The sequence below is a fragment of the Bradyrhizobium oligotrophicum genome, from assembly GCF_051168495.1.
In the GTDB taxonomy this organism is placed as follows: domain Bacteria; phylum Pseudomonadota; class Alphaproteobacteria; order Rhizobiales; family Xanthobacteraceae; genus Bradyrhizobium; species Bradyrhizobium oligotrophicum_A.
Map to the genome: position 1 here is coordinate 1 of NZ_JBNPVB010000001.1, position 112,586 is coordinate 112,586.

Consider the following 112,586-nt stretch of genomic DNA (forward strand, 5'->3'; position numbering starts at 1 on the left):
TGGCCGGGACGGAGCCCGGCCATGACGACGTGGAGGGAGACGGGTGCAACACGTCGATCGTCAAATGCGATAGCCCTCCCCTGGAGGGGGAGGGTCGGGTCAGATGCGCGAAGCGCATGTGACCCGGGGTGGGGTGATCTCTCCCTACGCACCGGTGTCCGCGGCTTCACCCCACCCCGCTCGCCCGCTTCGCGTGCGAGCGACCCTCCCCCTCCAGGGGAGGGTGAGACTGCGATCGCGGCGGCCATCTTCGTCGTCATCGGGATTTTGGCGATGAGAGCATGATGCGTTTCCCCGCAATCGCAGAGGGGCCTGCGGGACACCATCTCCGACGTTGAGGGAGACCCCGATCGACCATCACTTTTGCGTCGCGCGCCGCGGTCTGACCATGGCCGGGCCACATCGCCGCCCGGCTTCGACATAAGATGACACCGCAATTCCGGCCGACGTGAGTGGCGCGTGACTTAATCCCGCGTTCGCGGACGTCTTTCCACGCCGGGAGGTGGAAGGATCAGCCGCATGGACAACGCCGCCGCACTCGTGTCGCTCGCGACCTCGGTGCCACCTCATCAGTTCCGGCAGAACGAGGTGATGGAGGCCGCGCGCGTGGTGCTGGCGCCGCGCTTTCCGCAGTTCGACACGATGGCGAGCCTGTTCGCCAACACCGGCATCCGCCAGCGCTACGGGGTCAAGCCGATCGAATGGTACATGGAGCGGCGCGGCTGGCCCGAGCGCACCGAAGCCTATCTCGAAGGCGCCGAGGCGCTGTTCATCGATGCAACTCACAAGGCGCTGGCGCAGGCCGATATGACGGCTGCCGAGATCGACACCATCGTCACCGTCAGCTCGACCGGCATCGCGACCCCGACCCTGGAGGCCCGCGTCGCCGGCCGCATGGGCTTTCGCTCCGACGTCTCGCGCGTGCCGGTGTTCGGGCTCGGCTGTGCCGGCGGCGTCTCCGGCCTGTCGATCGCAGCAAGGCTGGCGCAGGCGCGGCCCGGCACCAACGTGCTGCTCGTGACCTTCGAACTGTGCACGCTGGCGGTGCGCCATGACGAGCTGAGCAAGGCCAACATCGTCGCGCTCAGCCTGTTCGGCGACGGCGCCGCAGCCGCGATCCTGCGCGCCGGCGACGGCGGCGCGACCTGCGTCGAGGCGACCGGTGAGAAGCTGTGGCCGGATACGCTCGACATCATGGGATGGAGCGTCGATCCCGAAGGGTTCGGCGTGATCTTCCAGCGCACGATCCCGGATTTCGTCACCGACAACATGGGACCGGCGGTCAACGAGATCCTCGGCAACATGAAGCTGTCGGCAGGCGACGTCGACCGCTTCGTCTGCCATCCCGGCGGCGCCAAGGTGATCACGGCGCTGGAGCGGGCGCTGTCGCTGGATCAGGGCACGCTGGATCACGAGCGTGAGATCATCGCCGACTACGGCAATATGTCCGCGCCGACCGTGTTGTTCGTGCTGGAGCGCGCCCGCGCGCAAGGGCTGCCGCCGCGCTCGGTGCTGACGGCGCTCGGCCCCGGTTTCACCGCTGCTTGCGTTTCATTGAGGCACGCCGCATGACCTTCGCCGCCTTCGTCCTCGCCCTCGTCACCATGCAGCGGCTCGGCGAGCTCGTGCTCGCCCGCCACAACACCCGGCGGCTGCGCGCGATGGGCGCGGTCGAGGTCGGCGCGGATCATTATCCGCTGATGATCTCGATGCATGCGGCCTGGCTGGTGTCGCTGTGGCTGCTCGGCTTCGACGAGGCGGTCGATCCGTGGCTGCTGAGCGCGTTCGTGGCGCTGCAGGGGCTGCGCTGGTGGGTGCTGGCGACGCTCGGGCCGCGCTGGACCACGCGTATCATCATCCTGCCCGGTGCACCGCTCGTGACCGACGGACCGTACCGCTACATCTCGCATCCGAACTATCTCGTCGTGACGGCTGAGATCGCGCTGCTGCCGCTGGCGCTGCATCTGCCGCTGATCGCGCTGATCTTCTCCGGCCTGAATGCGGCGGTGCTGTTCATCCGCATCCGCGCCGAATCCGAGGCGCTCTCCCAGGGTATCAAAGGCGGCCAGACCGCATGAGCGCACCGGCCGCGCCGCAGGACACGCCAGCCGTCACCATTTGGCTCGGCTTCGTCCTGATGTGCGTCGGCATGTTCATGGCCATCCTGGACATCCAAGTCGTGGCGACCTCGCTGCCGACCATCCAGGAGGCGCTCGGCATCACGCCGGACGCGATGAGCTGGATCCAGACGGCGTACCTGATCGCCGAGATCATCGCCATTCCGCTGACCGGCCTGCTGACGCGCGTGTTCAGCCTGCGCTGGCTGTTTGCGGGCGCCGTCAGCGTGTTCACGGCGGCGTCGCTCGGCTGCGCGCTGAGCGGCAGCTTTCACATGCTGCTGGCGTTCCGTGTGCTGCAGGGCTTTTTCGGCGGACTGCTGATCCCCGTCGTGTTCTCCGCGGTGTTCCTGCTGTTTCCGGCGCGGCTGCATGCGGTCGCGACCACCATCGGTGGCGTGGTCGCGGTGCTCGCGCCGACGGTCGGCCCGGTGGTCGGCGGCTTCATCACCGACACCTGGTCGTGGCCGTGGCTGTTCCTGATCAACATCGTGCCCGGCATCATCGCCGCGCTGGCCACGCCGGGCCTGCTGCCGAAGCAGCGCACGGATTTGCTGGAACTCGACAAGCTCGATCTCTTTGCGCTGATGCTGCTCGCGGTGTCCCTGGCGAGCCTCGAGCTCGGGCTGAAGGAGGCACCGAAGGGCGGCTGGCTGTCGTCGAACTGCATTGCGCTTCTGGTGCTGAGCGCGTCATGCCTGACCTTGCTGATCCAGCGCCTGCTGGTGTCGGAGCATCCGATCCTGCGGCTCGGCAGCTTCCGGCGGCGCTCGTTCACGCTCGGCTGCCTGTCAAGCTTCTGCCTCGGCATCGGCCTGTTCGGCTCGGTCTATCTGATGCCGGTGTTCCTCGCCTTCGCGCGCGGCCATGATGCGTTCGAGATCGGCAAGATCATGCTGGTGACCGGCGTCGCGCAACTGGTCGCGGCGCCGGTCGTGACCGCGCTCGACGGCAAGGTGGATGCGCGCGTGCTCACCGCGTTCGGCTTCGCGCTGTTCAGCGTGGGTCTCGCCGCCAGCGCGTTCCAGCCGCCGACCGCGGACTATCAGGAGATGTTCTGGCCGCAGGTGGTGCGCGGCACAGGCATCATGTTCTGCCTGTTGCCGCCGACGCGGATCGCGCTCGGCGATCTGCCGCCGGCCGAGGTCGCCGATGCCAGCGGGCTGTTCAACCTGATGCGCAATCTCGGCGGCGCAATCGGTATCGCGCTGATCGACACCATCATCTACGGCCGCGTCACCCTGCATGCCCAGGCGTTCCGCGATCGGCTGCTGGCCGGCGACACCGCCACCGCCAAGGCGATCGGGCTCGCGCCGGAGCTGCTGCGCAACCGCCCGCGCGGCGTCTCGGAGGAAGCTGCGATCGCCTATGTACGGCCGCTGGTCGAGAAGGCCTCGCTGGCGCTGTGCGTCAACGAGGCGTGGTCGCTGCTCGCCGGCGTGGCGCTGCTCGGCTTCATCCTGATTCCGTTCGCGCGCAGCCGGGCCGAGCGCGTGTCGCCGCAGATCATGGCGCTAGAGGCCGCGCAACCGGCGCTCCGGCGACGGCTCGATCAGCTCGGGCCGCGCCCCCGATAGCCGCTTGTGCAGATGGACCATGAAGGCCATGCCGAACAATGGCGTCGCCAGGTTCACGATCGGGATGCTGACGAAGGCGGCGATGAACAGCCCGGCGATGAACACGGTGACCGCGTTGTCGCGCCGCATCGCCTTGGCCTCCGCGGGGGAGCGGAAGCGCATCGCGGCCATCTCGAAATATTCACGGCCGAGCAGCCAGGCGGTGGCGATGAAGAAGATCACGAAGCCGGCGCCGGCCAGCAGCACGAAGGGCAGGGCGACCAGATAGATCAGGATGGTGAGGGCGGCCGCCTTCACGCCCTCGATCAGCGCGATGCCGACGGGAAGGGCCTGCCCGGGACGCTCGGCCGGATAGTGTTCGCGCTCGACCAGATCGGCGACGTCGTCAACAAAGAGGCTCGCGATCAGCGAGGTGATCGCCGGCATCAGCATGATGCCGCCGAACACGACGCCGAAGCCGGCGGCGATCGAGATGATCCAGGACAGCACTTCGAGGGCACCGTGAAAGTTCGGCCCGAGCATCGCCTCGGCCCAGCCCTCGCCGGCGGTCGCGAGCCACGTCAGCAGCCGCTGCAGCCCGATCGCCAGCACCGTGACCAGCACCAGCGCCAGCCCGATCGAGCGCCACAGGATCGTGCGCATCGGCGGCGACAAAATCTGCGAAATCGCCTTGATGGCGGCGTCGATCATGGCGGTGGAACCTCTCTGCCAGACACGCGAAAGAGGTAGACATGCCGGCGGGCTTCGGCAAGCCCGTCTGATGGCCCGCATCCGGGCCTCGCCCTTCGAGACGCGCGCCAAGCGGCGCGCTCCTCAGGGTGAGGGGTGGAAGCGGCGCGAGAAGGACGACAATCGAATCAGAAGGGCGCCTCGCCTCATGATGAACATGCGCCGGCAAAATCTCTTAGTGTGAGTGTAAAGCGGTCGCTCCGGCGCTGACCCTCTCCATGAACACGCCTGTCGGCGTATTCATGGTCCAGTGTGCAGCGCCTCGGCTTTTGAACCTCATGGTGAGGAGCGCCGCGTCTCCGGTCGGTCCGTAGCGAGCGGTCTGCATGGCGGCGCGTCTCGAACCATGAGGCCCCAACTGCCGCGCCTCACAAGTTCGTCCCCCGCAATCGCAACGCATTGCCCACAACGCTCACCGACGACAGCGACATCGCGGCCGCCGCGATGATCGGCGACAACAGGATGCCGAACATCGGATAGAGAACGCCGGCGGCGATCGGGATGCCGGCGGCATTGTAGATGAAGGCGAAGAACAGGTTCTGGCGGATGTTGCGCATCACCGCCGCCGACAGTTTGCGCGCCCGTGCGATGCCGCCGAGATCGCCCTGCAGCAGCGTGATGCCGGCGCTCTCCATCGCGACATCGGTGCCGGTGCCCATGGCGATGCCGACATCGGCCGCGGCGAGCGCCGGCGCATCGTTGACGCCGTCGCCGGCCATCGCCACCACCTTGCCGCTGGCGCGCAGCCGCGCGACCACGGCGCTCTTCTGCTCCGGCAGCACCTCGGCCTCGACCTCGGCGATGCCGATTTTTCGCGCGACCGCCGTGGCCGTGGTGCGGTTGTCGCCGGTCAGCATGATCACCTTGATGCCGTCGGCCGCGAGCGCCTTCAGCGCCTCCGGCGTCGAGGCCTTGATCGGATCGGCAATCGCGAACAGTGCCGCCGGCTTGCCGTCGACCGCCATCGTGATCACGGTCGCGCCCTCGCTGCGTAGCTTCTTGCTCTCGACGCCGAGCGTATCGGTGATGATGCCGAGCGAGGCGAGATAGGTTGCGTTGCCCAACACGATCACCTTGCCGTCGACCTCGCCGCGCGCGCCCTTGCCGGTCGGCGCGTCGAAATTCTTGACGTCCGCCAGTTTGATCTTGCGCTCGCCGGCGTGATGGACGATGGCCGCGGCCAGCGGATGCTCGCTGGCGCGCTCGACGCTCGCGGCGAGCCGCAGCGCCTCGGTCTCGTCGATGCCCTCAGCGGTGACGATGGACGTGACCTTCGGCTTGCCCTCCGTCAACGTGCCGGTCTTGTCGACGACCAGCGTGTCGACCTTCTCCATCCGCTCCAGCGCCTCGGCGCTCTTGATCAGCACGCCCGCCTGCGCGCCGCGGCCGACGCCGACCATGATCGACATCGGGGTCGCGAGCCCGAGCGCGCAGGGACAGGCGATGATCAGCACGCTCACGGCGGCGACCAGGCCGAAGGCAAAGCGTGGCTCGGGACCGAACGCGTACCACGCGATGAACGCGGTGATCGCAGCCGCGATCACCGTCGGCACGAACCAGCCGGCGACCTGGTCGGCGAGACGCTGGATCGGCGCGCGCGAGCGCTGCGCGTCGGCCACCATCTGCACGATCTGCGATAGCAGCGTCTCGCGCCCGACCTTGTCGGCGCGCATCACGAAGCTGCCGGTCTGGTTCAACGTGCCCGCGATGACGCGCTCACCCTCGTCCTTGCTGACGGGCATCGACTCGCCCGTCACCAACGATTCATCCAGCGACGACCGGCCTTCGAGGATGACGCCGTCGACCGGCACCTTGTCGCCGGGACGCACGCGCAGCCGGTCGCCGACGGCGAGCTGATCGATCTCCACCTCCTGGTCGTTGCCCTCGGCATCGAGCCGCCGCGCCGTCTTCGGCGCCAGCCGCAGCAGCGCCTTGATCGCGCCCGACGTCGCCTCGCGCGCGCGCAGTTCCAGCACCTGGCCGAGCAGCACGAGAATGGTAATGACGGCCGCCGCTTCGAAATACACCGCGACCGCGCCGCCATGGCCGCGGAATGCCGATGGAAACGCCTGCGGCGCCAGCGTCGCGATCACGCTGTAGACATAGGCGACGCTCGTGCCCATCGCGATCAGGGTGAACATGTTGAGATTGCGGGTCTGGATCGACTGCCAGCCGCGCACGAAGAACGGCCAGCCGGCCCAGAGCACGACCGGCGTCGCCAGCGCGAACTGGATCCAGTTCGACAGGACGGGTTCGACCAGGCCGTGACCGCCGACGAGGTGCCCGCCCATCTCCAGCACGACGACAGGTGCGGCGAGCACCGCGCCGATCCAGAACCGCCGGCTCATGTCGGCGAGCTCGGGATTGGGCGCATCGTCGAGGCTGATGACGTCAGGCTCCAGCGCCATGCCGCAGATCGGGCAGGTGCCCGGACCTTCCTGCCGGATCTCCGGATGCATCGGGCAGGTGTAGATGGTGCCGGCCGGCATCTCCGGCGGCGGCGCTCGCTCGCCAAGATATTTGTCGGGAGCGGCCGCGAACTTGGTGCGGCAGCCGGCCGAGCAGAAGTGGAAGGTCTGTCCCTGATGCTCGAAGCGGTGCTTCGAGGTCGCCGGATCGACGCTCATGCCGCAGACGGGATCGATGACCTTCGTCTCGTCATGATGGTGCGCGTGATGATCATGGCCGCTACAGCACGCATCCGCGGGCGCCAGATACGTCGCGGGATCGGCGGCAAATTTGCTTCGGCAACCCGCGCAACAGAAATGGAACATCTCTCCCTGATGCTCGAAGCGATGCTTCGACGTCGCCGGATCGACCGACATGCCGCAGACCGGATCTTTGACATTGGCGAGTGCGGGCGGCGCGTGATCGTGACCGCCGCAGCAGGCGGCGTCGCTCTCGGAAGCCGTCCCGGCATGATCGCTGCAAGGAGCCTCGGCAGGTGTCCCGCTCTGTCGTGTTTCGACCGTTCCGGCGTGCGATCCGCAGCCGCATCCCCTGGATTGAGCCGTTGCGACACCCTGCCCGTGTTCGGTTTCCGACATTGCCCAGCCTCTTGAAACCTATACCCTGTAGGGGTATATAGAGCCCATGCGCGAGGACATCAAGACATCCTGTCAGAAACGTTTGAGCCGGATCGAAGGGCAGGTCAGGGGCCTGTCCAAGATGGTCGAGGACAACCGCTACTGCATCGACATCGTGACGCAGATCTCCGCGGTGCGGGCCGCCTTGCGCCGGGTCGAGGAGGAGATCCTGCGCGATCATGTCGCGCATTGCGTCGAGCACGCGATCGCCTCCGGCGACAAGGCCGATCAGCGGCAGAAGATCGCGGAGCTGATGGACGTGATCGGCCGGTCGGATCGCTGAGCGGTTTTCGCCCGATCAGACCGCCGCTATGCGCCGTCGTGCAGCCACGCGCGGCGCGACCTTTCGCACCGGCTCGGCGACCAGATAATGCTCGTTGACGACGAGACGCTCGCCGACTTTTTCGATCGTCACTTCCTCAGCCGCAACCGGCCGCGGCGCCTCTTCGTCAGCCGCTTCAGGAACGAGCGGCGGCGCAAAGACGGATCCTGGAAACACGGCGAATTCGCCCGCTACCTCCGCGAGCGGCTTCTGCTTGTCGGCCCAATGCAGGGTCGTGTAGTCGAATCCGTTGACGATGGTCGGCTTGACGATCTCGAAGTAGGGCGAGATGTCGAAGTCGCGCGGCATGTACAGCGAGGAATCGCGGATGTGCAGGATCTCACGCTTGGCGCGGCGTGACGGCGCCCGCGTGATCTTCGGCAGGATCGGATAACGCACGGCATCGAACGCCTGCGCGATCAGCGCCGAGCAGATCATTTTGGTCGGATCGCCCGATCCCAGCGCGATCATCCGCCGCCGCCAGCGCTGCGGGATGGGCATCGGAAACAGGAAGCGCATCAGGTCGACGATGTTCTTGGTGTCGTAGCCGAAGCCGATGCGGTTGATGGCGTAGCGGCACACCGTGTGCCGGTCCTCATAGGTCAGGCCGACCGGCCGGCACACGCGGGTGTGATAGGAGAAGTACTTCGACAGCGGCGCCGAGATCACGCCGTCTCCGACATAGGCTTCCACCAGTACATGCGGTTCGCCGTCGGGCTCGACCGCGCCGTCGATCGGGCCGACATAGAGCGCGGCGTGCGACCATGTCGACTGCGTGAGGTATTTGATGATGCCGGAGATGCGGCTGTTGCCTTCGACCAGCAATACGTCGCCAGGCTGCACGTCCTTGCGAAGGTAATCCGGATCGCTCGGCGTGAACGGCTCATAGCCAGGTATCTCCTTCTGGAGATAGGCGGCAATCAGCTTGCCGATCTGATCGAGCACGACGCCCATGTTGGACCACTCCCCGAGCGACCTTATCCGGCCGCATCCTTTTCCTTATGCATGATGGTCGATCGCGGTTGCAATTCGGTTCATGATCGAATCGACTTCAAACATGATTGATTCACCATGATGGTTGCCGCACCCCGGCAGATGCGGCAAATTCGGCTCGAATACCTTTGGTCCAAAGCTTTCGGAAACCATGACATGAAGTTCACCCGCCGCAGCTTCGTTGCGGCATCCGCGGCGCTGGCCGTGGCCCCTCTGCTCGGCCGCGGTGCGAACGCCGCCGTTCCCCGCGAAGCCGACATCGTCGTGATCGGTGCCGGCGCGGCAGGGATCGCCGCGGCGCGCCGCATCGCGGCGGCGAACCGCAAGGTCCTCCTGCTCGAAGCATCGTCGCAGACCGGCGGCCGCTGCATCACCGACAGCTCGACGTTTGGCGTGCCGTTCGATCGCGGTGCGCGCTGGCTGTTCAATGCCGATAGCAACCCGGTCGGCAGGCTTGCCCGCGGCGTCGGCCTGGACGTCCTGGCGGCGCCGGTCGGCCAGAAGATTCGCGTCGGCCGCCGCAATGCGCGGCCCGGCGAAACCGAGCAGTTCCTGGCGGGGCTGGTGCGCGCCAACCGTGCCATCGACGAGGCCTCGCGTGGCAAACTCGATACGTCCTGCGCTACGGCGCTGCCGAAGGATCTCGGCGACTGGACCGGCACGACGGCCTTCGTCCTCGGTGCCGGCGCAACCGGCAAGGATCTCCCCGATCTCTCCGCCATGGACAAGGCCCGCGCGCAGGATCGCAGTGCGCCGCTCGCCTGCCGCCAGGGCCTCGGCACGCTGCTCGCAAAGATCGGCGAACCGTTGCCCATTGCGCTGTCGACGCCGGCGACGCGCGTCGTGTGGAGCAACCGCGACGTCGCGGTGGAAACGCCGTCGGGGCGCATCGCGGCCCGGGCCGTGATTGTCACGGTGTCCACCAACGTGCTGACCTCGGGCGCGATCAAGTTCGCGCCGGAGCTGCCCAAGCGGCAGCTCGACGCAGCGAGCAAGCTCGGTCTCGGCAGCACCGATCGCATCGCGCTGATGCTCGCGGGCAATCCGCTTGGACTGTCGCGCGACGAGGTCATCATCGAGCAGAGCAGTTCGAACCGGACCGGTCTGCTGCTCGCCAACATCGGCGGCTCGTCGCTGTGCACCGTCGACGTCGCCGGCACGTTCGGTCGCGAATTGTCAGCCCAGGGTGAAGCCGCCATGGTCGCGTTCGCGAAGGAGTGGCTGGGCAAGCTGTTCGGTGGTGAAGCCGCCGCGGCGGTGAAGTCGTCCGCGGCCACGCGGTGGAACCAGGTGCCGGGCGTGCTCGGCGCGATGTCGGCCGCAACGCCCGGCAGCCAGGGCGCCCGCAAGATTCTCGGCGAGCCATTGGGCCCATTGTTCCTGGCCGGCGAGGCCACGCATGAGACGCTGTGGGGCACCGTCGACGGCGCCTGGGAGTCCGGCGAGCGTGCCGCAGAAGCCGCGCTGCGCCGCATCGGCGCGTTGAAGGATCCCGAGCCGGAGCCGAGCGAACGGCAGCGACCCCGCCGCCGCAAGGGGCGCTCGGCGCCACCGGAGGATTGAGCCGGATGAGATCGCGACTGCGGTAGGGTAGGCAAAACAGGCCGTCAGGCGGCAACGTGCCCACCGTCGATCTACAAACTCGTCAGCAAGACGGTGGGCACGACGCGACTACGATGTCGACCGTGGAGATAGCACGGCTACGCCTTTGCCAGCAGACTGTTTGGAAGCTTCGCGTTCTGTACGATACTGCGCCCTCTCCCCTTGTGGGAGAGGGCATCTCCGGCCCATCCGCGCACGCGGTTGGGTGAGGGGTATCTCGCCGCGAGTGAGATTCGCGGAGAAATACCCCTCACCCAACCGAGCCTGCCGCGCTTTCCGACATGCCCTCTCCCACAAGGGGAGAGGGCGCATTCACTAACAACGCTCGGATCTGCCGACGATCAAGCGCTGACGATATCAATGTCTGCTACGGCTGATACGCGCGACTGCCGATCGCAGCTCTTGGCATCATCGGCTACACCGGCAGCTTCAGCTCCATCAGGTCCTTGGCGACGACGATGCGGCCTGAATAGTTGGTCTTGACGTCGCGCGTCCAATCCTCGTCCGTCACCTCGGGATCGTCGCCGGGTACGAAGTGGCTGAGCACCAGCACCTTCACGCCTGCGGCCGCGGCGATGCGGCCGACGTCTTTAGTCGCGGTGTGGCTGTCGAGCAGATGCTTCCTCAGCGTCGCGCCGTTCTTCGTCCTCGCGACGAGGCGATCGACTGCTGGCACATAGAGACATTCGTGCACGAGCACGTCGGCACCTCTGGCGAACTCGGCGAGCTTCGGATTGTAGGCGGTGTCGCTGGAGAACACGATCGCCCCGTCCGATGTCTCGAACTTATAGGCGAAGTTGTCAGTGATCGGCGGATGCGGCGTCCGGAAGGCGGTGACGGTCACATCGGCCGTCTTGAGCACCACGCCGTCCTCGGTGATGTCCTTGGCGATCAGCAGCGGCCGTGGATCCGGCCGGCCTTCGTCGTCGATCCGGGTGTCGACATCGAACTTGTTGAGCTCCCAGAAGCTGCGCGTCATCGCCTCCAGGCCCTTGGGGCCGAATGAATGGATCGGCGTCGACAGCCCCGCGGCCCAGGCGTTGTAGAACAGGTTGCCATATTCGAGATTGTGATCGGAATGGTGATGGCCGATCAGGATGTATTTCACCGATGGAATCGGAACGCCGGCATTGACGAGCTGGCGGCTGACGCCCATGCCGCAGTCGATCACGAACGGCGTGCCGTTGACGACCACGAGATTGGCCGGATTGGATGCGCCGACGCCCACACGCGGCCCGCCCTTGGTGCCGAGGAAAACGATGCGCGTGCCGGTCTTCGCGCCTTGCGCAAACACCGATGGCGCTGCGACGGCTCCGGCCGTGCCCAGCGCAAGCGAGAGCATTGTGCGGCGATCGATCATGGCGTCCTCCCGGTCGGTCTCGTTGCGGGGAAGCTAGCCGCGGCCGAGCACGCCGTCGAGGGCCGGCAGGCCAGCGATCACTGCAACGGCGATCAGCGCGTAGCAGACCGCGCGGAACACCTGCTCGCTGGCGCGCCCGTACAGCGCGGCGCCGAAAGCGACGCCGAGCGCGTAGACCGGGCCGATCAGCAGCGAGAGCTTGAGCGAGTCCCATGTGATCAGCCCGCTGGTCGCGTAGCTCACCATGGCGAAGAAATCGGACGCGCCGAAGAACAGCACGATATTGGCACGTGCGATCTTCGACGGGATCGGGCGTCCCAGCCAGTAGCCGACGATCGGCGGACCACCGGTCTGGGCGAGCCCGCTGCAGAAGCCGGAGACGGCGCCGACGGCCACCGACAGCGCGGTGTACTCTTTGCCGCGATAGCGCCAGCCGGAGATCAACAGTGCGAGCAGCGCGATCACGAAGCCCGTGATGATCCAGCGCACGGTGACGGGGTCGAGCCGGGTGAGGAACCAGGTGCCCAGGGGCACGCCCACAAGCGCGCCCGCGACGATCACGGCGGTCGCCTTGCGGTCGGCCTCGCGCCAGGCGGCCGGCACCATCGGCGCCATCGCGACGAAGTCGATCACCAGCAACAACGGCGCAACGAGTCGCGGCGTCGCAAAACTGCTCGCCAGCGGCATGAAGATCAGCGCCGCGCCGAAGCCGGAGAAGCCGCGCGCGGTCGCTGCGATGAAGGCTGTGACCGCCAGCGCAACCGTCGCGAACAGGCTGAGATCAGCAGGGGTGAGCCCGGAGAGGCTCATCCGCGCAACGTGCCGCCGGTCTTCTTGGCGATGTCGGCCGTGATCTTCGCTGCGACCGCGTCGATCTCCTCGTCCGTCATCGTCTTGTCGCGCGGCTGCAGCGTCACCGCGATCGCGACCGACTTCTTGCCGTCCTCGATGCCCTTGCCCTCGTAGACGTCGAACACGGTGACGTCGCTGATCAGCTTCTTGTCGACGCCCTGCGCGGCGCGAACGATATCGCCGGCTTTGACCTTGCGATCGACGATGAAGGCGAAGTCACGCGACACCGGCTGGAATGCCGAGAGCTCCAGCACCGGCTTGGCGCGCGTCGGCTTCGCTTTCGCAGCCGGAATGCGATCCAGGATCACCTCGAAGGCGATCAGCGGCCCGTCGGCCTTCAGCGCCTCCAGCGTGCGCGGATGTAGCTCGCCGAAATGGCCGAGCACGTTCTGCGGCCCCATCTGGATCGTGCCGGAGCGTCCCGGATGCATCCAGGCAGGTCCCCCGGCGACGATCTGCAGCGACGCCATCGGCGCGCCGGCCGCAGCGAGGACAGCGAGCGCATCGGCCTTCGCATCATACGCGTTCGCCGCCTGCGATCCGGTCCAATGGCGGCCGAGACCCTTCGACGACGCGATGCCGCGGCGGATGCCGCCCGCGGCCACGAACTGATCCTCCGGACGATCGCCCTTGAAGATTTGCCCGACCTCGAAGATCGCCGCATCGCCGAAGCCGCGATCGGCGTTGGCCTGCGCGGTCGCGATCAGCCCCGGCAGCAGGCTCGGGCGCATGTCGGAGAGATCGGCAGCGATCGGGTTGGCGAGCGCGAGCTCGGCCTTGCCGCCGCCGAACAATTCGGCCGCAGGCTTCGAGATGAACGACCAGGTGACGGCCTCGACCATGCCGCGCGCCGCCAGCGCGCGCTTGGCGCGCCTTGTGCGCAGCTGAAGCGGCGTCAGCACCGGTTTGCGCGGCGCGTCGCCGCGCTCGAACGGCGTCATCGGCACCTTGTCGACGCCGTACATCCGCACGACTTCCTCGACCAGGTCGGCCTTGCCATGCACGTCGGTGCGCCAGGACGGCACCGCGACCTTCAGCACGGCGCCGGTGCCGGCGAGCACGAAGCCGAGATGCGTGAGAATCCGCCGCATCTCCGGCAGCGGCACGTCGATGCCAGCCAGCCGCTTCACCTCCCCGACGGGGAAGTCGATGATGCGATCGTCGCCATAGGGATTGCCGACCACCATCTTCTCGGATGGCGTGCCGCCGCACAGCTCCAGCACGAGCTTCGTCGCCATCTCCAGGCCGGGCACCATGAAGGCCGGATCGACACCGCGCTCGAAGCGATAGCGCGCGTCGGAATTGATGCCGAGCTTGCGGCCGGTCTGGGCGATGTTGATCTCGTTCCACAGCGCCGATTCGATCAGCACGTCGGTGGTGGTCGAGTCGCAGCCCGAGGCCTCGCCGCCCATGATGCCGGCCAGCGATTCGACGCCGGAATCATCGGCGATCACGCACATCGTCGGGTCCAGTGTGTAGGTGCGGCCGTCCAGCGCCAGCAGGGTTTCGCCGTCACGAGCGCGGCGGACGACCAGGTTGCCCTTCACCTTCTTCGCGTCGAACACGTGCAGCGGGCGCGCACGGTCGAACGTCATGTAGTTGGTGATGTCGACCAGAGCGTTGATCGGACGCAGGCCGATCGAGGTCAGGCGCTGCTGCAGCCATGTCGGCGACGGGCCGTTCCTGACGCCGCGCACCAGCCGCAGCGCGAAGCCCGGACACAGCTTGTCGTCCTCGACCGTGACCTTGACGGGGCAGGGCAGTTCGCCCTTCACCGGCTTGATGCCGGGGTCTTTCAGCTTGCCCATGTCGGCCGCGGCGAGGTCGCGCGCGATGCCGTGCACGCCGGTGCAGTCCTGCCGGTTCGGCGTCAGGTTGATCTCGAACAGGGGATCGCCGAGCCCGGCCCATTCCGCGTAGGGCTTGCCGATCGGCGCATCCGCCGGCAGCTCCATGATGCCGTCGTGATCGTCGGAAATCTGCAGCTCGGCCGCCGAGCACAGCATGCCGCGGCTTTCGACGCCTCTGATGGTGCCGACCGAGAGCGTGATGTTCTTGCCTGGGATGTAGGTGCCGGGCGGCGAGAACACGGACACGAGTCCCGCGCGCGCATTCGGCGCGCCGCACACCACCTGCACCGGTGCGCCACCGTCGCCGGTGTCGACCATGCAGACGCGCAGGCGGTCCGCATTCGGATGCTGCTCGGCGGACACGACGCGCGCTATTCTGTAAGGCGCGAGCAGCTTCGCCTTGTCCTCGAGATGCTCGACCTCGAGCCCGATCATCGTGAGCTTGTCGGCGAGTTTCTCCACCGGCTCATCGGTGTCGAGATGGTCCTTCAGCCAGGACAGCGTGAATTTCATGACAGTGTTCCTGCGAAGTCAGGTCTGTTCCCTCCCCCGCTTGCGGGGGAGGGTTAGGGTGGGGGCTCTCGCCGCAACGGCAGCGGCAATGGTGTCAAGAACGCCGGCCCGATTGGCCAGCACGTCGTTGTTGGCGAAGCGCAGGATCTGAAAACCCTTCGATTCGATCACAGCCGAGCGCGCGGCATCGCGCTGCTCGGCTTCATTTGAGAAATGCTGGCCGCCGTCGAGTTCGATGACGAGATGAGCGGCGTGGCAGACGAAGTCGGCGATGTAGCGGTCGATCGGGACTTGGCGGCGGAAGCCGGCACCGAGGAGGCGATGGCCGCGCAGCTCCGACCAGAGGATGCGCTCGGCGTCGGTGGAGTTCTGGCGGAGCGCACGGGCGTTTGATCGAAGCTTCGTGGAGACTTTCCAGGTCGGCTTCTCGTCGTCCATTGAGACCTCCTGCGCGGAGACACCCCCACCCCAGCCCTCCCCCGCAAGCGGGAGAGGGAGTCCGACCGTCCGGGCCGAGATATCGAGCCCGACAATCGTCACGCGCTCAATCCCCCGGCCAAGGTCGGCACCTCGAGCGGCTTGAAGCCGTAGTGCGACAGCCAGCGGACGTCGCCTTCGAACAGCTGGCGCAAATCGCTCATGCCGTATTTCAGCATCGCGATACGGTCGATGCCCATGCCCCAGGCGAAGCCCTGGTACTCGTCGGGATCGATGCCGCAGGCGCGCAGCACGTTCGGATGCACCATGCCGCAGCCGAGAATCTCCAGCCAGTCCTCGCCCTCGCCGAAGCGGATTTCGCCCTTGTCGCGGCGGCACTGGATGTCGACCTCGAGCGACGGCTCGGTGAACGGGAAGAACGACGGCCGGAATTTCATGTTGATGTGGTCGACTTCGAAGAATGCCTTGCAGAACTCGTGCAGGATCCATTTGAGGTGGCCGAGATGCGAGCCCTTGTCGATGACGAGGCCCTCGACCTGGTGGAATTGCGGCGTGTGGGTCGCATCCGAATCGATCCGATACGTGCGGCCCGGGCAGATCACGCGGATCGGCGGCTTCTGGCTCAGCATCGTCCGCACCTGCACCGGCGAGGTGTGGGTCCGCAACAGTATGCGCGAGCCGTCCGGCTTCGGGTTGAAGAAGAACGTGTCGTGCATCTCGCGCGCCGGATGGCCTTCCGGGAAGTTCAGCTTGGTGAAGTTGTAGTCGTCGGTCTCGACGTCCGGGCCCTCCGCGATCGAGAAGCCCATGTCGGCGAAGATCGTGGTGAGCTCGTCCATCACTTGGCTGAGCGGATGGATACGCCCGGCGTCGGCCGGCGTATCCTGCAGCGGCAAGGTGACGTCGATGGTCTCGGAAGCGAGCCGGGCGTCGAGCGCGGCTGATTTCAGCACGTCGCGGCGCGCGGTCAGCGCCTGCGTGACCTTGTCCTTGGCGAGGTTGATCGCGGCGCCTTGCGTCTTGCGCTCGTCCGGCGACATCTTGCCGAGGGTGGCCAGCAGCGCCGAGATCGAGCCCTTCTTGCCGAGGGCGGCGACGCGGACCGCTTCGAGCGCGGCTTCGTCGCCGGCGGCGGCGATCTGATCGAGGATCGAGGTTTCGAGCGAGGCGAGGTCGGACACGGTCAAAATCTCCGCGGGACAAAAGGCGGCTGGGTTGTCGCCGCGCGGGCGACAGGGGTCAAGCGAAAGGATCGATGGCGCCGGACAGCAAAAAGCGGCCGAGAGCGTCGGCCGCTTTTGAAGTCCTCACGATGCGGAGGCGATCAGGCGGCGAGTGCCGCCTTGGCCTTCTCAACGATCGCCTGGAACGCGGCGGGCTCGTTGATCGCGAGATCCGACAGCACCTTGCGGTCGACGGTGATGCCGGACTTGGACAGTCCGTCGATAAATCGGCTGTAGGTCAGTTCGAACGGACGCACGGCGGCGTTCAGGCGCTGGATCCAGAGCGCGCGGAAGGTGCGCTTCTTGCGCTTGCGGTCACGGAACGCATATTGGCCGGCCTTCTCGACCGCAGCCTTGGCGGCGCGGATCGTGTTCTTGCGGCGGCCGTAGAAACCCTTGGCGGCCTTGTAGACCTTCTTGTGCTTGGCGTGGGCGGTCACACCGCGTTTGACGCGAGACATGACGGGTATCCTTGATCAGAGATGACGGAGAAGCCGCGGCTGACGCGGCGGGGTTCGGGAAGCGAGAGGCCGGTCAGGCGTTCGGCAAGAAGTATTTCTTGACGTTGTCGCCGTCGGTCTTGAACAGCACGCGGGTGCCGCGCAGCTGCCGGATCTGCTTCTTCGTCCGCTTGATCATGCCGTGGCGCTTGCCGCGCTGGGCGTGCATCACTTTGCCGGTGGCAGTCACCTTGAAGCGCTTTTTGGCGCCGGATTTGGTCTTCAACTTGGGCATTTGGCTCTCCTTCATGCCAACGGCAAGCCGCCCGCAAAAGCGGCGCCATCCGGCGAAATTGCTCGTTAGAGCGTTGGTCGTGCTCAGGTTTCGGGTCCAAACCCGGACCCACCCGCACGGGAACATCGCCACGGCAGCCCTTGATCAGCCGGGCGACGAAGGCCGCGCTTATGCCAGAGACAACAGCACTTGGCAACGCCGAACCATGGAATCGGCCATTCCGATCCAGGATCAGCGCAAGATCACCCCAAGATCAGCTCTTGTCGCCCAGCCGAGGTCGTCCCGTGACCGTCAGCGGTACCGGGCGGCTCCGTGATCATTCCTGGGCGCAAAAAAGAGAAAGCCCGCCAAACGCGTGGCGGGCCCGGTTGGTGCGTCGGTGTCCGGCGGCTAGCGCGGCGCCAGAACCATGACGACCTGACGTCCCTCGAACTTGGCGTCCTGCTCGACCTTGGCGAACGCCGCCACGTCGGACTTCACCTTGTCGAGCAGCTTGGTGCCGATCTCCTGGTGCGCCATTTCGCGGCCGCGATAGCGCAGCGTGATCTTGACCTTGTCGCCCTCTTCGAAGAAGCGCTGCATCGCCCGCATCTTCACGTCGTAGTCGTGATCATCGATCATCGGACGGAGCTTGATCTCCTTGATCTCGACGACCTTCTGCTTCTTGCGGGCCTCGGCGGCCTTCTTCTGCGCCGAATATTTGTACTTCCCGTAGTCCATGATCTTACAGACGGGAGGTGTATTGTTCGGCGAAATCTCGACCAGATCCATGCCGGCCTCGGCCGCCATCCTGATCGCAACCACCGTTTCGACGACACCACGGTTGGTGCCTTCGGCGTCGATCAGCTGGATCTGCGCATTGCGAATCTCATCATTGGTGCGCGGCCCGTCTTTGACGGCAGCGGGCGGGGCTCGATTGGGGCGGCGAATGGGTAGTTCTCCAAGGTTGTGGAAGAAGGCGGCTAGTTTGAAGGAAGATGCCTGGGCGGGCAAGGTCGCGCAGGCCCGGTGCGTCGAATTTCTGCCCGGCCATTGCGGCACTGCCTTTCAGGCGCAGGAATGCGGCGCGATCGTGCATTTCCCCCAAAGAGACCATCTGGCCGGGAATGGCGATCAACCTCGCGCGTTCGGGCCTTCATGGTTCCGCCCGCGGACATAGATTGCGCCGGGCGCTTTCGCAAGCGGCTGGGCCGGTCCGATTGACGGCCAAGGCCGGTTCGCCCACACAACGTCCGACACCGAGTAACGATCCATGAACCAAGCCGTCGAATCCGCCAATTCCCCCACCTTCCTCGCCATCGGCGCCGGCGAAGCGTCGCGTCCGATCGCCGTCAGGGCGCGCCCGGGCCGGGCGCCCGGCCTGTTCTGGCTCGGCGGCTTCAATTCCGACATGAAGGGCACCAAGGCGGTGGCGCTCGACGCCTGGGCGGCCGAGCGCGGCCGCGCTTGCGTCCGGTTCGACTATTCCGGCCATGGCGAATCCGGCGGGTGCTTCGTTGACGGCACCATCGGCCGCTGGCTGGAGGAGAGCGTCGCCGTCTACCGGCAATTCTGCCGGGGGCCGCAGGTCGTGATCGGCTCCTCGATGGGCGGCTGGATGGCGCTGCTGCTTGCGCGCGAGCTGCTCAAGCAGCCCGCCGAGGCGCCCCTGGCCGGCATGGTCCTGATCGCGCCGGCGCCCGATTTCACCGAGGAGCTGATGTGGAAGGGGTTTTCGCCGGAGATTCGCCAGGAGATCGAGACCAGGGGCGTCTGTATGCGGCCCTCGGAGTATGGCGAGCCCTATCCGATCACCAGGGCGCTGATCGAGGACGGCCGCAACCATCTGCTGCTCGGCGGTGCCGTCAATGTCGGCTGCCCCGTGCGCATCCTGCAGGGCGCCAAGGACCCCGACGTGCCCTGGCAGCATGCGTTCGCGCTGGCGCACCGGCTGCCGGCCGACGACGTGGTGCTGACCATGATCCAGGACGGCGACCACCGGCTGTCGCGGCCGCAGGACATCGCGCGCATCCTGGCCGCGGTCGGCGAGATGGGCTGACCTCAGCCTGGTGTCCGCCACTCCGCCCGGACGCTGGCGTCGGTCTCGGCGGCCAGCGCCGCCGCGGCCCGTCGCGCGAACGCATCTTCGTCGAGCAGCTGCGCCAGCGCCCAGGCGGCCGCCGCCCGTAACAGCGGATGTGCGTCAGCCGCGAGCCGTTCAGCCGCCGGCACCAGCGCCGCATCGCCGGAGTTGCCGATCGCGATCAGCACGTTGCGCAGGAAGCGGTCGCGGCCGATGCGCTTGATGGGCGACTTCGCAAACAGCGCGCGGAACGCGGCATCGTCGAGCGCCGCGAGTTCGGCCAGTGATGGCGCGCGCAGCGCCTCGCGCGCCGCGAGCTTCGCGTCCCGCCCCTCTTGCGCGAACTTGTTCCAGGGGCAGGCGGCGAGGCAGTCGTCGCAGCCATAGATGCGGTTGCCGATGGCTTTGCGGAACTCGCGCGGGATCGGCCCCTTGTTCTCGATCGTCAGATACGAGACGCAGCGCCGCGCATCGAGCTGGTACGGGGCCGGGAACGCCGCCGTCGGGCAGCTGTCGAGACAGGCCCGGCACGAGCCGCAATGATCGCGCTCCGGCGCATCCGCCGGCCAATCGAGCGTCGTGTAGATGGCGCCGAGGAACAGCCAGGAGCCGAAGCCTGATGACACCAGATTGGTGTGCTTGCCTTGCCAGCCGAGCCCGGCGGATTCGGCCAGCGGCTTCTCCATCACGGCGGCGGTATCGACGAACACCTTCACGTCACAGCCGGCCTGCGCGACCAGCCAGCGCGCCAGCGTCTTCAGGTTCTTCTTGATCACGTCGTGATAGTCGTCGCCGCGGGCATAGACCGAGATCGCGGCGCGGCTGCGGTTGCTGAGGATCGCGCGCGGATCCTCGTCGGGGCCGTAATTGACGCCGAGCATGATCACGCTGCGGACCTCGGCCCACAGCGTCCTCGGGTCGGTGCGGCGGGACGGCTCGCGCGCCAGCCAGTCCATGTCGCCGTGCTGGCCGGCTGCGATGAAGCGCTCGAAGGCGGCGGCGCGCTCGGCGTTCACCACCGGCGCGGTGACGCCCAGGCAATCGAAGCCGAGCCGCAGCGCCTCGGCGGCCAATGCCGCCTTCAGGCCGTCGGTCGCGGGCGCGTCACGGCTCAGAAGTCGAGATCCACATAGGTCCGCGACGCCGGCACGCCGGCCAGCCAGTCGCTCAGCAGCGGCCGGAACGACGGCCGCGACTTCACCCGCGCGTACCACGCCTTCGCTGCGTCGTCCTCGATCCATGGCACGTCGCCCAGATAGTCGATCGCCGACAGATGTGCGGCGGCGGCGAGGTCGGCATAGGTCAGGCGGTCGCCCGCCAGGAAATTGCGCCGCTGCGCCAGCCAGCCGATATAGGCGAGATGATAGCGCACATTGGTCTTGGCGGCGCGAATCACGTCGGTCGAGGGCGGCCCGCCGCCATCCTCCTCGTTCATGAAGCGCTTGTAGATGCGCTCGGTGACCAGGAGGTTGGAGGCCTCCTCGAAGAACTTGTCGTTGAACCAGGCCATCAGGCGGCGCACCTCGATGCGCTCGGCCGGCGTTGCCGGCATCAGCCGGCGGTCGCCCATCTCGGGCCCGCAGGTCTCGTCGATGAACTCGGCGATGACGCCGACGCCGGGCACCGCTGGCATGCCTTCGACCGACAGCACCGGCGTCGTTCCCGCCGGATTGAGCACGAGGAACGCCTCGCGGCGTTCCCAGGCGCGTTCCTCCACGAGGCGCAGATCGAGCCCGTATTCGCCGAGCACCAGGCGGACGAAGCGCGAATGCGGGCAGAAGGGGTGGTGGAAGAGCGTATACATGGAGCCTTTCGACGATCGTGCGGCCACTGCGCTTAACGAACGATCAACCATCGGTTCGCACCGAGTCCCGGTCCGGATACCGGCACGGGCAGCCTTGCGATTCGGACCATTAGCGCATGGTCGCCGAAAGTGTAAGCAGTAGGGCAGCGGGCCGGCATGCGGGACGTCACGTTGCGAAAACCGGCGGTCGGTGCGCCGGATCCGCCGTCCTTCGTCATCTCGTCCTGATTCGCGTCGTTCCGATTCGCATGGCCGATCGCGCGCCGGTTCGTTCATCCGCCGTCGCCGGTACCGGCGCTTTTTGCAATTGCGGGCGGCAGCCGAATAGGCGAGAAGGGCGGCGTTTTGCCGGCAATCATGGATCGGATCAATGATGTCAGATTCGCTGCGGGCGGTGCTTCTCGGCATCATCGAGGGCGTCACCGAGTTTCTCCCCGTATCGTCGACCGGCCATCTGCTGCTGGCGGAGCGCTTCTTCGGCCTCGGCGAGGACGGCTTCTGGAAGAGCTTCGCGATCCTGATCCAGCTCGGCGCCATCCTCGCGATCGTCGCGCTGTACTTCTTCAAGCTCACCCGCGTCGCCATCGGCGCGCTGTCGAATCCCGATGATCGCCGCTTCATCATCGGCGTGCTGATCGCGTTCCTGCCGGCGGTCGTCATCGGCCTCATCGCCGGCAAGTACATCAAGGCGCTCCTGTTCGATCCCTGGGTCGTCTGCTTCTCGCTGATCGTCGGCGGCGCCATCCTGCTCTGGGTCGACCAGATCGACTTGAAGCCGCGGGAGCACGACGCGACGCGCTATCCGCTGATGATGTATCTGTGGATCGGCGTCGCGCAGTGCCTCGCGATGATCCCCGGCGTGTCGCGCTCCGGCGCGACCATCGTGGCGGCGATGCTGCTCGGCGGCGACAAGCGTTCGGCCGCGGAGTTCTCCTTCTTCCTGGCGATCCCGACCATGGTCGGCGCCTTCGTCTACGACTTCTACAAGAGCCGCGCCGAGATGACGTCCGATCACCTCGGCCTGATCGCGATCGGCTTCGTCGTCTCCTTCGTCACCGCGATGATCGTGGTGAAGGCCTTCCTCGGCTACGTCACCCGCCACGGCTTCGTGCTGTTCGCCTGGTGGCGCGTCATCGTCGGCACGCTCGGTCTGATCGCGCTGGCGCTGGGGAAGTGATGAGTTAAGCCCCAGAGCTCCATCCACCGTCATTGCGAGCGTCAGCGAAGCAATCCAGTGTGGTGTGCGGGACTCTGGATTGCTTCGTCGCTTCGCTCCTCGCAATGACGATGACCAGCATCCAGGCCTCACGCATTCTTGCGCTGGAACTGTCCGGCCGGACGGAAGCGCCAGAGATATTGCGGGGCGACCGCTTCGAGCGAATCCGGATTGATGCCGAGGCCCTGCAAAGTCAGGCCGGCCGCCTTCGCGGCCTCGGACACGACGTTGTCGTGACGCAGCAGCTCGACCTGGTCCGGCGTCAGCTTCAGCGGGCCCGGCGCGAATTGCAGGAACGCGGCCTTGAGCTTCGCCAGCCCGAACGGCACCGGCAGCAGCGCGCGGTCGCGGTCGGTGATGTCGAGGATGATCTTGAGGATCTCGCGGAAGCTCAGCACCTCCGGTCCGCCGAGCTCATAGGTCGCCCCGGGCTGCGCCTTGCCGTCGACCGCATCGGCGACTGCGGCGGCGACGTCGCCGACATAGACCGGCTGCATCCGGGTCTCGCCGCCGCCGATCAGCGGCAGGAACGGCGAGATGCGGGCAAGGCCGGCGAAGCGGTTGGTGAACTGGTCCTCGGGGCCGAACACCACCGACGGGCGCATGATCACGGCCTCGGGCACGGCGGCGAGCGCGGCGGCCTCGCCGGCGGCCTTGGCGCGGGCGTAGCTCGAGGCCGAATCGGCGTCGGCGCCGATCGCCGAGACGTGCACCAGCCGGGCGCCGGCCGCCGCCGCGGCTTTGGCGATCGTCGCGGCGCCCTCGGCCTGCACGGAATCGAAGGTCTGCGCGCCGCTCTCGGTCAGGATGCCGACCAGGTTGATCGCGACATGGCTGTCGCGCAGCGCCGCCGCGACCGAGTCTGGATAGCGCAGATTGGCCTGCACGGTGTGGATCTGGCCGACCCGGCCGAGCGGCTGCAGATGGCCGGCCAGCTCCGGCCGGCGCACCGCGACCCGGATGCGGTAGTCGCGCTTGGCCAGCGCCCGGACCACGTTGCGCCCGACGAAGCCGGAGCCGCCGAAGACGGTGACGAGGGTGTCCAGATTCGATGCCATGGGGATCATTCCTGGGATAGCCGGGCGGCCGGTCCGCGCCGGAGGAGAGGGCTCTGTCAGCGGCGATTCGCAACCCCGCGGCCCGCCATCTTGCGCCGCTATATAGCCCAACGTCCGCACCGCGGAAAAGTGGGCCGAGTTTTTACGTGCCGAGTGAGAAAAATTGTCATCGAGGGCTTTCAGCGGTTTGACAAGCGCGCGTCCGGTCCGTACACAGCGCCTCCATGCCCAGGTGGCGGAATTGGTAGACGCGCTGGCTTCAGGTGCCAGTGGCTTAACGGCCGTGAAGGTTCGAGTCCTTTCCTGGGCACCACGCTACGCTCTTCGAGCTCCGCGTGGCGCCGCCGAGGTGGTTAACGGCCCGGGGCGGATTTCGCGCCAAGCCCAGACCTGGTTCGCGAAGTCTCTCAGCTTGCCAAATTTTACCGTACCGGTCATTCCTGAGGGAATAGAAGCGCTTCGTAGTCTCGCGCGCCATGCAGGATATGGATGACCTCGATCGCGTCGTCACGCACCCTGTAGAAGATCAGGAAGTTACCGAACGGCCGCCGGCGAATGCCGCGATCCTCATAGCGCGGGACCAGCGGATAGCCTCGCGGAGCGTCGCGCAGCGCATTACATTTGTCCAGTAGCTCTCGCAGAAGCTTGAGAGCACTTGCGGGGCTTTGCGCCGCGACAAACTCGACGATTTGGTCGAGGTCGGCTTCGGCTTCGGCCGTAAGGATGACGATCACGGGTTGTTCGCAGTCCGGGCAATCAGCTTCGCTTCGAGCCGATCAAACACCTCCGCGCTCGATCTCGTTCGACCCGCATCCGCATCGTCGAGCCCGCGTGCAATCGAGGCATCGAGAGCAGCAAGTCTCTGCTCGCGCTCGTGGAGGAGCCGAACTCCCTCGCGCAGGATCTCGTCCTTCGAGCGATATCGACCGGAGGCGACGAGTCCGGCTACGAACTCTTCCAGCACGTCTCCAAGATCGGCACTGATCGCCATGCGGCTCTCCTGATTTCAGTCCATAATTATGTTGGGGGGCAGCGATTTCAACTGGATCTTTGTGGCTGGAGCCCGAGCCGCCTGTTTCGTGACCAGTCGCTTCGGTTACCTTCCCTTTTGTCAAGCTTGCAATTCGAGCGGCCTTCCGCTGCTCATCTGCGCGAGGCGAGCCTCCACGATCTCGCGGCACGTTGTGCGCCCGAGCTGTGCTTCTCGTCTCGCCCTTTACAATCATGAGGGCGCAGGGAAGGCCGGGTGCCGGTCGCACCCATGGCCCGCCAGCGGAAGAAAATGCTGGCGGCAGGAACCACAGGTACGCGCCGGATCATCCGGCCCTCCCTGCGCAATGGCTTTACGGCGTACTTCGCGTTCTCCCTGGTGCGCCGGGCTTTCTGGCCACCATCCCCACGCGAAGCGAAGCCTCGACGTGAGTTGATATCAGCATCGGGATATCAGGACCGCGCGACTTGACCGTGCGTGCATCCTTGTTCGTCCGCGCGGACTGATCCACGCTGCAACGACACACGCCCATCGCATCCCACTGCCAACGTCTCGTGACGGTCGCGACACGCCCCTCATGCGGCAGCAGGGACGCGCGGAAATGTGCAGGTGATTTGCCCGACGGTGCAAGCCCAGATGCTGCGACAGACTGGCACGACGGGCAGTTTGGAGATGGGTGGTATGCGGGATATCGTTTCTGATGCAGAGCGACAATGGACGACTCGTTAGTCCTCGTCCCTAAGAACTGGAAAGACTTGCAGCACTATCGAGATCGCAAGCCGGCGTGGATCAAGCTCCACGGCGCCATCCCAGATGACTTCGAATACTTCCGCTTACCGGTTGCTAGCCAGGCGTTGGCGCCTCTGCTCTGGCTGCTAGCTCATGAAACGAGAGCGGATCGGCGCCGCATATGCACGGCTTCTGAGATTACCTTACCGGTGCACCGCTTCTGAGATTAACTTACCGGACATGCTTTCGCAAAAGGGCCGTCCGTATTTAGCCACTCGCGTCTTAGTTTAAAAACGAGTAGTGTTCAATTTAATGTATTGGAGGGAGATAGGGCGATGAACGCAAGATTTGTCGCGGTAACTGTACTAGCCGGTTTTGTAGTGATGAGCGTTCCCGCGCTCGCTCAATGCCGTTTGGGTTACTACTGTGGGCCGGGCACCAATTCTTACCCGCGGTATTACCCGCAGGGCCGTCCAACGTACATCAGACCATTGCCACCGGTACAACCACGACTTCCATATCTTAATCCTAACGCCGCATTTAGGTACCAAAAGTGCTATCAAAGCGGTCGTTACGTCTCATGTTATCCGTACCCGCCGCCGAACTATCGATATTATTGAGAGCGGGAAGGCCCCCTCGGTTGGTGGCCTCTTTCTTTCGTCGAATGACGACTTGTCGCCCATCAGATCGTTTCGCTGTTGTGCGACTGTGCCGCGTTGAGTGGGGCGCGGACTCGGCAAGCCGCCCGCGCCGGGCGCGCTGAGGTCTACTTCCTAATAAAGCAGATGTGGCGCAGGACGATCAGAGCCAATGGGCCGCAATCATCTCGCCGTAAAGGGAACGTGCAATAGCTGCCAGCGAACGAAGGGGCTCAAGGCTTGCCTGTGCAACGCGTCGAGGCCTTGAGGAACGGCGTAGGATTTGGGTTATCTTTGAAATGAAGAGTTACCATAAGCGGCCACCAAGCACCCGGGGCCTTGCCGGCGGCTGCGCCTGCAGCTGGTTGCGCTCGCCAATGAGCGCGTCCACACGTTTCGGCACCAAGACTGGAGCGGGGGTGCCTTCGCCGCGGCGGACACCCACTTCGAACAGAGCGATGCCGCGCAGCTACTCGGCGTGCGCCTCACCCCTGATACCCAGCCGGCGCAACAGCACCGTCAGCGCGATCGCCGGCAGCATGATCCACAGCGTGAAATCGTCCGGCCGGCGCAAAGGGCCGAGCGTGGCGTGGCGGGCGAGGAAGCTGCCCACGGGAGTCCGGGTCGACAGCACGCTGCGCAGGACGAGCGGGAGGCCGAAGACCAGCGCGAGGACGACGAACGTCGCGGCCAGGGGCCAGCCGCCGGGCAGCCGGTCGACGCCGCGGGTCGTGAGACCATAGAGCAGCAGCAGCCCGACCAGCGTCACGACGCCGCCGCACAGGCCGGAAGCGACGCGAATGAGCAGGTCATCCTGCATCAGCTCGTCTTCGACCTGGTTCAGCAACTGCTTCATGGTTCTCCTCCGATCGCGCCTGGCCGCTGAATGGCTCATGTGACGTCACGCCGGGTGCAGGCAATCCAGCACGGTCCGGATCGCATGCATGGAGCGGGGCTCCCCGATCTCCCCGACATGCAGCGCGATGCGACGATCATCGTACGGCGATGATCGAAAAGCCGGGCCCGAGACCGGCCTCGAACAGCGCGCCGGGCGATGCCGCGGGACGCGTGTCCGCCATGCGACGATCGCGGTGTTGTCGCCCCTTCATTCGTATCTGTCGCCCGGCGCAGGTTCGACGCCGATGGGGGATACGCTTCGAATGCCGGGACCGCAGCGCCGCTCTTGCGATCCGGAATTGCTGGCGGTAGCATTCTCCCACCCGGGTGCAGGCATTTTCATTGTCCCGCCGCGCGTCCGGGCCCATCATCACGCGCTGCCGGCTCATGCGCCAGCTATCGAATATTTCGATCGTCGCTTCGGCGACTGACGGCCGACCCCATTGCCTCGTTCGTCGTCACGGACACACCCCATGCCGTTCACCTCGCCCGTCCCCCGTCCCGGCGCGCCAGCTCCGGCCGCCAGGTCTCGCCGCCCGTCGTTTCTCTTGCTGACTCTCGTCCTGACGGCCGCCGTGGCGGCGCTGCCTGCTGCGGCCGACGAGACCTTCAATTACGACCCGTCCGAGCCGATGCAGTTCTTCAGCGCCGGCGATGGCGGCAATTGCAACGGCTGCTCGTGGGTTGCGGCCGAAGGCACCATCCAGCGCGACACGCCGGAGGTGTTCCGGCGCTTTCTCGCCAAGGGCCGGGCCGCCATCGACATCAGGTTCAACTCGCCGGGCGGCGACCTCACCGCTGCGATGCGACTCGGCGAGATGATCCGCGAGCAGGGGATGCACAGCTCGGTCGGCAAGACCAGCGGGACGCTCGATGCGGACGGCACGTTCATCAACATAGTCGAAGGCGGCTGGGATTCCGGTCATTGTGCGGCCGCCTGCGTGCTGGCGTTCCTCGGCGGCGTCAGGCGGCACGCTGAAGGCGGTGAGCTCGGGCTCCGGCAGCTACTCGATCCCGAGCCGATCAAGGAGCCGAAGGGCAGGCCCGCGAGCGAGTCCGCGACCGAACCCGTCCGCGCGGCCGATCAGGCGATGATGGGACGCCTGATCGACTACGTCCTGCGCATGGACGGCAGTCCGCGACTGCTCGCCGTGGCCGCCTCGACGCGCCACCAGATGCGCTGGCTGACGCGGCAGGAGGTCGTCGATCTCGGCATCGAGATCAGCGACAAATATTCCAGTCCAATGACGGTCGAGCCGTTCGGCATCGGCGGCGCCTATGTCGAGATCCTCAACCGGTCGACCTTCGTGAGCTTCCGTTTGCGCCTGTATTGCCGCGGCGACGCCTCGACCGTGCATCTGACGATGATTCCGAACTGGAAATATGACGGCCAGACGTTCGAGCCGGCGATGCGGGAGATCATGCAGGAGCTCCAGGTGTTCCTGGTCGGCGATCACGGCCGGCGCAGCTTCCCGCTCAAGCTGGTTGCGCTGGAGCCGAGCCCGCTCGGGCCGCAGACGACGGCGCAGATCGTCGGCGCGACGATGACCGACCTGCAAGCGGCCAAGCGGATCGAGATCCTGTATGACGGGATCGGCAACGTGAATGTGGGGATCGCGATGGGGCTGGAGTTCGACCTCGCCGGCGACCGCCGCAAGATCGGCATCGTCGCGCGCTCCTGCGTGAAGTGAGCGTCGTGGCTATGTCCTGACGCTCAGCTCTCGTCCCTGCAAAGCGCGCAACGTTCTGGACTGGCGGGCAGCAGGTTTCGTGCAGCTCATGATGGCCGGTGGTTCTGGATCCCGGATCGGCGCCCGCCGGCGCGGTGCGTCGGTGGGCTTGTCCGGGACGACGGCGGAGGAGGGGGCCGTCGGGTGGGTCTTCTCAGACGCTGATCGCCGGCCTTGGCGGCGATCGCTGGGATCGTCATCCGTTGTCGAGATCGCTATCCCTTGTACCCCATCAGCAGCCGCGGCAGCCACAGCGAGAAGGCGGGGACGTAGGTCACGAACATCAGCGCGGCGATCAGCGCGGCGTAGAACGGCAGGATGGTGCGCATGACCGCGCCGACCGAGATGCCGCCGATGGCGCAGCCGACGAATTGCGTGGTGCCGACCGGCGGGGTGTTGAGGCCGAGCGCGCAGTTGATCAGCATCAGCATGCCGAACTGCACCGGATCCATGCCGGCCTTCATCGCGATCGGCAGAAAAATCGGGGTGCAGATCAGGATGGTCGCCGCCATGTCCATGAACGTGCCGAGCAGGAACAGGATGACGTTGATCAGCAGGAAAATCATCCAGGGCTGCGAGGAGACCTTGTTCATCAGGTCGCCGGCGAAATCAGCGACCTCGTACAGTCCCATCAGGTACTGGAACATCGTGGAGACGCCGATCAGCAGCAGCACGACACCTGTCGTCTTCACCGCTTTGGCCGCGGCCCGCAGGAAGTTCTGCAGGGTCATGGTGCGGTAGATGAAGAACGTCAGCAGGATCGTATAGGTCACCGCGACCGCCGCCGATTCGGTGGCGGTGAAGACGCCGGACAGGATGCCCGCCAGGATGATGCCGACGATCAGGAGCCCGGGCAGCGCCGCTGCGAACGAGCGGGCCACTTCCGACCAGCCAGGAAACTTGCCGGCGGGATAGCCGCGCTTCACGGCGACGGCGTAGGCGGCGACCAGCATGCAGACCATCAGCACCAGCGCCGGCAGCAGGCCCGCGGCGATCAGCGCGCCGATCGACACCTTGCCGCCGGCGGCGAGCGCGTAGATGATCATGTTGTGGCTGGTGGGCATCAGCGCGCCGACCAGCGAGGCATGGGTGGTGACGTTGACGGCGTAGTCGGTGTCGAAGCCTTCCTTCTTCATCATCGGGATCATCACCGCGCCCATCGCGGAGACGTCGGCGACGGGAGAGCCGGAGACGCCGCCGAACAAGGTGCAGGCGACGACGTTCGACATGCCGAGCCCGCCGCGGATGTGGCCGACCAGATTCTTGGCGAGCTGAACGATCTTGTCGGCGACGCCGCCATGGAGCATCAGCTCGCCGCTGAAGACGAAGAACGGGATGGCGAGGAACGAGAAGATGTTCATCCCCGACATCATCTGCTGGAAGATCACCGCAACCGGCAGGCCTTCGTAGAGAATGGTGCAGATCGCCGACAGGCCGATCGCGAACGCAACGGGGACGCCGAGGACCAGGAAGCCGAAGAAGGTGGCGCCGAGAATGATCAGTTCCATGACGGGACGACCTCTTCGCCGCGCAGCAGGGCGATGATGTGCTCGATCGAGAAGGAGACGATCAGGACCCCGGAAGCGATCAGCGGCACGTAGCGGACGACCTCGGGCAGGCCGAGATTGGGGATCTTCACGGTGCCGACCGAGGCGCCGAGGATCCAGCCATTGTAGGCCATCGCAAGCCCGAACAAGGCGACCAGCACGTGGATCAGGAGCTCGATCTTCTCCCGGGTCCGGTCCGGCAGCATCACCAGGAGACTGTCCATGCCGATATGTCCGGCGTCGCGAACGCCGACGGCGGCGCCGATCAGGGTGACGTAGAGGATCAGCACCAGCGCCAGATTCTCGGTCCAGGTCGGGCTGGAGTTGAGCACGTAGCGTCCGAACACCTGGTAGAACACGATGGTGACGATCACGAGCAGGCCGGCGACGGACAGATACATGCCGAGACGGGCGGTGACGGCGTTGATCCGCGACAGCGGGCCGCGCGACGGGCGTCCCTCCGGCTGCTCGTGGTCTGCGACATGTGGGTCCGTCATTCCCGCCCCTCCGTGGCCTGCGTCCGGTGTCGCCGTGCGGCGACGCCGGACTGGTCACTGTCGTTCTTGGTTGGTCGCTCTTACTTCGTGTCCTGGATGCGCTTGACGAGGCCCGAGAGCTTCTCGTCGCCGGCGAACTTCTGGTACACCGGCTTCATCGCGTCGACGAATTCCTGCTTGTTGGCGATGGTCACGACCTGGACGCCGGCGGCCTCGACGGCCTTGCGGGAGACCTGCTCGCGCTCGTCCCACAGCTTGCGCATGACCGGCACCGACTCCTTGGCCGCCTTGCGCACCAGGGCCTGATCCTCCTTGCTCAGGGTGTCCCAGACCTTCTTGGACATCACGAGGACTTCGGGCGCCAGCGAGTGCTCGGTGATGTTGTAGAACTTGGCGGCCTCGAAATGGCGCGAGGATTCGTAGGACGGCCAGTTGTTCTCGGCGGCGTCGACCAGACCGGTCTTGAGCGCGGTGTAGACCTCGCCATAGGGCATCGGCGTCGGGTTGGCGCCGAGGCTCTGGATCATGCCGACCCAGAGGTCGGACTGCTGGACGCGGATCTTGAGGCCCTTGAGGTCGGCGAGCGCCTTGACCGGCGCCTTGACCGTGTAGATCGAGCGCGCGCCGCTGTCATAATAAGCGAGGCCGACCAGGCCCGCCGGCTCCATGGCGGCGAGGATCTCGTCGCCGATCGGCCCGTCGAGGACGGTGCGCATGTGCTGGGTGTCGCGGAACACGAAGGGCAGGCACAGCGCGACGGTCTCGGGCACGAAATTGTTGAGCGGCGAGGAGTTGATCCGCATCATGTCGAGCGCGCCGATCTTGAGCTGCTCGATCGTGTCCTTCTCGGAGCCCAGCGCCCCGTTCGGAAACACCTTGACGCCGAGCTTGCCGCCGCTCGCAGCAGCCAGCTGCTTGCCCATGAACTTGACGGCTTCGACGGTCGGATAATCGGCGGGGTGCACGTCGGCGGAGCGGAAATCGCGCGCGGTCGCCAAGGGCGACGAGATCGCGAGCACGGCGGCCGCGATGATGCCTGTCAGTGTGTTCATCTGGGCTTCCTCCTGATTTGTTATGTCGTCGTTGGGCAGATGCTGCGGGCCGCCTCTTGGGTCGCTCCACTCCAGATGCGAAGTCAAGCGCCAATCCGTGCGTAGGGCGGGCGGCATGCGCTGTCCAAGCCAAAGGCGACATTGATCGATGCTAGAGTTGCATCGATTCAGGGGATGCGATTTGCTGCGATGCAAACAGAGGCCGGCCGCCCTCACCGGCACCATGAGGTGGCGATGAGAGGCCTCGCAAGATGTTCGAGACATCGGACAGTCGGGAAGTACAAATCCCGCGGAAGTTGATCGATATATCGGCTCGCTTGAAATGACGTGCCGATGAGGCTCTCGGCGCTGACCGCCGCCAGATCGGCATCGTCGCGTGGGCGTATGTGATGTCGCCAGCTAACGGCGCACCGCGCCGCTCTTGCGCTGTCGCGCCAACACGAGAAACTCGGCCTTGATGCGGGCGAACAGCCCTGGCGGGATGAAGCCGTAGCTGAATGTTGCGGGCTTGCCCGGAATCGGCGTCACTCCGGCATTTGGCCATTCATCGACGTTGTATTCGGAAACGATGACCCAGCTTGGGGCATCGTCGAGCCCGATCGCCTGCTTGACCTTGGACGGAATTTCGACACCGACCGTCGTGTCGTCCGGGGGCGTGTGTGTGATCGGAAGCAGCACGACGTAGCGGGGCGTCGTCAGGCTGTCGGTCGCGGCGACAAGGCAGGTGGGGCGGTCCTTGCCCTGGTGGCGTCCTTGAGCTGCCTCGCGCGACCAGAGATAATCGTAGCGCACGACGAGGCCCGGCTTAGGCTCGGGGAATGCCATGCGACGATGTCACTTGAGCAAGTCGTCAAGCGACGCGTGTTCCGGGTCCATCTCGGACCGCTCGACCGCATTGATGACCACGGCTGCGGCGTCCTTCGTCCGGCGGCTGCGTTGAGCCGCGGCAACCAGCCAGTCATAGTGCTCTGCCGACATCAGGACGAACTCGCGCCGGCCATGTCGCGTGATTTCGACCGGTTCCCGTTGCGCCTGATGCTGGAATTCACCGAACTTGCGCTGGAATTCGAGGGCCGAGGTTTGGACCATGAGCAGGACCTCCTGAGGGTGTCCAGATTATACGTATAATGCGTAAATGATCAATCTCCCGTTTCCGCCAGCTCGTTCTACTTCCCGTGTCGACGGGCCCTCGGACCGGCCGGCGACACAATGGCCGCCCGCGCGGAATGAAGCGCGCAAGCCGCGCGGCCGTCGGCGTGGCTCTCAGGTCGGGGCACCGACCAATAGCAATCGATCGGCTTCGCGCCGGCTATCGGCGGAGGCGTTGCGAGGTTGCGCACCTATGGCACGTTCGGGACAGATCTGACGGATGCCACCCGCGCGTCGGTCTGAGGACTGGCCACGACGTGTCGTCTTTGCGGGCGGCGTTCATGGAAACGCGTCGTATCGCTGCTCGGCATCATAGTGATGAAGCAATAGGTAGTCGTCCCAGCCCGATTGACCCTGACAGGTGACGATCGACGAAGCAGACAAGAGTTGCCCGAGCGCGCCCGCTCCATAGAGTCGTTCACTCAGGAGATGCCAGAGAAACTTTGGACAGCCGGTCTCGAACGCCAGATTGAGATAGGCATGTTGGTCGAATCCGTCGTTGTGCCAGAAGCGACTTATCAGCCGGTTTTCGACCGACAGCCGCTCGCATTCCGAAATCAATGCGGGAATATCGAGCTCGGGCGATCGATGTGGATAGACCTGGAGACAAAGCTCCGTCATCGGGGTGCTTCTCCCTTGCGGTTTCGCAGATCGCCCCAGGCCTGCTCCGGATCATCGTCGCAGTATTCGCTGGTGTCGATCGAGCAGACGACCCTGCCCCGCATTTCCAGCGACGGGGACCTCATCGCCGCGCTTTGTGTGAGCTGGCCGTCAGGGGTGCGCAGCTGGTTTGTTCTTTCTTTGTGAGCCGTCTGAGTCGTCGCTGCGATAGGGATAAACGGTGATGCCGATGTCCGCGCCGAGCCTGGCGATCCGCAGCAGCAGGTAGGCGGGGATCGTGGTGTCGAGTGCGGGGAATTCGCAGCCGCCCTCGAAGCCGTAGGAGAAGGTGCGTGACGTGCAGCCGTTCCAGAGCTCGGTTGCGGCCGAGGGAATTGACTCGACCAAGGTCAGGACGCGCTGCGTGCATGTGATCGGATCGGGCGCCTCCGTGCCATTGGTCTCCAGCACCAGCAGAAACTCCTGCTCGTGTTGCTGATGATGCAGCACATAGATGCTTTGATCGAGATGCGCGATCAGCGGGGTGAAGTCGGCAGGCGATCTCAGGACAAGATCGAGATTGAGGAAGCGAGACAAGGCGGCCATGCGCGTTCACGTGGGTCGCGGCGCAGCCGTCGCGCAGCGTGGTTTGCGGATGATCATCAGCGAAGCCCCCAGACGGCGTCGAGTTCGTCGAACAGCTGTTGCTCGACCGGGCCTGCTGCCGCGCCGAGCATCGCGCGCACGCCTTTCAGATAACAGCGAATCGTGTCCCGCTGCGTTTCCGAGAAGCCTTCCCAGAACGTCACCCAGTCCCGACGATCGGTGCGGCGCTTTCGCCCAGCCGGCAGCAGGAGTTCGAGCGCCCAATCGACGTAGCCGGTGTCGTGCAGCACGCCGACGAGCAGCGATGGCAGGGAGTAGCGGAGCGCATCGGGATGCAGATAGGACGAGACGGACAGTGGCGGGCCGATCATCTGCCAGTCGTGGAGCGTGACGTCGACCCAGCGTCGCTGCGCCAGCCGTTGGGCGAGCTCATCGGGGATGTCTCCGGCGGGCTGGCCGGCGCCGCGCCAGAACGTCGTGGGCAGCGGCTCGGCCGGAAAGCTGGCCCGCAGTAGCGCGGACAGCTCCGCGATGGTGGTCTCTGGCGCCGGCTGCTGTGTCATGGGCTGCGAAAAGGCTTCGAATTCATCCTGCTTGAAAAGCGTACACCCGGCCGATACACAACATCATACCAGACAGCCGAAAATCTGAGCCATTCTGGTGCTTCGGACCGGCTCTCGACGCGACGCCGATTGTGCATTTGCCAAATCGTTACCATTTCGGGCGTAATGCGCGCGGCGCTCGCGTCCCGCGCCGCCGATTCCGATTTCGACCAGGATCTTGAAACAGATGACCGTCCGCCTGCACCGTGGCGACCTGCCCGATCTGTCCCGCTACACGACCTCGGTCGCGATCGACACCGAGACCATGGGGCTCAATCCGCACCGCGACCGGCTGTGCGTGGTGCAGCTGTCGCCCGGCGACGGCTCGGCCGACGTGGTGCAGATTCCGAAGGGGCACACCGATGCGCCGAATTTGAAGGCGCTGCTCGGCAATCCCGACGTCACCAAGATCTTCCACTTCGCGCGCTTCGACGTCGCGACGCTGTATCATACGTTCGGCGTGATGCCGCAGCCGGTGTACTGCACCAAGATCGCCTCGCGGCTGGCGCGCACCTACACCGACCGTCACGGCCTGAAGGACCTGGTGCGCGAGCTGCTTAATGTCGATCTCTCCAAGCAGCAGCAATCGAGCGACTGGGGCGCCGATGCGCTCACCGAGCCGCAGCTCGCCTACGCCGCCTCCGACGTGCTGCATCTGCATGCGCTGCGCGACAAGCTCGACGTGATGCTGGCGCGCGAAGGGCGGCTTTCGCTGGCTCAGGCCTGTTTCGCGTTCCTCCCGCACCGGGCGAGCCTCGATCTGGGCGGATTCGAGGCGGAGGACATCTTTGCGCATTCGTGACGCGGGCTACTCCCGGGCCGTTCACGATCATTAACCTCTCTTAATGATCGCCGAGCCACTGCGTCGCGATTTCGCGCCAGTTCCAGGCTGCAATGGCCGGCGCGCCCATGGTAGGATGGGCGATGTCCGCGAGCTGTCTCGCCTTTCGTCCGGTGTGTCGGAGCCCTGGTGAACTCGGTCCACAACGCAGCCTATGATGCCGGCATGGAGGCGCGCTTCAGGGTGGCGGCGCGCCACAGCCGCTTCGTGCGCACGTTGCGGATCGCCGTGCCCGCCGTGGTCGGCGTGGCGATGGCCATCATTCTCTACGTCGCCTTCTTCAACGATTTCCGCGTCGCCGTCGACACCGGCAACCTGACCGGCAACCTCGTCATCTCCGGCCGCAAGATCACGATGGAGACGCCGCACCTCACCGGTTTTACGCCGGACCAGCGGCCATATGATCTCGTCGCCAAGAGCGCGGTGCAGGACCTCACCGATCCCGATCACGTCGAGCTCAACATTCTCCGCGCCAAGGTGCTGATGGAGGATCAGTCGATCGTGACGTTGAACGCCAAGACCGGCGTGTTCGACACCAAGCAGCAGCAGCTCGAGCTGACCAAGGACATCGTGTTGACGACCTCGACCGGCTACGAGGCGCGGCTGAGCCGGGCCTCGGTCGACATGGCCAAGGGCACCGTCAGCTCGGACGAGCGCGTCGACGTCAAACTCACCAACGGCACGCTGTCGGCGGACCACCTGCGCATCACCGACAATGGCGAGGTGGTGCGCTTCGAAGGCAACGTGGTGATGAATCTCGACAACGTGAATGCCGCGCCGGCCACGACGGCGAGCGCCGATCCGGGGCGGACGGCCCGCAACCAGAAGTGAGCTCATGACGACGTCTCGTTCCATTCGCGCAGCGATTCGAGGTGCCGGCTTCGCCGCACTGACGATGATGATGCTGGCCGGTCCGCTGCAGGCGCAGTCCACGATGACTGGGGGACAAAATGCGCTGCAGGGCTTCTCCCAGAACCGCGACCAGCCGATCCAGATCGAGGCCGCCGCGCTGGAGATGCGCGACAAGAAGAAGGAGGCGACCTTCAGCGGCAACGTCAAGGTCGTACAGGGCGATACCACCATGACGTCGAAAACGCTGGTGGTGTTCTATGACGGCGGCGCCCAGGGCGGTGGTCAAGGCGGTGGTCAAGGCGGGTCGAAGGCGGCCAAGGCCGCGCCGGCGCAAGCCGCGGCGCCGGGCCCGGACGGCAGCTCGGCGATCCGGCGGCTGGAGGCGCGCGGCGACGTCAAGGTGACCCAGAAGGACCAGGTCGTGACCGGCGACGTCGCCGTCTACGACACCAAGACCAACATGATCACGATGCAGGGCGGGGTCGTGTTGACCCAGTGCAAGAACGTGATGCGCGGCGACCGCCTGACCGTGGACATGACGACCGGCGTGTCGCGGGTCGAATCCGACGGCAGAGGGGTGCAGGTGCTGCTGCCGCAGGCCGGATCAGGGTCCGGGACGGGCGGCTGTGCTTCGTCGCCGGCCTCGGCGTCCGGCTCGCCACCCGCGATCGGCGCGCCGCTGTCGCTGGGCGCAAACAAACAGAAGTGACTTCAATTATTTAGCAAAAGCCCGACGGCTCCAGTTGAACCGCGTCGCTGCTGTCTCTATCTAGCGAAGCGGGCTGTTCTCGTCGCAGGACCGTCGCCGCCGGAGCGCCATGGGCGTGTCCTGCGCGCTTTCGGAACCGTGGGGCCGGAGCCCGATTGCGATTTTGCGATCGATCGCGACCTTCGGGGGCGACCGCGACCTCGCCGTCAGACGACAAACTCCGGGGCGCGGGCCTTCCGCGCTTTGGCCGGCCGCTGCGGTCCATGCAATCCGCGCGGCAGGTGAGACGCGTTCGCTCACGGTGGGCGGGCGAACCAGCGCTGCGGTCGGTAACGGGCAGCTTCGAAGGGCGTAAGCGAAGCGGGGATGGTGGATCTACTCGGCATGTTTCGTGGACGTCCCGCCAAGCGCGGCCAGCGGAGCTCATCGCGGCGGCGCGACGACATCACCGCGGTCGATGATCCCTTCGGCGGGTCCTATGACGACGATCCGCTCGCCGCGCTCGCCGACTCCGTGCGCAACGAGCAGCCGGCGCCGCGGATCAATCCGCGCTCGCCGCAGAACACCGAACAGATCCAGCGCAAGCCGCGGCCGTCCTCGTCGCCGGCATCGGCCAAGCCGCGCAGCAACGGCGCCGGCGCGCCGCAGCTGCTGCGCCGGCCGGGCTTCCTCGCCGTGCATTCGATCGAAAAGAGTTTTGGCAGCCGCCAGGTGGTGCGCGGCGTGTCGATCTATGTCCGCCGCGGCGAGGCGGTCGGCCTGTTGGGTCCGAACGGGGCCGGCAAGACCACCGTGTTCTACATGATCACCGGCCTGATCAAGGCCGATCGCGGCGCCATCGAACTCGACGGCCACGACGTCACGCGGCTGCCGATGTATCAGCGCGCCCGGCTCGGCATCGGCTATCTGCCGCAGGAAGCCTCGATCTTCCGCGGCCTCACCGTCGAGCAGAACATCCGCGCCGTGCTCGAAGTGGTCGAGCCCTCGCGCAAGAAGCGCGAGCGCGAGCTCGATGCGCTGCTCGAGGAGTTCACCATCACGCGGCTGCGCAAATCGCCGTCGATCGCGCTGTCCGGCGGTGAGCGCCGCCGCGTCGAGATCGCGCGCGCGCTCGCCACGCGCCCGAACTACATGCTGCTCGACGAGCCGTTCGCCGGCATCGATCCGATCGCGGTCGGCGACATTCAGCAGCTGGTGCGCCATCTCACCAATCGCGGCATCGGCGTGCTGATCACCGACCATAATGTCCGCGAGACGCTCGGCCTCACCGACCGCGCCTACATCGTCTATGCCGGACAGATTCTCACCGAAGGCAGCCCGGAGGAGATCGTCGCCGATCCCGACGTGCGCCGGCTCTATCTCGGCGAGGAATTCAGGCTGTAGGATTTGGGCTGTAGGATTACGGACGCAATTTCTGCAGGCTTTTGTCGCGATCGCGACAGGCGACGAAAACGCCGCAATCGATGCTGTTTCCAGCGGGTGCGTGCGGGCCGGTAATTGCGTCTTGCCGCCGCGCCATACTCCGTTTTTCTTATTCGTCAAGCCGTGTACATCGCGCGCAGATTAGGATAAGCAAGAAATGGACCAGTAAGGGAATGTTCTTGCTCCCATGGCGTTGACGCAGAGACTAGAATTCCGTCAGTCACAGTCGCTGGTGATGACGCCGCAGCTGATGCAGGCGATCAAGCTGCTGCAGCTGTCCAATCTCGACCTCTCCACGTTCGTCGAAGAGGAGCTGGAGCGCAACCCGCTGCTCGAGCGCGCCAGCGATGGTCCCGAGGCTCCGGTCGCCGGCGAGCAGCAGATGTCCGAGCGCGCCGAATTCCCGGAAGGTGGCGAGGCCGGTGGCGACGATTTCGGCGAGGGCGGCGGCAGCACTGGCGAGAGCTATGAGAGCGCGCCCGAAGACTGGATGAGCCGCGATCTCGGCACCCGTACGGAGATCGAACAGACGCTCGACACCGGGCTCGACAACGTGTTCTCCGAGGAGCCGGCCGAAGCCGCGGCGCGCACCGCGCAGGACGCGGCGCCCACGACCTACACCGAATGGGGCGGCGGCGCGTCCGGCGACGAGGACTACAATCTGGAGGCTTTCGTCGCCGCCGAAACCACGCTGTCGGACCATCTGGCCGAGCAGGCGGCGGTGGCCTTCACCGCGCCGGCCGATCGCATGATCGGCCAGTACCTGATCGATCTGGTCGACGATGCCGGCTATCTGCCGGCCGATCTCGGCCAGGCGGCCGAGCGGCTCGGGGCCGAACAGGCCGACGTCGACGCGGTGCTGGGCGTGCTGCAGACGTTCGATCCGCCCGGCATCTGCGCGCGCAATCTGAGCGAATGTCTGGCGATCCAGCTGCGCGAGCTCGACCGTTACGATCCGGCGATGCAGGCGCTGATCGAGCATCTCGATCTCCTCGCCAAGCGCGACTTCGGAAGCTTGCGCAAGCTGTGCGGCGTCGACGACGAGGACCTCGTCGACATGATCGGCGAGATCAGGCGGCTCGATCCGAAGCCGGGCCTGAAGTTCGGCACCACGCGCACGCAGACCATGGTGCCGGACGTCTATGTGCGCCCGGGTCCCGATGGCGGCTGGCTGGTCGAACTCAACAGCGACACGCTGCCGCGCGTCCTGGTGAACCAGGTCTATTATTCCGAGCTGTCGAAGACGATCCGCAAGGACGGCGACAAGTCCTACTTCACCGACTGCCTGCAGAACGCGACGTGGCTGGTGCGCGCGCTCGATCAGCGCGCGCGCACGATCCTGAAGGTCGCGACCGAGATCGTGCGCCAGCAGGACGGCTTCTTCACTCATGGTGTCGCGCATCTGCGGCCGCTCAATCTGAAGGCGGTTGCGGATGCGATCCAGATGCACGAATCGACGGTATCGCGCGTCACCGCCAACAAATACATGGCGACCAATCGCGGCACGTTCGAGCTGAAATACTTCTTCACTGCCTCGATCGCCTCGGCCGACGGCGGCGAGGCGCATTCGGCCGAAGCGGTGCGCCACCACATCAAGCAGCTGATCGATGCGGAAGATCCGTCCGCGATTCTTTCCGACGACACCATCGTCGAGAAGCTGCGCGCGGCCGGGATCGACATCGCCCGCCGCACGGTCGCGAAATACCGGGAGGCGATGCGGATCCCGTCGTCGGTGCAGCGCCGCCGCGACAAGCAGAGCATGCTGGCGCATGCCATGTCGGCGCCCGCCGGCACCGACCGCACCCGGGATACCGCGTCAGTTTGACCGCGCCGCAAGATTGCGCCTTAACCAAATAGGCTTAGTGTCATCATCGGTTCACATGAATCGAGGCGGCACATGACCCTGCGGATTTCCGGAAAGAGCATCAGCGTCAGCGAGGCGCTGCGCGGGCGCGTCAGCGAACGCACCGACGAGGTGCTGCGCAAATATTTCGACGGGAACTATTCCGGCCACGTCACGCTCTCCAAGGACGGCTTCGGGTTCAAGACCGATTGCGCACTGCACCTAGATTCGGGCATCACGCTCGAAGCCGAATCGAGCGCGCCGGACGCGTATGCCAGTGCCGACCAGGCGCTGCTGATGATCGAAAAGCGGCTGCGCCGCTACAAGAGCCGGCTGAAGGATCGCTCGGCCCGTAAATCCCATGCGGCCACCGCGGCGCTCGCCAGTCTCGACGGCGCAGTGCTGGATGCACCGAGCTATGTGATCGAAGCGCCGGCCGAAGGCGACGAGGAGATCACCGGCTACAGTCCCGTCATCATCGCCGAGGCAACGACGGCCCTGAAGCGGCTATCGGTGTCAGAAGCGGTTCTGGAACTCGACCTCTCCGGCGCACCCTGCATGGTTTTTCAGCATGGCTCGAGCGGCCGTGTGAACATCATCTACCGCCGTGCCGACGGCAACATCGGCTGGGTCGATCCACCCACGGTGACGCCGTAGTCTCACGGAGACGTCTCACGGCGCCGTCGCCGCCCGGCGGGAAGGCCGGAAATACGTTCCTGATCAGCCGGTTGCCATGGCGATGCAGCGTCACGCCATGGCCATGGAAAGATGCGATCACGGCGCCGGAGCCGGGCGCCTTCAGGCTGCCATGCTCGCGCGATCTTTAGGATAGGCCGTGGGAACATGCTTGCGGGAGTTGGCACCGCCGCTGCGTTGGGGTAGAAGCCCCTCGCATTGGACAAGGGTTAAGCCCGCCTGCCGCCTCAGCTTCTTGACGCCGGTCTGTCCCGACCTATTTCGCACACTGACGGTTCAATCACCTCGGAACGCCCTATGCCGATTACCGATCTGGTCGCACCCGAGGCGATCCTGCCGGCTTTGAAGGTCATCAGCAAGAAGCAGGCACTGCAGGAACTCGCGGCGCGTGCCGCCGCGCTGACCGGCCAGAACGAGCGCAACGTGTTCGAGGTCCTGCTGCAGCGGGAGAAGCTCGGAACCACCGCCGTCGGCTACGGCGTGGCTATTCCGCATGGCAAGCTGCCAAAGCTGGAAAAGCTGTTCGGCCTGTTCGCCCGGCTGGAACGGCCGATCGATTTCGAGGCCATGGATGGCCAGCCGGTCGATCTCGTGTTCCTGCTGCTGGCGCCCGAAGGCGCCGGCGCCGATCATCTCAAGGCCCTGGCGCGCATCGCGCGCCTGCTGCGCGACCAGGACGTCGCCAAAAAGCTGCGGGCCTCCCGCGACGCCCAGGCGATCTATTCGGTGCTGGCGCTGCCGCCGGCCTCGGCGGCCTGAGCGATGAATTCGAACACTTTTTGCTACGGCACCGAGCGGGTCATGTAGCGCACGACCCTGGCGCCGCCATGGATGCTGGCCGTTGCCAACGGCGCAAAGCCGAGCGCGGCATGAAACGCGTCCGACTCCGGATTCGGCGGATCCTGATTGACCTCGCAGGTGATGCGGTCGTGGCCTGCTGCGGCGGCCTCCCGAATCAGTCGTTCGTACAGCCGGCGGGCGCAACCCTGGCCGCGGGCGGCCGGCGCCACCACGATGCGATCGACATAGACGAAGCGATCGTAACGGTCGCAAAACCAGCGGTGGTTCGGACTGCCGTAGGTCGCGCTGTGGTCCAGCGCGATCATGACGGCATCGGCACGGCCGATGCACCATGCCCGCCCCGCCACGCCATGCCGATCAGATCGGCCAGGCTCCGATCGCTCAGCAAGGACAGATCGGCCGCATGCGCGTTGTTGAGCGCGAGCACAGCCGCCATCAGTGACCGGTCGGCGGCCAGTCCGGCAGATGTCAGGTCACGAATGGGCTCGTGCATGGTCTTTCAACAAAAAGCCGCCCCTCTTTCGAGGGACGGCCCGCCTATCGCAGATGTTCTCTACCATCGCAAGCCGACGCTGGCGGCTGCGAGCCGTTCGGCTCAGTGCACGCTTACCGCCTGCAGCTCGTGGCTCCACGCATTGGCGATGGCGGCTTCACGGCTGTCGGTGAGCATGATCGGCGTGCCGTCGGCGGCATGCAGAGCGAACAGCTTCAATCCCGGCGCGATGTGCGGTGCCTGCGGAAACAGGCCCGGCACGTCTTCGGAGCGGATCTGCTTCACATAGGCGATGTGACCTTCGCCCAACGTGGCCAGCGACTCCGGGGAGACGCTGGATTCAAACGCAACATTACCCTCAGTCATGGTCTCGACTCCTTCTGAGACTCAAGCGGTCGAGTCCGCTACTCGTTCCATTCGATCCATTATTCGTGTTCATTGATCGCTATTGTCTTAACGATCCGCTCAGGCTCCGGCCTGGCCAGATCGACCGACAACAATCCGTTCTTCAGATCCGCTCCCAACACGTGCATTCCCTCCGCCAGCACGAAGGTGCGCTGGAAGTGGCGGGCGGCGATGCCGCGATGAATGTACTGCCGGGTCTTGTCGTCCTGCTGCCGGCCGCGAATGACGAGCTGGTTTTCCTCAATGGTGACATCGAGTTGGTCGCGGGTGAAACCCGCCACCGCCAGCGTGATCCGCAGACGCTCGGGCTGGCCATTGGTGCGTTCGAACCGCTCGATATTGTACGGCGGATATCCGTCGGCACCTTTGACCACGCGGTCGAGCACACGCTCGATCTCGTCGAAGCCCAATAGGAACGGGCTGGAGAGCGAAGGAACACGAGACATGGTTTACAAAGTCCTCTCGAAGCGACTTTGACGTTTCAGGGCCCTGTCGGCACCCCTTGAGCAGCAATATGGGCACGATCCGGGGAGCGTTCAAGCACCCCGTCGCGCGGGAACACCTTGTCTGTGGAAGGGCTTAAACGGTCAGGCGTTGCCGGCCATCGGCCGAGAACAGATGCAGCTTGGCTCGCGGCGCGACCGCACGAATCCGCGTGCCGATCGCGGGCGCCGCGGTGCCCGGCAGCCGAACGATGACGTCGTTCGCGGTGGCGGCCAGGCTGTCATTGTGGCCCAGGTCGTCCTGGCGGGCGCCGTAGACATAGGTCTCGGCGCCGACGTGCTCGATCGCATCGATTCGCAGGTCGAGACCGACCCCGCCGGCCGGCACGGTGTCGCCGAGTTCGAAATCCTCCGGGCGGATGCCGAGCTGGCCGGCCTCCGCCGGAACCGCGTCCGCGCCAAGGAGCTGCGGGCGCACCGTATCGACCGGCATCAGGTTCATCGGCGGCGCGCCGATGAACGACGCCACGAACGTCGTCGCCGGCTTCTGATAGATCTCGAGCGGATTGCCGATCTGCTCCACCCGGCCGCCATTCATCACCACCAGGATGTCGGCGAGCGTCATCGCTTCGAGCTGGTCGTGGGTGACGTAGATCGCGGTGGTGTCGAGCCGGCGCTGCAGCTTGCGGATCTCGACCCGCATCGCAATGCGCAGCTTGGCGTCGAGGTTGGACAGCGGCTCGTCGAACAGGAACACTTTCGGCTTGCGCACGATGGCGCGGCCCATCGCGACGCGCTGGCGCTGGCCGCCGGAGAGCTGGCGCGGCTTCCGCTGCAGCATGGTGCCGAGTTCGAGGATTCCAGCGGCATCCTCGACGCGCGTCTTGATCTCGGCCTCGGGTACGCGGCGGTTCCGCAGCCCGTAGGCCATGTTGTCGTAGACGCTCATATGCGGGTAGAGCGCGTAGTTCTGGAACACCATCGCGATGTCGCGATCGGCGGGTTCGATGGCGTTGACGATGCGGCCGCCGATGTCGATCTCGCCCGACGAGATCGTCTCCAGCCCGGCGACCATGCGCAGCAGGGTGGATTTGCCGCAGCCCGAGGGACCGACGAGCACGCAGAACTGGCCGTCGCCGACCTCGATATCGATGCCTTTGATGGCCTCGAAACCGCCGGGATAGACCTTGCGGACGTTGCGGAGCGTGACGTTGGCCATTGGCGGTTACCGGTGATGAGTGGATGGCGAGCGATTGCTGGCGAATAGCGAATAGGGAGTAGCGAATAAGGAAGGCGAATGGATCGTCATGCTCCGACCCCTATTCGCCATTCGCCACTCCCTATTCGCCTCCCTCACTTTTCCGTCTCCACGAGACCCTTCACGAACAGGCGCTGCATGAAGATGACGACTGCGACCGGCGGCAGCATCGCCAGGACGGCGGTCGCCATCGCGAGCTGCCATTCGGCGAGTTCGTCCGTCGTCGACAGCATCTTCTTGATGCCGATCACGATGGTCTGCATCGAATCCTTGGTGGTGATCAGCAGCGGCCAGAGATACTGATTCCAGCCATAGATGAACTGGATCACGAACAGCGCCGCGACCGTCGTCATCGACAGCGGCAGCAGCGTGTCCCAGAAGAAGCGCAACGGGCCGGCGCCGTCGATGCGCGAGGCTTCCAGCAGTTCGTCCGGGACGGTCATGAAAAACTGACGGAACAGCAAGGTTCCGGTGGCGGATGCGATCAGCGGCAGGATCAGGCCGGCATAGGTGTCGAGCATGCGCAGATCGGCGACGATCTTGTAGGTGGGATAGATGCGCACCTCGACCGGCAGCATCAGGGTGATGAAGATGATCCAGAACGCGGTCTTGCGGAACGGAAAGCGGAAATAGACGATGGCGAACGCCGACAGGATCGAGATGAAGATCTTGCCGACGGCGATCCCGATCGCCATGACGAAGGAGTTGAGGAGCAGCAAGCCGACCGGCTGGTTCATGAAGCGCGAACCGCCGACGAACACCGCGCGATAATAGTTCTCCAGCATGCGGCCACCGGGCACGAGCGGCAGATTGCCGCTGACCACGGTCGCCGCGTCATAGGTGGAGGCGATGAAGGCGACGTAGACCGGGAAGGCGAAGATCACGACGCCGAGCGACAGCACGATGTAGGCGACGAGATCCCGGAGCGGGCGATGCTCGACCATCAGTACTGCACCTTGCGCTCGACGTAGCGGAATTGGACGGCGGTCAGCGCGATCACGATCACCATCAGCACCACGGACTGTGCGGCCGAGCCGCCGAGATCGCCGCCGAGGCGGCCGTCGGCGAACACCTTGTAGACCATGGTCGTGGTCGAGCCGGCGGGCCCACCCGAAGTGACGGCATCGATGATGCCGAAGGTCTCGAAGAACACGTAGACGATGTTGACCACCAGCAGGAAGAACGTGGTTGGCGACAGCAGCGGGAAGATGATGGTCCAGAACCGCCGCAGCGGACCGGCGCCGTCGATCGCGCCGGCCTCGATCACGCTTTTCGGGATCGCCTGCAGGCCGGCGAGAAAGAACAGGAAGTTGTAGGCGACCTGCTTCCACACCGCGGCCATCACCACCAGGATCATGGCATGCGTGCCGTTGAGCATCGGATTCCAGTCGAAGCCCATGATGCGCAGCGGGCGCGCCAAGGTGCCGAGCGTCGGATGAAAGATGAAGAACCACAGCACGCCGGCAACCGCGGGCGCCACCGCATAGGGCCAGATCATCAGCGTCTTGTAGGTCGCGGCGCCCTTCAGGTTCTTGTCGGCCTGGGTGGCGAACAGCAGCGCGACACTGAGCGACAGCACGGCCACCAGCGACGAGAACACCACCGTGGTGCCGATCGCGGTGTAATATTCCGGCTGGGCGAACAGCGACTGGTAGTTCTCGAGCCCGACGAATTCCGAATTGAGGCCGAAGGCGTCCTCACGCAGGAAGGATTGCCAGATCGCTTGGCTGGCCGGCCAGTAGAAGAAGATCAGCGTGATCGCGAGCTGCGGCGCCAGCAGCAGGTAAGGCAACAGCTTGCCGTTGAAGACGACCGACTTTTCCATGGATGCGCCGCGGGAGGGACTGAGGCGAGGCTTCCCCTCCCAGCGGAGGGGAAGCCTTAGGGGGACGACCTTACTTGGCCGTTTTCTCGAAAGTGCGCAACATCGCATTGCCGCGCGAGACGGCCGAATCCAGCGCGTCCTTGGCAGCCTTCTTGCCGGCCAGCGCCGCCTCGATCTCCTCGGCCCAGATGTCGCGCATCTGAACCATGTTGCCGAAGCGCAGGCCGCGCGAATTCTCGGTCGGCTCCTTGTTGGTGAGCTCCTTCAGCGGCGTCTCCAGGGTGGGGTTCTTCTCGTAGAAGCCGTCGGCCTTGGTCTTCTCATAGGCCGCCTTGGTGATCGGCAGATAGCCGGATTCCTGGTGCAGCTTGGCCTGGCGGTTGGTGTCCGACAGGAAAGTGAAGAACTTGGCGACGCCCTTGTACTCGTCGGCGGTCTTGCCGCCGATCACCCACAGCGAGGCGCCGCCGATGATCGAGTTCTGCGGTGCGCCCTGGACGTCGGGATAATAGGGCATCGGCGCCGAGGTGAAGTCGAACTTGGCGGTGCTCTTGGCGGTGGCGTAGTAGCCGGACGAAGTCAGGAAGATCGCGCATTCGCCCGAGCCGAACCGGCTTTCGCTCTGATTGCCGCGGCCGGAATAGTCGTAGGTCTTGTCCTTCTGCAGGTCGATCAGGTTCTGCAGGTGCTTGACGGCGAGCGGCGAGTTGAACTCGAGCACGGTGTCGAAGCCGTCGAGGCCGTTGGCCTTGGTGCCGATCGGCACGTTGTGCCAAGCGGAGAACTGCTCGATATGCGCCCAGGTCGCCCAGGCGTTCGAGAAGCCGCAGGTTTCGTGTCCGGCCGCCTTCAGCTTCTTGGCGGCCTCGAACACCGCGGGCCAGGTCTTCGGGATCTCGGCAATTCCGGCCTTCTTCAACTCGTCCTTGTTGATCCACATCACCATGGATGAGGAGTTGAACGGGAACGACAGCATGTCGCCTTTGGAGGTCGAGTAGTAGCCGGTGATGGCCGGCAGATAGGCCTTCGGGTCGAACGGCTCGCCGGCGTCCTTCATCAGCTCATAGACCGGCTTGATCGCGCCCTTGGCGCTCATCATCGTCGCGGTGCCGACCTCGAACACCTGCAGGATGTGCGGCGCGCTGCCGGCGCGGAACGCCGCGATGCCGGCATTCATCGTATCGGGATAGGCGCCCTTGAAGGTCGGCACGACCTTGTAGTCGCTCTGCGACGCGTTGAAATCCTCGGCGAGCTTGTTGACGATATCGTTGTTGCCGCCGGTCATGGCGTGCCACCACTGAATTTCAGTCACCGCGTGCGCGGGCGAAATTGCAAAACCAAAGGTGGCTGCAAGCGCAGCGGCCGCAGCGAATTGTCGAAGTGACATCAAAAAAATCCTCCCGTGAACGTCATCGTTGCGGCCCTAACAGCGCCAGATGACAGTTATGTGAATGTATAGACCGCTGATACCGCAAGCGAAAGCCATGCGCAGTCCGCACGCGCCAACGAGGCAGACCGCTTCGATCCGCCGCACCGTCGTGGTGCGACGCGGCGACGGATCGCGGGCATTGCGTCAGCGCTTGCGGTCGGCGCAGACGGTTCCGGCGGCCAGCAGCGCCGCGATCTCCTCGGAGGTGTAGCCGAACTCGTTCAGCACCTCCTGGGCATGCTGGCTGAACGTCGGTGGCGTCGAGCGCAGGCTCGGCTTGGTGCGGTCCAGTCGGATCGGCGAGGCTACGCCCTTGTACCAGTCCTTCTCGATGATATCGCCGCGATGGATGGTGTGCGGACTGGTCAGCGCCTGGTCGATCTTCTGCACCGGGCCTGCCGGCAGGCCGGCGGCCAGCAGCCGGTCGCACAGCGGCTCGGCCTCGAACTGGCTGAACACGGCGGCGAGCTCGGCGCGCAGCGCCTCGCGGTTGGCGACGCGGTCCCGGTTGCGCGCAAAGCGCGGATCGGTGCCGAGCTCGGGACGGCCGATCTCGCGTGCGAGCTTGCGGAAGGTGCCGTCATTGCCGACGCCGATGAAGATGTCATCGGTCCTGGTCGGAAAGATCGCGTAGGGCACGAGGTTGGGATGCTCGTTGCCGGTCAGCGACGGCGGCTTGCCGTGCATGAAGTAGTTCGCGGCGTGCGGATGCATGATCGCAAGGCCGGTCTCGTACAGCGTGACTTCGAGGAACTGGCCGATGCCGGAGCGCTGCCGTTCCGACAGCGCCATCAGGATACCAATGGCGGCGTAGAGGCCAGTGGTGATGTCGACCAGTGGCACGCCGATCCGCATCGGCCCGCTTTCGGGTGAGCCGGTCGCGGCGATCATGCCGGTCATGGCCTGGATGATCGCGTCATAGCCGGGATTGCCGCCGCGCGGGCCGTCGGCGCCGAAGCCGCAGATGCGGCAGTGCACGAGCCGCGGAAACTTGTCGCGCAGCGTGTCGCTGCCGATGCCCCACTTCTCCAGCGTCCCCGGCTTGAAGTTCTCGATCAGCACGTCGGCGGTCTCGAGCATCTTCAACAGCACGACGCGCCCGCCTTCGGAGGCGAGGTCGAGGCCGATCGAGCGCTTGTTGCGGTTGATCCCGACGAAATAGGCGGCGTCCTCGTCGTGGAAGGGAGGGCCCCAGTCGCGGACCTCGTCGCCGGCCGGCGGCTCGACCTTGATCACGTCGGCGCCGTGATCGGCCAGGATCTGCGTGCAATAGGGGCCGCCGAGCACGCGCGTCAGATCGATCACGCGCAGGCCGGCCATGGCGCCGGGAGCAAAGGGAGGTGTCATGGAATGTCGCGAGGTTGCTTCAACTCGCGGTCATTAAGCATTGCCGTGGCGCCGGCGCAAACGGGGGCTGCCATGCAACAGGACGACGGAGGCCGTCCTGCCGCATGGCGGAATTGGAGCTCAGACGACGGTCAGCTTGACGTCGACATTGCCGCGGGTGGCGTTGGAGTAGGGGCAGACCTCGTGGGCCTTGGCGACCAGCGCCTCGGCGTCGGCCTTGGCGAGGCCCGGCAGCGACACCGCGAGCTCGACGGTGATGCCGAAGCCGCCTTCGGAACGCGGGCCGATGCCGACCGTTGACGTCACGGCCGTGTCAGCAGGGACCTTCGGCCCGCCCTGCGAGCCGACGAACTTCATCGCGCCGAGGAAGCAGGCAGCGTAGCCGGCCGCGAACAGCTGCTCCGGATTGTTGCCGGCGCCGCCGCCGCCGCCGAGCTCCTTCGGGGTGGCGAGCTTGACGCTCAGCGAGCCGTCGAGGGTGGCCGCCTCGCCGTCGCGACCGCCGGTGGCCTTGGCGCTGGTCTTGTAGAGCACGTTCACGGACATGGGTGTCTCCCGGGTTGGGTGGAGTGGAATTCAGTGAGACGCATATTGCACACAATTCGATTGCGTACAATATGATTGCTCGGTAGAAAATTCGTGATCAGCGCGTCCAGGCCGTTGCCGAAATCTCTCGGCGGCTCCCAAGATGCGCCTGATGCCCCGTCCCTGGTGTGACAATGCCCAAGAAGACGAACCCCGACGTGCCGTTGCAGCTCGGCAGCCAGCTCTGCTTCGCGGTCTACTCGACCGCGCACGCCTTCAACCGCGTCTACAAGCCGCTGCTCGACCGGCTCGGCCTGACCTATCCGCAATATCTGGTGATGCTGGTGCTGTGGGAGCGCGACGGTCTGTCGGTCAAGGAAATCGGCGAGCGGCTGTTTCTTGATTCAGGCACGCTGACTCCGCTGCTCAAGCGCATGGAGGCGTTGCAGCTGCTGACGCGGACCCGATCAACCGAGGACGAGCGCCAGGTGCTGGTCACGCTCACAGGGCAGGGGGCGGCGTTGCGGGACAACGCCCGCGCCATCGTGCCGCCGGCGATCCTCGACGCAACGGGCTGCTCGATCGCGGAGCTGGCGGACCTGCACGGCAAGCTGGTGCGCTTAAGGGAGCGGCTGGAGGCGGCGGTGGAGGGGTGAGGCTGGTCTAAAGGCGCTTTTTCGCGAAGGCGCGGCCTGAGCCGGATTTGAGGTATCGTTCGAACGCGAACGCCTGCTTCGTGTCGTTGAAGGCGACATAGGTCTTCAGTCGCCACGGCCGAAACTTGGACGTATGCGGGACTTCGCCGGCATTATGTTTGGTGACACGTGCAGGGACGTCGTCCGTGATGCCGGCGTAGAAATGCCCGCCGTCGAGACTCTCGAGAATGTAGACGAACTTCATCGCAGGCCGCCCCCGACCGTTTGCGGGTCGAGTGTGGCAGGCCGTAGCGCGCGGCGTCCACAGCTTCAGCAGAACGAGCAGTGCGGAGAAGGTCGCTTCATCACGGGTGAGAGGTCCGCCTTCGCCTTCCCGCCTGCGCCCAAGTAGGCTCCGGCGTCCAGGCTACGGCGCGACAGCCTTTGCTCGCTTCGCTTCATTTGAGAGTTTTGGGTGGCTTGCCGAGCCGAAGCTCGCGAAGCAACGGAGGGACATTCTTCTGCTGAGCCAGGTCCGCCTTCGCCTTCCCGCCTGCGCCCAAGTGGGCTTCGGCGTCCAGGCTACGGCGCGACAGCCTTCGCTCGCTTCGCTTCATTTGAGAGTTTTGGGTGGCTTGCCGAGCCGAAGCTCGCGAAGCGAGCGAAGGCTGGTGGAGCCAGGCGGGATCGAACCGCCGACCTCTTGCATGCCATGCAAGCGCTCTCCCAGCTGAGCTATGGCCCCTGAACCGAACCGGCGGTCTGGGCGACCGCCGGGGAGCACCGTGAACCACAGTTCGCGGCTGATCTCAAGTGGCTTCGACGATTATTCTTCGTCGCCGCCGACATCGCCGATGATGTCTGTGACATCTTCGTCGCCTTCTTCCTCGTCGGCGATGAAGGTCGAGTCGTCATCCTCGTCGTCGTCGAGCGTCTCGTCGATCTCGATGTCGTCCTCGGACTCCGGAACGACGGCCTTGACCTTGCCGGAGTTCTCCTCGGCATCGGCCTCCTCGAGCGACACCAACTCCTCGGCCTCGGCCGGCTCGTTCACGGTCTCCTGCGCGGCGGCGCGCGCCGCCTCGCCGCGCATCGCGCGGGTGGGCGCCACCGGGGCGATCGGCACGACCTCGCCGGTGTAGGGCGAGATCACCGGGTTCTTGTTGAGGTCGTAGAACTTTTTGCCCGTGGTCGGGCAAATGCGTTTGGTTCCGAGCTCGGATTTGGCCACGTGCAGGCGTCCTGGCAATGTCTGAAAAGCGGTGTCTCACTTGGCTAGTTGCCGCGCCGCTGTCAATAGCGCTTTCAACCGGACATCGCGGCCGTGACGGCCGCGGGGCGCTGTGATACCTGCCGCGTTCGAAACCCGAGGATCCCGCCGTGAGCACGTCAGCCGCCCCGACCCCACTCGAATCCCGTGCCTCCGGGCCGCTCTCGGGCACGATTCGCGTGCCCGGCGACAAGTCGATCTCGCACCGTGCGCTGATCCTGGGGGCGCTCTCGGTCGGCGAGACCCGGATTTCCGGCCTGCTCGAGGGCGAGGACGTCCTCAACACCGCCAAATCGATGCGCACCCTCGGCGCCAAGGTCGAACGCACCGGTGAATTCGCCTGGACGGTGAACGGCGTCGGTGTCGGCGGCTTCGCTCAGCCCGCTGCGACGCTCGATTTCGGCAACTCCGGCACCGGCTGCCGGTTGGTGATGGGCGCCGTCGCCGGCTGTCCGATCTCGGCGGTGTTCGACGGCGACGCCTCGCTGCGCAGCCGGCCGATGCGCCGCATCCTCGATCCCTTGGCGCTGATGGGCGCCAAGGTGACCGCCAGCGCCGAGGGCGGCAAGCTTCCGTTAACCCTCCAGGGCGCCATCAATCCGGTTCCGATCGAGTACCGCACGCCGGTCGCCTCGGCGCAGATCAAGTCGGCCGTGCTGCTGGCCGGCCTCGCTGCGCCCGGCGTGACCACCGTGATCGAGCAGGAGGCGAGCCGCGACCATACCGAGCTGATGCTCAAGCATTTCGGCGCAGAGATCGTCACCACGCCGGAAGGCAGCCACGGCCGGCGTATCGCGCTGGCCGGGCAGCCCGAGCTGCGGGGCGCGCCGGTGATCGTGCCGGCCGACCCGTCCTCGGCGGCCTTCCCCCTGGTCGCCGCCCTGATCGTCGAAGGCTCGGACCTCGTGCTGTCGGATGTCATGACAAATCCGCTGCGCACCGGCCTGTTCACGACTTTGCGCGAGATGGGCGCCTCGATCGAGGAGGACGACGTCCGCGGCGATGCCGGCGAGCCGATGGCCCGCCTGCGCGTGCGCGCCTCGAAGCTCAAGGGCGTGGTGGTGCCGCCGGAGCGGGCGCCGTCGATGATCGACGAATATCTCGTCCTCGCCGTCGCCGCCGCCTATGCCGAGGGTACCACGGTCATGCGCGGCCTGCACGAGCTGCGCGTCAAGGAATCCGACCGGCTGGAAGCGACCGCTGCGATGCTGCGCGTCAACGGCGTCAAGGTCGAGATCACCGGTGACGACCTGATCGTCGAGGGCCGCGGCCACGTCCCGGGCGGCGGCCTCGTCGCCACCCACATGGACCACCGCATCGCGATGTCCGCCCTGGTCATGGGGTTGGCTTCCGACAAGCCGGTGACCGTCGACGACACCGCCTTCATCGCCACCAGCTTCCCCGACTTCATCCCGCTGATGTGCAAGGCGGGGGCGGATTTCGCTTAAGGAGCACCATGGCCTCCGCCTTTGACCGCGACGCGCTGCTGGCGGCCTTCGACGCGATCGGACGGGCGGCGGCCCTGGCCGGGGCCAAACTGCAGATCGCGGTTTACGGCGGATCAGCCTTGATGCTGGCGAGCAACTTTCGCTTCGCAACGGAAGACGTCGACGTCTCGGAGCTGCCGAGTCCGCTCCCTGCCTGGCTGACGGCGACGCTTCACGACATCGCCCAGCAAAATGGCTGGTCAGACGACTGGTTCAATGATGGCGTCGCCTTCCACCTCAGCCCGCTGGCGGATCAGGCGGCCGACCACCTGGAGTTCGGCACTTTCCCGCGAGACGGCTCGCCGCCGGGACTGGTGGTCTCCGTACCCTCGGCCGAGTATATGCTAGCGTTGAAGCTCAAGGCGGTCAGGGTCCTTGACCCCGCGCGCGGCGAGGCCGAGCGGCTCGACATCCTCAACCTCATGAAGGTCGTTGGAATCACCGATGCGGATGCAGCCGTCGCGCTCCTTGCGAGATATTTTCCGAAGAGTGCGGCCGCGGCGGAGAAGCAACGCTTTCTGCTGAAGCACATGAACCCAGAGGGAGCCGTCGATGCGCCCAAATACCCTCGCTGAGGCCGTTGCCCGGATAGCGCGGGGCGAATCGCGGGAGATCATGCTCGCCGAGTTCGTGGATACGTTCGATCTCGCTCCCTCCGACGAGGCACGTTATGCAGCCATTGAGGCCGAACCCGTCCTGACCGGCGATCTCCGGACCGATGCCCTCGCTGGCGCCATCGCCGAGTATCTCGCCAAGCAGCGCCGCCTTGGCCGGGTGCCGCCCTGGACCGGTGGCCCGGCGCGGCGTTTGAAGGACCCCTGGTTCACGACCAGTTCGACGTCCCCGGCCCTGCGCGAGTATTTGACCTTCGCCAGCCCGGGAGAGTTCGCCTCCCGCAACATCTTTACCGACGAGCGGCCGCTGCGGCGGGCGCGCGAGACTTCAGGACAACACTCAGCATGATCATCGCCATCGACGGCCCGGCTGCCTCGGGCAAGGGCACCATGGCCAAGCGCCTCGCGGCGCATTATGGCCTCAGGCACCTGGATACGGGCGTGATCTACCGCGCGGTGGCGCATGCGCTGCTGACGGCTGGTCTCGATCTCACGGATGAGGCGCGGGCGGCCGAGGTCGCCATGACGCTGGATCCCTCGACCTTCGACAACCCCGCGTTCAGGTCCCACGAGGTCGGCTCGGCCGCCTCCGTGGTCTCGGCGCTGCCCAAAGTGCGCGAGGCGCTGCTGGCCTTCCAGCGGCAGTTCGCCAGCCAGCCGCCAGGGGCCGTGCTCGACGGCCGTGACATCGGAACCGTGATCTGCCCGGACGCCGAGGTGAAGATCTACGTGGTCGCCGACCCCAAGATCCGGGCGCATCGCCGCACGCTGGAGGCGCGGTCCCGGGGCGAGCCGGCCGATGAGGCGACCATTCTGGCCGACATCCTGGCGCGCGACGAGCGCGACCAGAACCGCCCCGTTGCTCCTTTAAAACAAGCAGCGGATGCTTACTTGCTTGATAACTCCCATTTGGATATAGAGGGCGGCGTCCGGGCCGCCATCGACATCGTCGAGGCCGTTCGAGCGGGCCGTCAGCGGGTTTGATTTCCGCTGGCGTCATTGGAGGAACCGCCCGCTCCCGCCCTTGACCGTCGATAGCTCGATTGCAGTCCAATCGGGTCCGATCAGCCGGACGAAGATTCCTACGTTACGCACGTCACACGTGTCGCATGTGCAGGCATTGCCGGCCCGCGTCGTTTGCGCTTTTCGCGCTGACAACGTGGACGTCTGGGGATTTGTGGACCTCCAGGCACTGTTCATCCGATGCGCCGATCAACCCCACGCTGGCGAGAATGTCCGCATCTGGAGAACCAATGGCTTCGAGTACGTCTGCTAATTCCTACAATCCCAGCCGCGATGATTTTGCCGCGATGCTGGACGAGTCCTTCACGAAGGGCAATCTTCAGGAAAGCTCCGTCGTCAAGGGCAAGGTCGTCGCGATCGAGAAGGACATGGCCGTCATCGACGTCGGCCTGAAGACCGAAGGCCGCGTGGCGCTGCGTGAATTTTCCGGTCCCGGCCGCGACAGCGAGCTGAAGGTCGGCGACGAGGTCGAAGTGTTCCTCGACCGCATCGAGAACGCGCTCGGCGAAGCCGTGCTGTCGCGCGACAAGGCCCGCCGCGAAGAGAGCTGGGGCAAGCTCGAGAAGGCGTTCCAGAACAACGAGAAGGTCAACGGCGTCATCTTCAACCAGGTCAAGGGCGGCTTCACCGTCGACCTCGACGGTGCCGTGGCCTTCCTGCCGCGCTCGCAGGTCGACATCCGTCCGATCCGCGACGTCGCGCCGCTGATGAACAACTCGCAGCCGTTCCAGATCCTCAAGATGGACCGTCGCCGCGGCAACATCGTCGTGTCGCGCCGCACCGTGCTGGAAGAGACCCGCGCCGAGCAGCGCCAGGAGCTGGTGCAGAACCTCGAAGAGGGTCAGGTCATCGACGGCGTCGTCAAGAACATCACCGATTACGGTGCGTTCGTCGACCTCGGCGGCATCGACGGCCTGCTGCACGTCACCGATATCGCCTGGCGGCGTGTCAACCATCCGACCGAGGTGCTCAGCATCGGTCAGACGGTCAAGGTCAAGATCATCAAGATCAACCACGAGACGCACCGCATCTCGCTCGGCATGAAGCAGCTGCTCGACGATCCGTGGCAGGGCATCGAGGCGAAGTACCCGCTGCAGGCCCGCTTCCATGGCCGCGTCACCAACATCACCGACTACGGCGCGTTCGTCGAGCTCGAGCCGGGCATCGAAGGCCTGATCCACGTCTCCGAGATGTCGTGGACCAAGAAGAACATGCACCCCGGCAAGATCGTGTCGACCTCGCAGGAGGTCGAAGTGCAGGTGCTCGAAGTCGATTCGGTCAAGCGCCGCATCTCGCTCGGTCTCAAGCAGACCATGCGCAATCCGTGGGAGGTCTTCGTCGAGAAGCATCCGACGGGTTCGACCGTCGAGGGCGAGGTCAAGAACAAGACCGAGTTCGGCCTGTTCCTGGGCCTCGAAGGCGACGTCGACGGCATGGTCCATCTGTCGGATCTCGACTGGAAGCAGCCGGGCGAGCAGGTCATCGACAACTACAAGAAGGGCGACATGGTCAAGGCCGTGGTGCTCGACGTCGACGTGGAGAAGGAGCGGATCTCGCTCGGCATCAAGCAGCTCGAAGGCGATCCCTTCGCCGAGCCGGGCGATGTCAAGAAGGGTGCGGTCGTCACCTGCGAAGTGCTCGACGTCAAGGACGGCGGCATCGACGTCAAGATCGTCGGCACCGACTTCTCGACCTTCATCAAGCGCTCCGAGCTGGCGCGCGATCGCAACGACCAGCGCACCGAGCGGTTCGCCGTCGGTGAGAAGGTCGATGCCCGCGTGATCCAGTTCGACAAGAAGGCCCGCAAGGTCCAGGTGTCGATCAAGGCGCTGGAAGTCGCGGAAGAGAAGGAAGCCATCGCGCAGTACGGTTCGTCCGATTCGGGCGCGACGCTGGGCGACATTCTCGGTACCGCGCTCAAGAACCGCGATTCGAAGTAAGCCTTCGAAATCGCGCGACGAGATCAAAGCCCCGGCTTCGGCCGGGGCTTTTTTCGTGCGGCGGGGCATTTGGACCCGCCCCGCGCCTGCCTGTCGAATATGCAGATCCAGAGCTATCGCGGCGAACGAACCTGCAGCTTAGTTGCTCCGTCATGCCCGGGCTTGTCCCGGGCATCCACGTCGTTCCCAGTGCGCCGAACGACGTTGATGGCCGGGACGAGCCCGGCCATGACGACGCGGAGGGAGATGAGAGCAAAACTCCCGATCGTCATGCGGGAGCGCTCCGGCCTGGGCCGAGCCCAACAGTCCTCAGCCCCCCGCGCGGCGAAGCGTTCCTTTCTTCAAATTACGCCACGATTGATGTAATCGGATAACGAGATATTCAGGCTGCGGATGCAAAACGCGCCGAGACCTCCAGGAGCTGTCCATGTCGCTTGATTCGGATGTGATCGTCGATCGCCGCAGGCTGCGCCGCAAGCTGACGTTCTGGCGTGTCGTGGCGGTGCTGGTTGCGATCGCCGCGTTGTCCGTGGTCGGTCTTGCGATGTCGCCGCAGGGGCGCACCGCGCTCTCGACCTCAGGCTCGATCGCGCGCGTCAACATCGAGGGCCTGATCCGCAGCGACCAGGAGCGCGTCGAGGCGCTGGAGCGGCTGGAGAACTCGTCGGCCGAGGCCGTGATCGTGCACATCAACTCGCCTGGCGGCACCACCGCAGGCTCCGAGCAGCTCTACGATTCGCTGGTGCGGCTGAAGGCGAAGAAGCCGCTGGTCGTGGTGGTCGAAGGGCTGGCGGCCTCCGGCGGCTACATCGGCGCGATCGCCGCCGACCACATCGTCGCCCAGCAGAGCTCGCTGGTGGGCTCGATCGGCGTGCTGTTCCAGTATCCCAATGTCAGCGAGCTTTTGAAGACGATCGGCGTCAAGGTCGAGGAGGTGAAGTCCTCACCGCTCAAGGCCGCACCCAACGGCTATGAGCCGACCAGCCCGGAGGCGCGCGCTGCACTCGACGACCTGGTGAAGGACTCCTATGCTTGGTTCCGCGGTCTCGTGAAGAACCGTCGCGGCATGGATGATGCGCTGCTGGAAAAGGTCGCCGATGGCCGCGTCTTCACCGGTCGGCAGGCGGTCGAGCTGAAATTGATCGATGAGCTCGGCGACGAGAAGGCGGCGGTCGCCTGGCTCGTGGCCAACAAGGGCGTGAAGAAGGACCTGCCGGTGCGCGACTACAAGCTGGTGCCGCGGTTTGGTGATCTCACGTTCCTGCGGACGGCTACCTCGATGGCGCTCGATGCCGTCGGCCTGTCCGGGATCGCGCGCCAGATCGAGCGCACCGGCGTCGTTCAGGCGGTCGATCGGATCGGACTCGACGGCATGCTGGCGCTCTGGCAGCCCGCAACGGGGAATTGAAACCCGCCAAAACAATCGTCAGACCGATGTTCTCGCCAAGCGTGTGCCGTCGCGTGGTCCGACATCGGGGCCCGCAAGCCGATTCACGGGCCCGATGAATGATTTAGCGTCTTGACAGTCCAGCATATTTTCACGGAAATGGGACCCGTCTCCCCGGGTACATTTTCTCGATGATCAAATCCGAGCTTGTTCAGCGTATCGCCGAGCACAACCCGCATCTCTACCAGCGGGATGTCGAGAACATCGTCAATGCGATCCTCGACGAGATCGTGGCCGCGCTCGCGCGCGGCGATCGCGTCGAGCTACGCGGGTTCGGAGCGTTCTCGGTCAAGCATCGGCCGGCGCGCGCCGGTCGCAATCCGCGGACCGGCGCTCACGTTCCCGTGGACCAGAAGTCCGTGCCGTTCTTCAAGACGGGCAAGGAAATGCGCGAGCGGCTGAATCGGGACCATCCCGATGGCGCTGGCGACGCGGACGAGTGACGCGTCTCGCCCCGGACGTACAGCTTGCCCAAGGTGATGTCAGGGGCTGATTTCACGGGGCTGATTTCGGGGCGGACCGGCCTGACCGATACGAGCGAGCGCATGCGAAAATTCCTCACCATCGTGATCGTTGTTCCGCTGTTGCTGCTGTTCGTCGTGTTCGCAGTCGCCAACCGGCATTTCGTTACCGTATCATTTGATCCGTTCAATGCGACCGATCCGGCGCTGGCCGTCACTGTCCCGCTGTTCGCGTTGATCATCGCGGTGGCGATCCTGGGCGTCATCGCCGGCGGCTGCGCCACCTGGATCGGCCAGCGCCGCTGGCGCCGCGCCGCCCGCCGCAACCTGGCGGACGCCGAAGCGGCTCGGGCACAGGTGGCCCAGCTCAGCGCCGCCGCGCGTGCGAACCAAGGCTCGGCACAATCCCTGGTTCCGGCCGCACCGGCCCGGCTTTTCGCCCCTTATGGGCGAGACAAGCAGGGCGCCGCGTTGTAGAAGGCGCGCAAGGCCGAACGGCGCTTGCGACGCCGTCGGTCTCTGGTGATCCTTTCCGTCCGGACGTGCGTTTCTACCGATGTCCCTGCTCGTCAAAATCTGCGGCCTGACCACGCCCGACACCCTTGCTGCGGCGCTCGACGCGGGCGCCGACATGGTGGGATTCGTGTTCTTTCCGCCGTCCCCGCGCCACGTCAGCCTGACCGATGCCCGAGCGCTCGGCCGCGACGCGAAGGGCCGCGCGCTCAAGGTGGCGCTGACCGTGGATGCCGACGATCCGACGATCGAGAACATCGTCGAGACCCTGCGTCCGGACCTGCTCCAGCTCCACGGCCGCGAAAGCGTCGCGCGCATCCGTGACCTCAAGCAGCGCTTCGGCCTGCCGGTCATGAAGGCGATCCCGGTCGAGACGGCTGCTGACCTCGCGCCGCTGGCGGGCTACGCCGATGTCTGCGACCGTATCCTGTTCGACGCGCGCGCGCCAAAGGACGCGACCCGCCCCGGGGGCCTCGGCGCGACCTTCGACTGGCATCTGCTCCAGAGCGTGAATCTCGATCGTCCGTTCATGGTCTCGGGTGGCTTGAGCGCGGACAACGTCACCGAGGCCGTGCGGATCACGCGTGCCGGCGGTGTCGACGTGTCATCCGGCGTCGAACGGGCGTCGGGTGTGAAGGATTGCGACCTGATCCGGGATTTCATTCGTGCGGCGCGCGCCGCTGAAGAGTTGAGCGTCCAATGACCACAGCCATTCCCAATTCCTTCCGCAGCGGTCCGGATGATCGCGGCCATTTCGGCATCTTCGGCGGCCGCTTCGTCGCCGAAACGCTGATGCCGCTGATTCTCGATCTGGAAAAGGCCTATGCGGAGGCCAAAGCCGACCCGGCGTTCCACGCCGAGATGACCGGCTACCTCAAACACTATGTCGGCCGGCCCTCGCCGCTGTACTACGCGGAGCGCCTGACCGAGCATCTCGGCGGCGCCAAGATCTACTTCAAGCGCGAGGAGCTCAATCACACCGGCTCGCACAAGGTCAACAACGTGCTCGGCCAGATCATGGTCGCGCGCCGCATGGGCAAGAAGCGCATCATCGCCGAGACCGGCGCCGGTCAGCACGGTGTCGCCACCGCCACGCTGTGTGCGCGGTTCGGGCTCGACTGCGTCGTCTACATGGGCGCCGTCGACGTCGAGCGGCAGCAGCCCAACGTGATCCGCATGGAGATGCTCGGCGCCAAGGTGGTGCCAGTACAGTCGGGAGCGAAGACGCTCAAGGACGCCATGAACGAGGCGCTGCGTGACTGGGTCACCAACGTCCACAATACGTTCTACTGCATCGGCACCGTCGCCGGCCCGCACCCCTATCCGATGATGGTCCGCGACTTCCAGTCGGTGATCGGCAGCGAGACTCGCACGCAGATGCAGGAGGCCGAAGGCCGCCTGCCGGATTCGCTGATCGCCTGCATCGGCGGCGGCTCCAATGCGATGGGCCTGTTCCATCCGTTCCTGGATGATCCCACAGTGGAGATCTATGGCGTCGAGGCCGCGGGCCATGGTCTCACGCAGCTGCATGCGGCCTCGATCGCCGGCGGCCGTCCCGGCGTGCTGCACGGCAACCGCACCTATCTGCTGATGAACGAGGATGGCCAGATCGACGAGGCGCATTCGATCTCCGCCGGCCTCGACTATCCCGGCATCGGACCGGAGCACTCCTGGCTGCACGACGTCGGCCGCGTGAACTATCTGTCGGCGACCGACGAGGAAGCGCTGGCTGCGTTCCAGCTGCTGTCACGGCTCGAAGGCATCATTCCCGCGCTGGAGCCCGCGCATGCGATCGCCAAGGTGATGGAGCTCGCGCCCAAGAAGCCGAGGGATCATCTGATGGTGGTCAACATGTCCGGCCGCGGCGACAAGGACGTGCCGCAGGTCGGTGACATCCTGCGAGGAAGGGCAAGAGCACAGTGACCAGCCGGATGGATGCGCGTTTCGCGCAGTTGAAGACCGAAGGCCGCTCGGCGTTCGTCACGTTCGTGATGGCCGGCGATCCCGACGCCGAGACCTCGCTCGCGATCGTCAAGGCGCTGCCGCAGGCGGGCGCCGACATCATCGAAATCGGCATGCCGTTCACCGATCCGATGGCCGACGGACCGTCGATCCAGGCGGCGGGCCTGCGCGCGCTCAAGGCCGGCATGACCTTGAAGAAGACCTTGCAGCTGGTGCGCAGCTTCCGTGAGAGCGACGCGGCGACACCGATCGTGCTGATGGGCTACTACAACCCGATCTACATCTACGGCGTCGATACGTTCCTCGACGACGCCAAGACGGCCGGCGTGGATGGCCTGATCATCGTCGACCTGCCGCCGGAGGAGGACACCGAGCTGTGTATTCCGGCGCTGAAGGCCGGGCTCAATTTCATCCGGCTGGCGACGCCGACCACCGATGACAAGCGGTTGCCGGCGGTGCTCGCGAACACCTCCGGCTTCGTCTATTACGTCTCGATCACCGGCATCACCGGCGCTGCGGCCGCGGATTCGTCCGCCGTGGGTGCCGCCGTGGCCCGCATCAAGCGCCATACCGAACTGCCGGTTTGCGTCGGCTTCGGCATCCGGACACCGGAAGCCGCCCGCGCGATCGCCGCCAACGCCGATGGCGCCGTGGTCGGCACCGCCCTGGTCGACGCGCTGCGCGCCAGCCTCGATGCCGAGGGGCGCGCGACCGCCAAGACCGTCAGCGCGGTCGCCGATCTGGCCGCGGCCCTGGCCCAGGGGGTGCGCGGGGCGCAACAGGCCGCGGAATAAACCATCAACCAATCGCCGATGAACGTCGCGGCCGGCTTGCCGCGGCGCTGCCGTCCCGCCATATAACCGGGCGACCGCAACACGGAGCTTTTCATGAACTGGCTTACCAACGTGGTCCGGCCGAAGATCCGCAACATCCTGCGCCGCGAGACGCCGGAGAACCTCTGGATCAAGTGCCCGGATTCTGGACAGCTCGTGTTCTACAAGGACGTCGAGGCCAACCAGTTCGTCATCCCCGGCTCGAACTATCACATGCGCATGGGCGCGGCGGCGCGGCTGAAGTCGATGTTCGACAATGAGACGTGGTTCGACGTCGCGCTGCCCGAGGTCACGCCCGACCCGCTGAAGTTCCGTGACGAGCGCCGCTACGCCGACCGCATCAAGGATGCGCGGGCGCGGACCGGCATGAATGACGCGGTCAAGGTCGGCTTCGGCAAGCTCGAAGGCATGGGCGTCGTCATCGCCGTGCAGGATTTCGACTTCATGGGCGGCTCGCTCGGCATGGCCGCGGGCGAGGCGATCGTGCGCGGGCTGGAGCTCGCGGTCGAGAAGACTTCGCCGTTCATCGTGTTCGCGGCCTCCGGCGGCGCCCGCATGCAGGAGGGCATCCTGTCGCTGATGCAGATGCCGCGCACGACGGTGGCCGTGCAGATGCTGCGCGAGGCCAAGCTCCCCTACATCGTCGTGCAGACCAATCCGACCACCGGCGGAGTCACCGCGTCCTATGCGATGCTTGGCGACGTTCATATCGCCGAGCCCGGCGCGCTGATCGGTTTCGCGGGCGCCCGTGTCATCGAACAGACCATCCGCGAAAAGCTGCCCGAGGGATTCCAGCGCGCCGAATATTTGCTCGATCACGGCATGGTCGACATGGTCGTGCATCGCCATGACCTGCGCCCGACCCTGGCGCGGCTGTGCCGCCTGCTGACCAAGGCGCCGGCCGTCGAACATGCCAAGCCCGCGCCGCAGCTGCCGCCGCCGGCCAAGTCCGCCGAAACGGCGGAAGCGCCGGCGGTCGCAACGAGCGCGTGAACGCGTCTGCCGCCCAGCCCAAGCCTGCGCTCGACGAGCTGATCACGCGTCTCTCCGCGCTGCATCCAAGCAGGATCTCGCTCGGGCTCGACCGCATGCACCGGCTGCTGGCGCAGCTCGATCATCCCGAGCGCAAGCTGCCGCCGGTGATCCATGTCGCCGGCACCAACGGCAAGGGCTCCACGGTCGCCTATCTGCGCGCGATGCTCGAAGCGGCGGGCCTGCGCGTCCATGTCTTCACCTCGCCCTGGCTGGTGCGCATCAACGAGAGCTATCGGCTCGGCAAGGTCGGCGGCGGCGTCCTGGTCGACGACGATGAGCTGATCTCCGCGCTCTCGGAGTGCGAGCGGATCAACGCGGGCGCGCCGATCACCTTCTTCGAGGTCAAGACCGTCGCGGCCTTCGCGCTGTTCGCCAGGCATCCTGCCGACGTCGTGCTGCTCGAAGTCGGGCTCGGCGGCCGGCTGGATTCGACCAATGTGCTCGAGCAGGTCGCGGCCTCGGTGCTGACGCCGATCAGCATGGACCACATGGAATTCCTCGGCGACACGCGCGCGCTGATCGCAGCCGAGAAGGCTGCCATCATCAAGCGCGGCTGTCCGGTGATTTCGGCGGCGCAGGAGTCGGACGCGATGGCCGTGATCGAGCGCGAGGCCAAGCGCCAGCGTGCGCCGCTGTTTGCCGGGGGCGAGAGCTGGCACGTCAGTGTCGAGCGCAACCGGCTGGTCTATCAGGACGATCGCGGTCTGCTGGATCTGCCGGCGCCAAAGCTGTTCGGGCGACATCAGTTCGACAATGCGGGCCTCGCGATCGCGACCTTGCGTGCGCTCGATCAGTTCAAGCTCCCGACCAAGGCGTTCGAGGACGGCATCGTCGGCGCCGAATGGCCGGCGCGCATGCAGCGGCTATCGAACGGTGCATTGACCGCGATCGCGCCGCAGGGCGCCGAGATCTGGCTCGACGGCGGTCATAATGCCGAAGGCGGCCGCGTCGTCGCCGCCGCGATCGGCGATCTCGAAGAGCGTTTCTCGCGGCAGCTCGTCGTCATCGTCGGCATGATGGGCAACAAGGATGCCGCCGCCTTCCTCGCCAACTTCGCCGGGCTGACGCGCCACATCATCGTCGTGCCGATTCCGAACGAGAGCAAGGCGACGGCGCCGGCCGATCTCGCAGCGGCTGCGCGCACGCTCGGCATGCGCGTCGAGATTGCCGATGGCGTGGCGTCCGCGCTCGCCGGCATCGCGCGGCTTGCCTATGAAGTGCCGCCGCGTATCCTGATCACGGGGTCGCTTTATCTTGCGGGGCACGTGCTCGACCTCAACGGCACGCCGCCGACCTGAGGACAACACCACATGCGTTTTGCCGCGATCGCCGACGTCCACGGCAATCATCTCGCACTCGAAGCCGTGCTCGCCGATATCCGTGCGCAAGGCGTGACCGAGATCGTCGACCTCGGCGACATGGCAAGCGGCCCGCTCGATGCGCGAAAGTCGCTGGACAGGCTGATGGCGCTCGATGCGGTGCATGTGCGCGGCAATCACGATCGCTGGCTGATCGATCGCCCGTTCGAGAAGATGGGCGCGTGGGAGCGCCCGGCCTATCCGCAGCTCGACAGCAAACATCTCGATTGGCTGCGCACGGTCCCGGCGACGGCAGTCTATCGCGACCAGGCGTTTCTCTGTCACGCGACGCCTGAGGACGACAACGTCTACTGGCTTGAAAACGTTGCGGCGGATGGCGCTATCACCTGCGCGACGCTCGATGAGATCGAGCGGCTGGCCGCCGGCATTTCGCAATCGCTGATCCTGTGCGGCCACACGCACACCGCACGCGCCGTGCGCCTGCGTGACGGAAGACTGATCGTGAACCCCGGCAGCGTCGGCAGCCCTGGCTATTCCTACAACGTGCCGCATCCGCATGTGGTGCAGGCCGGCACGCCCGACGCGCGCTACGCGATCCTGGAGCTGACTCCGGCTGGTTGGAGCGTGAGCTTTCGCCATGTGCCTTACGATCATCGCGCGATGGCCGAGCTGGCGCGCGCCAATGGCGACGAGGAATTTGCATCCGCGCTCGCCACCGGCTGGATCCGCTGATCAGGCGAGCAGCTTCAAGGGATCGGCGACCTTCTGCTCGAGCTGCTCGAAGGTGCATTGCTTCGGCCATTTGTCCGGGCGCCAGCGCAGGATCGAGGTGCCGTGACGGAAGCGTTCGCCGGAGAAGTGGTCGTAGCAGACCTCGATCACCAGCTTCGGCTTCAGCGGACACCATTCCGCCGAGCGCTCGGTCGACCACCGGCTCGGCCCGCCCGGCGCATTGCCGGTGAAGCCGGGTGGCGAGATCAATGGCTCGAGTTTGTCGGTCAGCGCGGGCTTCTCGTCCTTCTTGAGCGCGGAGGTGAAGCCGACGTGATGCAGCAGGCCGTTTTCGTCATACAGACCAAGGAGTAGCGAGCCGACGAGCTTCCGCCCGTTGTCACCTTTGTTCGTCGCGTAGCGGAAACCGCCGATGACGCAATCGGCCGAGCGATAGCGCTTGATCTTCTGCATGCCGTCGCGGTTGCCGGCCTGGTAGGGCAAGTCGACGCGTTTCGCGATCACGCCGTCCGAGCCGCCGCCGGACTGCGCCAGCCATTTCTGCGCGGTCGCGAAGCGCGTCGTCGCCGGAGACAGCCGGAAGGTCGGATGGCCTTCGAAATTGGCCTTCGCGAAAGTTTCCAGTGCCGGGCGTCGGTCATGCAGCGGCTCTGTCATCAGCTCATTGTCCTTCGCCGTCGCCAGCAGGTCGAAGGCGAGGAACAACGCCGGCGTTTCGACGGAGAGCTTCTTCACGCGGCTGGCGGCCGGATGAATCCGCTGTAGCAGGGTATCGAACGAGAACGATTTCGCCTGCGGCACCACCAGCTCGCCGTCGAGCGTGAAGCGCGTTGCCTTCAGCTTCCGCGCGGCGGCGACCACTTCGGGGAAGTAGCGCGCGAGATCCTCGCCGGCCTTCGACTGCATGGTGACACTCGTCCCGTCGCGCGCGAGCAGGCAGCGGAAACCGTCCCATTTCGGCTCGTACAGCCAGTCCTCGCCGAGCGGGATCACATCTACCGACCGCGCCTCCATGGCCAGGAGGCCGGATTTGCGGGAGGGGGAGCGGCGGGGGCGGGCGGGCATGGTGACATCCGAAAACGCTGAAAACACCTCCTCTCAACGCAAACGGCCGGCGATGGCGCCGGCCGTTCGACAGAAATTCTGGTTTGGAACGCGTCACATCGACGACGAAATCCACTGCTGCAGCTTCGCCTTCGGCGCGGCGCCGACCTGACGGGAGGCCATTTCGCCGCCCTTGAACACCATCAGGGTCGGGATCGACATCACGCCGTATTTCGAGGCCGTCTTCGGGCTCTCGTCGACGTTCAGCTTGACGATCTTGACCTTGTCGCCGAGCGCGCTCGAAATCTCGTCGAGGGCAGGCGCGATCATGCGGCACGGACCGCACCACTCGGCCCAGAAGTCGACCACGACCGGGCCGTCCGCCTGGAGCACTTCGCTTTCGAAATCGGCGTCGGAAACCTTGCCAACGGCCATGGGATCTACCTCGTTCGGTTGGAGGGAGCGGCACCGATGTCGCGCCGCCTCTTCTGCGTGGGTGTCAAAGTAGGAATGGCGCGATGCCGGGTCAAGCGCGCTCACTCAGACGGGATCGGATGGCAGCATGGCGTCCAACGCGGAGGCTGGAAGCTCCATGAATTCAGGGGCTTCGGTCCAGAGCAGGGCGGCGCGGACGGCTCGTCCGGGGTACAATTGCCCGAGCACGGCCCGGTACAGCGCGAGCTGCCGGACATAGGCCTCGGGCACGTCGGATAGCCCCGAGGGCGGCTGCTGGTTGGTCTTGAAGTCGACGATCAGCACCTCGGCCTCGGTCACCACGAGCCGGTCGATCTGGCCGGACACCAGCGCCCGCGGCTGTCCGGGCAGCGCGAGGCGGCCGACGATCGACACCTCGGCCCGGCTGCCGGGGGCGAACACCGCGGCAAAACGCGAGTCGCCGATCACGGCTAGCACGCGCGCCGCCAGCCGCTCGCGCTCCTCCTCAGGCCAATCCGCCGCATTGCGGAGCAGATATCGCAGCGCGGCGTCGCGGCGCCGTTCGGGCAGCACGTCCGGCAGCGACTGCAGCAGGCGATGCACCAGGGTGCCGCGCTGCATCGCGAGGCTGCGCGCCGCTAGCGATTCGCCCGTGCGCACCGGCCGCTCGTCGGATGAGGGATCGGACGGCCTGAGCACGGCGATCTCTGCGGGCGCCTCGGCCGACGGCGCCCTCAGCCAGGCCGGCAGTTCGACCGCCGTCTCTCCCATGCGCCGCGCCGCGTCGCCGGAGGTCTCCGCGATGTCCTCAGGCCGCGCGTAACGCTTGACGGGCCCGTCCTCGGTCTCGATCACCTCGACCTGCAAGCCCGCCGCATCGAGTCCACGCGCCATCAGGTCGTACCAGCTGCCGCCGCGGACGTTGGTCATGTTGCCCGGCATGCAGCCGCCGATCACCAGCCGGTCGGCGGCCCGGGTCATCGCGACATAGAGCAGGCGGCGATATTCGTCCTCGGTCTCTTTCAGCATCGCGACGCGCGCGGCCGCGACGGCCTGCGGATCGTCCGCCTTGCGGCCGGCCCACACCACGATCTCCTGCTCGCCATGCGGCACGTGGATCAGCCGCAGCCGCTGCGAATCCGCCGGCGACGAGGTGGTGTCGACCAGGAACACCACGGAGGCTTCGAGCCCCTTGGCGCCGTGCACGGTCATGACGCGCACCTCGTCACGCGAGATCTCCATGTCACGCTTGACCTCGGTATCGGCGGCGCGCAGCCACGCGACAAAACCCTGCAGCGAGGCCGGCGCCTTGCGTTCATAGGACAGCGCGAGCTCGAGGAATTCGTCGAGCGCGTCATTGGCCTCGTGGCCGAGCCGCGCCAGGATGCGCCGCCGTCCGCCGTCGCCACCGAGCAGCCAGGCATAGAACGCGAACGGGGTGTCTTCCGCGGCGCGCCGCTCGCACTGCTGCAGCCGGCGTACGACGCCCTGCAGCCGCTCGTCGCCGACGGCGTGCGAGGTCAGTGCATCGCGCAACGACCCGCGGCGCTGCCACGCCAGCTTGAACAGATCGTCGTCGTCGAGGCCGAACAGCGGGCTCTTCAGCGCGGTCGCCAGCGCCAGGTCGTCCCGCGGCAGCAGCAGCGCGTCGGCAAGGTTCATCAGATCGATGATCGCGATGTGCTCGGTCAGCTTGAGCCGGTCGGCGCCTGCCACGGGAATGCCGGCATGCTTGAGCGCCTGGATGACGGCATCGAACGCGTTGCCGCGCCGGCGCACCAGGATCAGCATGTCGCCGTAGCTCAGCCGCCGCCGCGCGCCGTCATGGCCGGTCATCGTGCCCGTCTGGATCAGCCGCTTGATCTCGGCCTGGATGCGCCGCGACAGCTTCACCTCGGGGCTGGTGACGGAGACGCCGTCGAACGGCGCGCGCCAGCCCTCGATCTCCTTGCGGTCGTCGCGTTCGCACAGGCTCCACAGCTCGACCAGGCTCGGCCCGGCATCGGTCATCGCGTTGTGGATGGGATAGCCGATGTCAGGCGAATGGATGCTGCTGTAGACCTCGCGCTCGCGGAACACGTGGTCGACCGCGTGCAGCACCGTCGGTCCCGAGCGGAACGAATAGGTGAAGGACACCGGATCGAACAGCAGCCCTGCGTCGGTGAAGCGCTTCTGCAGCTGGCGCCGACGCGCATCGAATTCGTGCGGGTCGGCGCCCTGGAACGAGAAGATCGACTGCTTCTCGTCGCCGACCGCAAAGATGGTCCGCGTGAGCGAGTCGCGCGCGCCGGCGCCGGCGGTGAACTCCTCGATGATGTGGGCGACGATGTCCCATTGCCGCGGGCTCGTATCCTGCGCCTCGTCGATCAGCACGTGATCGACGCCGCGGTCGAGCTTGTAGTGCACCCACCCCGCCGAGACGCGGTTGAGCATGACGAGCGTCTTGTCGATCAGGTCGTCATAGTCAAGGAGCCCGCGCTCCTCCTTCTCGCGGCGATAGTTGGCCGCCGCCGCGGTCGCGATCCGCAGCAGCGCCTCGGTGCGGTCACGAACCACAGCAGCGCGGCGCTTCTCGATCAGGCGATCGAGCCGGCGCGCTTCCGACTCGAACAGGCCGGCGAGCCCCGGATTTCCGTCGGCGAACTTCTTGGTGAGCAGCGATTTGCGCGGCTCCTTCTTCTCGGTCAGGAACAGCCGAAGATATTCGTCGACCTGATCCGTACCCGAGAAGGCCAGCGCCGCGCGCAGTTGCTCCGCCTGATCCTTGTCGGACTTGGCGCCGCCGTCGAGCCGCGCGGCGATCTCGCTCCAATCCGCGCGCGGCAGGTTGGGGCCATCGAGAATGTCATGCTCGATCGCCTCCAGTGTCTCGCCGGCGCCGATGCCGAGCACCTCGCCGAGCTGTTGCGCGGCGACCTCGACGCGGCCGGCGCCATCGGTCCAGGCCATGAAATGATCGCGGCTGAGACAGGCGTCGCGCACGACCTCCTTGAAGGTCGAATCCGCTGCATTGGCCATTGCGACCTGCAGCGCGCGGCCGACGGCGCTGTCCGGCGCGCGCGCCGCATCGAGCAGCACCTTGAGGTTGGCGCGCTCCATCATCTCGGTCTGGTCGCGCTCGTCGAGCACCGCAAACCGCGCCGGCACGTTGGCCTCGAACGGAAACTGCTGCAAGAGCCGCGTGCACAATGCGTGGATGGTCTGCACCTTCAGCCCGCCCGGCGTCTCCAGCGCGCTGGCGAACAGCTTGCGTGCCGAGGCGCGCAGCTTCTTGTCAGGGGTGGGAATGCCGGTCGCTTTGATCGCGCCGTCGAGCGCGTCGTCGTCGAGCGTCACCCAATGACCGAGTGTCGAGAACACGCGCTCGGCCATGTTGGCGGCGGCGGCCTTGGTGAAGGTGATGCACAGGATCTTTTCCGGCGGCACGCCGTCGAGCAGCAGCCGGATCACGCGCTGCACCAGCACATGCGTCTTGCCCGAGCCGGCATTGGCCGACACGAACGCCGAGGCAGCCGGGTTCGAGGCGCGGGTCTGCGCGTCGCGCACGGCCTGCGGAATGGGGCGGGGCGCCTTCACCATTCCTCGACTCCCAGTCCGCCCGCCGCCGACCATTCCTTGATGCGGGCGAGGTCGTCATAGCTGCCGTAGCGGTTCGCCCACATCGACAGGTTCAGCGAAGTATAGCCTTGATTGACGTCCTCGAAGCTGCGGATCAGCTCTTCCAGTTTGTTGCGCGCCTCCTGCGCGGCCTGGTCCGGATGCTGTGGCGGGTCACTCTTGTTGATCTTCAGTTCGAGGATGCGCTCCTCGCCCGGCGGATTGTTGCCCGACAGCCTGACATAAACGAGCTGGCTGATCAGGCTGCCGGCCGGGATGCCCTCGAAGCCGCCCTCGCGCAGGATCGCGGCCTCTAACGTGAGCTGCGGCGACAGGCCCATCCGTACCTGCTTGGCGGTTGGCGGCTGGCCGGTCTTGTAGTCGAGGATGGCGTAGGTGCCCTCGGCACGGCGCTCGATGCGGTCGGCGCGCGCCGACAGCATGAAGGTGCGATCATGGCTCAAGGGAATGCCGATCTCGCCGCGGATCTCGGCGGTGATCGCGCCGATCTGCTCGCGGCGGGCGCTCTCCCACGCCGCGAACCAGCCGGCGATGCGCTGGAAGCGCGGCCACCACAGCGCGCGCGCCTCGGGGCGCTCCATCAGCGGCGCAAAGTGCTTCTCGCCGATCACGCGCAGCGCATGCGCCGGATGCAGCGGCAGCGCCTCTGCATAGGTCTGCGTGAACTCGCCGATCGCCTCATGGATCGCCGAGCCGCGATCGGCCGCCGACAGCGGCATGTCGACGGGATCGAGCGGATCGAGCCTGAGGATGTAGCGCGCGAAGATGGTATAGGGATCGCGCAGCCAGTCCTCTATCGCGGTCACCGACATGCGCAGCGGACGTGCCGCTAGCGGCGGCTTCGGCGCCGGCTGCTCGATGGGCTTCACCGCGGCAGGCTGGTCGAGCACTTCGGCATAGCGGACGTAAGCGTCGCCGCGCGCGGTCGCCGCGTTCCAGCGCTCGGCGCCGGCGACGGCTTCGAGCCGGTGCAGGAAGCGCGAGGCGACAGCCGGCGCGCCCCCGGATTTCGCCGCATGCGTCAGGATCACTTCGGACGCGCCGAGCAGCTGCGCGAAGTCGTGTGCCGAGAGGCCGATGCGGCGCTCGGGCAGGTCGAGGCCGAGCTGATGCCGCATCGGGCGGCTCAGCCAGGGATCGATGCGCGGCGCCGGCGGCCACACGCCCTCGATCAGGCCGCCGATGATGATGCGATCGGCCTGCATCAGGCGCGCTTCGAGCGGACCGTAGATCTGCAACTGCGCGCCGTGGCGCTCGGGGCGGCGCACCGCGCGATCGGAGAACGCGGTGTGGAACAGGTCCGGATAATCCGACAGCGGCGCCATCAGGCCGCAGCGCTCGCCGGAGGCCAGCAGATCGTCGAAGCAGCGTGCCAGCGCCGTGCCGGCGCGGTCGGCAAAGGCGGTGCTGAGACCGGCATCGTCGGTCGACAGCGCGATCAGCACCTCGCGGTGTCGCGCGGCCAGCTCGGCGAAATCCTGCGGCCGCGGCGAGGCGAGGTTTTCCAACGGCGCCAGCGCGGTCTGCAATTGCGCAATCAGCGCGCCGGCGCCGTCGAGCTGCTCATTGCTGAGCCGCGCGCGCGGTTCGGCCTTGTGCAGTGATGAGGCTTCGCCCTGATGCAGCTTGGTGTGCTCGTCGCGGAAGCGCGCGAAGTCGCGCGCGAGCCCGCTCGTGCCGGCTTGCGGCCGCGTGCCTCGGAGCACGGCGAGCTCCAAGGTTTCGATCGCATGCTTCCAGCCTTTCGCGGCGCGGCCGAGCCGGCACAGCGGATGCTTGAGCAGCGCCAGCAATGTCGGCGGCTCCAGCCCGCGCGCGGCGGCTTCGGCGGTGAGGCGAGCGAAGATGCCGGCCGGCGTCTCCAGCACCGCGTCGCCGCCGGAATCGTCGAAGGTCAGGTGCCAGCGCGTCAGCGCGGCCATCACCCGTCGCGCCAGCGCGCGGTCCGGCGTCACCAGCGCGGCCGACTTCCCGAGATGGCGCGCCTCGCGCATCGCGATCGCGATTCCCAGCGCCTCCATCTCCGGATTGGGCGCGGCGACCACAGCGAGATTGTCCATCGCCTCGGCGATGTTGGCGGCGATGTCGAACTGGCGCAGCCGCTCGTGCCAGACCGCGGTCGCCTCCGACGGCCGCATCGCCTCTGAGATCAGCACCTCGCGGCCGCCGCGGCCGGGCGGCACCAGTCTGATCACGTCGCGCCGCTCCAGGCCGAAGCGCTTGAGCAGCAGGTGCATCGCATATTGCGGATGGTTGACGGCAGGCGGCGTGAGCGCGCGGCCGCCGCGATCCTTGGCGCCGCCGATCGAATTCCACGCGGACTCGTCGAGATCGGTGTCGAGCCCGGGCAGCACCACGGCGCCATGCGGCAGCTTGCCGACCGCCAGCAGGAACTTGGCGGTCGCCGGCATCGAGCCGGTCGAGCCCGCGGCGATCACGGGACCATCCGGATGCGCCGACAGCCGCGCCGCCTCGGCCGCGATCAGCAGATCGCGCCGCGCCGCCGGCTCGATGTGCTCGATCTCCTGCAGATAGGCCGGCCACGCCGTGCGCGCGATGCGCAAGAATTCGAGCGAATACTGCCAGTATTTGTCGAGCTGATCCGGCACCAGTTCGTCGAGCGCATCCCACGACACGCCGCGCGTCACCATGTCGTCGATCAGCCGCGCCAGGTCGCCGGCCAGCGCGAGCGTCGAGGCCGGGCCGCCGATCACCAGCGGTGCCGACACCGGCGTCTTGGCCCAGGCCGCGACGAGTCGCGCCAAGGTCAGCCGGCGCTGCAGCTCGTCGAGCCGCTCCGGAATCTCCAGTGGTGCCGGCCCGAGGAACGCGTCGCGATCTTCCGCGAAGGCGAGCTCATCCTCGTCGATGTCGCCGAGCGCGACCAGCCGCGGCAGCACCGCCGCATCGGTCTTCAGCTCCTCAAGGAACATCTCGCGCGCAACCCGAAGGGAGCGCCGCGTCGGCAGATACAGCGTCGCCGTGGCGAGCCGAGCCGGATCCGACCGCGCCTCGAAGCCGTCGACCAGCCGGCCGTCCACCAGCGCCGCGATCACGCTGCGCAGGAACGGGGCCGAGATCGGAACGGTGAAGACGCGCATGGCCTGCGATTCGCGGGTTGCTCAGGGCGTCTATATAGGGAGCGATCGGGCGCAGGTCATATCGGGGGTGTGGACGGGTGTTGATAGATGGAGCGTCGCCCGACTGTCATTGCCCCGCGATGCCTTCTTCGGTGAGGCAATTCTTGATGGCGCGAGTGGCAGTTCCCGGTGATGTGTCCTGCTCAGGTCAGTGAGCTGATCACGCAACGTCAGCAGATTCGGTGTCGTCCCGGTCAAGCCTTCGGCAGCGCGCCAGCGCTGACAGCGACGCCGACCCGGGATCCATAGCCACCGGAGGTTTTTTGTTGCGAGATGGTCATGGCCAGTCTTCGCCACATGTCGGCCGGTGGCTATGGGTCCCGGATCTGCGCCCCGGCCTCGCTGCGCGAGGCCAAGGCTTGGCCGGGACGACACCGACTATGACGAAGCAGCCTAAACCGCCCAGCCCTAAGCCGCGCTCTCCATCAGCGCCTCTTCGGCCGCGATGACGGCGTCCGGCGTGCCGACATGCATCCAGACGCCTTCGAGGCGGAGGCCGAACAGGCGGTCCTGCTCATTGGCCTTGTCGAACAGTTTGGTCAGCGAGAACTCGCCCTCCGGGGCGCCGTCGAAGATCGCGGGCGAGATGATCGCCGCACCGGCATAGACGAACGGCACCACCTGGTGCTCCCTGCGTTTGCGCAAGGTGCCGTCGGCGAGCATCGCGTAGTCGCCGAGGCCGGAATAGCCGATCGAGGTCGCGGTCGGGGCCATCAGCAGCATGATGTCCATGCGTTCGGGATCGAACGCATCGGCGAGCCGTAACAAATTCTGGCGCACGCCCTCGATCCACATCGTGTCGGAGTTGACGTGGAAGAACGGCTCATGACCGAGCAGCGGCAGCGCCTTGACCACGCCGCCGCCGGTGCCGAGCACCTGGTCGCGCTCGTCGGAGATGATCACGCGCGGCCGGTCGCGCGTGGCGGTGTGCGCGATGATCTGGTCGGCGAGATAATGGACGTTGACGACGGCTTCGGTGACGCCGGCCTCGGCCAGGCGGTCGAGCACGTGGTCGATCAGGGGACGTCCGGCGACGCGCACCAGCGGCTTCGGCATCGTCTCGGTCAGAGGGCGCATGCGCAATCCGAGACCGGCGGCGAGAACCATGGCTTTGTGCGGCTTGACGGGCATTTTCGGACAATCTCGATCACAAGTGGCACGAGCGAATCATAGCACGTGAAAAAGTGCAACGTTTCGATCGGCTGCGATAGCCCGGCCCGATGACGAATGTGCGACGGCGGCGCCGCCGCCCCGATGCAAGATGCCGCAGGGGTTTGCCGTTGGTGGGTCTCTGTCAGGTCTCGGCGGGCGCGCGCTTGCTGTTCTTCTTCTTGGCGCCGGTCTTCAGGAAGGTCACGCCGATCTGGTCGCCATTGACCCAGGCGAGTTCGCAGCGCCGGTAGGCGAGGCCGGTCGACGACAGCAGCAGGAAGAATTCCTTCAGATGCAGGCCCTCGACCGAGCCCTCGACCGTCAGCTTGGCGCCGGTCTCGGAGACGTCCTCGATGGTGCAGTTGCGCCGCCAGGTGCCGTCGATGCCCATCATGAAGGCCGGGATGCCGCGCTCGAAGACGACGCGCTCGCCCTTCATCCGCTCTGCCATCGCAACCTCCACTGACCGCGCGCGGCGCACACAGGCGCCGCGGCGGGCAAGGTAACGGGGGATGGCTAAGAACCGGTAAAGCTACGGGGAAGCTGGGAGTCGTGCGGCTTGGCCACCCTCCCCTGGAGGGGGAGGGTCGATCGCACGCGAAGCGGGCGAGCGGGGTGGGGTGAAGCCACGGACGCGAGTGCAAGTGGTGAGCTCACCCCATCCCGGCTCACATTTCGCTTGCGCTCATGTGAGCCGACCCTCCCCCTCCAGGGGAGGGTGGCAGTGAGCGCCTGATTTTTTAGTCTTCACAGAGCGTTCGCGCTCACGCGACGCCCGCCGGTGGCGGCACATTCGCCGCGTACCAGTCGCGGATCGGGTCGAGCGCGGTGTGCGTCAGCGAGCGGTGGAGATAGTCCCAGATGCGGGGCTGGTGCTTGAGGTAGTGCGGCTTGCCGTCGCGGCGGTTGAGGCGGGCGAAGGTGCCGAGCAGGCGGGTGTTGCGCTGGGCCGACATGATCGCGTAGTGCGCGATGAACTCATCGGCGTCGAAATCCGTGCGGGCGGCTCGTCGTACCGCGACGTAGCGCTGAAGCAGCGCCTGCTCGACGTCGGCCGGCACGTCGATGCGGGCGTCCTGCGCCAGCGAGACGACGTCGTAGGCCGGCGGTCCCATCACCGCGTCCTGGAAATCGATCACGCCGACCCGCGCGATGCCGTCGCGCGCCGGCAGCCAGAGCAGATTGGGCGAATGGTAGTCGCGGATCACCCAGGTCGCCTTGGATGTCGGCTTGGTCGCCAGCGGCGCCGCCAGCATCTCGCGCCACAGCTCGAGGAATTCGGCGCGCTGCAGCTGCGACGGCTGCACGCCGCGGTCGGGCAGGTACCATTCGAGCATCAGTCCGATCTCGATCAGCATGGCGTCGACGTCGAACGTGGGCACCGTGTAGTTGACCTGCGGCGCCAGCGGCAGCACCGACGGCACGTCCTGCGCATGCAGCGCGGCGAGCAGGTCGGTCGCGGCCTCGTAGCGCTCGACGATCGGGCGCGCCGGATCGCCTTCGATGACGCCCTCGCGTCCGAGATCCTCGGTGATCAGGAAGCCGTGGTCGAGATCGGCATCGTTGATCTTCGGCGCCGAAATGCCGCGGGCCCGCAAGGCGCCCGCGATCGCCACGAACGGGCGGACGTCCTCGGCGAGATGCACGGCGCCGCTATAGGGCTTGCCGTTGTAGATCGCAGGTCCATCGGGACGCTTCGGCGAATTCATCAGGATATGGACGCGCTCGCCCTTGTGGAGCCGCGCATAGGAGCGGGTCGAGGCATCGCCGGCCATGCGCTCGCGGCGCGACCTGGTGTGACCGGCCTCGGCGAGGAAATCGCGCAAGGCTTTCAGCCGCGCGACGATGGCGGCGGCCGTGCCGGTCCCGGTGATCACGGCGCTGCGCGCGGTGTCGCCCTCGGCCGGATCGTGGCGCAGCGCGATGTCGATGCGATCGATCGGCAGCGCGTCGCCGGCGCGCTCCGGCCATTCGATCAGGACGACGGTGGCCTCCGGCAGCGGCGACAGGCCGATCTCCTCCAGCTCGGAGGCATCGCTGATGCGGTAGAGATCGGCATGCACCAGTTGGAAGCTCGGCAGGTCGTAGCTCTGCGCCAGAGTGAAGGTCGGGCTCGGCACGTCGAGCTCGGGCTCATCGGCGAGATAGCGGATCATCGCCCGCGCCGCGGCCGTCTTGCCGGCGCCGAGATCGCCGGTCAGCGTGATCAGCACGCCCGGGCCGATCAGCAGCGCGAGGTCGGCCATGAGTGCGGCGGTTGCGGTCTCGTCCGCCAGTGCGGTGGTGAATGTCAGTCGGTCCGTCATTCCGCGGCGTTGCGTTGCGCGATGTGGTCGGTCGGGAAGTCACAGGTGACCGTGGTGCCCTTGCCGACCACCGAATCCATCCGGACCTTGCCGCCATGCAGCTCGACGAAGGAGCGCACCAGCGACAGGCCGAGCCCGGCGCCGCGATGGCGCGAGCCCTGCGAATGACTCTCGAACCATTCGAACACCTTGTCCTTCACCTCGGGCGGAATGCCCGGGCCGGAATCGGTGACGGCGAAGGCGATGCTGTGATCGGTGCGGCGGGCGCTGACGACGACGCTCGAATCCGGCGGCGAGAAGCCGACCGCATTGGCGAGCAGATTGTAGAGCACCTGCACGACGCGGCGCTCGTCGCCGACGAAGGAGCCGACGTCGGGATCGACCGCGATGGTCAGGCGGATGCGATCGGTGGCGAGCCGGTCCTGGACGCCCTCGGCGGCGGCCTCGATCGCCTTGGCGGCGTCGACCGGCCCGAGTTCGAGCTTCATGGCGCCGGCATCGATGGTGGCGAGGTCGAGAATGTTGTTGGTCAGCGCCAGCAGCGCGTTGGTCGATTTGGTGACGTAGTCGAGATACTCGGCCTGCTTCGGCGTCAGCGGCCCCGTCGAGGGGTCGGACAGGAAATGCGCGAAGCCGATGATGGTGGTGAGCGGGGCGCGCAGCTCGTAGGATACGTGGTGGACGAAGTCGATCTTCATCTGCCCGGCGGCTTCCAGCGCTTCGTTGCTCTCGCGCAGGGCCCGCTCGACATTCTCGGTGTCGGTGATGTCCTGGAAGGTCAGCATGGTCGCGCCGTCGGGCAGCGGCCGGCTCATGCAGTCGAGCACGCTGCCGTCCTTGCGTTCGAGCTTGAGCGCGATGTCGAGCCGGTTCTCGATCGAGGTGATGGCTTCGCGGATGGTGCGCCACGCGACCGCGTCGTCATAGAGCGCCCGGCACCAGGATTCGACGGTGTCGATGTGCGGATGCTCGCGCAGCGATTCGGGCGTGAGCCGCCACATCCGGGCGAAGGCCGGATTGAACAGCTCGACGCGGCCGTTCGAGCCGAACACGGCGACGCCTTCGGCAAGGCTGTCGAGCGTCTCGCGCTGGACGCGGATCAGGCCGTCGAAGCGGCGGGCGAGCGCGAAGCTCTCGGTGACGTCGTCGAACAGATAGGTGACGCCGCCTTCGGGGTTGGGCGTGGTGACGACCGACAGCGCGCGGCCGTCGGGCAGGAACCAGGTGTCCTTGGCGGCCTCGACGGCGCGGTAGGCCTCGTGCAGCTTGGCCTTCCAGGCGCGGAAGTCGGACTGCTCGGGCAGTTTGCGCGCGGCGCGGAGACGGTCGAGCACGGAGGAATCGTCCGGCTGGCCGTCGAGGAAGGCGCTGTCGAGATCCCACAGCCGGCGATAGGAGTCGTTGTAGAAGGCGAGCCGGCGCTGGCCGTCGAACACGGCGACGCCCGACGACAGCTGGTCGAGCGTGCGCCGGTGCGCCTCCCGCATCCGGACCAGCGCCGCTTCGAGCGCTGCCGCCTCGCTGGCGTCGATGGCGACGCCGGCATTGCCGTGGCCGAGCATGAAGGCGCGGACGTCGTACATGCGGCGCTCGCCGCCGGTCACGATCGGCAGCCGGCCCTCGAAGCGGCCGCCCGCGCCGAGCGCGCGCAGCATGTCGGTGCGGTCGGCGGAATCGAGCAGCTCGAGATTGCGGCTGACCGCGTCGGGCACGTCGCGGGCATCGGCGGCGCGGGCATAGGCGGTGTTGACGTAGGTGAGCGCGCCATTGGCCTGCCGCGCCCAGATCGGCCATGGCAGCGCGGCGGCGAGCGCGCGCAGCGAGTCGGTTTCTTCGCCGAGCGACTTCAACCGGATCTGCGTCTCGGCGAGCTCGCGGCGCAGGCCGGAGAGTTCACGGATGCGGACGATGGCCTGGCCGCCGATGGCGCGGCCCATCGCTTCGATCGCATGGCCGTGCGAGGCGGTGAGATGCAGTAGAAAGCCTTCGCCGGCCTCGCGCAGCGCGTCCACCGCGTGGTCGAGCTGCAGCGCCGGCTCCGGCGGCAGCCAGGTTCCGAAGGCGAGAATGCGCTGCGGCTGATCCTGCGGCACCAGCATCGAGGTGTCGCCCGAGATCTGCGGACGATGGCCGCCGGCCGGCCAGGCGATCAGGATCTGCGGTTCGGCGAACAGCAGCGCGCGATAGCGGTCGGCCTGCAATTGCAGCTCGGCGACGTCGGCGCGCAGCCGCGCTTCCTTGCGTGCCGCGGCAAGGCGCGTGCGCACCAGCGCGATCGCGGCGACCACGGAGAAGCCGAGCAGCGCCAGCATCGCCGTGACCTCGGCGACGTCGGAACGGCTCAGTTCGAACAGCGTCGTGATCGCATCCGCCGGCACGCCATCACCCGCGAGGCCCGGCGTCGCCGGCGCAAGCGCAGTCGCAGCGAGACCCATCAGGCCCTTGCGCGCGAGTGACGTGCACGACAGCAGCGTCTGACGCATCACCACGATCACGCCCGACATTTTTGCCCCAAACCGCACGAAGTTCCGCGCCGCGCCGATCGCATCGACCGCGCCGTTTCACGAATCAATCAACAATAACCGCTTCAGGACTCCAGCGGTAAGAGTCCAGACCGTGAACGATGGTTGCACACCTGGAAAATGCGTCCGGCGATCGGCGCTTTCGAGTCCGCGCGATGGCAAACACCGTGTTTCAACGGCCCATCGTTCAACGGCCCGTGGAGCCGAAGCCGCCACTGCCGCGCGCCGTCGACGACAGCGACGCGGCGACGTTGAATTCCGCACGTGCCACGGCGGCGATCACCATCTGCGCGATGCGCTCGCCGCGGCGAATCGTAAACGGTTCCCGACCGTGATTAATCAAGAGCACGCAGACCTCGCCGCGATAGTCGGCGTCGACCGTGCCCGGCGCATTCAGCACCGTGACACCGTGACGCGCGGCAAGCCCCGAGCGCGGCCGCACTTGCGCCTCGTAGCCGTCGGGCAGCGCAATCGACAGTCCCGTCGGCACCATCGCGTGGTGGCCGGCGTCCAGCACCAGCGGCGCCTCGTCCGGAACCGCGGCGAGCAGATCGAGGCCGGCGGCATGCGCGGTCTGATAGGCCGGCAGCGGCAGGCCCTCGCCATGCGGCAGAATCTGAACGTCGATGGTGATCGTCTGTGTCACGCAGAATGTCCCACGGGCTTGCTGAGTTCCTTGGCGATCTCGGCGACCAGCGCGGTCGCGACCTCGTCCTTGGTCATGATCGGCCACGACGCGACATGGACGGCATCGGCGTCGCGCGTCAAGAGATGCACCGTGTTGCGGTCGCCGCCCATCACACCCGTCGCTGGCGAGACGTCGTTGGCGACGATCCAGTCGCAGCCCTTGCGCGCGAATTTGGCTTTGGCGTTGTCGATCAAATGTTCGGTCTCGGCGGCGAAGCCGATCACGAGTCCCGGGCGCTTCTCCTTCCGCTTGGAGATGGTGGCGAGGATGTCCGGGTTCTCGACCAGCTGCAGCGGCGGGATCGCATGCGCGGTCTTCTTCAGCTTCTGGCCGCCCTCGTTGGCGACGCGCCAGTCGGCCACCGCCGCGGCGAAGACCGCGACGTCAGCCGGCAGCTCGGCCTCGACCGCCTCCAGCATCTGCCGTGCGGACTCGACATGGGTGACCCTGACGCCCTTGGGATCGGTCAGTTCGACGGGGCCCGTGATCAGCCGCACGTCGGCGCCCGCAGCCTGCGCCGCGGCGGCGATGGCAAAGCCCTGCTTGCCGGAGGAGCGGTTCGCGATGTAGCGCACCGGATCGATCGGCTCGTGCGTCGGGCCCGCGGTGATCAGCACGCGGCGGCCGGCGAGCGGGCGCGGCACGGGCGGCTTCAGCATGGCGACGACGGCGTCCGCAATCTCGATCGGCTCGGCCATGCGGCCGATTCCGGCCTCGCCCTTCTCGGCCATCTCGCCGGCGTTCGGCCCGATCATCTGGATGCCGTCGCGCTGCAGGGTCGCGGCATTCCGGCGCGTCGCCGGATTGCTCCACATCATCGGGTTCATCGCCGGCGCCAGCAGGATCGGCCGGCTCGCCGCCAGCAGCACGGCGCTGGCGAGATCGTTAGCCAGGCCCTGCGCCATCTTGGCCATCAGATCGGCGGTTGCCGGCGCCACCACGATCAGATCGCAGTCGCGCGCCAGCCGGATATGGCCGACGTCGAACTCGCTGCGGGCGTCGAACAGGTCGGTGAAGACGCGGTCGCCGGTCAGCGCCGATGCGGCGAGCTCGGTCACGAACTGCGTCGCGGCCTGGGTCAGCACGCAGCGGACGCGGATGTGGCGCTCCTTGAGCCGCCGGATCAGGTCGAGCGATTTGTACGCCGCGATGCCGCCGCCGATGATCAGCGTGACGCGGGCCGCGCGCGCCTGGCCGGGTTGCGGCAGTTCAATCTCGGGCGGGGCGGACGCTTCGGCGGGGTGGGGTGGCGGCTCGGCGGGATCGACCGGCTCGATCAGCGCGCGCAGGATGACTCGGACTTCCTCCTCGACGGAGCGCCCGTTCTGCGCCGAGCGCAGCCGCAGATAGGTCTTTAGGGACTCGTCGAGCTTGCGGATGGTCAGGCTGGCCATGACCGCCTCCCAGCATTGGCGTTGAGTGCAATGCTAGCAGAAATTGATGGCATTGCAATCGTGCCTCGGGTGAGCATTCACGATTCGGCTGGCTCGGTGCACCTCGCCCCGCAAGCGGGGCGAGGGAGCGGACCGTCAACGTCGCGGGTGCTCGGCTTCCACCCACATCAAAGCCTCAACACCGCGAACAAGATGCCGATGAAGGTCAGCGCGATGACCCAGAGCGCGATGGCGCGCCAGCGGCTCTTCTTGCCTTCGGTGCGGCCCATCGCGGCGATGGTTTCGGGCGACAGCCGCAGGCCGTCGCGGGTCATGGTCTCCATGTGCTCGAGCACGGCGGCGGCGCGGGCGGCGAGCACCGGCAGGGTCGTGCTGAGCCGGACCAGGTCGCCGACGCCGGACACTGCGCCCTCGATGCGGCCGATGGGCCCGAGATTGCGCTCGATCCATTCGCGCACCACGGGGTCGGCGACCTTCCAGATGTCGAGCCTGGGATCGAAGCCGCGCGCCACGCCCTCGACCACCACCATGGTCTTCTGCAGCAGGATCAGCTCCGGCCGGGTGCGCATGTCGAACAGGCCGGTGACCTCGAGCAGCAGGGTCAGCAGCTTGGCCATCGAGATCTCTTCGGCCGTGCGGTTGTGGATCGGCTCGCCGATGGCGCGGATGGCTTGCGCGAAATTCTCCACCGAATGATGCGGCGGCACGTAGCCGGCCTCGAAATGCACCTCCGCCACGCGGCGATAGTCGCGGGTGATGAAGCCGAGCAGGATTTCGGCCAGGAAGCGCCGCTCATTCATGCCGAGCCGGCCCATGATGCCGAAATCGACCGCGACCAGCCGGCCTTCCTTGTCCAGGAACAGGTTGCCCGGATGCATGTCCGCGTGGAAGAAGCCGTCGCGCAGCGCATGGCGCAGGAAGCTCTGGATCACCTTGCGGCCGAGATCGGGCAGGTCGACATTGGCCGCCGCCAGCCGCGCATGGTCGTTGAGCGCGATGCCGTCGATCCACTCCATCGTCAGCACGTTGTTGGCGGTGCGATCCCAGTCGACGGTCGGCACGCGGAAGTCGGGATCGCCCTGCGTATTCTCGGCCATCTCCGACAGCGCGGCGGCTTCGAGACGGAGATCCATCTCCATCGCGACCGAGCGCGACATCGTGTTGATGACTTCGACGAGGCGCAGCCGGCGCGCCTCCGACGAATGCGCCTCGGCCTTCTCGGCAACGAAGAAGAAGTCGGAGAGGTCGCGGCGAAACCGCGCGGCCACGTTCGGCCGGAGCACCTTGACCGCGACCGCCCGGCGGATGCCGTCCCGCTCGACTTCGCCGCGATGGACCTGCGCGATCGAGGCGGCGGCGACGGGCGCGCTGAGCGAGACGAACACCTGGCTGATCGGCCGCTCCAGCGCGGCCGCGATCACCGCTTCGGCCTCGGCCTGCGGGAACGGCGGCAGCCGGTCCTGCAGCGATTCGAGGTCGCGCGCCATGGTGACGCCAACGACATCGGGTCGCGTCGCCAGGAACTGGCCGAGCTTGAGATAGGCCGGGCCCATGCGCTCCAGGGCACGCGACAGCCTTCGGCCGGACTTGGCGCCGGGACGCTCGATCAGGCGCGCAAGCTTCAGCGCGAGCTGGCCGGGTGGCGGCGCCAGGCTCGGATCGACGGCGCCGAACACGCCCTCGCGCGCGAACACCAGGGCGGCCCGGGCGAGCCGCGTCGTATGGGTGAGTGCGGAGATCACAAACGCCAGCCGGAATGAAGCGCGACGATGCCGCCGGAGAGGGTCTGCCAGGAGGTGCGGGCAAAGCCCGCCGCCGAGATCATCTCGGCGAAGGTGCTGGGCCGCGGAAACTGCCGGATCGATTCGACGAGATAGCGATAGGATTCGGCGTCGCCGGTGACGGCGCGGCCGAGCTGCGGGATCACGTTGAAGGAGAACAGGTCATAGAGCTTGTCGAGCCCGGGCACCTCGACGGTGGAGAATTCCAGGCACAGGAAGCGGCCGCCATGCTTGAGCACGCGGTGGGCCTCGGCGAGCGCCAGCTCGATCTGCGGCACGTTGCGAATGCCGAACGCGATCGTGTAGGCGTCGAAGGCGCGGTCCGGGAAGGCGAGCTTCTCCGCATTGCCCTCGACGAAATCGACCCGGTCGTCGAGCCCCAGTCTGTAGGCGCGCTGGCGGCCGACCTCGAGCATGTCGGCATTGATGTCGCAGACGGTGGCATGGAAGCCTGCGCCGGCCTTCCCGGCGGCGCGGAAGGAGATGTCACCGGTGCCGCCAGCGACGTCGAGCAGCGCGAACGGCGCATCGCTCTTCGGCGGGTTCAGCGTGTTGATCATGATGTCCTTCCAGACGCGGTGCAGCCCGGCCGACATCAGGTCGTTCATCAGGTCATAGCGCTGTGCCACGCTGTGAAACACGTCGTTCACCAGCGTCTGCTTTTCGCCCAGAGGCACATCCCTGAAGCCGAAATGCGTGGTTTGGTCCGCCTGATCCATCACCCTTACTCCGATACGGCAGCATAGCGCCCGCGCGGCCAAGGCGCTATCACGTCAGCCGGACAAGGTGAATGGTCGTGGACGCAAAAGGTGAAATGAAGCGGCATGCCTGAACTGCCCGAAGTCGAGACCGTCCGGCGCGGGCTGCAGCCGGTCATGGAAGGGGCCAGGATCGTCACCGCCGAGGCCCGGCGTGGCGATCTCAGGTTTCCGTTCCAGCCCGATTTTGCAAAGCGCCTGCAGGGCCAGACCGTCACCGGGCTCGGCCGTCGCGCCAAATATCTGCTGGCAGATCTCGGCTCCGGCGACGTGCTCCTGATGCATCTGGGCATGTCCGGCTCGTTCCGGGTGATCAAGCCGAATGGCGAGGCGACGCCGGGCGAGTTTCATTATCCGCGCGGCAAGGACAGCGTGCACGACCATGTCGTGTTTCACATGTCGTCGGGCGCCGACATCGTGTTCAACGATCCGCGCCGCTTCGGCTTCATGAAGATCATCGCCCGCGGCGACATCGACGCCGAGCCGCATCTGAAGGGTCTCGGGCCGGAGCCGCTCGGCAACGCGTTCGACGCCGCGATGCTGGCGCGCGCCTGCGCCAACAAGAAGACCAGCCTCAAGGCGGCGCTGCTCGACCAGCGCGTCGTCGCAGGCCTCGGCAACATCTATGTCTGCGAGGCGCTGTTCCGCGCGCAGCTGTCGCCGCGGCGGCTGGCCGCGACGCTCGCCACGAAAAAAGGTGAACCCACCGACCACGCCCGGCGCCTGGTGGATGCGATCCACACCGTTCTCAACGAGGCGATCAAGGCCGGCGGCTCGTCGCTGCGCGACCATCGCCAGACCACCGGCGAGCTCGGTTATTTCCAGCATTCGTTCCAGGTCTATGACCGCGAGGGCGAGCCGTGCCGCACCGACGGCTGCGGCGGCGTGGTGAAGCGCTTCGTGCAGAACGGACGCTCGACCTTCTGGTGTCCGAAGTGTCAGCGGTGACGTGATGGCCGACGGGCCGGCGCGGGCCGCCGTTTTGCCGATGGCCGCGACTGCGGTCTGCTTGTCGCGATTGGCCCCGGGCGTATACTGATGCGATGGCTGTCAGCTCGCCCGATCTGAAAGCATTCCTGCTCGCGACGCCGTTCTTCGGCGGCCTGTCGCCGGCGAGCCTCGATCTGCTGGTGTCGATGCTGGTGGAGCGCCGCTTCGAGACCGGGGCGACCATCGTCGCGGAGGGCGAGCCGGGGCGCGCGATGTTCGTCGTGCACAGTGGAATGCTGGAGGTCAGTGAGCGTCTGGAAACCGGCGGCGCGATCCTGATGTCGAGCCTTCGACCCGGCGATTTCTTCGGCGAGATGACTTTGCTGGAGATGCAGAACAGGTCGGCCACGGTGGTCGCCGAAACGCCGACCGTGTTGTATGAGCTCACCGCGCAGCAGCTCTATGCGTTCTACAAGGCCGATATCCACGCCTACGTGATCGTGATGCAGAACATCAATCGCGAACTGTGCCGCCGCCTGCGCCGCGCCGATGCGCGGATCAAGGCGCTGGAGATGAGGGAGAGGTAGGGCGGTCGTATTTGACGACATACGGCAATCGCGGCACGAACGCCTGCCGATTTGCTGCTCCGTCATGCCCGGGCTTGTCCCGGGCATCCACGTCTTTCTTTCTTAGCCGAACAACGACGTGGATGGCCGGGACAGGCCCGGCCATGACGACGTTGAGACAGATGCCCGCCAAGCTCAGATTGTCATATGCGAACGCCCTGCCGCTGGCGGACGAGGGAGCTTACCGTCGCTGTGGTGAAGGCTGCGAACTGACTACAACCCCGCCTTCCAGTTGATGCCGCTGTCGGCCCAGGTCGGATAGGCGCGTGCCACGGGTACCTTGGGCTCCTCGGGCTGCGGCGTGAGGATGATCGGGAATTCGACGTCGCTGTGCTCGCTCGCTTCCTTCAGCTCGACCGCCTCGTGCATCACGTGGTCGCCGGCGAGCTTGCAGGCGGTCCAGCGCCACAGGCTCTTGATCTCTTGCGACGACTTGCCGTCGGCGTCGAACTCGGTGACGCCGAGGCCGGCGGCGAGGGCATCCTGGTGGTCGTTGCGCATCATGATGAAGGGCTGCGCCAGCACCTCGGCGATGTCGCGCGGCGCATCGGCATCGAGCGCCGATGTCGCGTCGGTGACGCGGTGGCCGCCGCGGATCGGCGCCTGGTTGAGTACGAAGGCGAACGGCTTACGCCAGGCTCTGACGATGCTGAGCGTCGGCGCCGTCGCTTCGATGTCGGCGACGCTCGGACGCGCCGGGATCAGACAGAGATCGCAATGGCGAATCGCGGCCGTGGTGGATGCGGTGATGCCGGCCCCGGTGTCGATCACGCAGACGGTCACGCCGTCCAGCGCCAGCGCTTCGATGCGCGGCTCGATCATCTTCGAATCGTAGACGGCTTCGACGATCGGCTCGCCCGAATTGCGGCGCGCCTGCCATTTCGACAGCGTGCCCTGGCGGTCGGTCTCGATCACGCGCACCTTGTGGCCGGCCTGCTGGGCCGCCACGGCCAGACCAATAGCCAGCGTGCTCTTGCCGCTGCCGCCCTTCTGCGTGGCCAAAACGATCGTGTACATCGGGAGACAGTCCTTCGGATGTTGACGGAACTTATGAGAACGCCAAAGCTGAGGTGCATCGCGATTGCGCGGTGCAGAGCCATTCTCGCTCAGGACAGTCCCGGCCCGATCCGAGAGGGATCGCGGTGGTCCGAATCAGCACGCCGACAAAACTGTTCGAACTCTCTCACGTCCGGCCTGCGCTTGGACAGACCGGTCGACTACGGCGGAGGGCTGTTCCGAGTTGATGGCAAGGTGCTAGGAAGTGAAGCGGCCGTGCCGCGCGGGGACGCTCGGCATCGCCGAGCACCATCACGTGCAGTCGCGATGCTGCACCTCAGATCCTCGCCGGCCGCCGTCGGGCCCTTAATTTTTTGTAAAATGACATGCTTAATTTTGGGTAAACACCTGCCGCGCTGCGGTGCGCGGCGACCGCAGTCGCTCCGCAGCGCTATTTGCGCACGCAGATCACGCGGACAATGGCGGCCCTGGCATCGGGCGAGCTGCCGTCGGGCTTGACGCCTTGCTCCGTCAGAAAGGCGCGCACCGAGTCGGCGCCGACCAGCACGACCTGCGTGGCCGGGATGAGTGCCGTGCCGGCGACAACACCCGGCTTGAGCAGGGTGATGCCGACGAATCGGCCCTCGCCGTCCAGCGCCGCGGCCCCGGAGAAGCCGAGCCCCGGCGCCGGCGCCAGCGACGCATCACCGGGGCCGTTGGCGGCGAGCTGCGCCTTGACGCTGCTGATAGCGGCGCCGCCGGCCTGGCTTTGCGGATCGGCGATACCGACGATGTCGACGGTTGATTTCGCATTGCCGCCTGACAACGCCAGCGGCTTCAGGCCGCGCGCGCCGTAGATGCGCAGCAGCGCCAGCCCGCGTTCCTTGTCCTCGGCGATGCGTTCGGCATGGCCATGGCCTGGAATGGTGATCGCCACGCAGCCGTCGGTGACCTCGCGATCGGCGACGATGGCGCCGTCCTGGCTGGCGAGGAGGCCGGTGCCGTAATCCACCTTGCGCCGCGGCGCCGGCTGGGCGGCGAGCGTCGCCGGAAAGGCGGTGAAAGCGCTGGACATCGCGATCACGACCGGCTCGACGGTGTTCTCGGTGGCCTGATCATACAGGATGGTCAGGACGCGCACCTCGTCGCCCCTGAAGGTGCCGCGGATATAGAACTTCTTCAGGTTCTGTAGCCCTGAGAGCACGAAGAAATCGGGTTTCACGACGCTGTAGTCGACGGTGCGGCCGGGCTCCTTCTTCTCGCGATCGGCCAGCGCCGCGCTGGTCGGATTGGCCTCCTTGCGCCGTGACAGCACCACCTGCACGGTGCCGGTGGGCGAGGTCCATTTCGAGCCGTTGCCGTCGCTGCTCTGCTGCGGCACCAGCCTGGTCGGAATTCCAAGGCGCGCGCCGCTGACCGGCTCGGTCACGAGCTTCCAGCCGACGCCCTCCTGCTTGCGTCGCGCGGTGTCGGCGAGCACGGCGCGCTCCTGCGGATTGAGCACGCCGGTCGGCTTGCCGCCCTTGAGCTTCTGATACTCCTTGATCGCATTGACCATGCGCTCGCTGACGTCGCCGGTGATCGCGCCATTATACTGCCCGACCCAGGCGAGGTCCGACTGCAGCGCCAGCCGCTCGGCCTGGCCCATCGCATTGGCGGTGTCGGCCGGCGCCTGCACACCCGGCCGCACCGGCTGGGTGGTGACGGGCTTCGGCTTGGCGCCGGGCAACTGGCCTTGTGGCGCGGGCGTCGTCTGCGCCTGCGCCATGGCGCCGACAGCGATCGCGCAGATGAAGGTTGCCGTGGCCAGCCGTCTCATGACAAATCCCGCTGCTCTTGCCGCTGACATAAATAAGCACATCTGCTTGGTCGGTCACAATCGGACGAGGGTTCAGTGTGGAGAACCGCTGCCTCCATCATGGCCTGACGGCAACGCGGCAGCGGAGGACGCCTTTGACGATGCTGAGCGAGGAAGAACTCGAGCGCTACGCCCGCCATATCGTGCTGCGCGATGTCGGCGGTCCCGGTCAGGCCGCGCTGAAGCGCGCCTCGGTGCTGGTGATCGGCGCGGGCGGGCTCGGCGCGCCGGCGTTGATGTATCTCGCAGCTGCCGGCGTCGGCACGATCGGCGTGGTCGACGACGACGTGGTATCGCTGTCGAATCTGCAGCGCCAAATCATCCACGCCACGCCCGACATCGGCCGGCCGAAGGTCGACAGCGCCGCCGAGCGCATCAATGCGCTCAATCCGCACGTCGGCGTGGTCACGCATCGCGGCTGGCTCAATGCCGACAACGCGCTCGAGCTGATCGCTCGCTATGATCTCGTGCTCGACGGCTCCGACAATTTCGACACCCGCTATCTCGCCTCCGACGCCTGCTTCCTGGCGAAGAAGCCGCTGATCACGGGCGCGCTCGGCACCTTCGATGCGTCGCTGACGACGATCCGCGCCCATGAGACCAACGACAAGGGCGAGTTCAATCCGACCTATCGCTGCCTGTTCCCGGAGCCGCCGCCGCCCGGCACCGTGCCGGCCTGCGCCGAGGCCGGCGTGATGGGCGCGTTGGCCGGCATGCTCGGCTCGATGATGGCGCTGGAGGCGATCCGCGAGATCGTCGGCTTCGGCGAGGGGCTGGTCGGCCGGCTCTTGATGCTGGATGCGCGCACGATGCGCTTCGAGACGCTGCGCTATGGTCGCGATCCGGCGAACCCGCTCAATGGCGATGGGCCGGTGATCGCGGGTCTCAGTGCGCATCGGAAGTAACGCCCAGTGCTGTCGTTCCGGACAAGCCGGGCGACGTAACGCCTCGGCGGGCGCCGATCCGGGAGCCACTCTCGGAATTCAATGAAGTGCGCGGAACGGGCCGCGTGCCTGTTTCCGGCATCGCGCGATATGGGTCCCTGCGTTCGCAAGGACGAATCCGGTTGCTGAGCGGCTGATCGGCCTAGAGCATGCTCGGCAGCACGCGGTCCGGCGGGCGGTGGTTGTCGAGGAAGGTCTTGATGTTGATGATGACCTTCTCGCCCATCTCGACGCGGCCCTCGATGGTGGCCGAGCCCATGTGCGGCAGCAAGGTCACCTTGCCGGCCTTGGCGAGCCGCACCAGGCGCGGATTCACCGCGGGCTCGTGCTCGAACACGTCGAGACCGGCGCCGGCGATGTCACCGGCCTCGATCAGCCGCGTCATCGTCTCCTCGTCGATCACCTCGCCGCGCGCGGTGTTGACGATGTAGGCGTCCTTGCGGACCAGCTTGAGGCGGCGCGCGGACAGCAGGTGGAACGTCGCCGGGGTGTGCGGGCAGTTGACCGAGATGATGTCCATCCGCGCCAGCATCTGGTCGAGGCTCTCCCAGTAGGTGGCGCCGAGCTCGTCGGCGATCACGGGCGCGACCGGGCGGCGGTTGTGATAGTGGATCTGCAGGCCGAAGGCGCGGGCGCGCCGCGCCACGGCCTGGCCGATGCGGCCCATGCCGATGATGCCGAGCCGTTTGCCGCCGATGCGGTGGCCGAGCATCCAGGTCGGCGACCAGCCCGCCCAGTTTTTGCCTTCGGTGAGGATCGAGGCGCCCTCGATCAGCCGGCGCGGAACGCTGAGGATCAGCGCCATGGTCATATCGGCGGTGTCCTCGGTGAGGACCTTCGGCGTGTTGGTGACGGTGATGCCGCGCGCCACAGCCGCCGCGACGTCGATATTGTCGACGCCATTGCCGAAGTTCGCGATCATGCGCAGCTTGCAGTCGGGCTGATTGAGAATGTCGGCCGTGATGTGGTCGGTGACGGTGGGAACCAGCACCTCGGCCGTGCGCACGGCGTCGGCGAGCTGCTCCTGGCTCATCGGCTCGTCGTCGAGATTGAGCCGCGCGTCGAACAGCTCGCGCATGCGGGTCTCGACCGAGTCCGGCAGCTTGCGTGTCACCACGACGAGGGGCTTTTTCCTACCTGACATGTGCTGCTCTCATGAGATCCTTCAGACCTCATTAACCGGGTTCGCCGAAACTACCGTCGTCGCCTGAGCCGGCGCTTCCCTGGACTGGTCATGTCGGATCTCGCGAGTGGGCCGATCCGTCCCTGACAGGGTTTCGCGAGCGAGTCTCAGGCGCTTCCTGGCCGCTTGTGTTGGGTCCTGTCTAGCAGAAGGCCGGGCCAAGACAAGAAGCCAACGGCGGCTCGGGACTGGCGCTTTCGGCAAGCCCTCTCTGTGCACGAAGGGGGGCAGCCTGGCGGTTCGATGGGGATCGGGCGAAGGGATCATGGGCGCGAAGCGAGCGTCGATCCTTGCGAGGGAGAGTGAGTTGAGTTCGATTGCGTTGGGGCGTTTCGGTGCGGTTGCGGTGCTCTTGGTGGCGCTGTTCGACGTTGCGGTCGGCAGTGGCGCCGCGGCGAAGGATTCGGTTCTCAGCAGCAGCGGCCTGCCGGTGCCGCGCTATGTCAGCCTCAAATCGGATCATGTGAACGTCCGCGCCGGTCCGACCAAGGACAACGACGTGGCCTGGGTCTATACCCGTTCCGGTCTGCCGGTCGAAATCACCGCCGAATATGAGAACTGGCGCCGGGTGCGCGATTCCGAAGGATCGGAAGGGTGGGTCTATCATTCGCTCTTGTCCGGACGCCGCACGGCGGTCGTGACGATGAAGAACAAGGACGATCTCGCCGCAGTCTATGAGAGCGCGAGCCCGTCCAGCGCCGTCACGGCGCGGCTGCAGGCCGGCGTCATCGCCCAAGTCAAGAAATGCGGCAATGGCTGGTGCCGGGTGCTCGGCAACGGCTTCGACGGCTGGATCGAGCAGCAGCGGCTGTGGGGCGTCTACGCGGACGAGCAGGTGAATTGACGGTGTCGGCCAGCGGGCAGCTCGCGCCGCTGGTCTGTCGTGGTTCCGACACGAAAATGCCCGCAACGCGCGGGCATCAGCCAACTCATTCAGAGTAGTTTCGACGGTTCAACGTTTCTTGCGCAGCCGCACGACCATGTCGATCCGCGCGATCTCGTAACCGTCCGGCGCCTCCGGCAGCTTGGACAGCGCCAGATGCTGGTCCGGAATGTCGACCAGCTCGTGGTTGTTCTCGAGGTAGAAGTGATGATGCGCGGTGACGTTGGTATCGAAATAGGTCTTGGTGCCGTCGACGCTGACCTGGCGCAGCAGACCTGCGTCGGTCAGCTGGTTGAGCGTGTTGTAGACGGTCGCCAGCGACACCGGAACCTTGGCCAGCGTCGCTTCCTCGTACAGCATTTCGGCCGTCAGGTGCCGTGCGCCCTTGCCGAACAGCAGCCAGCCCAAAGCCATGCGCTGGCGCGTCGGGCGCAGCCCGGCGGTCTGCAGCATCTCGTTGACGTCGTGCCACGGGCAGCCATTGAGTGCAGGCTGCCGCCCCGTCCCCAGTCCATCCGGACCGGCCCGGTCATGACCACTCATCGAAGCGTTGTTGCTAGCGTCCACTTCATGCACCGAAAAATTCACACCGACCCATTCCGATATAGGAAGAAACCTGTTCAGATGCAAGCTTATCGCAACTAACGTATCTAGAACGCCCCTAAACTGCATTTCATGCCCGGACCGGTTGCGGCTCGTGGTCCCGCGACGTTTTACCCGGATACGCGCATTGACGCCGGAATTCCCTATGTTAGAGAGCGCGCGGACCCGGTTTTGACCCTGCCATGGCAGGCACGGCCGCTGTGATGGGCGTCTCCCCGTTCCGATCACCCCGGCCCGGGGGATCGTCCGACGCATCGCAGAGGAATCGCGCCGATGGGACGGCCGAAAGGCCGGCGGTGCGTGAACGGGTCGACGCGCGAAAAACCACGTCGCGCGGCGCATTTTCACCGGGGATCTCGAGAAAGGCTCATCAAGCATGCTGGACCGGCGCGGCAGTTATGAATACGAAGACCTGCTGGCCTGCGGCCGTGGGGAGCTGTTCGGCCCCGGCAACGCGCAGCTGCCGCTGCCGCCGATGCTGATGTTCGATCGCATCACGGAGATCTCCGAGACCGGCGGCGAGTTCGGCAAGGGCGTCGTGCGCGCCGAGCTCGACGTGAAGCCGGACCTCTGGTTCTTCGGCTGCCATTTCAAGAACGATCCGGTGATGCCGGGCTGTCTCGGCCTCGACGCGATGTGGCAGATGGTCGGCTTCTTCCTCGGCTGGACCGGCGGCGCCGGCCGCGGCCGCGCGCTCGGTCTCGGCGACCTGAAGTTCTCCGGCCAGGTTCTGCCGACCGCGCGCAAGGTTGTGTACAACGTCGATATCAAACGCGTGATGCGCTCAAAGCTGGTGCTCGGTATCGCCGACGGGTGGCTTTCGATGGACGGCGCGATTATCTATCGCGCCAAGGACCTGAAGGTCGGCCTGTTCAAGCAGGAGACCGCGCCGTCGTGAACCGATCGGCTGCGACCAGAGACAGTGCAGCAGGCATGACCGCAACAGAACACACGAGCAAGGCGAGGCTGAGATCATGAGGCGGGTCGTCATCACGGGCATGGGCATCGTCTCGTCGATCGGCAACAACACCCAGGAGGTATTGGCAAGCCTGTACGAGGCGAAGTCCGGCATCTCCCGCGCCGAGAAATATGCCGAGCTTGGTTTTCGTTCGCAAGTGCAAGGTGCGCCGACGCTGAATCCGGCCGACGTCGTCGACCGTCGCGCGATGCGTTTCCTCGGCGAGGGCGCGGCGTGGAATCACGTCGCGATGGAGCAGGCGATTCTTGATTCCGGGCTCGAGCCGTCCGACGTCTCAAACATCCGTACCGGGATCATCATGGGCTCGGGCGGACCGTCGACGCGCACGCTGGTCGAGGCCGCCGACATCACCCGCACCAAGGGCCCGAAGCGGGTCGGACCTTTCGCCGTGCCGAAGGCGATGTCGTCGACGGCCTCCGCGACGCTCGCAACCTGGTTCAAGATCAAGGGCGTCAACTACTCGATCTCGTCGGCCTGTGCGACCTCCAATCATTGCATCGGCAATTCCTACGAGATGATTCAGTACGGCAAGCAGGACGTGATGTTCGCGGGCGGCTGCGAGGAACTCGACTGGACGCTGTCGGTGCTGTTCGACGCGATGGGCGCGATGTCGTCCAAGCACAACGAGACGCCCGCGACCGCGTCCCGGCCCTACGATGTGACCCGCGACGGCTTCGTGATCGCCGGCGGCGCCGGCGTCCTGGTGCTGGAAGAGCTCGAGCATGCCAAGGCGCGCGGCGCCAAGATCTATGGCGAGATTGTCGGCTATGGCGCGACCTCCGACGGCTACGACATGGTCGCACCGTCGGGCGAGGGCGCCGAGCGCTGCATGCAGATGGCGCTGTCGACGGTGAAGACGAAGATCGACTACATCAACCCGCATGCGACCTCGACCCCGGCCGGCGATCCGCCGGAGATGGAGGCGATCCGGAAGGTGTTCGGCCGCGGCGAGAAGTGTCCGCCGATTGCCGCCACCAAGGCGCTGACCGGCCACTCGCTCGGCGCCACAGGCGTCCAGGAGGCGATCTATTCGCTGCTGATGATGAAGAACGGCTTCATCTGCGAGAGCGCCAACATCACCGAGCTCGATCCCGTGTTCGCCGACATGCCGATCGTGCGCAAGCGCATCGACAACGCCAGGCTCGGCACCGTGCTGTCGAATTCGTTCGGCTTCGGCGGCACCAACGCGACGCTGGTGTTCAAGCAGCTCGACGCCTAGGATTTTCACCAGGACTGGTTTCGTCCACCGCGTGGCCGGGGCAATCGTGCGAAGCTTCGCGCCGATGTCCGGCCATTGGCGTCTCTGAGGCGAAACCATCATCTCGGCTGGGCCGGTCCCGGCATGACGGAGGAGAGCAATCATGCAGGGTCTGATGGCAGGCAAGCGCGGCCTGGTCATGGGCATCGCCAATGATCATTCGATCGCCTGGGGCATCGCCAAGACGCTCGCAGCCCACGGTGCCGAGATGGCCTTCACCTATCAGGGCGATGCGCTCGGCAAGCGCGTTCGCCCGCTCGCCGACGAGCTCGGCGTCAAGCACGTGCTGCCCTGCGACGTCGAGGACATCGCCAGCGTCGACGGCGTTTTCGCAGACTTGCGCGAGGCCTGGGGCGGGCTCGACTTCATCGTCCATGCGGTGGCCTTCTCCGACAAGAACGAGCTCAAGGGCCGCTATGCCGACACCTCGCGCGAGAACTTCGCGCGCACGATGCTGATTTCCTGCTTCTCCTTCACCGAGATCGCCAAGCGCGCCGCCGAGCTGATGCCGGAGCGCGGCGGCAGCATGATCACGCTGACCTTCGACGGCTCCAACCGCGTGATGCCGAACTACAACGTGATGGGCGTCGCCAAGGCCGCGCTCGAAGCCTCGGTGCGCTATCTCGCCGCCGATTTCGGCCGCCGCAGCATCCGCGTCAACGCGATCTCCGCCGGCCCGGTGCGCACTCTCGCCGGCTCCGGCATCGGCGATGCGCGCTTCATGTTCGCGTTCCAGCAGAAGCATTCGCCGCTCGGCCGCGGCGTGACGCTGGAGGAGCTCGGCGGCTCCGCGCTCTATCTGCTGTCGGATCTGTCGGGCGGCGTGACCGGGGAGCTCCATTACGTGGACTCCGGCTACAATGTGATCTCGATGCCGCGGCCGGAGGATCTCAAAGCGGAGTAGCGCGGCGAGACAATCTGACGGGCTGCAGCGTGAGTCATGAGTCGACGGCGCGGCTTCAGCGCGTCCAGCGATAATATTTCATCACCCGGCCATGCCCCGCGTCGGCCTCCTGCTTCTCCAGCACGAAGCCTTCGCGCTCGTACCAGCGCCATGCCTTCTCGTTGCCCTCGGCGCAGCGCAGCCAGATTTCGTCGGGCAGCAGCTCGCGGGTGAAGCCGAGCAGGCGGCGGCCGAGCGAGCGGCCTTGATGCGAGGGCGCGATCATCAGCTGGTCGAGATAGAGCCGGGGCATGTTGATGGCGAGCATCGCGGCGAGGCGGCCTTCGTCGTCGGCGACGTAGAGGCTCCAGCCATCGGCGACCTCGCGCGGCACGCGCTCCTTCAAAAAAGTGAGCAGCCGGTCGCTCGGACTCTCCAGCCCGGTCGAGCACCAGCTCTCCATCCAGAGCTTGGCGACGGCGTCGTATTCGTTCGGGCGCGCGGGTCGGATGATCGGCTCGTGCATGGGCTGTGACCTCGAGCGGTGTGTCGAGAGCACGTAAGCTTTCTCGTCCCTCATTGCGAGGAGTCGTCCGGCGTGGCTCCGGCGAATGGACAACAAAAAGGGCGGCTGGAAAGCCGCCCTTCGTATCTCGGTCGCAGAACCTGCGCTGGCTTACTCGCCGGCGGCTTCGCGCGGCGCCTCGGCGCCGCCTTCGGTCTTCTGCTTCGCCTCGAGGTCCTCGCCGGTGGTCTGGTCGACGGCCTTCATCGACAGCCGGGTCTTGCCGCGGTCGTCGAAGCCGAGCAGCTTGACCTTGACCTTGTCGCCTTCCTTGACGACGTCGGTGGTCTTCTGCACGCGCTTGTCGGCGAGCTGCGAGATGTGCACGAGGCCGTCGCGGGTGCCGAAGAAGTTCACGAAGGCGCCGAACTCCATCACCTTGACCACGGTGCCGTCATAGACTTGGCCGACCTCCGGATCGGAGGCGATCGACTTGATCCACTTGATGGCGGCCTTCATCGCCTCGCCGTCGCTGGAGGCGACCTTCACGGTGCCGTCGTCCTCGATGTTGACCTTGGCGCCGGTCTTCTCGACGATCTCGCGGATCACCTTGCCGCCGGTGCCGATCACTTCGCGGATCTTGTCGGTCGGGATCTTGAAGGTCTCGATGCGCGGCGCGTATTCGCCGAGCTCGGCGCGCGCGGCGGTCAGCGCCTTGGACATCTCGCCCAGGATGTGGATGCGGCCGTCACGCGCCTGGCCGAGGGCCACGCGCATGATCTCCTCGGTGATGCCCTCGATCTTGATGTCCATCTGCAGCGAGGTGATGCCGCTCTCGGTGCCCGCGACCTTGAAGTCCATGTCGCCCAGATGGTCCTCGTCGCCGAGGATGTCCGAGAGAACGGCGAAGCGCTTGTCCTCGAGGATGAGGCCCATCGCGATGCCCGCGGTGGGGCGCTTCAGCGGCACGCCGGCATCCATCAGCGCCAGCGACGAGCCGCAGACGGTGGCCATCGACGACGAGCCGTTCGACTCGGTCACCTCCGACACCACGCGCGTGGTGTAGGGGAACTCATGGTGCGGCGGCAGGACCGGGTGGATGGCGCGCCAGGCGAGCTTGCCGTGGCCGATCTCGCGGCGCTTGGTGCCGCCGAGACGGCCGGTCTCACCGACCGAGTAGGGAGGGAAGTTGTAGTGCAGCAGGAACGTCTCTTTGTACGTTCCCGACAGCGCGTCGATGTACTGCTCGTCCTCGCCGGTGCCGAGCGTGGTCACGACCAGCGCCTGGGTCTCGCCGCGGGTGAACAGCGCCGAGCCGTGGGCGCGCGGCAGCACGCCGACTTCGCAGACGATGTTGCGCACGGTCTTGGCGTCGCGGCCGTCGATGCGCTTGCCGGTGTCCAGGATGTTCCAGCGAACGATCTTGGCTTCCAGCTCCTTGAACACGCCGGCGACGCGCAGCTTGTCGTATTTCGGCTCCTGCCCTTCCGGGAAGAAGTGCGCCATCACCTTTTCCTTGACGGCGCCGACGGCGGCATAGCGCTCCTGCTTGACGGCAATCGCATAGGCCTTGCGCAGGTCCTGCTCGGCGACGCCCAGCATTTCCTTCTCGATCACGCTGTTGTCGATGATCGCGACGTCGCGCGGCTCCTTGGCGGCCTTCTCGGCGAGATCGATGATCGCATTGATCACCGGCTGGAAGTGACGGTGACCGAACATCACCGCGCCGAGCATGATGTCCTCGTTGAGCTCCTTGGCCTCCGATTCCACCATCAGCACGGCGTCGGAGGTGCCGGCGACGACCAGGTCGAGCTGGGTGTCGGTCATCTCGTCGAGGGTGGGATTGAGGATGTATTCGTCATTGGCGAAACCGACGCGGGCTGCGCCGATCGGGCCCTTGAACGGCACGCCCGACAGCGTCAGCGCGGCCGAGGCTGCGACCAGCGCCACGATGTCCGGATCGTTCTCCATGTCGTGCGACAGCACGGTCACGATGACCTGGGTCTCGTTGCGCCAGGCGTCGACGAACAGCGGGCGGATCGGGCGGTCGATGAGGCGGGAGACCAGCGTCTCCTTCTCGGTCGGACGGCCCTCGCGCTTGAAATAGCCGCCGGGAATGCGGCCTGCAGCGTAGGCCTTTTCCTGATAGTCGACGGTCAGCGGCAGGAAGTCGACGCCGTCGCGCGGCGCCTTGGCGGCGACGACGGTGGCGAGCACGACGGTCTCGCCATAGGTGGCGACGACGGCGCCGTCAGCCTGGCGCGCGATCTTGCCGGTTTCCAGCTTGAGGGGACGTCCACCCCAGTCGATCTCGACGGAATGCTTGGTAAACATGGGTATCTTCTTTCATGAGATGAGCGAAGGCAGACCCCCAGAAACAAAAAAACCATGCGCAAGATTGCAGGGCGCTGGTTTGCGATCAGCGCCCTGCGATCCTGCCATGGTTTTCTTATTTCGGATGGCGTCCACCCTTCTCGTAAGTGACGGGCACCTTGCCCGTCACGCCCAGCGGCCGGATTGCTGCTGAGGCGTACTGCACGGTCCGGGCAGGATCGTTCGAAGAGCGTATCCGCTTCTTTCCAGATCCGGCCAGACCGCATGAACCCGGACTCGCGAACGCCGCGAGGGAGCGGCGTTCTCGGGATCATGCCACGACGCGCGCGAACCCCGCGCGCGTTCACTCCAGGTCGAAGCTCAACGGCGAATGTTGTGCTTCTCGAGCAGCGCCTTGTAGCGCGCCTCGTCGTTCTTCTTCAGGTAGTCCAACAGCGAACGGCGGGTCGACACCAGCTTCAGGAGGCCGCGGCGGGAGTGATTGTCCTTGCCGTGGGTCTTGAAATGGCTGGTCAGGTTGTTGATGCGTTCCGACAGGATCGCAACCTGCACCTCGGGAGAACCGGTATCACCGGCCTTGGTGGCACTTGCCTTGATGATTTCCGCCTTGCGCTCTGCGGTCACCGACATCGTCAGTCTCTTTCGTTGCGACCGGAGCTGGCAGTCAGTCCGGTCAGGTTGAACACGCGCTTGGGGATGAGTTCGCCATTGCCAATTTCGGCAAGCGCCAGAAGGCGGCCTGCGACCGTGACATAGACTGTGCCGCTACTATGGGGCGCATCCCGTCCGCGCAACAAGACGGCCTGGCCCCGATGGAGCCTTGCCGCATCAGCCCGAGTGACGGCCAGTGCCGGGATGTCGTCCAGCGCGGTCTCAACGGGCAGGAGTGCGTCGGCGAGGCTTCCCTCGCCGGACGCGGCTCTATTGCACAAAGCCTCCAACTGTTCCAGCGGAATCATGTCGTTCTCGGTAAACGGACCCACCAGGGTCCGCCGGAGCGCGCTGATATGGCCGTAACAGCCGAGGATTCGGCCCATGTCGCGGGCCAGCGCCCGGACATAGGTTCCCTTGCCGCACTCGGCCTCGAACACCGAATGATCGGCGTCGGGCTGGTCGACGAGGGTCAGTTCGTGGATTTCGACCGGGCGCGGCTGGAGCTCCACGACCTCGCCGTCGCGGGCGAGGTCATAGGCGCGCTCGCCCTGGATCTTGATGGCGGAATAGCGCGGCGGCGTCTGCTCGATCCGGCCGGTGAATTGCGGCAGCAGCGCGCGAATCGCCGCAGCATCCGGCCGGTTGTCGCTGGTCTGGACGGCGCGGCCCTCGGTGTCGTCGGTATCGCGCTCCTCACCCCAGGTCACGGTGAACCGGTAGCGCTTGCGGCCGTCCATCACGAACGGAACCGTCTTGGTGGCTTCGCCGAGCGCAATCGGAAGGCCGCCGGAGGCGAGCGGATCGAGCGTTCCGGCATGGCCGGCGCGCTTGGCCTGGAACAGGCGCTTGGCGACGGCAACGGCCTGCGTCGAGGTCATGCCGATCGGCTTGTCGAGCACGACCCAGCCGTGGATGTCGCGACGATCGCGGCGCGGCTGGTTGCCTTGACCCTTGCCTTGACCGTTACCCTGGCGCTGCTTGGTGCGCGGATCGTTGTTGTCGCGCGGCGGACGTCCGTCGGCAGAGTGGATCGTCTTGACGGCGGTCGTTTCGGCGCTCAGCGCGTCGACAATGCCGGTTTCGGGGGGGATGGTCATCAGCTGTCTTCCGAATCCGAATTGAGGTCTCTCTGCACCGCGGGTGTTCGCAGTAATTTCTCGATCCGTTCCGCTTCGTCGAATCGCTCGTCGACGCGGAAGCGGATGTCGGGTGCAAATTTCAGGTTAACGCGTCGCGCGATGTCGCCGCGCAGGAACTTCTTGTTGCGCTCCAGCGCCGCGAGCACCACGTCCGTGTCCTGGCCGCCGAGCGGCATGATGTAGATGGTTGCGAGTTTCAGGTCGGGCGACATGCGGACTTCGGGCACCGTAATGATGTGTCCCTCCAGGTCCGGATCGTGCACGTCACCGTGGCTGAGAATGTCGGCGACAGCGTGACGCACGGTCTCGGCGACGCGCAACTGACGCTGCGAGCCGCCGGAAGCGGTGCTTCCCCTCTGGTGATGGCGAGGCATTTTTCAAAAAATCCAATGGATCGTCGCCCGGCGCGAGCTCGGGCGAGGAGATCATTCTGATTGAGTTCGACGACGCTTCGTTAAGTTCAAGGAGCGCTTGCGATTCCATCCATCGATGGAATCGCAAGCTCACTCGAAATGCAGCGCGCTCTGTAGGATTCGGACTTACAGCGAGCGCTGGATGGTCTCCACGCGATAACACTCGATGACGTCGCCGACACGCATGTCGCCGTAGTTTTCGAAGGCCATGCCGCATTCCTGGCCGGCCTGCACTTCCTTCACTTCGTCCTTGAAGCGCTTCAAGGTCGACAGCTTGCCCTCGTGAACCACGACGTTGTCGCGGATCAGGCGGACATTGGCGCCGCGCTCGACGGTGCCGTCGGTGACGCGGCAGCCGGCGACCTTGCCGACCTTGGAGATGTTGAACACCTCCAGGATCTGCGCATTGCCGAGCATCGTCTCGCGCAGCGTCGGCGCGAGCAGGCCGCTCATCGCCTTCTTCACGTCATCCACGAGGTCGTAGATGATGTTGTAGTAGCGGATCTCGATGCCGTTGCGCTTGGCGAGCGCAGCCGCTTCCTTGTTGGCTCGGACCGAGAAGCCGATGATCGCGGCGTTGAAGCCTTCTGCCAGCGTGACGTCGGACTCGCTGATGCCGCCGACGCCGGCATGCAGGATGCGGGCGGCGACCTCGTCGGTGCCGAGCTTCTCCAGCGAGCCGAGAATGGCTTCCAGCGAGCCCTGCACGTCGGCCTTGATGACCAGCGGGAATTCCTTGCGGCCCGCGGTCTTCAACTGCGACATCATCTGTTCGAGCGAGCCGCGCATGCCCGAGATCGAGGCTGCCGCGTTCTCGCGCTTCTGGTGCGCGCGGTAGCTGGTGACCTGGCGGGCGCGGGCTTCGTTCTCGACCACCGCGAGACGATCGCCGGCTTCCGGCGGACCGTTGAAGCCGAGCACCTCGACCGGCACCGACGGGCCGGCCTCCTGCAGGGTCTCGCCCTGGTCGGAGATCAGCGCGCGGACGCGGCCCATCTCGGCGCCGGCGACGATGATGTCGCCGACCCGCAGGGTGCCGCGCTGGACCAGCACGGTGGCGACCGGGCCGCGGCCGCGATCGAGCTTGGCTTCGATCACGGTGCCTTCGGCCGGACGGTCCGAATTGGTCTTGAGGTCGAGGATGTCGGCCTGCAACGCGATCATCTCGAGCAGACGATCGAGATTGGTCTTGTTCTTTGCGGACACTTCGACGTCGACGACTTCGCCGCCGAGCGATTCCACCTGAACTTCGTGCTGCAGCAGCTCGGTGCGGACCCGTTCGGGCCGCGCATCCGGCTTGTCGATCTTGTTGATCGCCACGATCATCGGCACCTTCGCCGCCTTGGCGTGGTTGATGGCCTCGATCGTCTGCGGCATGACGCCGTCATCGGCCGCGACCACCAGCACGACGATGTCGGTGACCTTGGCGCCGCGGGCGCGCATCGCGGTGAACGCGGCGTGGCCGGGCGTGTCGATGAAGGTGATCTTCTTGCCGGAGTCCGGCGCGGTGACCTGATAGGCGCCGATGTGCTGGGTGATGCCGCCGGCTTCGCCGGACACCACGTTGGCGTGGCGCAGCGCGTCGAGCAGCGAGGTCTTGCCGTGGTCGACATGGCCCATGACGGTCACGACCGGCGAGCGCGTCTCGGTGTCGGTCGAATCGTCGACGACGTCGAACAGGCCTTCCTCGACGTCCGAGGCGGCGACGCGCTTGACGGTGTGGCCGAGTTCCTCGGCGATCAGTTGCGCGGTGTCGGCGTCGATCACGTCGGTGATCTTGTGCATCGCGCCCTGACGCATCAGCAGGCGGATGACGTCGACCGCGCGCTCCGCCATGCGGTTCGCCAGCTCCTGGATGGTGATCGCTTCCGGAATGATCACCTCGCGGATCAGCTTTTCCTTCTGCTCATTCGCGGCATGGCCCTTCAGACGCTGGGTGCGGCGGCGGAACGAGGCAATCGAGCGCTCGCGCACGTCGTCGGCGGTGAGGGCGGTGACGACGGTCAGGCGGCCGCGCTGCTTCTGCGGGCCCGGCTTGGCCGTGGTCTTCGGCGGCGGCGCGGGACGCGCGGCGCCACCGGGACCCCTGCGGATCTGGCGCGGACCCTCATCCTCGTCGGGACCGGCGGCGACGCCGGGAGACGGACGGCCGAGTGGACCGCCACCAGCCGGCCGGGCGCCTGCCGGGCGTGCACCTGCGGGCTGAGTGCCGGCGGGCCGGGTGCCGCCACCGATCTGCGGCGGCCGGCTGCCCGGAGCGCCCTGCGGACGGCCGGGGGCCTGCGCCGGACGGGCCGGCGCGCTCACCGTCGGCTGCGGCGCGGCGGTCGCCTGACGGGGCGCCTCGCCTTCACCGAACCGCTTCTTGGCCTCGAGCTCGGCCTTGCGCTTGGCTTCCTCTTCGTGGCGATGACGCTCTTCCTCGGCCTTGCGGCGCGCCTCGGCAGCCTCGCGCTCGGCGCGTTCAGCGGCTTCGCGCTCGGCGCGGCGGCGGGCTTCTTCCTCGGCCTGGCGGCGTTCCTCGATGTCGCGGACGCGGGCGTCGGCGAGCGCGCTGGCGCGGGCCGAACGCTCGTCCTCGGTCAAGGTGCGCAGCACGACGCCGGAGCCGCCCCGCTGCGACGAGCCGGATGGACGCGATCCAGACGGGCGGTTGTTCGGCGGCGGCGAGGGCGCCTTGGCGACGACCGGCTCCGGCGCATGCGGTGCATCGGGCGCCCCATCGCCGACGCGGCGCTTGGTGCCCCGCTTCTCGACCACCACCTGCTTGCTCCGGCCATGTGGGAAGCTCTGGCGCACCGTGCCGGTCTCGACGCGCGGCTTGAGCGTCAAGGTCTTGCTCGGGACACTCAGTTTCTTGTCGCCCGGAGTGTTGTTGTCGGCCATTCAGTCGTCCTAATCTCGTTACAGCGTGCGGGCTACCGCACCGTCCCATTCGTGCAATCGTCGCGATCGTAGCTATGTCTTCGAAGTCGAAGCAGATTTCGTGGCCGCGGTTCCGGCAATCTTGTCAGCGTCAACCGACCGGTATCGGACCAGTGTCTGGCTGCGCGACAGGAATGTCCTGCTCGCCGGGCCTGCGAGCACGGCAGCATGTATCACATTTGAGCGCCCAAGTGCCAAATCCAATTCTGCCGAAGTGAGGCAGCAGATGATCGGAAATGTCGGGGCTTGGTCTTGATCCCCGTCGGTCGGCCGCACCAGCGCGTCGAGTTTGCGAATTCCGTCGGCGGCACCGTCCGCGGCGTGGAGCAGGGCGGCCAAAGCAGTCCGCGACTGCCGCTGCGACAGCGCCGCTTCCACCTTGGAAAAACCGGAGACGACCTGGCCCGCCTTGGCGGCGATCCCCAGCGCTTCGATCGCGCTGCGGGCCAGAAGGGCCTCCAGATCGTCGGCCAGTGTCGGATGGACGCGGACCTGCGCCTTGAAGCCGCGGCTGAAATGGTGACGCCGCACCGCTTCCGCAACCATCTGCCGTGAGGCCGTGATCCACAGTCCCCGTCCCGGCAGCTTACGCTTGATGTCGGGCACAACCTCGCGCGACGGGCCGACGACGAAGCGGATCAGTTCGCCGATCGGCCGCACCTCGCGGCTGACCGCGCACATCCGCATGGTCGCGGACTTCTCGGTCCGCGGTCCATTGTCGAGCTCGGGGTCGGCCAAAGCGAGCATGCGGTGATGCGGCTCCTCATCTCAAGCGATCGGGGTGGTCGTGGGGGTCATCACGGCGTCCATGGTCAGATCGAACGGGTCAGGCGGGCTGTCCTTCGGATTCGTCCTCGGCCTCGCTCTCGGGCTTGGTGAGGTCGGCTTCACTGATCCAGCCGGCCTTGACGCGCGCCTGCATCACCATGGCTTCGGCATCGTCGCGGGACACGTCGAGACCGTCGAGAATGCCCGGGAATTTGGTCGACTCGCCGCCTTCCTTGCGCTCGGTCCAGCCGACCAGATCGTCGGTGGCGCAGCCGGCCAGATCGTCGACCGTCTTGATGTCGTTCTCGCCGAACTTGACCAGCATCTTGGTGGTGACGCCGGGCACGGCCTTCACCGCGTCCTCGACGCCGAGCTCCTTGCGCTTGGCCTCGAGCTCGGCCTCCTGCTGCTCCAGGAATTCCTGAGCGCGGGTCTGCAGCTCGGTCGCAGTCTCCTCGTCGAAGCCCTCGATGCCGGCGAGATCCTTGAGATCGACCATCGCCAGTTCCTCGACCGAGGTGAAGCCTTCCGAGGCGAGCAATTGGCCGACGACCTCGTCGACGTTCAGCGATTCCATGAACACGCGGGTGGAGTTCTCGAAGTCGGCTTGGCGGCGCTCCGATTCCTCCTGCTCGGTCAGGATGTCGATGTCCCAGCCGGTCAGCTGCGAGGCGAGGCGGACGTTCTGGCCGCGGCGGCCGATCGCCAGCGACAGCTGGTTGTTGGTGTCGGGCACCACGACCTCGATGCGCTCGCGGTCCTCGTCGATGACGACCTTGGCGACTTCGGCCGGGGCCAGCGCGTTGACGACGAAGGTCGCGATGTCGGGCGACCACGGGATGATGTCGATCTTCTCGCCCTGCAGCTCGTTCACCACGGCCTGCACGCGCGAGCCGCGCATGCCGACGCAGGCGCCGACCGGATCCACGGACGAGTCGCGCGACACGACGCCGATCTTGGCGCGCGAGCCGGGGTCGCGGGCGACCGCCTTGATCTCGACGATGCCGTCATAGATCTCCGGCACCTCCTGGGCGAACAGCTTGGCCATGAACTGCGGATGGGTGCGCGACAGGAAGATCTGCGGGCCGCGGGTCTCGCGGCGGACGTCGAACACATAGGCCCGGACGCGGTCGCCGTTGCGGAACACTTCGCGCGGCAGCATCTCGTCGCGGCGGATGATGGCCTCGCCGCGGCCGAGGTCGAGGATCACGCTGCCATATTCGACGCGCTTGACGACGCCGTTGACGATGTCGCCGATGCGGTCCTTGAATTCCTGGTATTGCCGGTCGCGCTCGGCCTCGCGCACCTTCTGCACGATGACCTGCTTGGCCGATTGCGCGGCGATGCGGCCATATTCCAGCGGCGGCAAGGTGTCGGCAATGGTGTCGCCGATCTGCGCGCCCGGATTGGCGCGGCGGGCGTCATCCAGCGAAATCTGGTTGGACGGGTTTTCGACCTTCTCGACCACGAGCATGTGGCGCGACAGCCGCAGCTCGCCCTTGCGCGGATCGATCTCGGCGTGGACGTCGGTCTCGCTGCCATAGCGGGCGCGGGCGGCCTTGGCGATCGCGTCTTCCATCGCGGCGATCACGATGCCGCGGTCGATCGACTTCTCGCGCGCGACGGCGTCGGCGATCTGCAGCAGTTCCAACCGGTTGGCGCTGACGGCCATGGCGTAAGTCTCCTCTAATCAGGATCGATCTCGCCCCTGCGCGCGCGATCGGCGGCGAGGCGATGTTTCTTGGTATTGGTCGGCAGCGGCTTCTTGGCCGGCTTGTCGTCTTTTGCTTTCGGCTTCGGCTTGGGTTTCGCCTGGGCCGCCGGCTTGGCGTGCGGCGCCAGCGGTGGAACGATCCCGAGCTCGCGCTTCTTCTCGCGCTCGGCGGCCTTGCCGCGGCGCATGGATTCGGCGATCAGCTCGTCGGTCAGCACCATCTTGGCGTCGCCGATGTCGGCCATCGGCAGCACGACGTCCGGCTCCTGGTCCTTCGCCAAATCGTCGCGGGCGATGCGCACGCCGTCGCCTTCGACGCCCTTGATGACGCCGCGGAAGCGTTTGCGGTTCTGATGCGCCACGGCCATCTCGATCTTCACGAGATGCCCGACATGACGTTCGAAATCGGAGCGGCGGACCAGCGGCCGGTCGATGCCCGGCGAGGAGATTTCGAGCCGGTAGGCGCGCTCGATCGGGTCGGCGATGTCGAGCACGGGCGACAGCGCCCGCGACACCGCCTCGCAATCCTCGATCTGCATCGTGCCGTCGGGGCGTTCCGCCATCACCTGGACCGTGCAGCCGGACTCGCCGGAGATGCGGATCCGCACCAGCCGGTAACCCATTCCCTGCAGCACCGGGTCGGCCACCGCGGCCACGCGCGCCGCCACGCCCGGCTCGACCACGAGGCGGGGCTCGGTCAGAAGGTCGGTGTCAGCGGTTGCGAACGTCGGTTCCGTCATCGAGGCGTCGATTGCGTGTCTGCTTGGCTTGGGCCATTCGGCCTGTCCGATCGCGCTTACCGGACCGATCTCGCCTGCGGCGGAGCGATCCAGGTAACAAAAAAGAGCGGGTCCGGAAGGGCCCACTCTCACTACGCGATCGTATATGAGATGATGTCTGATGGCGCCGATATAGCCGCTTTGTCGCCTGACGGCAAGGGCCGTCTCCGCCCAAACCGGACCCCGGTCGTCGAATTCGCGGCGCTCCCGCGGCCGGCCGATCGCGGGGACCTCGCCCTCGATCGGCGGGATGTCGCGGGCGAATAACCGTCGATTTACCAAGATCGTCTAAAAATTGAGAGAGTCCGCGTGTCTGTCCCGAGCCGTCGGCCGTGGGGATGGTGCGCACGGACTTGTGTGGCGTTGCGTCCGAGTCGACATCATGACCCCAGCTACCGCGCTGATCCCCGGCCTCGACGGGATCGTCAGGCACGGCGACGCCGAGCGCTGCGTCGAGGCGACGCGCCGCATTGCCGATCTGTTCTTCGAAGATGCGACGAAGCTGCGCTCCGAGCACATCAACCTGTTCGATGGATTGCTGTTCGACCTGGTTCCGTTGGCGGATCGGCCGACGCGGATCGATCTGGCCGAGCGGTTGTCGCGGCTCGTCGTGGCGCCGCGCGCCGTCGTCGGCCAGCTCGCGCGCGACGACGAGGTCGCGGTGGCCGGTCCGCTGCTGCGGCGCTCTCCCGCGCTCGACGACCGCGCGCTCGTCGACATCGCACAAGGCAAGAGCCAGGGGCATCTGCTGGCCATCGCGGAGAGGCCCAGGCTATCGGCCGACACGACGGACGTGCTGGTGCGCCGCGGCGATCGCAACGTGGTGCGACAGGCTGCTGCGAACGAGGGGGCCGAGTTCTCCGCGCGTGGCTATTCCGACCTGATCGGCCGCGCGAGTTCCGACGGCGTGCTGACGCTCGCGGTCGGCAAGCGCCACGATCTGTCCGACGATCACCTCAAGAGGCTGCTCGAAGGCTCTCACGACGTCGTCAAGCGGCGGCTGTTCGACGTCGTCGGGCCCGAGCGGCAGCTCAAGATCAGGCAGGCCGTTGCCGGACTCGCCGCTGCAGCCAGCCCGAGCGCCGCCAAGCGCAACTTCGTCCCGGCGCAGCGGATCATTCTGGCGCTATACGAGGCGGACACGCTCGATGAAGCCGCGCTGCTCGGCTTTGCCCGCGACCACAGATACGAGGAGGTCATCGCGGCGCTGTCGGCGATGACGGGGCTCGCGCTTGCAACGCTCGACCGGCTCGTCTCCGGCGACCGCCACGATCCGCTGCTCGTTCTCGGCCGCACCATCGGGCTCGACTGGCGCACCGTGCACGCGCTGATCCTGCTTCGCCTCGGGCCGAAGCGTGTACCGGCGCAGGGCGACATCGAGGCCATCCGCGTGGCCTACGCGCGGCTGCTGTCGTCGACCGCTCAGCGCGTCGTCGCCTTCTGGAAGACGCGGCACTAGCTCGTCGATATCAGCGCCGCCGGAAGATCAGGTAGTTGGCGACGCGGCCCTCGCGCGTGGCTTTTCGGCCGTAGCGCGTCATCGTGTAGTCCGGCCACGGCAGCCGCCAATCGTCGGCACGCTCCGCGGTCCACGCGAAGTCGGGCGAGCGCAGCAGATGCCACAGCGTCCAGGCGCAATAGTCGGCGATGTCGCTGACGAAGCGGAATTCGCCGCCCGGCTGAAGTGCCCGCGCCATCGCGGCGATGGTCGCATCCTGCACGAAGCGCCGCTTCCAATGCCGCCGTTTCGGCCAGGGATCGGGATGGATCAGGTCGATGCGCGCCAGCGACTGCGGCGGCAGCCAGGCCAGCAACTCGGCCGCATCGCCGGCGAGCAGCCTGATATTGCCGATGTTGTCGGCTTCGATCGCGGCCAGGATCTTCGCCATGCCGTTGACATAGGGCTCGCAGCCGATGAAGCCCGTGGCCGGATGGGCCTTCGCTTCCGCGGCGAGATGCTCGCCGCCGCCGAATCCGATTTCCAGCCGCAGCGCCTGCAGCGGCGGGTCGTACAAGGTCGGCAGCACGGCATCGGCGGGAGAAGCCAGATCGAGCGCGAGATGCGGCAGCAGATTGTCGACCAGGTCGGCCTGGTGCGCCCGCAGCTTGTGGCCCTTGCGCCGGCCGAAGAACGAGCCGTGACGATGCGCGGCTTCGGTGTCGGTGGGATCGTCGTCGACGGGCATGGTGTTCGCAGCGCTCATCGCAGGGTCTGATAGAGACGATGCAGCAGCCGCGCCCGCGGCTCGATCGAGGAGATGTACATCTGTTCGTAGTGCGTATGCGCGCCCTTGCCGTCGACGCCGAGTCCGTCGAGCGTCGCCGTGAACGGCGCAGTGAAATTGCCGTCGGAGCCGCCGCCCGTATAGGTGTCGGCGAGCGCGAAGCCGAGTTCTTCCGCAAGCGATTTCGCGTGCTCGAACAGCGCGGCGCCGGCATTGCCCTTCACGTAAGGCGGCCGGTTCACTTCGCCTTTGACTTCGACGCTGACGCCCTCGCTGCGCGATTTCAAGCCGAGGATCCTGGGGACGATGTCGTCGGCATCGGCCGGCGTCGGCAGCCGCGCATCGACCTCGGCGTAAGCTTCCTCGGCGATCACGTTCGGACGCGTGCCGCCGCGCACGACGCCGACATTGACGGTGATTCCGCGCGCGGGATCGTTCAGTGCTTCGAGCGTGTGGATCACGTTGGCGAGTTCGCGGATCGCACTGCGGCCGTCCTGCGGACGCGCGCCGGCATGGGCGGGCACGCCGCGGATCGCAACCTCGAAGCGCGCGACGCCCTTGCGTCCAGTGACGATCTTGCCGCCGTCGCGCGCCGGTTCGGTGACGAGAACATATTTGGCCTTGCGGCCTTCCTCTTCGATCAGCGCGCGAGACGTCGGGCTGCCGATCTCCTCATCCGAGACGTACAAATGAGTTATGCCGAGCGGCGAACGTTCGCCGGCTGCGCAGAGCTCGCGGAAGGCGTGATAGGCGAGATAGGCGCCGCCCTTCATGTCGTAGATGCCGGGACCATAGGCGACGTCGCCGTCGATCGCGAACGGCAGCCGCGCGATGAAGCCGATCGGATGCACGGTGTCGAGATGGCTGAGCACCAGGATGCCCGGCTCGTCCTGTCCCCAGGACGAGCGCACGATCAGATGGTCGCCGCAGCCGTCGCGGCCGGCGATCCGCTCGATCGCGGCATCGAGTCCGCGATAGCCGTCGGCGACCAGGGAGGCCAGTCGATTGACGTGCTCGGGCGCTTCGGTCGGGGTCTCGATCTCGACCCATTGGCGGATGCCTTCAAGAATTGTGCGACTATCGAACGGATTGCGGATGCTCATGGGCTTCGTGAATAGGTTTTGATGGTTACGAAATGGTAGCAGGCGAGGGGGCGCGCCGGGGAACTCGGGTTTGATCCGTCCCGCCGCGTGGGACGTGGGTTTCCACATGCGCACAAAACGATTTGGAGCGCGACAGGATTTCCCGAAGGAAGCCATCGCGCTCCATTGGTCGTGATCGAGTTTGTCTATCGGCTCATTCGTTCGGCGGAACGTCGCGTGCCCAGCGCGCCGTTCGCGAAACGCGTTTCAGCTCATGGCCCCCCGAGGCGCTGACATTCATATGAGATTGACCACGATAGGAATGTCAACGCCGGCGCATCAGCTAGCCTTCTTCAGGTGCCTCGCGATCCGCGATCTGCTCGACCAGATCGACGATGCTGCGCCGAAGCTTGGAATCGTGGATCCGCGTGAATGCGCGGGTCAACGCCAGTCCTTCGGAGGTTGCCAGAAAATCAGATACATAGGCGGGAGAAGCGCCCTCGCCGAAAGCCTCACCATTGGTCCCGCCACTCGGGACTCCTTCGAACAGGAACGAGACAGGGACCTGCAGGACTTCCGAAATCTGCTGGATCCGGCTGGCGCCGACTCGATTGGTGCCTTTTTCGTACTTCTGTATCTGCTGGAACGTGAGCCCGAGAGCCTCACCAAGTTTTTCCTGGCTCATGCCCAACATGATACGGCGCATCCGCACCCGGCTGCCGACATGCTTGTCAACAGGGTTGGGCGCTTTCGTCGACATCTCTCAACTCCTTAGAATGGGCCTCGGAACGAGGCGGTCGCAGTATGCCTCAGGCGCTCACACCGTCAATTTCCGCTCGCATGTCGTACTAACGAAGACGGCCGAGCGACAAACTGGACGGATCATGCTGCCGCGCGAGAATGCGAATTGCAGCAGCTATCTGTCAACACTTGGGGTTTTGCTTGTCAAAAAAAATCTTACGCCCCCGGAAAGAATTCAGATCTTGCTGTCGTCAGGGAAGCTTTTGAGCAACACGTCTGCGAACGACGGTGCTCAGGGCGATCACTAACAGGATCGCCGCCGGAAGATCGCCAAATCTCGCATAAATCGTGGGCTGCAGCGCAACAGGCAGCGTGGAATCGAGCACGCCTTCGGCGCCGAGAGATAGTTGCGCGACGATGCGGCCGACGGGATCTATCACTGCGGAGACGCCGGTGTTCGCAGATCGAACTAATGGAAGTCCCTGTTCGATCGCACGCCACTGCGCCTGCTGCAGATGCTGATGAGGACCGGTCGAAATGCCGAACCAGCCATCATTGGTCAGGTTGACGATCCAGCCCGGGCGTTCCTCCATCGGCACGCTGTCGCCCGGAAAGATGGCCTCGTAGCAGATCAAAGGCAGAACACGCGGAGCGTGTGGCACGTCCAGGTTGCGCCTGACCGTGCCGGGGATGAATCCGCCCTGCACTCGGGTCAGTTGTTCCAGCCCGATCCGCTCCAGCAGATTCTGAAACGGCAGGAACTCGCCGAATGGGACCAGATGGAGCTTGTCGTAGACCGACAGGACGGTGCCGTCGTGATCGATCACGTAGATCGAATTGTAGGCGCGCGTGATCGGCGTGGTCCGTGGGCCGTCCGGGGCGCGCACCGAACCGGTGATCAGCACCGTGCCAGGCGACAACAGATCGGCGATCTGTCCCATCGCATCCGCTTCGCGGGTCAGGAAGAACGGAAACGCGGATTCCGGCCAGATCAGCACGTTGGTGTCGCGGACGCCGGTGGCGTTCGGACCCGAGGCGCGGTCGGACAGCGCCAGATAGCGGCGCATCACGTCGGCCTTGGCGCCGTAGTTGAACTTCACGTCCTGCTGCAGATTCGGCTGCATGATCCGCAGCTTGAGATCGGCGACGAAGGCGGTCGGATGCAGGCCGAGCCGGATGGCGCCGAATACGCCCATCACGATGAGGAGCACTGCAGCCGCGGCCGGAACCCGCCAGCCATCGCGCCACGTCTTGCCGTCGATCAGCACCGCGGGGCTGGCGAAGATCGCGATCGTCAGCAGGGTCATGCCCCAGATCCCGATCAGCGAGCTCGATTGCGCCAGAGCGAGCGGCTGGGACAGCGCGTAGCCGAAGGTGTTCCAGGGAAAGCCGGCCAGCGCGTGGCCGCGCAGCCATTCGCTGGCGGTCAGGCAGGCGGCCAGCGCCAGGATGCGGCTGGAATCGCGCGTCCAGATCAGGCGGGCGAGCGCGCAGCCGAGCGCCGGGAACAGCGCCAGATAGGCCGGTAGGCCGAGCACGGCGAACGGCATCAGCCAGGCGAAGGTGTCGGCATCGACCAGGAACGCGTTGCCGATCCAGTACAGGCCGGGGACGAAGTAGCCCATGCCGAAGCAGAAGCCGGTGAAGGCCGCGGCCGGGATGCCGCGCCGCCGTCCGGCCGCCGCGCCGTCGATCAGCCAGACCAGCACGGGAAACGTGATCGCAAGCACGGGCCAGGCGTTGAATGGAGCCATGGCCAGTGCGGACAGGGCGCCCGCGGCGAGCGCAATCGCAGCCCGCTTCCAGCCCCAGGCCAGGACGACGCCAAGGGCGAGGCCGCGGATCGTCTGGGGGCGGATCACTGGGAGCTGGCTCCGTCGCCTTGGGGCGGACTGGTGTCGTCGCTGCCCGGCGTCGGATGGGCCTCCGCCGGTCGCGGCATCTCGGCCTGTGTGCCGGCCTCCGGAATGGCCTCGCGGCGCCGGCTCTCGCGCGGCGGACGCGGGATCGGCCGCTCCTTGCGCGGCGCGATGCGCAGGCGCTTGACGCGGCGCGGATCGGCGTCGAGCACCTCGACCTCGAAATTGCCCGGGCCGGAGATCAGCTCGCCGCGCACCGGCAGCCGGCCGACATGATTGACGAGATAGCCGCCCAAGGTCTCGACGCCCTCGCCGGCCTCGCCGGTCACGAAATCCTCGCCGATCACCCGCCGGACATCGTCGAGGCTGGCGCGGGCATCGGCGATGAAGGCGTTGTCGGCCTGGCGCATGATCGCCGGCGGCTCGTCGCTGTCGTGCTCGTCGTCGATCTCGCCGACGATCTGCTCGACGATGTCCTCGATCGAGACCAGCCCGTCGGTGCCGCCATATTCGTCGACCACCAGCGCGAGATGGATGCGCGAGGCCTGCATCTGCGCCAGCAGGTCGATCGCGCGCATCGACGGCGGCACATAGAGCAGCTTGCGGATGATGTTGGCCTCGAACAGCGGCATCGACAGATCGACCGCCTTCAGATCGAGGCCGGCCGGCAGCGGCTTCTTGCGCCGCGCCTTCACCTCGTCGGAGACGCGCGCTTGCGCGGTGGTGAAGGCG

General features: G+C 66.2%; 105 protein-coding genes and 2 tRNA genes (1 of these 107 running past the window's edge). 39 read left to right on the forward strand and 68 right to left on the reverse strand.

The window, feature by feature from the left end; genetic code table 11:
- The first annotated feature begins 519 nt into the window (after positions 1-519).
- The 3 genes from ACQR1B_RS00005 to ACQR1B_RS00015 are packed head-to-tail and all read left to right on the forward strand — an operon-like array spanning position 520 to position 3,694.
- Complete coding sequence (locus ACQR1B_RS00005; RefSeq protein WP_434832888.1) at positions 520-1,572, forward strand: type III polyketide synthase; 1,053 nt, start codon at positions 520-522, stop codon at positions 1,570-1,572.
- A complete protein-coding gene (locus ACQR1B_RS00010) occupies positions 1,569-2,078 on the forward strand; it encodes an isoprenylcysteine carboxyl methyltransferase family protein (protein ID WP_434832887.1) in 510 nt (169 codons plus the stop codon). The genes ACQR1B_RS00005 and ACQR1B_RS00010 overlap by 4 nt, the downstream gene beginning before the upstream one ends.
- Positions 2,075-3,694: a DHA2 family efflux MFS transporter permease subunit gene (locus ACQR1B_RS00015; protein WP_434832886.1), complete on the forward strand. Its 1,620-nt coding sequence runs from the start codon at positions 2,075-2,077 to the stop codon at positions 3,692-3,694. The genes ACQR1B_RS00010 and ACQR1B_RS00015 overlap by 4 nt, the downstream gene beginning before the upstream one ends.
- On the opposite strand, the gene ACQR1B_RS00020 is transcribed toward ACQR1B_RS00015, so the two are convergent.
- Positions 3,632-4,384, reverse strand: coding sequence for a sulfate transporter family protein (locus tag ACQR1B_RS00020; protein ID WP_434832885.1), 753 nt, complete (start codon positions 4,382-4,384; stop codon positions 3,632-3,634). The two genes, ACQR1B_RS00015 and ACQR1B_RS00020, sit on opposite strands and share 63 nt — an antisense overlap.
- A 407-nt stretch (positions 4,385-4,791) precedes the next feature.
- Positions 4,792-7,248 carry a heavy metal translocating P-type ATPase gene (locus ACQR1B_RS00025; RefSeq protein ID WP_434832884.1) on the reverse strand — a complete coding sequence of 819 codons (2,457 nt, stop codon included), beginning with the start codon at positions 7,246-7,248 and terminating at the stop codon, positions 4,792-4,794.
- A gap of 268 nt (positions 7,249-7,516) precedes the next feature.
- On the opposite strand from ACQR1B_RS00025, the gene ACQR1B_RS00030 reads away from it, so the two are divergent.
- On the forward strand, positions 7,517-7,792 hold the full coding sequence (locus ACQR1B_RS00030) for a metal-sensitive transcriptional regulator (protein WP_315716843.1): 276 nt from the start codon (positions 7,517-7,519) through the stop codon (positions 7,790-7,792).
- 15 nt (positions 7,793-7,807) lie between these two features.
- Here ACQR1B_RS00030 and ACQR1B_RS00035 read toward each other — a convergent pair whose 3' ends face one another.
- The gene (locus ACQR1B_RS00035; RefSeq protein ID WP_434832883.1) at positions 7,808-8,785 is read right to left on the reverse strand and encodes a YiiX/YebB-like N1pC/P60 family cysteine hydrolase; all 978 of its coding nucleotides are present in this window, start codon (positions 8,783-8,785) and stop codon (positions 7,808-7,810) included.
- Between the two features lie 195 nt (positions 8,786-8,980).
- On the opposite strand from ACQR1B_RS00035, the gene ACQR1B_RS00040 reads away from it, so the two are divergent.
- Positions 8,981-10,387, forward strand: a complete 1,407-nt coding sequence (locus ACQR1B_RS00040; RefSeq protein ID WP_434832882.1) for a flavin monoamine oxidase family protein — start codon at positions 8,981-8,983, stop codon at positions 10,385-10,387.
- A gap of 454 nt (positions 10,388-10,841) precedes the next feature.
- Here the strand turns inward: ACQR1B_RS00040 and ACQR1B_RS00045 are convergent, their stop codons facing one another.
- From ACQR1B_RS00045 to infC, 8 genes are all read right to left on the reverse strand, one after another.
- On the reverse strand, positions 10,842-11,786 hold the full coding sequence (locus ACQR1B_RS00045) for an MBL fold metallo-hydrolase (RefSeq protein WP_434832881.1): 945 nt from the start codon (positions 11,784-11,786) through the stop codon (positions 10,842-10,844).
- Between the two features lie 33 nt (positions 11,787-11,819).
- Positions 11,820-12,596: a sulfite exporter TauE/SafE family protein gene (locus ACQR1B_RS00050; protein WP_434832880.1), complete on the reverse strand. Its 777-nt coding sequence runs from the start codon at positions 12,594-12,596 to the stop codon at positions 11,820-11,822.
- On the reverse strand, positions 12,593-15,001 hold the full coding sequence (gene pheT / locus ACQR1B_RS00055; protein WP_434832879.1) for a phenylalanine--tRNA ligase subunit beta: 2,409 nt from the start codon (positions 14,999-15,001) through the stop codon (positions 12,593-12,595). Before pheT ends, ACQR1B_RS00050 begins: the two co-directional genes overlap by 4 nt.
- Before the next feature lie 18 nt (positions 15,002-15,019).
- On the reverse strand, positions 15,020-15,439 hold the full coding sequence (locus ACQR1B_RS00060) for an endonuclease domain-containing protein (RefSeq protein ID WP_434832878.1): 420 nt from the start codon (positions 15,437-15,439) through the stop codon (positions 15,020-15,022).
- A 98-nt stretch (positions 15,440-15,537) separates the two neighbouring features.
- The gene (gene pheS / locus ACQR1B_RS00065) at positions 15,538-16,620 is read right to left on the reverse strand and encodes a phenylalanine--tRNA ligase subunit alpha (RefSeq protein WP_434832877.1); all 1,083 of its coding nucleotides are present in this window, start codon (positions 16,618-16,620) and stop codon (positions 15,538-15,540) included.
- A 143-nt stretch (positions 16,621-16,763) separates the two neighbouring features.
- Complete coding sequence (rplT, locus tag ACQR1B_RS00070; protein WP_008961614.1) at positions 16,764-17,123, reverse strand: 50S ribosomal protein L20; 360 nt, start codon at positions 17,121-17,123, stop codon at positions 16,764-16,766.
- Positions 17,124-17,196: 73 nt separating this feature from the next.
- Positions 17,197-17,397, reverse strand: coding sequence for a 50S ribosomal protein L35 (gene rpmI / locus ACQR1B_RS00075; RefSeq protein ID WP_008539890.1), 201 nt, complete (start codon positions 17,395-17,397; stop codon positions 17,197-17,199).
- Positions 17,398-17,787: 390 nt separating this feature from the next.
- Positions 17,788-18,327: a translation initiation factor IF-3 gene (infC, locus tag ACQR1B_RS00080; RefSeq protein ID WP_434832902.1), complete on the reverse strand. Its 540-nt coding sequence runs from the start codon at positions 18,325-18,327 to the stop codon at positions 17,788-17,790.
- Positions 18,328-18,649: 322 nt separating this feature from the next.
- On the opposite strand from infC, the gene ACQR1B_RS00085 reads away from it, so the two are divergent.
- On the forward strand, positions 18,650-19,435 hold the full coding sequence (locus ACQR1B_RS00085) for an alpha/beta hydrolase (protein WP_434832876.1): 786 nt from the start codon (positions 18,650-18,652) through the stop codon (positions 19,433-19,435).
- Between the two features lie 2 nt (positions 19,436-19,437).
- On the opposite strand, the gene queG is transcribed toward ACQR1B_RS00085, so the two are convergent.
- The gene (queG, locus tag ACQR1B_RS00090; RefSeq protein ID WP_434832901.1) at positions 19,438-20,622 is read right to left on the reverse strand and encodes a tRNA epoxyqueuosine(34) reductase QueG; all 1,185 of its coding nucleotides are present in this window, start codon (positions 20,620-20,622) and stop codon (positions 19,438-19,440) included.
- Complete coding sequence (locus ACQR1B_RS00095; RefSeq protein WP_434832875.1) at positions 20,571-21,263, reverse strand: glutathione S-transferase family protein; 693 nt, start codon at positions 21,261-21,263, stop codon at positions 20,571-20,573. Before ACQR1B_RS00095 ends, queG begins: the two co-directional genes overlap by 52 nt.
- Positions 21,264-21,633: 370 nt before the next feature.
- Here ACQR1B_RS00095 and ACQR1B_RS00100 point away from each other — a divergent pair, with 370 nt between their 5' ends.
- Complete coding sequence (locus ACQR1B_RS00100; protein ID WP_434832874.1) at positions 21,634-22,440, forward strand: undecaprenyl-diphosphate phosphatase; 807 nt, start codon at positions 21,634-21,636, stop codon at positions 22,438-22,440.
- 128 nt (positions 22,441-22,568) lie between these two features.
- On the opposite strand, the gene ACQR1B_RS00105 is transcribed toward ACQR1B_RS00100, so the two are convergent.
- Positions 22,569-23,537, reverse strand: a complete 969-nt coding sequence (locus tag ACQR1B_RS00105; protein WP_434832873.1) for a complex I NDUFA9 subunit family protein — start codon at positions 23,535-23,537, stop codon at positions 22,569-22,571.
- A gap of 226 nt (positions 23,538-23,763) precedes the next feature.
- Between ACQR1B_RS00105 and ACQR1B_RS00110 the strand changes: the two genes are divergently transcribed.
- Positions 23,764-23,850, forward strand: a tRNA-Leu gene (locus ACQR1B_RS00110).
- 121 nt (positions 23,851-23,971) lie between these two features.
- On the opposite strand, the gene ACQR1B_RS00115 is transcribed toward ACQR1B_RS00110, so the two are convergent.
- The 3 genes from ACQR1B_RS00115 to ACQR1B_RS00125 form a co-directional block, all read right to left on the reverse strand.
- Positions 23,972-24,271 (reverse strand): type II toxin-antitoxin system RelE/ParE family toxin, encoded by a 300-nt coding sequence (locus ACQR1B_RS00115; protein WP_434832872.1) that lies wholly within the window; start codon positions 24,269-24,271, stop codon positions 23,972-23,974.
- Entirely contained in the window at positions 24,268-24,528 is a 261-nt protein-coding gene (locus tag ACQR1B_RS00120) for a type II toxin-antitoxin system ParD family antitoxin (protein WP_434832871.1), read from the reverse strand. The genes ACQR1B_RS00115 and ACQR1B_RS00120 overlap by 4 nt, the downstream gene beginning before the upstream one ends.
- A gap of 1,836 nt (positions 24,529-26,364) precedes the next feature.
- Positions 26,365-26,751 (reverse strand): hypothetical protein, encoded by a 387-nt coding sequence (locus ACQR1B_RS00125; RefSeq protein WP_434832870.1) that lies wholly within the window; start codon positions 26,749-26,751, stop codon positions 26,365-26,367.
- Between the two features lie 589 nt (positions 26,752-27,340).
- Here ACQR1B_RS00125 and ACQR1B_RS00130 point away from each other — a divergent pair.
- Positions 27,341-28,483, forward strand: a complete 1,143-nt coding sequence (locus ACQR1B_RS00130; protein ID WP_434832869.1) for a hypothetical protein — start codon at positions 27,341-27,343, stop codon at positions 28,481-28,483.
- Between the two features lie 254 nt (positions 28,484-28,737).
- Here ACQR1B_RS00130 and ACQR1B_RS00135 read toward each other — a convergent pair whose 3' ends face one another.
- The 8 genes from ACQR1B_RS00135 to ACQR1B_RS00170 form a co-directional block, all read right to left on the reverse strand.
- The gene (locus ACQR1B_RS00135) at positions 28,738-30,030 is read right to left on the reverse strand and encodes a TRAP transporter large permease (RefSeq protein ID WP_434832868.1); all 1,293 of its coding nucleotides are present in this window, start codon (positions 30,028-30,030) and stop codon (positions 28,738-28,740) included.
- A complete protein-coding gene (locus ACQR1B_RS00140) occupies positions 30,021-30,566 on the reverse strand; it encodes a TRAP transporter small permease (RefSeq protein ID WP_434832867.1) in 546 nt (181 codons plus the stop codon). The genes ACQR1B_RS00135 and ACQR1B_RS00140 overlap by 10 nt, the downstream gene beginning before the upstream one ends.
- An 80-nt stretch (positions 30,567-30,646) precedes the next feature.
- Positions 30,647-31,618 carry a TRAP transporter substrate-binding protein gene (locus tag ACQR1B_RS00145; protein ID WP_434832866.1) on the reverse strand — a complete coding sequence of 324 codons (972 nt, stop codon included), beginning with the start codon at positions 31,616-31,618 and terminating at the stop codon, positions 30,647-30,649.
- A 399-nt stretch (positions 31,619-32,017) separates the two neighbouring features.
- A complete protein-coding gene (locus tag ACQR1B_RS00150; protein ID WP_434832865.1) occupies positions 32,018-32,443 on the reverse strand; it encodes a hypothetical protein in 426 nt (141 codons plus the stop codon).
- A gap of 9 nt (positions 32,444-32,452) precedes the next feature.
- Positions 32,453-32,707, reverse strand: coding sequence for a type II toxin-antitoxin system prevent-host-death family antitoxin (locus tag ACQR1B_RS00155; protein WP_434832864.1), 255 nt, complete (start codon positions 32,705-32,707; stop codon positions 32,453-32,455).
- A 339-nt stretch (positions 32,708-33,046) separates the two neighbouring features.
- Complete coding sequence (locus ACQR1B_RS00160) at positions 33,047-33,388, reverse strand: hypothetical protein (RefSeq protein WP_434832863.1); 342 nt, start codon at positions 33,386-33,388, stop codon at positions 33,047-33,049.
- 150 nt (positions 33,389-33,538) lie between these two features.
- Positions 33,539-33,973 (reverse strand): hypothetical protein, encoded by a 435-nt coding sequence (locus ACQR1B_RS00165; RefSeq protein WP_434832862.1) that lies wholly within the window; start codon positions 33,971-33,973, stop codon positions 33,539-33,541.
- A gap of 56 nt (positions 33,974-34,029) precedes the next feature.
- The gene (locus ACQR1B_RS00170; protein ID WP_434832861.1) at positions 34,030-34,536 is read right to left on the reverse strand and encodes a hypothetical protein; all 507 of its coding nucleotides are present in this window, start codon (positions 34,534-34,536) and stop codon (positions 34,030-34,032) included.
- Between the two features lie 226 nt (positions 34,537-34,762).
- Between ACQR1B_RS00170 and ACQR1B_RS00175 the strand changes: the two genes are divergently transcribed.
- The 7 genes from ACQR1B_RS00175 (at position 34,763) to ptsN (ending at position 41,697) form a co-directional block, all read left to right on the forward strand.
- A complete protein-coding gene (locus ACQR1B_RS00175; RefSeq protein WP_434832860.1) occupies positions 34,763-35,377 on the forward strand; it encodes a ribonuclease D in 615 nt (204 codons plus the stop codon).
- A gap of 168 nt (positions 35,378-35,545) precedes the next feature.
- The gene (gene lptC, locus ACQR1B_RS00180) at positions 35,546-36,247 is read left to right on the forward strand and encodes an LPS export ABC transporter periplasmic protein LptC (RefSeq protein WP_434832859.1); all 702 of its coding nucleotides are present in this window, start codon (positions 35,546-35,548) and stop codon (positions 36,245-36,247) included.
- A gap of 4 nt (positions 36,248-36,251) precedes the next feature.
- Positions 36,252-36,977 (forward strand): LptA/OstA family protein, encoded by a 726-nt coding sequence (locus ACQR1B_RS00185; RefSeq protein WP_434832858.1) that lies wholly within the window; start codon positions 36,252-36,254, stop codon positions 36,975-36,977.
- A 366-nt stretch (positions 36,978-37,343) separates the two neighbouring features.
- A complete protein-coding gene (gene lptB / locus ACQR1B_RS00190; RefSeq protein WP_434832857.1) occupies positions 37,344-38,360 on the forward strand; it encodes an LPS export ABC transporter ATP-binding protein in 1,017 nt (338 codons plus the stop codon).
- Positions 38,361-38,586: 226 nt separating this feature from the next.
- Entirely contained in the window at positions 38,587-40,224 is a 1,638-nt protein-coding gene (gene rpoN, locus ACQR1B_RS00195) for an RNA polymerase factor sigma-54 (protein ID WP_434832856.1), read from the forward strand.
- Between the two features lie 72 nt (positions 40,225-40,296).
- On the forward strand, positions 40,297-40,899 hold the full coding sequence (gene hpf, locus ACQR1B_RS00200) for a ribosome hibernation-promoting factor, HPF/YfiA family (protein WP_434832855.1): 603 nt from the start codon (positions 40,297-40,299) through the stop codon (positions 40,897-40,899).
- A 336-nt stretch (positions 40,900-41,235) separates the two neighbouring features.
- A complete protein-coding gene (gene ptsN, locus ACQR1B_RS00205; protein ID WP_008962742.1) occupies positions 41,236-41,697 on the forward strand; it encodes a PTS IIA-like nitrogen regulatory protein PtsN in 462 nt (153 codons plus the stop codon).
- Between the two features lie 23 nt (positions 41,698-41,720).
- Here the strand turns inward: ptsN and ACQR1B_RS00210 are convergent, their stop codons facing one another.
- The 10 genes from ACQR1B_RS00210 to ACQR1B_RS00255 form a co-directional block, all read right to left on the reverse strand.
- A complete protein-coding gene (locus ACQR1B_RS00210) occupies positions 41,721-42,044 on the reverse strand; it encodes a GNAT family N-acetyltransferase (RefSeq protein ID WP_434832854.1) in 324 nt (107 codons plus the stop codon).
- Positions 42,041-42,232: a hypothetical protein gene (locus ACQR1B_RS00215; protein ID WP_434832853.1), complete on the reverse strand. Its 192-nt coding sequence runs from the start codon at positions 42,230-42,232 to the stop codon at positions 42,041-42,043. Before ACQR1B_RS00215 ends, ACQR1B_RS00210 begins: the two co-directional genes overlap by 4 nt.
- Before the next feature lie 102 nt (positions 42,233-42,334).
- Positions 42,335-42,598 carry a DUF1150 family protein gene (locus ACQR1B_RS00220; protein WP_434832852.1) on the reverse strand — a complete coding sequence of 88 codons (264 nt, stop codon included), beginning with the start codon at positions 42,596-42,598 and terminating at the stop codon, positions 42,335-42,337.
- Positions 42,599-42,657: 59 nt separating this feature from the next.
- On the reverse strand, positions 42,658-43,083 hold the full coding sequence (locus ACQR1B_RS00225) for an Hsp20 family protein (protein ID WP_006613108.1): 426 nt from the start codon (positions 43,081-43,083) through the stop codon (positions 42,658-42,660).
- Positions 43,084-43,216: 133 nt separating this feature from the next.
- Positions 43,217-44,299, reverse strand: a complete 1,083-nt coding sequence (locus ACQR1B_RS00230) for a sn-glycerol-3-phosphate import ATP-binding protein UgpC (protein WP_434832851.1) — start codon at positions 44,297-44,299, stop codon at positions 43,217-43,219.
- A 134-nt stretch (positions 44,300-44,433) separates the two neighbouring features.
- Entirely contained in the window at positions 44,434-45,282 is an 849-nt protein-coding gene (gene ugpE, locus ACQR1B_RS00235) for a sn-glycerol-3-phosphate ABC transporter permease UgpE (RefSeq protein WP_434832850.1), read from the reverse strand.
- On the reverse strand, positions 45,282-46,163 hold the full coding sequence (gene ugpA / locus ACQR1B_RS00240) for a sn-glycerol-3-phosphate ABC transporter permease UgpA (protein WP_434832849.1): 882 nt from the start codon (positions 46,161-46,163) through the stop codon (positions 45,282-45,284). The genes ugpE and ugpA overlap by 1 nt, the downstream gene beginning before the upstream one ends.
- Before the next feature lie 70 nt (positions 46,164-46,233).
- Positions 46,234-47,550, reverse strand: a complete 1,317-nt coding sequence (ugpB, locus tag ACQR1B_RS00245; protein WP_434832848.1) for a sn-glycerol-3-phosphate ABC transporter substrate-binding protein UgpB — start codon at positions 47,548-47,550, stop codon at positions 46,234-46,236.
- Between the two features lie 186 nt (positions 47,551-47,736).
- Positions 47,737-48,939, reverse strand: coding sequence for a CaiB/BaiF CoA transferase family protein (locus ACQR1B_RS00250; protein WP_434832847.1), 1,203 nt, complete (start codon positions 48,937-48,939; stop codon positions 47,737-47,739).
- A gap of 120 nt (positions 48,940-49,059) precedes the next feature.
- Positions 49,060-49,485 carry an organic hydroperoxide resistance protein gene (locus ACQR1B_RS00255; protein WP_434832846.1) on the reverse strand — a complete coding sequence of 142 codons (426 nt, stop codon included), beginning with the start codon at positions 49,483-49,485 and terminating at the stop codon, positions 49,060-49,062.
- A 173-nt stretch (positions 49,486-49,658) separates the two neighbouring features.
- Here ACQR1B_RS00255 and ACQR1B_RS00260 point away from each other — a divergent pair, with 173 nt between their 5' ends.
- Positions 49,659-50,120 carry a MarR family winged helix-turn-helix transcriptional regulator gene (locus ACQR1B_RS00260; RefSeq protein WP_434832845.1) on the forward strand — a complete coding sequence of 154 codons (462 nt, stop codon included), beginning with the start codon at positions 49,659-49,661 and terminating at the stop codon, positions 50,118-50,120.
- Positions 50,121-50,127: 7 nt separating this feature from the next.
- Here the strand turns inward: ACQR1B_RS00260 and ACQR1B_RS00265 are convergent, their stop codons facing one another.
- From ACQR1B_RS00265 to ACQR1B_RS00275, 3 genes are all read right to left on the reverse strand, one after another.
- Positions 50,128-50,364 (reverse strand): GIY-YIG nuclease family protein, encoded by a 237-nt coding sequence (locus ACQR1B_RS00265; protein WP_434832844.1) that lies wholly within the window; start codon positions 50,362-50,364, stop codon positions 50,128-50,130.
- Between the two features lie 404 nt (positions 50,365-50,768).
- A tRNA-Ala gene (locus ACQR1B_RS00270) sits at positions 50,769-50,844 on the reverse strand.
- Positions 50,845-50,925: 81 nt separating this feature from the next.
- Positions 50,926-51,330 (reverse strand): TIGR02300 family protein, encoded by a 405-nt coding sequence (locus ACQR1B_RS00275; RefSeq protein WP_011923370.1) that lies wholly within the window; start codon positions 51,328-51,330, stop codon positions 50,926-50,928.
- 149 nt (positions 51,331-51,479) lie between these two features.
- Between ACQR1B_RS00275 and aroA the strand changes: the two genes are divergently transcribed.
- The 14 genes from aroA to ACQR1B_RS00345 all read left to right on the forward strand — a co-directional run bounded on the left by aroA (position 51,480) and on the right by ACQR1B_RS00345 (position 64,735).
- On the forward strand, positions 51,480-52,817 hold the full coding sequence (aroA, locus tag ACQR1B_RS00280) for a 3-phosphoshikimate 1-carboxyvinyltransferase (RefSeq protein WP_434832843.1): 1,338 nt from the start codon (positions 51,480-51,482) through the stop codon (positions 52,815-52,817).
- 8 nt (positions 52,818-52,825) lie between these two features.
- Positions 52,826-53,431 carry a hypothetical protein gene (locus tag ACQR1B_RS00285; protein WP_434832842.1) on the forward strand — a complete coding sequence of 202 codons (606 nt, stop codon included), beginning with the start codon at positions 52,826-52,828 and terminating at the stop codon, positions 53,429-53,431.
- Between the two features lie 40 nt (positions 53,432-53,471).
- Complete coding sequence (locus tag ACQR1B_RS00290) at positions 53,472-53,819, forward strand: hypothetical protein (RefSeq protein ID WP_434832841.1); 348 nt, start codon at positions 53,472-53,474, stop codon at positions 53,817-53,819.
- Entirely contained in the window at positions 53,816-54,454 is a 639-nt protein-coding gene (cmk, locus tag ACQR1B_RS00295) for a (d)CMP kinase (protein WP_434832840.1), read from the forward strand. Before ACQR1B_RS00290 ends, cmk begins: the two co-directional genes overlap by 4 nt.
- A gap of 269 nt (positions 54,455-54,723) precedes the next feature.
- On the forward strand, positions 54,724-56,433 hold the full coding sequence (rpsA, locus tag ACQR1B_RS00300; RefSeq protein ID WP_434832839.1) for a 30S ribosomal protein S1: 1,710 nt from the start codon (positions 54,724-54,726) through the stop codon (positions 56,431-56,433).
- Between the two features lie 427 nt (positions 56,434-56,860).
- Positions 56,861-57,841 (forward strand): signal peptide peptidase SppA, encoded by a 981-nt coding sequence (sppA, locus tag ACQR1B_RS00305; RefSeq protein WP_434832838.1) that lies wholly within the window; start codon positions 56,861-56,863, stop codon positions 57,839-57,841.
- Positions 57,842-58,011: 170 nt separating this feature from the next.
- Positions 58,012-58,323: an integration host factor subunit beta gene (locus ACQR1B_RS00310; RefSeq protein ID WP_434832837.1), complete on the forward strand. Its 312-nt coding sequence runs from the start codon at positions 58,012-58,014 to the stop codon at positions 58,321-58,323.
- 102 nt (positions 58,324-58,425) lie between these two features.
- Positions 58,426-58,818 (forward strand): DUF1049 domain-containing protein, encoded by a 393-nt coding sequence (locus ACQR1B_RS00315; RefSeq protein ID WP_434832900.1) that lies wholly within the window; start codon positions 58,426-58,428, stop codon positions 58,816-58,818.
- Positions 58,819-58,897: 79 nt separating this feature from the next.
- Complete coding sequence (locus ACQR1B_RS00320) at positions 58,898-59,557, forward strand: phosphoribosylanthranilate isomerase (RefSeq protein WP_434832836.1); 660 nt, start codon at positions 58,898-58,900, stop codon at positions 59,555-59,557.
- Positions 59,554-60,777, forward strand: coding sequence for a tryptophan synthase subunit beta (trpB, locus tag ACQR1B_RS00325; protein WP_434832835.1), 1,224 nt, complete (start codon positions 59,554-59,556; stop codon positions 60,775-60,777). The genes ACQR1B_RS00320 and trpB overlap by 4 nt, the downstream gene beginning before the upstream one ends.
- On the forward strand, positions 60,774-61,610 hold the full coding sequence (gene trpA, locus ACQR1B_RS00330; protein WP_434832834.1) for a tryptophan synthase subunit alpha: 837 nt from the start codon (positions 60,774-60,776) through the stop codon (positions 61,608-61,610). The genes trpB and trpA overlap by 4 nt, the downstream gene beginning before the upstream one ends.
- A 93-nt stretch (positions 61,611-61,703) precedes the next feature.
- Positions 61,704-62,642: an acetyl-CoA carboxylase, carboxyltransferase subunit beta gene (gene accD, locus ACQR1B_RS00335; protein WP_434832833.1), complete on the forward strand. Its 939-nt coding sequence runs from the start codon at positions 61,704-61,706 to the stop codon at positions 62,640-62,642.
- A complete protein-coding gene (locus ACQR1B_RS00340; protein ID WP_434832832.1) occupies positions 62,639-63,982 on the forward strand; it encodes a bifunctional folylpolyglutamate synthase/dihydrofolate synthase in 1,344 nt (447 codons plus the stop codon). Before accD ends, ACQR1B_RS00340 begins: the two co-directional genes overlap by 4 nt.
- Positions 63,983-63,994: 12 nt before the next feature.
- Complete coding sequence (locus tag ACQR1B_RS00345; RefSeq protein ID WP_434832831.1) at positions 63,995-64,735, forward strand: metallophosphoesterase family protein; 741 nt, start codon at positions 63,995-63,997, stop codon at positions 64,733-64,735.
- Here the strand turns inward: ACQR1B_RS00345 and ACQR1B_RS00350 are convergent, their stop codons facing one another.
- The 12 genes from ACQR1B_RS00350 to ubiE form a co-directional block, all read right to left on the reverse strand.
- Positions 64,736-65,749, reverse strand: coding sequence for an ATP-dependent DNA ligase (locus ACQR1B_RS00350; protein ID WP_434832899.1), 1,014 nt, complete (start codon positions 65,747-65,749; stop codon positions 64,736-64,738). It lies immediately after the preceding gene.
- A 144-nt stretch (positions 65,750-65,893) separates the two neighbouring features.
- Complete coding sequence (trxA, locus tag ACQR1B_RS00355; protein WP_434832830.1) at positions 65,894-66,214, reverse strand: thioredoxin; 321 nt, start codon at positions 66,212-66,214, stop codon at positions 65,894-65,896.
- Between the two features lie 105 nt (positions 66,215-66,319).
- Positions 66,320-69,793 (reverse strand): double-strand break repair helicase AddA, encoded by a 3,474-nt coding sequence (addA, locus tag ACQR1B_RS00360; protein WP_434832829.1) that lies wholly within the window; start codon positions 69,791-69,793, stop codon positions 66,320-66,322.
- A complete protein-coding gene (gene addB / locus ACQR1B_RS00365) occupies positions 69,787-72,933 on the reverse strand; it encodes a double-strand break repair protein AddB (protein ID WP_434832828.1) in 3,147 nt (1,048 codons plus the stop codon). Before addB ends, addA begins: the two co-directional genes overlap by 7 nt.
- A 447-nt stretch (positions 72,934-73,380) precedes the next feature.
- Positions 73,381-74,103, reverse strand: coding sequence for a nucleotidyltransferase family protein (locus ACQR1B_RS00370; protein WP_434832827.1), 723 nt, complete (start codon positions 74,101-74,103; stop codon positions 73,381-73,383).
- Positions 74,104-74,266: 163 nt separating this feature from the next.
- Complete coding sequence (locus ACQR1B_RS00375; RefSeq protein ID WP_434832826.1) at positions 74,267-74,575, reverse strand: PilZ domain-containing protein; 309 nt, start codon at positions 74,573-74,575, stop codon at positions 74,267-74,269.
- A gap of 313 nt (positions 74,576-74,888) precedes the next feature.
- Positions 74,889-76,430, reverse strand: a complete 1,542-nt coding sequence (gene tsaE / locus ACQR1B_RS00380; RefSeq protein WP_434832825.1) for a tRNA (adenosine(37)-N6)-threonylcarbamoyltransferase complex ATPase subunit type 1 TsaE — start codon at positions 76,428-76,430, stop codon at positions 74,889-74,891.
- Positions 76,427-78,934, reverse strand: coding sequence for a PAS-domain containing protein (locus ACQR1B_RS00385; protein ID WP_434832824.1), 2,508 nt, complete (start codon positions 78,932-78,934; stop codon positions 76,427-76,429). Before ACQR1B_RS00385 ends, tsaE begins: the two co-directional genes overlap by 4 nt.
- A 205-nt stretch (positions 78,935-79,139) precedes the next feature.
- Positions 79,140-79,598: a dUTP diphosphatase gene (dut, locus tag ACQR1B_RS00390; protein WP_434832823.1), complete on the reverse strand. Its 459-nt coding sequence runs from the start codon at positions 79,596-79,598 to the stop codon at positions 79,140-79,142.
- Positions 79,595-81,034: a bifunctional phosphopantothenoylcysteine decarboxylase/phosphopantothenate--cysteine ligase CoaBC gene (gene coaBC / locus ACQR1B_RS00395; RefSeq protein WP_434832822.1), complete on the reverse strand. Its 1,440-nt coding sequence runs from the start codon at positions 81,032-81,034 to the stop codon at positions 79,595-79,597. The genes dut and coaBC overlap by 4 nt, the downstream gene beginning before the upstream one ends.
- Positions 81,035-81,201: 167 nt before the next feature.
- A complete protein-coding gene (ubiB, locus tag ACQR1B_RS00400; protein WP_434832821.1) occupies positions 81,202-82,776 on the reverse strand; it encodes a 2-polyprenylphenol 6-hydroxylase in 1,575 nt (524 codons plus the stop codon).
- Positions 82,773-83,534, reverse strand: a complete 762-nt coding sequence (ubiE, locus tag ACQR1B_RS00405; protein WP_434832820.1) for a bifunctional demethylmenaquinone methyltransferase/2-methoxy-6-polyprenyl-1,4-benzoquinol methylase UbiE — start codon at positions 83,532-83,534, stop codon at positions 82,773-82,775. The genes ubiB and ubiE overlap by 4 nt, the downstream gene beginning before the upstream one ends.
- A 105-nt stretch (positions 83,535-83,639) precedes the next feature.
- Between ubiE and mutM the strand changes: the two genes are divergently transcribed.
- Both mutM and ACQR1B_RS00415 read left to right on the forward strand, forming a co-directional pair.
- Positions 83,640-84,521, forward strand: a complete 882-nt coding sequence (gene mutM / locus ACQR1B_RS00410; RefSeq protein WP_434832819.1) for a bifunctional DNA-formamidopyrimidine glycosylase/DNA-(apurinic or apyrimidinic site) lyase — start codon at positions 83,640-83,642, stop codon at positions 84,519-84,521.
- Positions 84,522-84,616: 95 nt separating this feature from the next.
- Positions 84,617-85,090, forward strand: a complete 474-nt coding sequence (locus ACQR1B_RS00415; RefSeq protein WP_434832818.1) for a Crp/Fnr family transcriptional regulator — start codon at positions 84,617-84,619, stop codon at positions 85,088-85,090.
- Between the two features lie 252 nt (positions 85,091-85,342).
- Here ACQR1B_RS00415 and ACQR1B_RS00420 read toward each other — a convergent pair whose 3' ends face one another.
- The gene (locus ACQR1B_RS00420) at positions 85,343-86,146 is read right to left on the reverse strand and encodes an AAA family ATPase (protein ID WP_434832817.1); all 804 of its coding nucleotides are present in this window, start codon (positions 86,144-86,146) and stop codon (positions 85,343-85,345) included.
- 430 nt (positions 86,147-86,576) lie between these two features.
- Positions 86,577-87,944, reverse strand: a complete 1,368-nt coding sequence (locus tag ACQR1B_RS00425; protein ID WP_434832816.1) for a peptidoglycan-binding protein — start codon at positions 87,942-87,944, stop codon at positions 86,577-86,579.
- A 140-nt stretch (positions 87,945-88,084) separates the two neighbouring features.
- Between ACQR1B_RS00425 and ACQR1B_RS00430 the strand changes: the two genes are divergently transcribed.
- A complete protein-coding gene (locus ACQR1B_RS00430; protein ID WP_434832898.1) occupies positions 88,085-88,888 on the forward strand; it encodes a HesA/MoeB/ThiF family protein in 804 nt (267 codons plus the stop codon).
- 181 nt (positions 88,889-89,069) lie between these two features.
- Here ACQR1B_RS00430 and ACQR1B_RS00435 read toward each other — a convergent pair whose 3' ends face one another.
- Positions 89,070-90,071 carry a 2-hydroxyacid dehydrogenase gene (locus ACQR1B_RS00435; protein ID WP_434832815.1) on the reverse strand — a complete coding sequence of 334 codons (1,002 nt, stop codon included), beginning with the start codon at positions 90,069-90,071 and terminating at the stop codon, positions 89,070-89,072.
- Positions 90,072-90,426: 355 nt separating this feature from the next.
- On the opposite strand from ACQR1B_RS00435, the gene ACQR1B_RS00440 reads away from it, so the two are divergent.
- Complete coding sequence (locus tag ACQR1B_RS00440; RefSeq protein ID WP_434832897.1) at positions 90,427-90,954, forward strand: SH3 domain-containing protein; 528 nt, start codon at positions 90,427-90,429, stop codon at positions 90,952-90,954.
- 108 nt (positions 90,955-91,062) lie between these two features.
- Here ACQR1B_RS00440 and irrA read toward each other — a convergent pair whose 3' ends face one another.
- Positions 91,063-91,536, reverse strand: coding sequence for an iron response transcriptional regulator IrrA (gene irrA / locus ACQR1B_RS00445; protein WP_434832814.1), 474 nt, complete (start codon positions 91,534-91,536; stop codon positions 91,063-91,065).
- A 436-nt stretch (positions 91,537-91,972) separates the two neighbouring features.
- Here irrA and fabA point away from each other — a divergent pair, with 436 nt between their 5' ends.
- The 3 genes from fabA to fabI all read left to right on the forward strand — a co-directional run bounded on the left by fabA (position 91,973) and on the right by fabI (position 94,737).
- Positions 91,973-92,494 carry a 3-hydroxyacyl-[acyl-carrier-protein] dehydratase FabA gene (gene fabA / locus ACQR1B_RS00450; RefSeq protein WP_434832813.1) on the forward strand — a complete coding sequence of 174 codons (522 nt, stop codon included), beginning with the start codon at positions 91,973-91,975 and terminating at the stop codon, positions 92,492-92,494.
- Positions 92,495-92,570: 76 nt separating this feature from the next.
- Positions 92,571-93,794, forward strand: a complete 1,224-nt coding sequence (fabB, locus tag ACQR1B_RS00455) for a beta-ketoacyl-ACP synthase I (protein ID WP_434832812.1) — start codon at positions 92,571-92,573, stop codon at positions 93,792-93,794.
- 142 nt (positions 93,795-93,936) lie between these two features.
- Positions 93,937-94,737 (forward strand): enoyl-ACP reductase FabI, encoded by an 801-nt coding sequence (gene fabI / locus ACQR1B_RS00460; RefSeq protein ID WP_434832811.1) that lies wholly within the window; start codon positions 93,937-93,939, stop codon positions 94,735-94,737.
- Positions 94,738-94,792: 55 nt separating this feature from the next.
- Here fabI and ACQR1B_RS00465 read toward each other — a convergent pair whose 3' ends face one another.
- The 9 genes from ACQR1B_RS00465 to rimP all read right to left on the reverse strand — a co-directional run bounded on the left by ACQR1B_RS00465 (position 94,793) and on the right by rimP (position 105,908).
- Positions 94,793-95,242, reverse strand: coding sequence for a GNAT family N-acetyltransferase (locus tag ACQR1B_RS00465; RefSeq protein ID WP_434832810.1), 450 nt, complete (start codon positions 95,240-95,242; stop codon positions 94,793-94,795).
- A gap of 150 nt (positions 95,243-95,392) precedes the next feature.
- Positions 95,393-97,555 (reverse strand): polyribonucleotide nucleotidyltransferase, encoded by a 2,163-nt coding sequence (pnp, locus tag ACQR1B_RS00470; RefSeq protein WP_434832809.1) that lies wholly within the window; start codon positions 97,553-97,555, stop codon positions 95,393-95,395.
- A 360-nt stretch (positions 97,556-97,915) separates the two neighbouring features.
- Positions 97,916-98,185, reverse strand: coding sequence for a 30S ribosomal protein S15 (gene rpsO / locus ACQR1B_RS00475; RefSeq protein WP_434832808.1), 270 nt, complete (start codon positions 98,183-98,185; stop codon positions 97,916-97,918).
- 2 nt (positions 98,186-98,187) lie between these two features.
- Entirely contained in the window at positions 98,188-99,306 is a 1,119-nt protein-coding gene (gene truB, locus ACQR1B_RS00480; RefSeq protein WP_434832807.1) for a tRNA pseudouridine(55) synthase TruB, read from the reverse strand.
- Positions 99,306-99,722, reverse strand: a complete 417-nt coding sequence (gene rbfA, locus ACQR1B_RS00485; RefSeq protein WP_434832806.1) for a 30S ribosome-binding factor RbfA — start codon at positions 99,720-99,722, stop codon at positions 99,306-99,308. Before rbfA ends, truB begins: the two co-directional genes overlap by 1 nt.
- Before the next feature lie 165 nt (positions 99,723-99,887).
- Positions 99,888-102,647, reverse strand: a complete 2,760-nt coding sequence (gene infB / locus ACQR1B_RS00490) for a translation initiation factor IF-2 (RefSeq protein WP_434832805.1) — start codon at positions 102,645-102,647, stop codon at positions 99,888-99,890.
- A 72-nt stretch (positions 102,648-102,719) separates the two neighbouring features.
- A complete protein-coding gene (locus tag ACQR1B_RS00495; protein WP_434832804.1) occupies positions 102,720-103,433 on the reverse strand; it encodes an RNA-binding protein in 714 nt (237 codons plus the stop codon).
- A 79-nt stretch (positions 103,434-103,512) separates the two neighbouring features.
- Positions 103,513-105,126 carry a transcription termination factor NusA gene (gene nusA, locus ACQR1B_RS00500; RefSeq protein WP_434832803.1) on the reverse strand — a complete coding sequence of 538 codons (1,614 nt, stop codon included), beginning with the start codon at positions 105,124-105,126 and terminating at the stop codon, positions 103,513-103,515.
- Between the two features lie 14 nt (positions 105,127-105,140).
- Positions 105,141-105,908 carry a ribosome maturation factor RimP gene (gene rimP, locus ACQR1B_RS00505; RefSeq protein WP_434832802.1) on the reverse strand — a complete coding sequence of 256 codons (768 nt, stop codon included), beginning with the start codon at positions 105,906-105,908 and terminating at the stop codon, positions 105,141-105,143.
- Positions 105,909-106,329: 421 nt separating this feature from the next.
- Here rimP and ACQR1B_RS00510 point away from each other — a divergent pair, with 421 nt between their 5' ends.
- Positions 106,330-107,406, forward strand: a complete 1,077-nt coding sequence (locus ACQR1B_RS00510) for a DUF2336 domain-containing protein (protein WP_434832801.1) — start codon at positions 106,330-106,332, stop codon at positions 107,404-107,406.
- 10 nt (positions 107,407-107,416) lie between these two features.
- Here the strand turns inward: ACQR1B_RS00510 and ACQR1B_RS00515 are convergent, their stop codons facing one another.
- From ACQR1B_RS00515 to ACQR1B_RS00535, 5 genes are all read right to left on the reverse strand, one after another.
- Positions 107,417-108,151 (reverse strand): tRNA (guanine(46)-N(7))-methyltransferase TrmB, encoded by a 735-nt coding sequence (locus tag ACQR1B_RS00515; RefSeq protein WP_434832800.1) that lies wholly within the window; start codon positions 108,149-108,151, stop codon positions 107,417-107,419.
- Entirely contained in the window at positions 108,148-109,275 is a 1,128-nt protein-coding gene (locus ACQR1B_RS00520; RefSeq protein WP_434832799.1) for a M20 family metallopeptidase, read from the reverse strand. The genes ACQR1B_RS00515 and ACQR1B_RS00520 overlap by 4 nt, the downstream gene beginning before the upstream one ends.
- Before the next feature lie 322 nt (positions 109,276-109,597).
- Positions 109,598-110,014, reverse strand: a complete 417-nt coding sequence (locus ACQR1B_RS00525) for a helix-turn-helix domain-containing protein (RefSeq protein WP_006615449.1) — start codon at positions 110,012-110,014, stop codon at positions 109,598-109,600.
- A gap of 232 nt (positions 110,015-110,246) precedes the next feature.
- Positions 110,247-111,857 carry an apolipoprotein N-acyltransferase gene (gene lnt, locus ACQR1B_RS00530; protein ID WP_434832798.1) on the reverse strand — a complete coding sequence of 537 codons (1,611 nt, stop codon included), beginning with the start codon at positions 111,855-111,857 and terminating at the stop codon, positions 110,247-110,249.
- Positions 111,854-112,586 carry the 3' portion of a hemolysin family protein gene (locus ACQR1B_RS00535; protein WP_434832797.1) on the reverse strand. Its footprint extends 425 nt past the window's final position, so only the last 733 of its 1,158 coding nucleotides appear in the window; the start codon falls outside the window, past its right edge; it ends in the stop codon at positions 111,854-111,856. Before ACQR1B_RS00535 ends, lnt begins: the two co-directional genes overlap by 4 nt.

What these genes read in the sequence shown, in the direction of transcription:
- irrA (WP_434832814.1), bottom strand. Translation starts at nt 91,536, where the DNA reads ATGAGTGGTCATGACCGGGCCGGTCCGGATGGACTGGGGACGGGGCGG.
- addA (WP_434832829.1), bottom strand. Translation starts at nt 69,793, where the DNA reads ATGGTGAAGGCGCCCCGCCCCATTCCGCAGGCCGTGCGCGACGCGCAG.
- fabI (WP_434832811.1), top strand. Translation starts at nt 93,937, where the DNA reads ATGCAGGGTCTGATGGCAGGCAAGCGCGGCCTGGTCATGGGCATCGCC.
- ACQR1B_RS00265 (WP_434832844.1), bottom strand. Translation starts at nt 50,364, where the DNA reads ATGAAGTTCGTCTACATTCTCGAGAGTCTCGACGGCGGGCATTTCTAC.
- ACQR1B_RS00520 (WP_434832799.1), bottom strand. Translation starts at nt 109,275, where the DNA reads ATGAGCATCCGCAATCCGTTCGATAGTCGCACAATTCTTGAAGGCATC.
- ACQR1B_RS00145 (WP_434832866.1), bottom strand. Translation starts at nt 31,618, where the DNA reads ATGAACACACTGACAGGCATCATCGCGGCCGCCGTGCTCGCGATCTCG.
- addB (WP_434832828.1), bottom strand. Translation starts at nt 72,933, where the DNA reads ATGCGCGTCTTCACCGTTCCGATCTCGGCCCCGTTCCTGCGCAGCGTG.
- fabA (WP_434832813.1), top strand. Translation starts at nt 91,973, where the DNA reads ATGCTGGACCGGCGCGGCAGTTATGAATACGAAGACCTGCTGGCCTGC.
- ugpE (WP_434832850.1), bottom strand. Translation starts at nt 45,282, where the DNA reads ATGGTCGAGCATCGCCCGCTCCGGGATCTCGTCGCCTACATCGTGCTG.
- ACQR1B_RS00225 (WP_006613108.1), bottom strand. Translation starts at nt 43,083, where the DNA reads ATGTCTCGTGTTCCTTCGCTCTCCAGCCCGTTCCTATTGGGCTTCGAC.
- accD (WP_434832833.1), top strand. Translation starts at nt 61,704, where the DNA reads ATGAACTGGCTTACCAACGTGGTCCGGCCGAAGATCCGCAACATCCTG.
- ACQR1B_RS00425 (WP_434832816.1), bottom strand. Translation starts at nt 87,944, where the DNA reads ATGAGACGGCTGGCCACGGCAACCTTCATCTGCGCGATCGCTGTCGGC.
- sppA (WP_434832838.1), top strand. Translation starts at nt 56,861, where the DNA reads ATGTCGCTTGATTCGGATGTGATCGTCGATCGCCGCAGGCTGCGCCGC.
- ACQR1B_RS00250 (WP_434832847.1), bottom strand. Translation starts at nt 48,939, where the DNA reads ATGACACCTCCCTTTGCTCCCGGCGCCATGGCCGGCCTGCGCGTGATC.
- ACQR1B_RS00310 (WP_434832837.1), top strand. Translation starts at nt 58,012, where the DNA reads ATGATCAAATCCGAGCTTGTTCAGCGTATCGCCGAGCACAACCCGCAT.
- ACQR1B_RS00210 (WP_434832854.1), bottom strand. Translation starts at nt 42,044, where the DNA reads ATGATCGCGCTGGACCACAGCGCGACCTACGGCAGTCCGAACCACCGC.
- ugpA (WP_434832849.1), bottom strand. Translation starts at nt 46,163, where the DNA reads ATGGAAAAGTCGGTCGTCTTCAACGGCAAGCTGTTGCCTTACCTGCTG.
- pheT (WP_434832879.1), bottom strand. Translation starts at nt 15,001, where the DNA reads ATGAAATTCACGCTGTCCTGGCTGAAGGACCATCTCGACACCGATGAG.
- ACQR1B_RS00010 (WP_434832887.1), top strand. Translation starts at nt 1,569, where the DNA reads ATGACCTTCGCCGCCTTCGTCCTCGCCCTCGTCACCATGCAGCGGCTC.
- ACQR1B_RS00030 (WP_315716843.1), top strand. Translation starts at nt 7,517, where the DNA reads ATGCGCGAGGACATCAAGACATCCTGTCAGAAACGTTTGAGCCGGATC.
- ACQR1B_RS00140 (WP_434832867.1), bottom strand. Translation starts at nt 30,566, where the DNA reads ATGACGGACCCACATGTCGCAGACCACGAGCAGCCGGAGGGACGCCCG.
- ACQR1B_RS00430 (WP_434832898.1), top strand. Translation starts at nt 88,085, where the DNA reads ATGCTGAGCGAGGAAGAACTCGAGCGCTACGCCCGCCATATCGTGCTG.
- ACQR1B_RS00435 (WP_434832815.1), bottom strand. Translation starts at nt 90,071, where the DNA reads ATGTCAGGTAGGAAAAAGCCCCTCGTCGTGGTGACACGCAAGCTGCCG.
- ACQR1B_RS00050 (WP_434832880.1), bottom strand. Translation starts at nt 12,596, where the DNA reads ATGAGCCTCTCCGGGCTCACCCCTGCTGATCTCAGCCTGTTCGCGACG.
- ACQR1B_RS00005 (WP_434832888.1), top strand. Translation starts at nt 520, where the DNA reads ATGGACAACGCCGCCGCACTCGTGTCGCTCGCGACCTCGGTGCCACCT.
- ACQR1B_RS00175 (WP_434832860.1), top strand. Translation starts at nt 34,763, where the DNA reads ATGACCGTCCGCCTGCACCGTGGCGACCTGCCCGATCTGTCCCGCTAC.
- rbfA (WP_434832806.1), bottom strand. Translation starts at nt 99,722, where the DNA reads ATGCCTCGCCATCACCAGAGGGGAAGCACCGCTTCCGGCGGCTCGCAG.
- ACQR1B_RS00045 (WP_434832881.1), bottom strand. Translation starts at nt 11,786, where the DNA reads ATGATCGATCGCCGCACAATGCTCTCGCTTGCGCTGGGCACGGCCGGA.
- ACQR1B_RS00415 (WP_434832818.1), top strand. Translation starts at nt 84,617, where the DNA reads ATGGCTGTCAGCTCGCCCGATCTGAAAGCATTCCTGCTCGCGACGCCG.
- ACQR1B_RS00465 (WP_434832810.1), bottom strand. Translation starts at nt 95,242, where the DNA reads ATGCACGAGCCGATCATCCGACCCGCGCGCCCGAACGAATACGACGCC.
- ACQR1B_RS00260 (WP_434832845.1), top strand. Translation starts at nt 49,659, where the DNA reads ATGCCCAAGAAGACGAACCCCGACGTGCCGTTGCAGCTCGGCAGCCAG.
- ugpB (WP_434832848.1), bottom strand. Translation starts at nt 47,550, where the DNA reads ATGTCACTTCGACAATTCGCTGCGGCCGCTGCGCTTGCAGCCACCTTT.
- fabB (WP_434832812.1), top strand. Translation starts at nt 92,571, where the DNA reads ATGAGGCGGGTCGTCATCACGGGCATGGGCATCGTCTCGTCGATCGGC.
- ACQR1B_RS00015 (WP_434832886.1), top strand. Translation starts at nt 2,075, where the DNA reads ATGAGCGCACCGGCCGCGCCGCAGGACACGCCAGCCGTCACCATTTGG.
- ACQR1B_RS00510 (WP_434832801.1), top strand. Translation starts at nt 106,330, where the DNA reads ATGACCCCAGCTACCGCGCTGATCCCCGGCCTCGACGGGATCGTCAGG.
- ACQR1B_RS00220 (WP_434832852.1), bottom strand. Translation starts at nt 42,598, where the DNA reads ATGACTGAGGGTAATGTTGCGTTTGAATCCAGCGTCTCCCCGGAGTCG.
- truB (WP_434832807.1), bottom strand. Translation starts at nt 99,306, where the DNA reads ATGACCATCCCCCCCGAAACCGGCATTGTCGACGCGCTGAGCGCCGAA.
- ACQR1B_RS00025 (WP_434832884.1), bottom strand. Translation starts at nt 7,248, where the DNA reads ATGTCGGTCGATCCGGCGACGTCGAAGCATCGCTTCGAGCATCAGGGA.
- ACQR1B_RS00385 (WP_434832824.1), bottom strand. Translation starts at nt 78,934, where the DNA reads ATGTCGGGCGTGATCGTGGTGATGCGTCAGACGCTGCTGTCGTGCACG.
- rpsO (WP_434832808.1), bottom strand. Translation starts at nt 98,185, where the DNA reads ATGTCGGTGACCGCAGAGCGCAAGGCGGAAATCATCAAGGCAAGTGCC.
- trxA (WP_434832830.1), bottom strand. Translation starts at nt 66,214, where the DNA reads ATGGCCGTTGGCAAGGTTTCCGACGCCGATTTCGAAAGCGAAGTGCTC.
- nusA (WP_434832803.1), bottom strand. Translation starts at nt 105,126, where the DNA reads ATGGCCGTCAGCGCCAACCGGTTGGAACTGCTGCAGATCGCCGACGCC.
- ACQR1B_RS00040 (WP_434832882.1), top strand. Translation starts at nt 8,981, where the DNA reads ATGAAGTTCACCCGCCGCAGCTTCGTTGCGGCATCCGCGGCGCTGGCC.
- ACQR1B_RS00105 (WP_434832873.1), bottom strand. Translation starts at nt 23,537, where the DNA reads ATGGCATCGAATCTGGACACCCTCGTCACCGTCTTCGGCGGCTCCGGC.
- rpoN (WP_434832856.1), top strand. Translation starts at nt 38,587, where the DNA reads ATGGCGTTGACGCAGAGACTAGAATTCCGTCAGTCACAGTCGCTGGTG.
- rpsA (WP_434832839.1), top strand. Translation starts at nt 54,724, where the DNA reads ATGGCTTCGAGTACGTCTGCTAATTCCTACAATCCCAGCCGCGATGAT.
- ACQR1B_RS00135 (WP_434832868.1), bottom strand. Translation starts at nt 30,030, where the DNA reads ATGGAACTGATCATTCTCGGCGCCACCTTCTTCGGCTTCCTGGTCCTC.
- ACQR1B_RS00185 (WP_434832858.1), top strand. Translation starts at nt 36,252, where the DNA reads ATGACGACGTCTCGTTCCATTCGCGCAGCGATTCGAGGTGCCGGCTTC.
- ACQR1B_RS00060 (WP_434832878.1), bottom strand. Translation starts at nt 15,439, where the DNA reads ATGGACGACGAGAAGCCGACCTGGAAAGTCTCCACGAAGCTTCGATCA.
- ACQR1B_RS00495 (WP_434832804.1), bottom strand. Translation starts at nt 103,433, where the DNA reads ATGCTCGCTTTGGCCGACCCCGAGCTCGACAATGGACCGCGGACCGAG.
- ACQR1B_RS00350 (WP_434832899.1), bottom strand. Translation starts at nt 65,749, where the DNA reads ATGGAGGCGCGGTCGGTAGATGTGATCCCGCTCGGCGAGGACTGGCTG.
- hpf (WP_434832855.1), top strand. Translation starts at nt 40,297, where the DNA reads ATGACCCTGCGGATTTCCGGAAAGAGCATCAGCGTCAGCGAGGCGCTG.
- cmk (WP_434832840.1), top strand. Translation starts at nt 53,816, where the DNA reads ATGATCATCGCCATCGACGGCCCGGCTGCCTCGGGCAAGGGCACCATG.
- ACQR1B_RS00370 (WP_434832827.1), bottom strand. Translation starts at nt 74,103, where the DNA reads ATGCCCGTCAAGCCGCACAAAGCCATGGTTCTCGCCGCCGGTCTCGGA.
- ACQR1B_RS00315 (WP_434832900.1), top strand. Translation starts at nt 58,426, where the DNA reads ATGCGAAAATTCCTCACCATCGTGATCGTTGTTCCGCTGTTGCTGCTG.
- rimP (WP_434832802.1), bottom strand. Translation starts at nt 105,908, where the DNA reads ATGACGGAACCGACGTTCGCAACCGCTGACACCGACCTTCTGACCGAG.
- ACQR1B_RS00035 (WP_434832883.1), bottom strand. Translation starts at nt 8,785, where the DNA reads ATGGGCGTCGTGCTCGATCAGATCGGCAAGCTGATTGCCGCCTATCTC.
- ACQR1B_RS00125 (WP_434832870.1), bottom strand. Translation starts at nt 26,751, where the DNA reads ATGAAGCAGTTGCTGAACCAGGTCGAAGACGAGCTGATGCAGGATGAC.
- lptB (WP_434832857.1), top strand. Translation starts at nt 37,344, where the DNA reads ATGGTGGATCTACTCGGCATGTTTCGTGGACGTCCCGCCAAGCGCGGC.
- ACQR1B_RS00165 (WP_434832862.1), bottom strand. Translation starts at nt 33,973, where the DNA reads ATGGCCGCCTTGTCTCGCTTCCTCAATCTCGATCTTGTCCTGAGATCG.
- ptsN (WP_008962742.1), top strand. Translation starts at nt 41,236, where the DNA reads ATGCCGATTACCGATCTGGTCGCACCCGAGGCGATCCTGCCGGCTTTG.
- ubiE (WP_434832820.1), bottom strand. Translation starts at nt 83,534, where the DNA reads ATGGATCAGGCGGACCAAACCACGCATTTCGGCTTCAGGGATGTGCCT.
- ACQR1B_RS00155 (WP_434832864.1), bottom strand. Translation starts at nt 32,707, where the DNA reads ATGGTCCAAACCTCGGCCCTCGAATTCCAGCGCAAGTTCGGTGAATTC.
- ACQR1B_RS00285 (WP_434832842.1), top strand. Translation starts at nt 52,826, where the DNA reads ATGGCCTCCGCCTTTGACCGCGACGCGCTGCTGGCGGCCTTCGACGCG.
- ACQR1B_RS00170 (WP_434832861.1), bottom strand. Translation starts at nt 34,536, where the DNA reads ATGACACAGCAGCCGGCGCCAGAGACCACCATCGCGGAGCTGTCCGCG.
- ACQR1B_RS00100 (WP_434832874.1), top strand. Translation starts at nt 21,634, where the DNA reads ATGATGTCAGATTCGCTGCGGGCGGTGCTTCTCGGCATCATCGAGGGC.
- ACQR1B_RS00230 (WP_434832851.1), bottom strand. Translation starts at nt 44,299, where the DNA reads ATGGCCAACGTCACGCTCCGCAACGTCCGCAAGGTCTATCCCGGCGGT.
- rpmI (WP_008539890.1), bottom strand. Translation starts at nt 17,397, where the DNA reads ATGCCCAAGTTGAAGACCAAATCCGGCGCCAAAAAGCGCTTCAAGGTG.
- ACQR1B_RS00160 (WP_434832863.1), bottom strand. Translation starts at nt 33,388, where the DNA reads ATGACGGAGCTTTGTCTCCAGGTCTATCCACATCGATCGCCCGAGCTC.
- trpB (WP_434832835.1), top strand. Translation starts at nt 59,554, where the DNA reads ATGACCACAGCCATTCCCAATTCCTTCCGCAGCGGTCCGGATGATCGC.
- mutM (WP_434832819.1), top strand. Translation starts at nt 83,640, where the DNA reads ATGCCTGAACTGCCCGAAGTCGAGACCGTCCGGCGCGGGCTGCAGCCG.
- ACQR1B_RS00255 (WP_434832846.1), bottom strand. Translation starts at nt 49,485, where the DNA reads ATGTCCGTGAACGTGCTCTACAAGACCAGCGCCAAGGCCACCGGCGGT.
- ACQR1B_RS00020 (WP_434832885.1), bottom strand. Translation starts at nt 4,384, where the DNA reads ATGATCGACGCCGCCATCAAGGCGATTTCGCAGATTTTGTCGCCGCCG.
- ACQR1B_RS00320 (WP_434832836.1), top strand. Translation starts at nt 58,898, where the DNA reads ATGTCCCTGCTCGTCAAAATCTGCGGCCTGACCACGCCCGACACCCTT.
- ACQR1B_RS00420 (WP_434832817.1), bottom strand. Translation starts at nt 86,146, where the DNA reads ATGTACACGATCGTTTTGGCCACGCAGAAGGGCGGCAGCGGCAAGAGC.
- ACQR1B_RS00290 (WP_434832841.1), top strand. Translation starts at nt 53,472, where the DNA reads ATGCTCGCCGAGTTCGTGGATACGTTCGATCTCGCTCCCTCCGACGAG.
- ACQR1B_RS00375 (WP_434832826.1), bottom strand. Translation starts at nt 74,575, where the DNA reads ATGGCAGAGCGGATGAAGGGCGAGCGCGTCGTCTTCGAGCGCGGCATC.
- ACQR1B_RS00150 (WP_434832865.1), bottom strand. Translation starts at nt 32,443, where the DNA reads ATGGCATTCCCCGAGCCTAAGCCGGGCCTCGTCGTGCGCTACGATTAT.
- rplT (WP_008961614.1), bottom strand. Translation starts at nt 17,123, where the DNA reads ATGTCTCGCGTCAAACGCGGTGTGACCGCCCACGCCAAGCACAAGAAG.
- ACQR1B_RS00525 (WP_006615449.1), bottom strand. Translation starts at nt 110,014, where the DNA reads ATGTCGACGAAAGCGCCCAACCCTGTTGACAAGCATGTCGGCAGCCGG.
- tsaE (WP_434832825.1), bottom strand. Translation starts at nt 76,430, where the DNA reads ATGACGGACCGACTGACATTCACCACCGCACTGGCGGACGAGACCGCA.
- ACQR1B_RS00085 (WP_434832876.1), top strand. Translation starts at nt 18,650, where the DNA reads ATGAACCAAGCCGTCGAATCCGCCAATTCCCCCACCTTCCTCGCCATC.
- ACQR1B_RS00345 (WP_434832831.1), top strand. Translation starts at nt 63,995, where the DNA reads ATGCGTTTTGCCGCGATCGCCGACGTCCACGGCAATCATCTCGCACTC.
- ACQR1B_RS00515 (WP_434832800.1), bottom strand. Translation starts at nt 108,151, where the DNA reads ATGAGCGCTGCGAACACCATGCCCGTCGACGACGATCCCACCGACACC.
- coaBC (WP_434832822.1), bottom strand. Translation starts at nt 81,034, where the DNA reads ATGGCCAGCCTGACCATCCGCAAGCTCGACGAGTCCCTAAAGACCTAT.
- pnp (WP_434832809.1), bottom strand. Translation starts at nt 97,555, where the DNA reads ATGTTTACCAAGCATTCCGTCGAGATCGACTGGGGTGGACGTCCCCTC.
- ACQR1B_RS00215 (WP_434832853.1), bottom strand. Translation starts at nt 42,232, where the DNA reads ATGCACGAGCCCATTCGTGACCTGACATCTGCCGGACTGGCCGCCGAC.
- ACQR1B_RS00095 (WP_434832875.1), bottom strand. Translation starts at nt 21,263, where the DNA reads ATGTATACGCTCTTCCACCACCCCTTCTGCCCGCATTCGCGCTTCGTC.
- ACQR1B_RS00120 (WP_434832871.1), bottom strand. Translation starts at nt 24,528, where the DNA reads ATGGCGATCAGTGCCGATCTTGGAGACGTGCTGGAAGAGTTCGTAGCC.
- infB (WP_434832805.1), bottom strand. Translation starts at nt 102,647, where the DNA reads ATGGCCGACAACAACACTCCGGGCGACAAGAAACTGAGTGTCCCGAGC.